Source organism: Sphingobium sp. B8D3B (assembly GCF_025961875.1).
Taxonomy (GTDB): Bacteria; Pseudomonadota; Alphaproteobacteria; order Sphingomonadales; family Sphingomonadaceae; genus Sphingobium.
The window spans coordinates 1247638-1361392 of the sequence record NZ_JAOQON010000001.1; the positions used below are offsets into that span (position 1 = coordinate 1247638).

At 65.2% G+C, this 113755-nt stretch carries 106 protein-coding genes and 1 pseudogene (2 of these 107 running past the window's edge); 52 read left to right on the forward strand and 55 right to left on the reverse strand.

The features are described from left to right. Nucleotides 1-201, forward strand: the 3' portion of a protein-coding gene (gene rplL / locus M2343_RS05825; RefSeq protein ID WP_181559472.1) for a 50S ribosomal protein L7/L12. The gene continues 180 nt to the left of window position 1, outside the view; the window shows 201 of its 381 coding nt (coding positions 181-381); its start codon lies off the left edge, out of view; the stop codon is at nt 199-201. Between the two features lie 139 nt (nt 202-340). Here the strand turns inward: rplL and M2343_RS05830 are convergent, their stop codons facing one another. After that, complete coding sequence (locus M2343_RS05830; RefSeq protein WP_264603869.1) at nt 341-1123, reverse strand: hypothetical protein; 783 nt, start codon at nt 1121-1123, stop codon at nt 341-343. 152 nt (nt 1124-1275) lie between these two features. Between M2343_RS05830 and M2343_RS05835 the strand changes: the two genes are divergently transcribed. The 6 genes from M2343_RS05835 (at nt 1276) to M2343_RS05860 (ending at nt 13308) form a co-directional block, all read left to right on the forward strand. Continuing rightward, entirely contained in the window at nt 1276-1839 is a 564-nt protein-coding gene (locus tag M2343_RS05835) for an adenine phosphoribosyltransferase (protein ID WP_264575942.1), read from the forward strand. 5 nt (nt 1840-1844) lie between these two features. Beyond that, nucleotides 1845-2507 (forward strand): purine phosphorylase, encoded by a 663-nt coding sequence (locus M2343_RS05840; protein WP_264575943.1) that lies wholly within the window; start codon nt 1845-1847, stop codon nt 2505-2507. Nucleotides 2508-2563: 56 nt separating this feature from the next. After that, on the forward strand, nt 2564-3118 hold the full coding sequence (locus M2343_RS05845; RefSeq protein WP_264575944.1) for a superoxide dismutase family protein: 555 nt from the start codon (nt 2564-2566) through the stop codon (nt 3116-3118). Nucleotides 3119-3482: 364 nt separating this feature from the next. Continuing rightward, entirely contained in the window at nt 3483-7655 is a 4173-nt protein-coding gene (rpoB, locus tag M2343_RS05850; RefSeq protein ID WP_181559467.1) for a DNA-directed RNA polymerase subunit beta, read from the forward strand. Nucleotides 7656-7735: 80 nt separating this feature from the next. After that, nucleotides 7736-11992, forward strand: a complete 4257-nt coding sequence (rpoC, locus tag M2343_RS05855; protein ID WP_264575945.1) for a DNA-directed RNA polymerase subunit beta' — start codon at nt 7736-7738, stop codon at nt 11990-11992. A gap of 119 nt (nt 11993-12111) precedes the next feature. Beyond that, on the forward strand, nt 12112-13308 hold the full coding sequence (locus M2343_RS05860) for a S41 family peptidase (RefSeq protein ID WP_264603870.1): 1197 nt from the start codon (nt 12112-12114) through the stop codon (nt 13306-13308). A gap of 104 nt (nt 13309-13412) precedes the next feature. Here M2343_RS05860 and rpmE read toward each other — a convergent pair whose 3' ends face one another. The 12 genes from rpmE to rpsB form a co-directional block, all read right to left on the reverse strand. Further along, the gene (gene rpmE, locus M2343_RS05865; RefSeq protein WP_181559464.1) at nt 13413-13640 is read right to left on the reverse strand and encodes a 50S ribosomal protein L31; all 228 of its coding nucleotides are present in this window, start codon (nt 13638-13640) and stop codon (nt 13413-13415) included. 110 nt (nt 13641-13750) lie between these two features. Then, nucleotides 13751-14233, reverse strand: a complete 483-nt coding sequence (gene fabZ, locus M2343_RS05870; protein ID WP_264575947.1) for a 3-hydroxyacyl-ACP dehydratase FabZ — start codon at nt 14231-14233, stop codon at nt 13751-13753. Nucleotides 14234-14239: 6 nt separating this feature from the next. Beyond that, nucleotides 14240-14908, reverse strand: a complete 669-nt coding sequence (locus tag M2343_RS05875; protein ID WP_264575948.1) for an OmpH family outer membrane protein — start codon at nt 14906-14908, stop codon at nt 14240-14242. Further along, nucleotides 14908-17511: an outer membrane protein assembly factor BamA gene (gene bamA, locus M2343_RS05880; protein WP_413716041.1), complete on the reverse strand. Its 2604-nt coding sequence runs from the start codon at nt 17509-17511 to the stop codon at nt 14908-14910. Before bamA ends, M2343_RS05875 begins: the two co-directional genes overlap by 1 nt. Nucleotides 17512-17686: 175 nt before the next feature. Further along, a complete protein-coding gene (locus M2343_RS05885) occupies nt 17687-18823 on the reverse strand; it encodes a M50 family metallopeptidase (RefSeq protein ID WP_264575950.1) in 1137 nt (378 codons plus the stop codon). After that, entirely contained in the window at nt 18820-19986 is a 1167-nt protein-coding gene (locus M2343_RS05890) for a 1-deoxy-D-xylulose-5-phosphate reductoisomerase (protein WP_264575951.1), read from the reverse strand. The genes M2343_RS05885 and M2343_RS05890 overlap by 4 nt, the downstream gene beginning before the upstream one ends. Further along, nucleotides 19983-20648 carry a phosphatidate cytidylyltransferase gene (locus M2343_RS05895; protein ID WP_264575952.1) on the reverse strand — a complete coding sequence of 222 codons (666 nt, stop codon included), beginning with the start codon at nt 20646-20648 and terminating at the stop codon, nt 19983-19985. Before M2343_RS05895 ends, M2343_RS05890 begins: the two co-directional genes overlap by 4 nt. Further along, the gene (locus M2343_RS05900) at nt 20645-21388 is read right to left on the reverse strand and encodes an isoprenyl transferase (RefSeq protein WP_264575953.1); all 744 of its coding nucleotides are present in this window, start codon (nt 21386-21388) and stop codon (nt 20645-20647) included. The genes M2343_RS05895 and M2343_RS05900 overlap by 4 nt, the downstream gene beginning before the upstream one ends. Nucleotides 21389-21448: 60 nt before the next feature. Next, a complete protein-coding gene (gene frr, locus M2343_RS05905; protein ID WP_264570122.1) occupies nt 21449-22006 on the reverse strand; it encodes a ribosome recycling factor in 558 nt (185 codons plus the stop codon). Between the two features lie 18 nt (nt 22007-22024). Further along, nucleotides 22025-22747 carry a UMP kinase gene (gene pyrH / locus M2343_RS05910; protein ID WP_264570121.1) on the reverse strand — a complete coding sequence of 241 codons (723 nt, stop codon included), beginning with the start codon at nt 22745-22747 and terminating at the stop codon, nt 22025-22027. Nucleotides 22748-22853: 106 nt separating this feature from the next. Beyond that, entirely contained in the window at nt 22854-23780 is a 927-nt protein-coding gene (gene tsf, locus M2343_RS05915) for a translation elongation factor Ts (RefSeq protein WP_264570120.1), read from the reverse strand. A gap of 114 nt (nt 23781-23894) precedes the next feature. Further along, the gene (gene rpsB, locus M2343_RS05920; protein ID WP_264575954.1) at nt 23895-24653 is read right to left on the reverse strand and encodes a 30S ribosomal protein S2; all 759 of its coding nucleotides are present in this window, start codon (nt 24651-24653) and stop codon (nt 23895-23897) included. 210 nt (nt 24654-24863) lie between these two features. Between rpsB and M2343_RS05925 the strand changes: the two genes are divergently transcribed. Further along, complete coding sequence (locus M2343_RS05925; protein ID WP_181559453.1) at nt 24864-25091, forward strand: hypothetical protein; 228 nt, start codon at nt 24864-24866, stop codon at nt 25089-25091. Here M2343_RS05925 and M2343_RS05930 read toward each other — a convergent pair. Together M2343_RS05930 and M2343_RS05935 are read right to left on the reverse strand one after the other, a co-directional pair. Further along, nucleotides 25051-25833 (reverse strand): CDP-alcohol phosphatidyltransferase family protein, encoded by a 783-nt coding sequence (locus tag M2343_RS05930; RefSeq protein WP_264575955.1) that lies wholly within the window; start codon nt 25831-25833, stop codon nt 25051-25053. The genes M2343_RS05925 and M2343_RS05930 overlap by 41 nt on opposite strands. Nucleotides 25834-25891: 58 nt before the next feature. Continuing rightward, a complete protein-coding gene (locus tag M2343_RS05935) occupies nt 25892-26638 on the reverse strand; it encodes a phosphatidylserine decarboxylase (protein WP_264570117.1) in 747 nt (248 codons plus the stop codon). A gap of 208 nt (nt 26639-26846) precedes the next feature. On the opposite strand from M2343_RS05935, the gene M2343_RS05940 reads away from it, so the two are divergent. Then, nucleotides 26847-28067 carry an NADP-dependent isocitrate dehydrogenase gene (locus M2343_RS05940; protein WP_264570116.1) on the forward strand — a complete coding sequence of 407 codons (1221 nt, stop codon included), beginning with the start codon at nt 26847-26849 and terminating at the stop codon, nt 28065-28067. A gap of 113 nt (nt 28068-28180) precedes the next feature. After that, on the forward strand, nt 28181-29965 hold the full coding sequence (locus M2343_RS05945) for a cation:proton antiporter (RefSeq protein ID WP_264570115.1): 1785 nt from the start codon (nt 28181-28183) through the stop codon (nt 29963-29965). A gap of 13 nt (nt 29966-29978) precedes the next feature. Here M2343_RS05945 and M2343_RS05950 read toward each other — a convergent pair whose 3' ends face one another. The 10 genes from M2343_RS05950 to dapA all read right to left on the reverse strand — a co-directional run bounded on the left by M2343_RS05950 (nt 29979) and on the right by dapA (nt 42397). Further along, on the reverse strand, nt 29979-30200 hold the full coding sequence (locus tag M2343_RS05950; protein WP_264575956.1) for a cupin domain-containing protein: 222 nt from the start codon (nt 30198-30200) through the stop codon (nt 29979-29981). A gap of 3 nt (nt 30201-30203) precedes the next feature. Continuing rightward, nucleotides 30204-30377 carry a hypothetical protein gene (locus M2343_RS05955; protein WP_264575957.1) on the reverse strand — a complete coding sequence of 58 codons (174 nt, stop codon included), beginning with the start codon at nt 30375-30377 and terminating at the stop codon, nt 30204-30206. 66 nt (nt 30378-30443) lie between these two features. Beyond that, on the reverse strand, nt 30444-33098 hold the full coding sequence (gene alaS, locus M2343_RS05960) for an alanine--tRNA ligase (RefSeq protein ID WP_264575958.1): 2655 nt from the start codon (nt 33096-33098) through the stop codon (nt 30444-30446). Nucleotides 33099-33286: 188 nt separating this feature from the next. After that, complete coding sequence (recA, locus tag M2343_RS05965; protein ID WP_181559446.1) at nt 33287-34366, reverse strand: recombinase RecA; 1080 nt, start codon at nt 34364-34366, stop codon at nt 33287-33289. 108 nt (nt 34367-34474) lie between these two features. Continuing rightward, a complete protein-coding gene (locus M2343_RS05970; protein WP_264575959.1) occupies nt 34475-36649 on the reverse strand; it encodes a glycosyltransferase in 2175 nt (724 codons plus the stop codon). Between the two features lie 5 nt (nt 36650-36654). Beyond that, a complete protein-coding gene (locus M2343_RS05975) occupies nt 36655-37836 on the reverse strand; it encodes an HlyD family secretion protein (RefSeq protein ID WP_264575960.1) in 1182 nt (393 codons plus the stop codon). A gap of 107 nt (nt 37837-37943) precedes the next feature. Beyond that, nucleotides 37944-40385 (reverse strand): response regulator, encoded by a 2442-nt coding sequence (locus tag M2343_RS05980; protein ID WP_413716010.1) that lies wholly within the window; start codon nt 40383-40385, stop codon nt 37944-37946. Next, nucleotides 40382-40990: a DUF2062 domain-containing protein gene (locus tag M2343_RS05985; RefSeq protein WP_264575961.1), complete on the reverse strand. Its 609-nt coding sequence runs from the start codon at nt 40988-40990 to the stop codon at nt 40382-40384. The genes M2343_RS05980 and M2343_RS05985 overlap by 4 nt, the downstream gene beginning before the upstream one ends. Beyond that, the gene (gene smpB / locus M2343_RS05990; protein WP_264570111.1) at nt 40990-41472 is read right to left on the reverse strand and encodes an SsrA-binding protein SmpB; all 483 of its coding nucleotides are present in this window, start codon (nt 41470-41472) and stop codon (nt 40990-40992) included. The genes M2343_RS05985 and smpB overlap by 1 nt, the downstream gene beginning before the upstream one ends. A 46-nt stretch (nt 41473-41518) precedes the next feature. Further along, complete coding sequence (dapA, locus tag M2343_RS05995) at nt 41519-42397, reverse strand: 4-hydroxy-tetrahydrodipicolinate synthase (protein ID WP_181559441.1); 879 nt, start codon at nt 42395-42397, stop codon at nt 41519-41521. Between the two features lie 147 nt (nt 42398-42544). On the opposite strand from dapA, the gene M2343_RS06000 reads away from it, so the two are divergent. The 5 genes from M2343_RS06000 to M2343_RS06020 are packed head-to-tail and all read left to right on the forward strand — an operon-like array spanning nt 42545 to nt 46370. After that, the gene (locus tag M2343_RS06000) at nt 42545-44497 is read left to right on the forward strand and encodes a lytic transglycosylase domain-containing protein (RefSeq protein WP_264575962.1); all 1953 of its coding nucleotides are present in this window, start codon (nt 42545-42547) and stop codon (nt 44495-44497) included. Between the two features lie 54 nt (nt 44498-44551). Next, nucleotides 44552-44731: a hypothetical protein gene (locus tag M2343_RS06005; RefSeq protein ID WP_181559439.1), complete on the forward strand. Its 180-nt coding sequence runs from the start codon at nt 44552-44554 to the stop codon at nt 44729-44731. Beyond that, nucleotides 44728-45216 carry a transcription elongation factor GreB gene (gene greB / locus M2343_RS06010; RefSeq protein WP_264575963.1) on the forward strand — a complete coding sequence of 163 codons (489 nt, stop codon included), beginning with the start codon at nt 44728-44730 and terminating at the stop codon, nt 45214-45216. The genes M2343_RS06005 and greB overlap by 4 nt, the downstream gene beginning before the upstream one ends. Continuing rightward, nucleotides 45213-45863: a hypothetical protein gene (locus tag M2343_RS06015; protein ID WP_264575964.1), complete on the forward strand. Its 651-nt coding sequence runs from the start codon at nt 45213-45215 to the stop codon at nt 45861-45863. The genes greB and M2343_RS06015 overlap by 4 nt, the downstream gene beginning before the upstream one ends. A gap of 9 nt (nt 45864-45872) precedes the next feature. Beyond that, nucleotides 45873-46370: an N-acetyltransferase gene (locus tag M2343_RS06020; protein WP_319799391.1), complete on the forward strand. Its 498-nt coding sequence runs from the start codon at nt 45873-45875 to the stop codon at nt 46368-46370. A 5-nt stretch (nt 46371-46375) separates the two neighbouring features. Here the strand turns inward: M2343_RS06020 and M2343_RS06025 are convergent, their stop codons facing one another. Then, complete coding sequence (locus M2343_RS06025; protein ID WP_264575965.1) at nt 46376-47161, reverse strand: polyphosphate kinase 2 family protein; 786 nt, start codon at nt 47159-47161, stop codon at nt 46376-46378. 53 nt (nt 47162-47214) lie between these two features. Continuing rightward, nucleotides 47215-48996, reverse strand: coding sequence for an aspartate--tRNA ligase (gene aspS, locus M2343_RS06030; RefSeq protein ID WP_264575966.1), 1782 nt, complete (start codon nt 48994-48996; stop codon nt 47215-47217). 146 nt (nt 48997-49142) lie between these two features. On the opposite strand from aspS, the gene rnd reads away from it, so the two are divergent. The 3 genes from rnd (at nt 49143) to M2343_RS06045 (ending at nt 51584) form a co-directional block, all read left to right on the forward strand. Further along, nucleotides 49143-50330, forward strand: a complete 1188-nt coding sequence (gene rnd / locus M2343_RS06035) for a ribonuclease D (protein ID WP_264570104.1) — start codon at nt 49143-49145, stop codon at nt 50328-50330. 65 nt (nt 50331-50395) lie between these two features. Further along, the gene (locus M2343_RS06040; protein ID WP_264575967.1) at nt 50396-50692 is read left to right on the forward strand and encodes an I78 family peptidase inhibitor; all 297 of its coding nucleotides are present in this window, start codon (nt 50396-50398) and stop codon (nt 50690-50692) included. 208 nt (nt 50693-50900) lie between these two features. Next, nucleotides 50901-51584: a hypothetical protein gene (locus tag M2343_RS06045; RefSeq protein ID WP_264575968.1), complete on the forward strand. Its 684-nt coding sequence runs from the start codon at nt 50901-50903 to the stop codon at nt 51582-51584. A gap of 144 nt (nt 51585-51728) precedes the next feature. Here M2343_RS06045 and M2343_RS06050 read toward each other — a convergent pair whose 3' ends face one another. From M2343_RS06050 to M2343_RS06065, 4 genes are read right to left on the reverse strand one after another with little or no spacing between them, the layout of a single operon-like run. After that, nucleotides 51729-53237 carry a Ppx/GppA family phosphatase gene (locus M2343_RS06050; RefSeq protein ID WP_264575969.1) on the reverse strand — a complete coding sequence of 503 codons (1509 nt, stop codon included), beginning with the start codon at nt 53235-53237 and terminating at the stop codon, nt 51729-51731. 16 nt (nt 53238-53253) lie between these two features. After that, nucleotides 53254-55404, reverse strand: a complete 2151-nt coding sequence (locus M2343_RS06055) for an RNA degradosome polyphosphate kinase (RefSeq protein WP_264575970.1) — start codon at nt 55402-55404, stop codon at nt 53254-53256. A gap of 2 nt (nt 55405-55406) precedes the next feature. Continuing rightward, complete coding sequence (locus M2343_RS06060) at nt 55407-56045, reverse strand: DnaA/Hda family protein (protein WP_264575971.1); 639 nt, start codon at nt 56043-56045, stop codon at nt 55407-55409. After that, complete coding sequence (locus tag M2343_RS06065) at nt 56042-57346, reverse strand: heavy-metal-associated domain-containing protein (RefSeq protein ID WP_264575972.1); 1305 nt, start codon at nt 57344-57346, stop codon at nt 56042-56044. The genes M2343_RS06060 and M2343_RS06065 overlap by 4 nt, the downstream gene beginning before the upstream one ends. On the opposite strand from M2343_RS06065, the gene purM reads away from it, so the two are divergent. From purM to dmeF, 5 genes and pseudogenes are all read left to right on the forward strand, one after another. Continuing rightward, a complete protein-coding gene (purM, locus tag M2343_RS06070; RefSeq protein WP_264575973.1) occupies nt 57345-58451 on the forward strand; it encodes a phosphoribosylformylglycinamidine cyclo-ligase in 1107 nt (368 codons plus the stop codon). The two genes, M2343_RS06065 and purM, sit on opposite strands and share 2 nt — an antisense overlap. A 28-nt stretch (nt 58452-58479) precedes the next feature. Further along, nucleotides 58480-59442, forward strand: a pseudogene (gene purN / locus M2343_RS06075) (phosphoribosylglycinamide formyltransferase). 208 nt (nt 59443-59650) lie between these two features. Further along, entirely contained in the window at nt 59651-60340 is a 690-nt protein-coding gene (locus tag M2343_RS06080) for a lamin tail domain-containing protein (RefSeq protein ID WP_264575974.1), read from the forward strand. Nucleotides 60341-60461: 121 nt separating this feature from the next. Next, nucleotides 60462-60737, forward strand: a complete 276-nt coding sequence (locus M2343_RS06085) for a metal/formaldehyde-sensitive transcriptional repressor (RefSeq protein WP_264575975.1) — start codon at nt 60462-60464, stop codon at nt 60735-60737. 9 nt (nt 60738-60746) lie between these two features. Next, nucleotides 60747-61748 (forward strand): CDF family Co(II)/Ni(II) efflux transporter DmeF, encoded by a 1002-nt coding sequence (gene dmeF, locus M2343_RS06090; RefSeq protein ID WP_264575976.1) that lies wholly within the window; start codon nt 60747-60749, stop codon nt 61746-61748. A 30-nt stretch (nt 61749-61778) separates the two neighbouring features. Here dmeF and M2343_RS06095 read toward each other — a convergent pair whose 3' ends face one another. Next, complete coding sequence (locus tag M2343_RS06095; protein WP_181559425.1) at nt 61779-62057, reverse strand: ETC complex I subunit; 279 nt, start codon at nt 62055-62057, stop codon at nt 61779-61781. Between the two features lie 190 nt (nt 62058-62247). Then, entirely contained in the window at nt 62248-64719 is a 2472-nt protein-coding gene (gene hrpB, locus M2343_RS06100) for an ATP-dependent helicase HrpB (RefSeq protein WP_264575977.1), read from the reverse strand. 372 nt (nt 64720-65091) lie between these two features. On the opposite strand from hrpB, the gene M2343_RS06105 reads away from it, so the two are divergent. Then, complete coding sequence (locus M2343_RS06105; RefSeq protein WP_264575978.1) at nt 65092-65889, forward strand: N-acyl amino acid synthase FeeM domain-containing protein; 798 nt, start codon at nt 65092-65094, stop codon at nt 65887-65889. A gap of 102 nt (nt 65890-65991) precedes the next feature. Here the strand turns inward: M2343_RS06105 and M2343_RS06110 are convergent, their stop codons facing one another. Next, nucleotides 65992-66582 (reverse strand): FxDxF family PEP-CTERM protein, encoded by a 591-nt coding sequence (locus M2343_RS06110; RefSeq protein ID WP_264570093.1) that lies wholly within the window; start codon nt 66580-66582, stop codon nt 65992-65994. 513 nt (nt 66583-67095) lie between these two features. Further along, the gene (locus tag M2343_RS06115; protein ID WP_264575979.1) at nt 67096-68109 is read right to left on the reverse strand and encodes a polyprenyl synthetase family protein; all 1014 of its coding nucleotides are present in this window, start codon (nt 68107-68109) and stop codon (nt 67096-67098) included. Between the two features lie 177 nt (nt 68110-68286). Between M2343_RS06115 and M2343_RS06120 the strand changes: the two genes are divergently transcribed. The 6 genes from M2343_RS06120 to M2343_RS06145 all read left to right on the forward strand — a co-directional run bounded on the left by M2343_RS06120 (nt 68287) and on the right by M2343_RS06145 (nt 74315). Beyond that, nucleotides 68287-68586, forward strand: coding sequence for a chorismate mutase (locus M2343_RS06120; protein WP_264570091.1), 300 nt, complete (start codon nt 68287-68289; stop codon nt 68584-68586). 77 nt (nt 68587-68663) lie between these two features. Next, nucleotides 68664-70445 (forward strand): diguanylate cyclase, encoded by a 1782-nt coding sequence (locus M2343_RS06125; protein ID WP_264575980.1) that lies wholly within the window; start codon nt 68664-68666, stop codon nt 70443-70445. Nucleotides 70446-70580: 135 nt separating this feature from the next. Next, nucleotides 70581-71180: an EF-hand domain-containing protein gene (locus tag M2343_RS06130; RefSeq protein ID WP_264575981.1), complete on the forward strand. Its 600-nt coding sequence runs from the start codon at nt 70581-70583 to the stop codon at nt 71178-71180. Between the two features lie 158 nt (nt 71181-71338). Further along, the gene (locus tag M2343_RS06135) at nt 71339-72058 is read left to right on the forward strand and encodes a response regulator (protein ID WP_264575982.1); all 720 of its coding nucleotides are present in this window, start codon (nt 71339-71341) and stop codon (nt 72056-72058) included. Continuing rightward, the gene (locus M2343_RS06140; protein ID WP_264575983.1) at nt 72055-73428 is read left to right on the forward strand and encodes an ATP-binding protein; all 1374 of its coding nucleotides are present in this window, start codon (nt 72055-72057) and stop codon (nt 73426-73428) included. The genes M2343_RS06135 and M2343_RS06140 overlap by 4 nt, the downstream gene beginning before the upstream one ends. Before the next feature lie 266 nt (nt 73429-73694). Beyond that, the gene (locus M2343_RS06145; protein WP_264575984.1) at nt 73695-74315 is read left to right on the forward strand and encodes a PEPxxWA-CTERM sorting domain-containing protein; all 621 of its coding nucleotides are present in this window, start codon (nt 73695-73697) and stop codon (nt 74313-74315) included. 171 nt (nt 74316-74486) lie between these two features. Here the strand turns inward: M2343_RS06145 and M2343_RS06150 are convergent, their stop codons facing one another. The 13 genes from M2343_RS06150 to flgB all read right to left on the reverse strand — a co-directional run bounded on the left by M2343_RS06150 (nt 74487) and on the right by flgB (nt 84971). After that, entirely contained in the window at nt 74487-75635 is a 1149-nt protein-coding gene (locus M2343_RS06150; RefSeq protein ID WP_264570085.1) for a flagellar motor protein MotB, read from the reverse strand. Between the two features lie 10 nt (nt 75636-75645). Then, nucleotides 75646-76509, reverse strand: coding sequence for a flagellar motor stator protein MotA (gene motA, locus M2343_RS06155; protein WP_181559413.1), 864 nt, complete (start codon nt 76507-76509; stop codon nt 75646-75648). A gap of 214 nt (nt 76510-76723) precedes the next feature. Beyond that, nucleotides 76724-77557: a flagellin gene (locus tag M2343_RS06160; protein WP_181559412.1), complete on the reverse strand. Its 834-nt coding sequence runs from the start codon at nt 77555-77557 to the stop codon at nt 76724-76726. Nucleotides 77558-77577: 20 nt separating this feature from the next. Continuing rightward, a complete protein-coding gene (flgK, locus tag M2343_RS06165; protein WP_264575985.1) occupies nt 77578-78915 on the reverse strand; it encodes a flagellar hook-associated protein FlgK in 1338 nt (445 codons plus the stop codon). Further along, complete coding sequence (locus M2343_RS06170; RefSeq protein ID WP_264575986.1) at nt 78912-79241, reverse strand: rod-binding protein; 330 nt, start codon at nt 79239-79241, stop codon at nt 78912-78914. Before M2343_RS06170 ends, flgK begins: the two co-directional genes overlap by 4 nt. Beyond that, entirely contained in the window at nt 79238-80296 is a 1059-nt protein-coding gene (locus M2343_RS06175; RefSeq protein WP_264574865.1) for a flagellar basal body P-ring protein FlgI, read from the reverse strand. Before M2343_RS06175 ends, M2343_RS06170 begins: the two co-directional genes overlap by 4 nt. Nucleotides 80297-80385: 89 nt before the next feature. Beyond that, nucleotides 80386-81093 carry a flagellar basal body L-ring protein FlgH gene (locus tag M2343_RS06180; RefSeq protein WP_264575987.1) on the reverse strand — a complete coding sequence of 236 codons (708 nt, stop codon included), beginning with the start codon at nt 81091-81093 and terminating at the stop codon, nt 80386-80388. Nucleotides 81094-81095: 2 nt separating this feature from the next. Next, a complete protein-coding gene (gene flgG, locus M2343_RS06185; RefSeq protein WP_264575988.1) occupies nt 81096-81884 on the reverse strand; it encodes a flagellar basal-body rod protein FlgG in 789 nt (262 codons plus the stop codon). Between the two features lie 23 nt (nt 81885-81907). Then, nucleotides 81908-82648 (reverse strand): flagellar basal body rod protein FlgF, encoded by a 741-nt coding sequence (locus M2343_RS06190; protein ID WP_264575989.1) that lies wholly within the window; start codon nt 82646-82648, stop codon nt 81908-81910. A gap of 32 nt (nt 82649-82680) precedes the next feature. Further along, complete coding sequence (locus tag M2343_RS06195; RefSeq protein ID WP_264575990.1) at nt 82681-83505, reverse strand: flagellar hook basal-body protein; 825 nt, start codon at nt 83503-83505, stop codon at nt 82681-82683. Nucleotides 83506-83533: 28 nt separating this feature from the next. Further along, nucleotides 83534-84211 (reverse strand): flagellar hook assembly protein FlgD, encoded by a 678-nt coding sequence (locus tag M2343_RS06200; RefSeq protein ID WP_264575991.1) that lies wholly within the window; start codon nt 84209-84211, stop codon nt 83534-83536. Beyond that, nucleotides 84208-84600 carry a flagellar basal body rod protein FlgC gene (gene flgC / locus M2343_RS06205; protein WP_264570078.1) on the reverse strand — a complete coding sequence of 131 codons (393 nt, stop codon included), beginning with the start codon at nt 84598-84600 and terminating at the stop codon, nt 84208-84210. The genes M2343_RS06200 and flgC overlap by 4 nt, the downstream gene beginning before the upstream one ends. Before the next feature lie 14 nt (nt 84601-84614). Continuing rightward, entirely contained in the window at nt 84615-84971 is a 357-nt protein-coding gene (gene flgB, locus M2343_RS06210; protein WP_264572610.1) for a flagellar basal body rod protein FlgB, read from the reverse strand. 265 nt (nt 84972-85236) lie between these two features. Here flgB and M2343_RS06215 point away from each other — a divergent pair, with 265 nt between their 5' ends. The 15 genes from M2343_RS06215 to recQ all read left to right on the forward strand — a co-directional run bounded on the left by M2343_RS06215 (nt 85237) and on the right by recQ (nt 98716). Continuing rightward, the gene (locus M2343_RS06215; RefSeq protein ID WP_264575992.1) at nt 85237-85920 is read left to right on the forward strand and encodes a MotA/TolQ/ExbB proton channel family protein; all 684 of its coding nucleotides are present in this window, start codon (nt 85237-85239) and stop codon (nt 85918-85920) included. Next, nucleotides 85920-86414 carry a flagellar motor protein MotB gene (locus M2343_RS06220; RefSeq protein ID WP_264575993.1) on the forward strand — a complete coding sequence of 165 codons (495 nt, stop codon included), beginning with the start codon at nt 85920-85922 and terminating at the stop codon, nt 86412-86414. The genes M2343_RS06215 and M2343_RS06220 overlap by 1 nt, the downstream gene beginning before the upstream one ends. A 64-nt stretch (nt 86415-86478) precedes the next feature. Next, on the forward strand, nt 86479-87036 hold the full coding sequence (locus tag M2343_RS06225) for a flagella basal body P-ring formation protein FlgA (protein WP_413716042.1): 558 nt from the start codon (nt 86479-86481) through the stop codon (nt 87034-87036). A 53-nt stretch (nt 87037-87089) separates the two neighbouring features. Further along, nucleotides 87090-87377 (forward strand): flagellar biosynthesis anti-sigma factor FlgM, encoded by a 288-nt coding sequence (flgM, locus tag M2343_RS06230; protein ID WP_264570074.1) that lies wholly within the window; start codon nt 87090-87092, stop codon nt 87375-87377. Nucleotides 87378-87388: 11 nt separating this feature from the next. Further along, on the forward strand, nt 87389-87697 hold the full coding sequence (locus M2343_RS06235) for a hypothetical protein (RefSeq protein WP_181559394.1): 309 nt from the start codon (nt 87389-87391) through the stop codon (nt 87695-87697). Between the two features lie 170 nt (nt 87698-87867). Continuing rightward, complete coding sequence (locus M2343_RS06240) at nt 87868-88701, forward strand: transglycosylase SLT domain-containing protein (protein WP_264575994.1); 834 nt, start codon at nt 87868-87870, stop codon at nt 88699-88701. 9 nt (nt 88702-88710) lie between these two features. After that, nucleotides 88711-90816, forward strand: coding sequence for a flagellar biosynthesis protein FlhA (gene flhA / locus M2343_RS06245; RefSeq protein ID WP_264575995.1), 2106 nt, complete (start codon nt 88711-88713; stop codon nt 90814-90816). 81 nt (nt 90817-90897) lie between these two features. Then, nucleotides 90898-91626: a FliA/WhiG family RNA polymerase sigma factor gene (locus M2343_RS06250; RefSeq protein WP_264575996.1), complete on the forward strand. Its 729-nt coding sequence runs from the start codon at nt 90898-90900 to the stop codon at nt 91624-91626. Between the two features lie 56 nt (nt 91627-91682). Continuing rightward, nucleotides 91683-91904, forward strand: coding sequence for a hypothetical protein (locus tag M2343_RS06255; RefSeq protein WP_264572605.1), 222 nt, complete (start codon nt 91683-91685; stop codon nt 91902-91904). Between the two features lie 233 nt (nt 91905-92137). Further along, nucleotides 92138-93010, forward strand: coding sequence for a 3-methyl-2-oxobutanoate hydroxymethyltransferase (gene panB, locus M2343_RS06260; RefSeq protein ID WP_264575997.1), 873 nt, complete (start codon nt 92138-92140; stop codon nt 93008-93010). A 90-nt stretch (nt 93011-93100) separates the two neighbouring features. Next, the gene (locus tag M2343_RS06265) at nt 93101-93808 is read left to right on the forward strand and encodes a tetratricopeptide repeat protein (protein WP_264575998.1); all 708 of its coding nucleotides are present in this window, start codon (nt 93101-93103) and stop codon (nt 93806-93808) included. 26 nt (nt 93809-93834) lie between these two features. Continuing rightward, the gene (locus M2343_RS06270; protein ID WP_264575999.1) at nt 93835-95163 is read left to right on the forward strand and encodes a PQQ-binding-like beta-propeller repeat protein; all 1329 of its coding nucleotides are present in this window, start codon (nt 93835-93837) and stop codon (nt 95161-95163) included. Next, nucleotides 95163-96596 carry a ribosome biogenesis GTPase Der gene (der, locus tag M2343_RS06275; RefSeq protein WP_264576000.1) on the forward strand — a complete coding sequence of 478 codons (1434 nt, stop codon included), beginning with the start codon at nt 95163-95165 and terminating at the stop codon, nt 96594-96596. The genes M2343_RS06270 and der overlap by 1 nt, the downstream gene beginning before the upstream one ends. Next, nucleotides 96580-96819: a sulfurtransferase TusA family protein gene (locus M2343_RS06280; RefSeq protein WP_181559384.1), complete on the forward strand. Its 240-nt coding sequence runs from the start codon at nt 96580-96582 to the stop codon at nt 96817-96819. Before der ends, M2343_RS06280 begins: the two co-directional genes overlap by 17 nt. 133 nt (nt 96820-96952) lie before the next feature. Beyond that, nucleotides 96953-98716, forward strand: a complete 1764-nt coding sequence (gene recQ, locus M2343_RS06285) for a DNA helicase RecQ (protein ID WP_264576001.1) — start codon at nt 96953-96955, stop codon at nt 98714-98716. Nucleotides 98717-98720: 4 nt separating this feature from the next. Here the strand turns inward: recQ and M2343_RS06290 are convergent, their stop codons facing one another. From M2343_RS06290 to M2343_RS06300, 3 genes are read right to left on the reverse strand one after another with little or no spacing between them, the layout of a single operon-like run. Next, entirely contained in the window at nt 98721-98993 is a 273-nt protein-coding gene (locus tag M2343_RS06290; RefSeq protein WP_264572598.1) for a hypothetical protein, read from the reverse strand. Nucleotides 98994-99045: 52 nt separating this feature from the next. Next, on the reverse strand, nt 99046-99708 hold the full coding sequence (locus M2343_RS06295) for a class I SAM-dependent methyltransferase (protein WP_413716043.1): 663 nt from the start codon (nt 99706-99708) through the stop codon (nt 99046-99048). A gap of 12 nt (nt 99709-99720) precedes the next feature. Continuing rightward, nucleotides 99721-100926: a DUF3419 family protein gene (locus M2343_RS06300; protein WP_264576002.1), complete on the reverse strand. Its 1206-nt coding sequence runs from the start codon at nt 100924-100926 to the stop codon at nt 99721-99723. A gap of 139 nt (nt 100927-101065) precedes the next feature. On the opposite strand from M2343_RS06300, the gene cls reads away from it, so the two are divergent. Next, nucleotides 101066-102475, forward strand: coding sequence for a cardiolipin synthase (gene cls / locus M2343_RS06305; RefSeq protein WP_264576003.1), 1410 nt, complete (start codon nt 101066-101068; stop codon nt 102473-102475). A 3-nt stretch (nt 102476-102478) separates the two neighbouring features. Here cls and M2343_RS06310 read toward each other — a convergent pair whose 3' ends face one another. Continuing rightward, a complete protein-coding gene (locus M2343_RS06310; protein WP_264576004.1) occupies nt 102479-103474 on the reverse strand; it encodes a threonine/serine dehydratase in 996 nt (331 codons plus the stop codon). A gap of 53 nt (nt 103475-103527) precedes the next feature. On the opposite strand from M2343_RS06310, the gene M2343_RS06315 reads away from it, so the two are divergent. From M2343_RS06315 to M2343_RS06340, 6 genes are all read left to right on the forward strand, one after another. Then, nucleotides 103528-104736 carry a saccharopine dehydrogenase family protein gene (locus M2343_RS06315; RefSeq protein WP_264576005.1) on the forward strand — a complete coding sequence of 403 codons (1209 nt, stop codon included), beginning with the start codon at nt 103528-103530 and terminating at the stop codon, nt 104734-104736. Continuing rightward, nucleotides 104736-105113, forward strand: coding sequence for a hypothetical protein (locus tag M2343_RS06320; RefSeq protein ID WP_220128523.1), 378 nt, complete (start codon nt 104736-104738; stop codon nt 105111-105113). The genes M2343_RS06315 and M2343_RS06320 overlap by 1 nt, the downstream gene beginning before the upstream one ends. Nucleotides 105114-105180: 67 nt before the next feature. Beyond that, nucleotides 105181-106368, forward strand: a complete 1188-nt coding sequence (locus M2343_RS06325) for a carboxynorspermidine decarboxylase (protein WP_181559378.1) — start codon at nt 105181-105183, stop codon at nt 106366-106368. A 101-nt stretch (nt 106369-106469) separates the two neighbouring features. Further along, complete coding sequence (locus M2343_RS06330; protein ID WP_264576006.1) at nt 106470-107810, forward strand: methyl-accepting chemotaxis protein; 1341 nt, start codon at nt 106470-106472, stop codon at nt 107808-107810. A gap of 280 nt (nt 107811-108090) precedes the next feature. Further along, on the forward strand, nt 108091-109284 hold the full coding sequence (locus M2343_RS06335; RefSeq protein ID WP_264572590.1) for a type III PLP-dependent enzyme: 1194 nt from the start codon (nt 108091-108093) through the stop codon (nt 109282-109284). Nucleotides 109285-109348: 64 nt separating this feature from the next. Next, nucleotides 109349-109786 (forward strand): MAPEG family protein, encoded by a 438-nt coding sequence (locus tag M2343_RS06340; protein WP_264576007.1) that lies wholly within the window; start codon nt 109349-109351, stop codon nt 109784-109786. Here M2343_RS06340 and M2343_RS06345 read toward each other — a convergent pair. From M2343_RS06345 to ilvD, 3 genes are all read right to left on the reverse strand, one after another. After that, nucleotides 109776-110990 carry a class I SAM-dependent RNA methyltransferase gene (locus M2343_RS06345; RefSeq protein WP_264576008.1) on the reverse strand — a complete coding sequence of 405 codons (1215 nt, stop codon included), beginning with the start codon at nt 110988-110990 and terminating at the stop codon, nt 109776-109778. The genes M2343_RS06340 and M2343_RS06345 overlap by 11 nt on opposite strands. Next, a complete protein-coding gene (locus tag M2343_RS06350; protein ID WP_264576009.1) occupies nt 110987-112357 on the reverse strand; it encodes an NAD(P)H-hydrate dehydratase in 1371 nt (456 codons plus the stop codon). The genes M2343_RS06345 and M2343_RS06350 overlap by 4 nt, the downstream gene beginning before the upstream one ends. Nucleotides 112358-112567: 210 nt before the next feature. Further along, a protein-coding gene (ilvD, locus tag M2343_RS06355) for a dihydroxy-acid dehydratase (RefSeq protein WP_264576010.1) crosses the window boundary here: on the reverse strand, nt 112568-113755 show its 3' portion. Its footprint extends 537 nt past the window's final position; the window shows 1188 of its 1725 coding nt (coding positions 538-1725); the start codon falls outside the window, past its right edge; the stop codon is at nt 112568-112570.

The following is a 113755-nucleotide window of genomic DNA, read 5'->3' on the forward strand; positions in this document are numbered from 1 at the left end:
GACGTGATCCTCGTCAACGACGGTGGCAAGAAGATCAACGTCATCAAGGAAGTCCGCGCCATCACCGGTCTCGGCCTGACGGAAGCCAAGGCGCTCGTCGAAGGCGCGCCGAAGGCTGTGAAGGAAGGCGTGAACAAGGCGGAATCCGAAGAGCTGAAGAAGAAGCTCGAGGAAGCCGGCGCGACCGTCGAGATCAAGTAAGCTTGATGGGAGGGGAGCGGCCCAGCCGTTCCCGCCCGACAAAAAGAAGCGCGTCCGGAGCGATCCGGGCGCGCTTCTTTTTTGCGTTTGAGGGATCGTCGCGTGGATCAGGCGTGATCGATGAGCGCCCGGAGGCCGATCAATGACGTGTGGCAGCCTCGGCCTTCATCGCCTCGATGGCTTCGCGCAGCGTCGGGTAGCGCGCCCGGTCGCCTTCCTCTCGGGCAGCGGAGCGATCGGCCCGTCCATAGTCGGTCAGGGCCAATGGCCCCTGCCGCCCGCGCATCCCGAGCCGCCAGAAGAGCAGACTGGCCAGCAGCACCAGGCCGGCGATGAAGCCGATCTGCTGCCACGGCGCGGAAAGATATTGCGCCAGACCGAGGCCCTCGGCTTTGCCCTGCGTGCGCTGCAAAGTCGGCCCGGCGCCCATCGGCACTGCTGACAGCGCGATCGGCACGGGTGGCCCATCCGCGCTATCCATGGCCGGCGCCGCGGCCACGCTTTCATTGGCCGGCGCGACATCCTGCGCCAGGGCCACCGCCTTTGAACCAGAGTCCAGCAACTCCGGGCGCGCCGTGCGCACATCCTCATAGGAGCGCGCCAAGGGATCGCGGCTCTCCGGGCGATAGGCTGGCAATTCGCTCACCGGCCGCGCGAGGCGGTCGCGCGACTCCGGCCGCGCGGAGGGCTGCGCCAGACGGTCCCGGCTCTCGGGCCGCACCTCATTGGCGATCAGCATCGGCGCCCGCACCTGATTATCCTGCCCGAAAGCAGGCGGGAGCAGCAGGCTGGTCAGCTTCTGGAGATCGAGAAGGCTGGAGCTTGCCCGGGCAAACGCAGTTTCCGCTTGCCCTGCCGCCGGACTCACGGCGAGAAGGCAGGCGAGCGACGCCATCCCTGGAAAGACAACAGGCAATCTCATTATGACCCCACCGACCCATTTCGGGACAGACTGCGATCAGCATATCGTCGCGCCAATGTAAAGCGTGAGGGACAAAAGGCGCCCTGTGCCGCCCGATCCTTGCGCCGACACGTGCGGCCTGCGCCAGCCGATTATCGAAGGGACACATCATCATGGCCGAGGCATCTTCTCTGACCACGACGAACAATGACGACCTCAAAGCGCTGGTACGGACCATCCCGGACTATCCGATTCCCGGCATCCAGTTTCGCGACGTTTCCACCCTGCTGCTGGATGGCGAAGGCTTCCGGGCGACGATCGACCGGATCGCGGCATTGGTCGATCCAGCGCAGGTCGACCTCATCGCCGGCATCGAGGCGCGCGGGTTCATCGTCGCGGCCGGCCTTTCCTACAAGCTCGGCAAGGGCAAGCTGATGCTGCGCAAGTCCGGCAAGCTGCCCGGCGCGACGGTCGGCATCGACTATGCGCTCGAATATGGCACCGACCGGATCGAGATGCATCAGGGCGCCGTGCGGCCTGGGCAACGGGTGCTGCTGGTGGACGACCTGCTGGCGACCGGCGGGACCGCGCTCGCCGGCGCTGCCCTGCTGCGGGGCGAAGGCGCCATTGTGGACCAGGCCGCGTTCGTCATCGACCTGCCCGAGTTGGGCGGCGCGGCGCGCCTCAGAGACGTGGGCATCACGCCCCTCTCCCTCATCACCTTTGAGGGGCACTGAGCTGCATGCGCATCTTGATGCTCGCCGCCCTGCCCGAGGAGGCCGATGCCTTTCTGCCGGACGTGGGGGACAGGCTGGACGGCGACTGGCCGCTGGTGCGCCGCGTCGACACCGGGCGTCATCTGGTGCACATCGCGACGACCGGGATCGGCAAGGTCAACATCGCCGCCGCCGCCGCGCGGCTGCACGCGCTCCACGCAGCGGATATGCTGATGATCCTCGGGACGGCCGGCAAGCTGAGCGCCCTCGCCGGCGATTGCTTCTGGCTCGCCCGCGCCGTCCAGCATGATTATGGCGCGCGTCGCCCGGATGCCTTCGTGCACTATCCCGCTGGCGCCTGGCCGATGGGGCCTGCAAATGTCACGCCTTATGCGGCCATGCCCGATCCCGGGAGCGCCCTGCCCCATGCTTGCATCGCCAGCGGTGACGCATTCATCGAGGATGGCGCCTATGCGGCCCATCTCGTTGCTGCGCTGGAGGCCGACATCGTCGACATGGAAACCGCGGCCGTCGCCCAATATGCCGCCCAGTGCGGCCTCCCCTGGGGCGGCATCAAGGCGGTGACGGACGATGCCAATCCCGACAGCGCCGGGGATTTCCATGCCAACCTCCGCGCCGCTTCCCGCCGGGCCGCGCTTGCCATGGAACGGGTGCTCGACCTGCTTTGACCTCGCCGGACAACACGCTAGATTGCACCCACTGCATCGCCCCAACACAGAGAGACATGATGGCTCATTTTGCTGCTTCCCCCCTCCTCCTCGCCGCCACCGGCTTCTGTCTGGCCTTGCAGGGCTGCGGCGCCAAGGCCCCGGCGGGGCCGATGCCCACGCCCGAGCCCTTCGCCGAGGCGATCCTTTATGATGGCCAGGGCAACCGCACCGGTGTCGCGACGCTGGTGCCGGAAGACGGTCATATGCGCGGCAGCGTGGAGGTGACACGCGGGCTGACGCCGGGCGCGCACGGGATGCACATTCACTCCATCGGCAAATGCACCCTGCCCGATTTCGTATCGGCCGGCGGCCACCTCAACCCCGAGAGCAAGCAGCACGGCACTGAGAACCCGCAAGGCCCCCATGCCGGGGACCTGCCCATGGTGACCGCTGACGCACGCGGCGCTGCCAAGGTAACGTTCATGGCGCACACCAACATGGCAACCCTGCTGGACGATGATGGCGCGGCGCTGGTGATCCACGCAGACGCCGACGACATGCGCACCGACCCCACGGGCAATAGTGGCGGCCGAGTGATGTGCGGCGTGTTCTACCGCAAGGAATCCTGATCGCAGATCTGGGTCCGTCTCCGACCAACGCCGCAAAGGCATCGCAGCGGGCCGCAAGCCCCTTGCAATGCCCCGCGATGGCCTTATATCACTGGTCATTCGGATTGGTCGGGCATCTGCCCGCCAGTCGCCTTCCGCTACCCGGGCAAGCATGACGCGTTGCGCACGACATGCATCACATATGGGGTGACGGCGAGGTTCATATGACGCTCAAGTGCGGATCGGACAGTCCCGGCCCGCACTTTTTTGCGTGCTCGCAGCCCTCGAATCGAGGTGCGCAGACGCAGCAAAAGGCTGAATTTTCGCTGCAATGCGAAAAATATTATCGGGACCACAACACGCAGGAAGGTCAGGTATCTCTGGCATGGCAACCAAGGCTCTCCCCATCAAGCCCGGCGAAAGCGCCACCAAGCGCATCCGCAAGGTATTCGGCAACATCCACGAGGTCGTGGAAATGCCGAACCTCATCGAGGTTCAGCGCGAAAGCTATGAGCAGTTCCTGCGGTCGAATCCCGCAATCGGCTATGTGTCCGGCCTTGAGAAGACGCTGCGCAGCGTCTTCCCGATCCGCGACTTCGCCGGCACGGCCGAGCTGGACTTCGTCCACTATGAGCTGGAAGATCCCAAGTACGACACCGAGGAATGCCGTCAGCGCGGCATCACCTACGCCGCGCCGATGCGCGTCACCCTCCGCCTGATTGTCTTCGAAGTCGATCAGGACACCGAGACCCGCTCGGTTCTCGATATCAAGGAGCAGGATGTCTACATGGGCGACATGCCGCTCATGACCGGCAACGGCACCTTCATCGTCAATGGTACAGAGCGCGTCATCGTGTCCCAGATGCACCGCTCGCCGGGCGTCCTGTTCGACCATGACCGTGGCAAGACCCACTCCTCCGGCAAGTATCTCTTCGCCGCTCGCGTGATCCCGTATCGCGGTTCCTGGCTGGACTTCGAGTTCGACGCCAAGGATATCGTGAACGTGCGTATCGACCGCAAGCGCAAGCTGCCGGTCACTGCCCTGCTCTTCGCGCTTGGCCTGAACAGCGAGGAAATCCTCGGCGAGTTCTACAACAAGGTCACCTATGTGCGCGGCGAGAATGGCTGGCAAATCCCCTATACGGCGGACGCCTGGCGCGGCCTCAAGCCCACCTTCGACATCATCGACGCCAAGACCGGCGAAGTGGTGTTCGCGGCCGGGCAGAAGATCAGCCCGCGTGCGGCGCTCAAGGCCGCCAAGGACGGCCTGGAAGCGCTCGTGATCCCGACCGAGGAAGTCTATGGTCGCTACAGCGCCTATGACCTCATCAACGAGAGCACCGGCGAGATCTACATCGAAGCCGGCGACGAGGTCTCGCCCGAGAACCTCGCCAAGCTGGATGCGGCCGGTATCGACCGCCTCGAACTGCTCGACATCGACCATGTGAACACGGGTCCCTGGATCCGCAACACGCTCAAGGTCGACAAGGCCGAAGACCGCGACCACGCGCTTTCCGACATCTACCGCGTCATGCGCCCCGGCGAGCCGCCGACGCGCGAGACCGCCGAAGCCCTGTTCGAAGGCCTGTTCTTCGACGGCGAGCGCTATGACCTCTCGGCCGTGGGCCGCGTGAAGCTGAACATGCGCCTTGGCCTCGACGCCGAGGACACCATCACGACGCTGCGCCGCGAGGACATCCTCGCCGTGGTCAAGGAACTGGTGAACCTCAAGGACGGCAAGGGCGAGATCGACGACATCGACAATCTCGGCAACCGCCGCGTGCGTTCGGTCGGCGAGCTGCTGGAGAACCAGTATCGCGTCGGCCTGCTCCGCATGGAGCGTGCCGTGAAGGAGCGCATGTCCAGCGTCGACGTCTCGACGGTGATGCCGAACGACCTCATCAATGCCAAGCCCGCCGTGGCCGCAGTGCGCGAGTTCTTCGGCTCCTCGCAGCTCTCGCAGTTCATGGACCAGACCAACCCGCTCTCCGAAATCACGCACAAGCGTCGCGTTTCGGCCTTGGGCCCGGGTGGTCTCACCCGTGAGCGCGCCGGCTTCGAGGTCCGCGACGTTCACCCGACCCATTATGGCCGTATCTGCCCGATTGAGACGCCGGAAGGCCCGAACATCGGTCTGATCAACTCGCTGGCGAGCTTCTCGCGCGTCAACAAGTACGGCTTCATCGAGACGCCTTACCGCAAGGTCATCGATAACAAGGTGACGGACGAGGTCGTGTACCTCTCCGCCATGGAAGAGGCCAAGCACACGATCGCGCAGGCCAACGCCGAAGTGAACCCGGACGGCACCTTCGCCGAGGATCTCATCTCCGCCCGTGAGGCCGGCGAGTTCCTGATGGCGCCGCGCGACCACATCACGCTGATGGACGTCAGCCCCAAGCAGCTCGTTTCCGTTGCCGCATCGCTCATTCCTTTCCTGGAAAACGATGACGCCAACCGCGCGCTCATGGGATCGAACATGCAGCGTCAGGCCGTGCCGCTCGTTCAGGCCGAGGCGCCGTTCGTCGGCACCGGCATGGAAGAAACGGTTGCGCGCGACTCCGGCGCCGCCATCGCGGCCAAGCGCTCGGGCATCGTCGATCAGGTGGACGCCACCCGCATCGTGATCCGCGCCACCGAAGAGATCGAGGCCGGCAAGTCGGGCGTCGACATCTACACACTGATGAAGTTCCAGCGCTCCAACCAGGATACCTGCATCAACCAGCGTCCGCTGGTGAAGGTGGGCGAGCATGTGAAGGCCGGCGACGTGATCGCCGACGGTCCCTCGACAGAGCTGGGCGAACTGGCCCTGGGCCGCAACAGCCTCGTCGCGTTCATGCCCTGGAATGGCTACAACTACGAGGACTCCATCCTGATCTCCGAGCGGATCGTGAAGGACGACGTCTTCACCTCAATCCACATCGAGGAGTTCGAGGTGATGGCCCGCGACACCAAGCTCGGGCCGGAAGACATCACCCGCGATATCCCCAACGTCGGCGAGGAAGCCCTGCGCAACCTCGACGAGGCGGGCATTGTCTACATCGGCGCCGAGGTGGAGCCGGGCGATATTCTCGTCGGCAAGATCACGCCCAAGGGTGAAAGCCCGATGACGCCGGAAGAGAAGCTCCTCCGCGCCATCTTCGGTGAGAAGGCCAGCGATGTGCGCGACACCTCGCTTCGCCTGCCGCCGGGCGTGGCTGGTACGATCGTTGAGGTGCGCGTGTTCAACCGTCACGGCATCGACAAGGACGAGCGCGCGATGGCCATCGAGCGCGAGGAAATCGACCGTCTCGCCAAGGACCGCGAGGACGAGCGCGCGATCCTCAATCGCGCAACCTTCAACCGCCTGCGTGAGATGCTGATCGGCCAGACGGCCACGGCAGCGCCCAAGGGCGTCAAGAAGGGCGTCGACATCACCGAGGAGCTGCTCTCCGAGGTCGAGCGTCACGAGTGGTGGAAGTTCGCGGTTGCGGACGATGCCCGCCAGTCGCAGCTCGAAGCGGTCAAGACGCAGTATGACGAGGCCGTGAAGGTCATCGTCGAGAAGTTCGAGGACCGCGTCGAGAAGCTGCAGCGCGGCGACGAGCTGCCCCCGGGCGTGCTCAAGATGGTCAAGGTGTTCGTCGCGGTGAAGCGCAAGCTGCAGCCGGGCGACAAGATGGCCGGCCGTCACGGCAACAAGGGCGTCATCTCGCGCATCCTGCCGGTCGAGGACATGCCGTTCCTGGAGGATGGCACCCCGGTCGACATCGTGCTCAATCCGCTGGGCGTGCCGTCGCGCATGAACGTCGGGCAGATCTTCGAGACGCACCTTGGTTGGGCCGCCCGCGGCCTTGGCCAGCAGATCAAGCATGCCCTGCGCGACTGGCGTGAGGCCAACCCGAACGCGACCGGCGGTGAAATGCCGGAAGCGGTGAAGGAGCGTCTGCTGACCGTCTATGGCGAGGATTACGCGGACGAGATCAAGTCCCGCTCGGCTGAGCAGGTCATCGAGCTTGCCTCCAACCTGGTGACCGGCGTTCCGATCGCGACACCGGTGTTCGACGGTGCGCGTGAAGCCGACGTTTCCGCTATGCTGCAGCTGGCAGGGCTCGATACGTCGGGCCAGTCCACGCTCTATGACGGCCGGACCGGTGACGCGTTCGACCGCAAGGTGACGGTGGGCATCATCTACATGCTCAAGCTGCACCACCTTGTGGACGACAAGATCCACGCCCGTTCCATCGGCCCCTACAGCCTCGTCACCCAGCAGCCGCTGGGCGGTAAGGCCCAGTTCGGCGGTCAGCGCTTCGGTGAGATGGAGGTCTGGGCACTGCAGGCTTATGGTGCAGCCTACACGCTGCAGGAAATGCTCACGGTCAAGTCCGACGACGTGGTCGGCCGTACCAAGGTCTATGAGGCGATCGTCAAGGGTGACGACACCTTCGAGGCCGGCATTCCGGAAAGCTTCAACGTGCTCGTGAAGGAAATGCGCTCGCTCGGCCTCAATGTGGAGCTGGCGGCGCTGGAAGACCTCTCCGACAGCGATGGCGACGACGAACTGCCCGAGGCGGCGGAATAATGGGACAAGGGGCGCTGCTCGCGCGGCGCCTCTCCCCTTCGCCCCTTTACGAACTTCAGCCCTCTGCAGGGAATTGAGACATGAACGAACTGACCACCTTCGCCAATCCGATGGCCAAGCCGGAAACCTTCGACCAGATCCAGATCGGCATTGCGTCGCCCGAGCGCATCCGCAGCTGGTCCTTCGGCGAGATCAAGAAGCCGGAGACGATCAACTATCGCACGTTCAAGCCCGAGCGTGACGGCCTGTTCTGCGCGCGCATCTTCGGCCCGATCAAGGACTATGAGTGCCTGTGCGGCAAGTACAAGCGCATGAAGTACAAGGGCATCGTCTGCGAAAAGTGCGGCGTGGAAGTGACCGTTTCCAAGGTCCGCCGCGAGCGCATGGGCCATATCGAGCTGGCCGCGCCGGTTGCCCACATCTGGTTCCTCAAGTCGCTGCCTTCGCGCATCGGCCTGCTGCTCGACATGCAGCTCAAGCAGCTTGAGCGCGTCCTCTACTTCGAGAGCTACATCGTCATCGAGCCGGGCCTCACGCCGCTGGAGAAGTATCAGCTTCTCAACGAGGACGAGCTGGTCGAGGCGCAGGACGAATATGGCGAAGACGCCTTCTCCGCCGGTATCGGCGCCGAGGCGGTCAAGCAGATGCTCATGGACCTCGATCTCGAGGGCGAGCAGAAGGCGCTGATGGAAGAGCTGGCGACGACCAAGTCGGAGCTGAAGCCCAAGAAGATCATCAAGCGCCTCAAGGTCGTGGAAAGCTTCATCGATTCCGGCAACCGCCCGGAATGGATGATTCTCGACGTGGTGCCGGTAATTCCGCCCGAACTGCGCCCGCTGGTGCCGCTGGACGGCGGCCGCTTCGCGACCTCGGACCTCAACGATCTCTATCGTCGCGTCATCAACCGCAACAACCGCTTGAAGCGCCTGATGGAGCTGCGCGCGCCGGACATCATCGTCCGCAACGAAAAGCGCATGCTGCAGGAAGCCGTTGACGCCCTGTTCGACAACGGCCGTCGCGGCCGTGTCATCACCGGTGCCAACAAGCGTCCGCTCAAGTCGCTCTCCGACATGCTCAAGGGAAAGCAGGGCCGCTTCCGTCAGAACCTGCTCGGCAAGCGCGTCGACTATTCCGGTCGTTCGGTCATCGTGACCGGTCCGGAGCTCAAGCTGCACCAGTGCGGCCTGCCCAAGAAGATGGCGCTCGAGCTGTTCAAGCCGTTCATCTACGCCCGCCTCGACGCCAAGGGTCTCTCCATGACCCTCAAGCAGGCGAAGAAGTGGGTCGAGAAGGAACGCAAGGAAGTCTGGGACATCCTCGATGAGGTGATCCGCGAGCACCCTGTGCTGCTGAACCGCGCTCCGACGCTCCACCGCCTCGGCATCCAGGCGTTCGAGCCCGTGCTGATCGAGGGCAAGGCCATCCAGCTCCACCCGCTGGTCTGCGCCGCGTTCAACGCCGACTTCGACGGTGACCAGATGGCCGTCCACGTTCCGCTGAGCCTTGAGGCCCAGCTGGAAGCGCGCGTGCTGATGATGTCCACCAACAACATCCTCTCGCCCGCCAACGGCAAGCCGATCATCGTGCCCTCGCAGGACATGGTGCTGGGTATCTATTATCTGTCGATGGAGCTGGCCGGCGAGCCGGGCGAAGGCATGATCCTCGCCGACATGCAGGAGGTCCACCAGGCCCTCTTCGCCAAGGCGGTGACGCTGCACAGCAAGATCATCAGCCGCGTGCCGCAGACGGACGAGAATGGCGAGACCTACATGCGCCGCGTGGAAACCACGCCGGGCCGTATGCTGATCGGCGAGTGCCTCCCCAAGAGCCACAAGGTGCCGTTCGACGCCGTCAACCGCCTGCTCACCAAGAAGGACGTGGGCGACGTTATCGACGAGGTCTATCGTCACACTGGCCAGAAGGACACGGTGCTGTTTGCCGACGCCATCATGGCGCTGGGCTTCCGCCACGCGTTCCAGGCCGGCATCTCGTTCGGCAAGGACGACATGATCATTCCGGACAGCAAGGTGGCTCTGGTCGATGAGACCAAGGCGCTGGTGGCCGACTATGAGCAGCAGTATCAGGACGGCCTGATCACCCAGCAGGAAAAGTACAACAAGGTGATCGACGCCTGGTCGGGCTGCGGTGACCGTGTGGCCAACGCCATGATGGACGAGATTCGCTCGATGCCGCAGGACCCGGATACGGGCCGCCTGAAGCCGATCAACTCGATCTACATGATGAGCCACTCGGGTGCCCGTGGTTCCCCGGCGCAGATGAAGCAGCTGGCCGGTATGCGCGGCCTGATGGCCAAGCCGTCGGGCGAGATCATCGAAACGCCGATCATCTCGAACTTCAAGGAAGGCCTGACCGTTCTTGAATATTTCAACTCGACGCACGGCGCCCGTAAGGGTCTGGCCGACACGGCGCTTAAGACGGCGAACTCGGGTTACCTGACCCGCCGTCTGGTCGACGTGAGCCAGGACTGCACCATCGTCGAGGTGGATTGCGGCACGCAGAAGGCGCTGGAGATGAAGGCCATCATCCAGGGCGGCAGCGTGATCGCATCGCTCGGCGAGCGCGTGCTCGGTCGCACCACGGCCGAGGACATTGTGGACAGCAAGGATGGCTCGGTCATCGTCCCCGAGGGCGAGCTGCTGGACGAGGCGATGGTCGCCAAGATCGAGGCCATCGGCGTTCAGGCGGTCAAGATCCGCTCGCCGCTGATCTGCGAATCCAAGATGGGCGTGTGCGCCAAGTGCTACGGGCGTGACCTCGCCCGCGGTACGCCGGTGAACATCGGTGAGGCTGTCGGCGTAATCGCCGCCCAGTCGATCGGTGAGCCGGGCACGCAGCTGACGATGCGGACCTTCCACATCGGCGGTGCCGCCCAGCTCAACGAGCAGTCCAACCTCGAGGCCGTCTCCGACGGTTCGATCGAACTGCGCGACATGCCGACCATCACGGACAAGCATGGCCGTAACCTGTCGCTGGCCCGCAATGGCGAACTGGCGATCATCGACGATGAAGGCCGCGAGCGTGCGGTCCATCGCCTGCCTTATGGTGCCGCCATCCTGTTCAAGCATGGCGCCAAGGTGAAGCAGGGCGACCGCATCGCTGAGTGGGATCCGTTCACGCAGCCGGTGATCACCGAGAAGCCGGGTATCGTGAAGTATCAGGACCTGATCGACGGCAAGACGCTGACCGAACAGGCGGACGAGGCCACCGGCATCACGCAGCGCGTGGTGACTGAATATCGTGCCCCCTCCCGTTCCAAGGACGATCTGCGTCCGCGCCTGACCCTGCTGGACGATGCCTCCGGCGAGGCAGCGCGCTACCTTCTGGCACCGGGCGCGACGCTCTCGGTCGAGGATGGTGCGCAGGTGCAGGCCGGTGACGTGCTGGCCCGTGTCTCCCGCGAGGCTGCCAAGACCCGCGACATCACGGGCGGTCTGCCGCGCGTGGCGGAGCTGTTCGAGGCGCGCAAGCCCAAGGACAATGCGATCATCGCACGGGTCTCGGGCCGCGTTCAGTTCCTCAAGGACTATAAGGCCAAGCGCAAGATCGCGATCCTCCCCGAGGATGGCGGCGAGCCGGTCGAGTATCTGATCCCCAAGAGCAAGGTGATCGACGTTCAGGAAGGCGACTACGTGAAGCGTGGCGACAACCTGATCGGCGGTTCGCCCGATCCCCACGACATTCTCGAAGTGCTCGGCATCGAGCCGCTTTCGGAATATATGGTCGCGGAGATCCAGGAGGTCTATCGACTGCAGGGCGTGAAGATCAACGACAAGCACATCGAGGTGATCGTTCGCCAGATGCTGCAGAAGGTTGAGATCACCGACGGCGGCGACACCACGCTGCTGGCAGGCGAGCAGGTCGATCGCGAGGAAATGGACGAAGTGAACGCCCGCCTCGCGCCCGGCCAGCAGCCGGCCTTCGGCAAGCCCGTGCTCCTCGGCATCACCAAGGCGTCGCTGCAGACCCGCAGCTTCATCTCGGCTGCCTCCTTCCAGGAAACGACCCGCGTCCTCACCGAGGCGGCCGTTCAGGGCAAGAAGGACACGCTGATCGGCCTCAAGGAGAATGTGATCGTCGGGCGTCTGATCCCGGCCGGCACCGGCTCCTCGATGAACCGGATGCGGATCGCCGCGAACAGCCGCGACGCGGCACTGCGTGCTGCCATGCGGGTCGCCAACGAGGTTCACCTCGTGGCACCGCAGACCGCCGCAGAAGAGCATGAGGCCGAACTGCGCCAGCCCGTGGAAGCCGCCATCGGCGACGATCCGCTCGGCAAGGTGCAGGGTGAGGACTTCACCACCGAGGACATGAACTAAGCATCAGGTCCTTTCAGGAAGAAAATAGAGAGGCCCGCCGGAGCGATCCGGCGGGCCTTTTGCTTGGATGTCCGACGCGATATCCTGTGGCATCGACTCCCTTGGCCGCAGGACACATGATGCTGAAACTGAGGCTCTGCTGCCTTGCCCTAACCTTGGGCGCCCTCGCCCTCTCTGCCAGTGGCGCGCTGGGACAGACCAATCCCTATCAGGAGGATGCCCGTGCACTTCCGGGCATCATCGCGGAAACCTATGCCTATCCCGAGCGCCTTGCAGGCGGCGAATATCGCCTGCCCTCCCGGCTCCAGGCGGAAGCCGAGGCGGTCCGCGATGAGGATGGCCTCATCCGCCTTGCAGAACGCGCCCTCATGGTTCTCGCCGACCATCATGCAATCACGGGGGCCTCCTTCTCCAACAGCTGGGCGGTTTTCCCAAGCTATGGCGACCTGTGGATCGAGCGGCGCGGCGCTGGCTATCGTATTGAGCAGGTCCGGGCCGGCAGCCCGGCGGAACAGGCCGGTGTGCAAGCCGGCGACGAGCTGATCGCCATTGCCGGAACGCCTGTACAGGCAGCGGTCGACGCGTTCTGGACCGACCTCGGCGTCGCGCCGGGCGAAGGCGATGCCGGCTATGCCGCGCGCGTGCTCGCGGCGGGCCGTCGCGACCGGCCGCGACAGCTGACCGTGAAGGCCGGCGGCAGGTCACCGCGCACGGTAGAATTACCCAACCTGTACGCCCTCAAGCATCGGGACATGCCGCCGCTCTCGGTTGCCGAGGACGCCCGCGGCGCGGCGATCATCCGCTTTCACGATTCCCTCGGGCGCGATGACACGATCCCAGCCTTCGATGCGGCCATGGCGGCGCTGACTCCGGGCAAGCCGATCATCCTCGACCTGACGGACACTGCTAGCGGCGGCAATACGACGGTCGCGCGGGCGATCATGGGCTGGTTCGTCACCCAGCCCACCGCCTATCAAATTCACAACCTGCCCGTGGAACAGCGCGAGACCGGCATTGCGCGGCAGTGGATCGAGCAGGTGCTGCCACGGGCGGGGAAGCACCATGCCGGCGCCCTCAGTGTGCGGGTGTCACGCTGGACCGGGAGCATGGGCGAAGGCCTGGCGATAGGCCTGCATGCCATAGGCGCGCGCGTGCAAGGCAGCAGGATGGCGGGGCTCCTGGGCGCGATCTACGATCATGCGTTGCCCAAATCCGGCGTGATCATCAAATTGCCGACCGAGCGCCTGTACGCTGTCGATGGAACGCCGAGGGAAGCTTTCCAGCCCGAGCCGATCCCGATGGATACAGCGCGCTGACGGTCAGCATGATGGGGGCGCGGCCAGGCCTCCGTCGGCGTTCCTGACAAAGAAAAAGGCCCCGAAAACCGGAGCCTTCCTCTGAAACCTTGGGTGGAGCCCGCTCAGTTCTTCTTGAGCGTGAGGCCACCGAAGCGCTTGTTGAACTGGGCAACGCGGCCGCCCTGATCGAGCTGGCGCTGACCGCCGGTCCATGCCGGGTGCGACGTCGGGTCGATTTCCAGCGTCATCGTGTCGCCTTCCTTGCCCCAGGTCGAGCGAGTCTGGAAGCTGGTCCCGTCCGTCATCTGCACGGTGATGAGGTGATATTCGGGATGCGTGTCTTTTTTCATGTGTCGGCTCCTGAAATGACCGGTTTCCGACCGGTCCGGGGCGTTAGGGAAGCGCGGCCCTTAGCGGGAAAGGGCCGGCTTGGCAAGGCTCTGCGGGGCTTGTGTCCCGCTCAGTCCTTCGGCGGATCGGCGATCATCGCGACGCAGTTTGTTTCTGCGCACAATTTGCCGTCGATGCTGGCCTTGCCGGAGAATTTGCAGACCGAACCGCGCAGCTGCGTGAACTCGACATGGAGGTCCAGCAGATGCCCCGGCTCGACAGGCGCACGAAACTTCGCGCCCTCGATGGTCATGAAATAAACGAGCTTGCCCGTGCCGGCGAGCCCGAGGGACTCGACGGCGAGGATGCCGGCGGCCTGGGCAATCGCCTCGACGATGAGCACGCCCGGCATGATCGGACGCCCGGGGAAATGCCCCTGGAAGAACTGCTCGTTCATCGACACGGCCTTGACCGCGTGGATCGAGGTCTTGGGAACCATCGAGACCACACGGTCGACCAGCAGCAACGGGTAACGATGCGGCAAGGCTGCCAGCACGCCACGGATATCGAGTCCGCCGCTCTGTTCAGCCCCTGTGCTTTCCGCTTCGCTCATCGGTGATTAGCGCCCTTCGCCAGCTGTCGGCGTGCGCGCAGCCGGCGCTGCAGCGGCAGGCTGCTGCTGCTGACCACCGGGCTGCCAACCCTGCGGCGGCGTGATGCTGACGGACGGGACCAGTGCGTTAATCTCCTGCACGAGCAGACGGGTGACGTCCGCCGTGGGCTGGAAGGCTTCTGCAGCTTCAGCCTTCACCAGCAGGTCGATCTTGTTCTTGGTCATCACGTTGCGCATGGCCTCGGGCAGCTTGGCGCCGATCTGCTCGAGCACATAGGCGCGGGCGAGCTGGAGCGGCTGCTCGAGACGCTGCAGTTCGGCCTGCGCTTCCTGCGCGCGACGCTGTAGCTCGTTATACTGGTTCTGCAGGGTGGTCTGCGTGGCAGCGGGCGGGTTCTGGCCAGCGGCCTGAGCCGCGGTCTGCAGCGCCGTCTGCTTCTGCTGGATCTCGGTCTGCAGCGCGGTGCGACGCGTGTTGATCTGGTCGATATTCGACTTGTAGGTCACCTGCATCTGCTGGCTGGCCGTGGTGGCCGCGCTGGACTGGCCAATCGCCTCGTCGATGTTCACGACGGCAATCGCCTGCTTGACCTGTGCGGAAACCGGCGCGGAAACGCTGAGAGCCGCGACCGATGCCGTTGCGAGCGCAACAGCGGAAAAGATGGAGTTACGCATCAGAATTGTGTCCCTATGTTGAAGGTTACAAGCTTGGTATCATCGCCTTCGACCTTCACCAGGGCCTTGGCGATATCGATCCGGAACGGACCGAAGGGCGAGTTCCAGTTCACGCCGAAACCGACCGAAACGCGCGGTTTGGGGCTGTCGCCGAGGAAGACTTCCTTGAAGCCGCCTGCGGGGAATGTCCGAAGCGATGTCCCGCTCGGGCATGATGCTCCGTCTGGAATGGATGTCGTGGTGTTCGCAGAGCTGTCATCACACTGCCGAAGACCACTGGCATCGCGGATCGGAATATTCTGGTACGCGGGGAGGTCTAAAAGATCCGGCCGACGAACGCCAAAAACTGCACCGGCATCGACGAAGACAGACGGACGCAGGCCCATGTCACGCGCGCCAGCGCCGAGCGGAATTTCGATCTCAAAGTGGGTAAGGTAATAAGCGCGGCCACCCAGAGCGTCGTCTGACCATTGGTCGCGATTCTCGCTCAGTTGCGAGGTAAGATTTCCGTTCGCATCCGCCACATAAGGCTTGCGAATGATACGCGGCCCCACGCCGCGAATATCGAAGCCACGCAATTGCGGCTCGCCCAGGAAGAAGCGGTCCACGAGCCGGACGGGGTCGGAATTCGGCCCAGCGCCATCCTCGAACGAATGGATGTAGCCAGCCTCGCCCTTCACCGAGAAGATGAAGCCGCCGCCGAGCGGCCAGTATTTATCGGCCGAGAGGCGGTTGCGAAGGTAACGCACGTTACCGCCCAGACCGGCGAAATCCTGACTGAATGTGATGCTGTGCCCGCGCGTCGGACGGATGCGGTTGTCCCGCATGTCGTAGATCAACGAATAGCCGATCGACGACGTGGTGCGCTTGCCAATGGCGTCGCACAGATACTGGCTTGCGCGCAGAGGGTCGCACTGGAAGTTGCCGGCTTGCTGCCGGTCGGAATAATAATTGGCCTTGTCCAGCGTCACGTCCTCGAACGAGAGGCCGTAGCGCAGCGCCAGCGAGAGATATTCGGTAATCGGCAAACCGGCACGCAGCTGGAAGCCGGTGCGGACTTGGCTGTACAACGTGTTGCGGTCATTACCGGACAGGTAGTTGAACGAGTTCGTATCCTGCCGGAAGATATCGCCGCCCAGCGCGATGTTCTTGTCCAGGAAGTAGGGCTCGGTGAAGCCGACGTTCACGGACTTCGAGTAGCTCGAATAATTGACCGAGGTTCGCAGTTCCTGGCCCATGCCGCGGAAGTTGCGCTGCGTGACCGACGCCGAGAGGATGAAGCGCTCAAGGCTGGAGAAACCAGCGGAAAGCTGAAGCTCGCCGGTCGCCTTTTCCTCGACATTGGTTTCCAGCACGATGCGGTCGGGCGCGGAACCAGGCTTCTGGTCAATCTCCAGACGCTCCTGGAAGAAGCCCAGCGAGTTGATCCGATCCTGCGAGCGGCGGACCTGGAAGGTGTTGAACGCGTCGCCCTCATGCAGACGGAACTCGCGGCGGACCACCTTGTCCTGCGTCAGCGTGTTGCCGTTGATATCGATCCGCTCGACATAGACGCGCGGCGCGTTGGCGATACGGAAGGTGATGCCCATGGTGAGGTCTTCGCGGCTGCGATTGAACTCGGGCTGCACGTCAGCGAAAGCGTAGCCGAACAGACCGGCCGTCTGGTTGAGCTGCTCGACCGTGTCTTCCACGGCCTTGGCGTTGTACCAGTCGCCCTTCTTCATCCGCAGCGAGCGGGACAGTCCCTCGGAGCTGAGATCGCGAATATCGCTTTGCACGGTCACGTCGCCGAACTTGTAGCGGTCGCCTTCCTCCACCACATAGGTGATGATGAAGTCTTGCTTGTTCGAGGTCAGCTCGGCAACGGCCGACACGACGCGGAAATCGGCATAGCCCTGCGTCAGGTAAAACTGGCGGACCTTCTGCTGGTCATAGGCCAGCCGGTCGGGATCGTAAGTGGTGCCGGACGAGAAGACGCGGAACCAGCGCGACTGCTTAGTCGCCATCTCGCTGCGCAGCTGCCCATCGGAGAATTTGTCGTTGCCGATGATGTTGATCTGGCGGACCTTGGATTTTGGCCCTTCCGTGATTTCGTAGACGATGTCGACGCGGTTCTGGTCCAGCTGGACCAGCTTGGGATCGACAACCGCTGCAAACCGGCCCTGGCGACGATACAGCTCGATGATCCGGGCGACGTCCGCGCGCACCTTGGAGCGCGTGTAGATCTGCCGCGGCGCCATGCGGATTTCGGGGAGGATCTTGTCGTCCTTGAGGCGCTTGTTGCCCTCCAGCACGATGCGGTTGATGACCGGGTTCTCGGTCACCTGAATGGTGAGCGCGCCCTGATTGTCGCGGATCTGCACATCCGAGAACAGTTCGCTGGCGTAAAGCTCGCGCAGCGCCTCGTCGAGCGTCTCGCGGGTGTATTTGTTGCCGATCCGCAGCTTGGTGTAGGAGAGGACCGTGTCCGCCTCGAGGCGCTGGGCACCTTCCACCGTGATGGCGGAGATGGTGCGCTCTTCGGCGGTCACCGGCTGAACCGCAGGCGCGGCAGGCAGCGCGGGGGCCGGCTGCGCCGCAGCGCTCCCGGTGGCCTGTGCCATCGCCGGCACGGAGCCAAAGCCCGCCAGGATGGTGCCACACAGGAGCAACGGCGCGAGGCGGCCCTGTGTCGATGAAATGCGTGCTGCTTCGCTCAAACTCAGATTCCTCGACATGTCCTGAATGCACTTCATCCGGGGAAGCCGCATCCGCGCTGCCTCCCCTGCCCCAACCCGATCAGCCAATCAAGCCGCTCAGCCCTCGCCAGACGCCAAACGACGCCAGATCGTTCAAAGTCACGAAGATCATCAGCCCCAGCAAAAGCGCGAGGCCCGACCGAAACGCCATTTCCTGAAAGCGTGGACTGACTGGCCTGCGCTGAATAGCTTCTATTCCGTAGAAGAACAAATGACCCCCGTCGAGCATGGGAATTGGCAAGAGATTGATGAACCCCAAGTTAATGGAAACCAGCGCCACGAAGGCAATCAGCGCCTCCGGCCCCAAGGCCGCCTGCTCACCGGAAATCTGCGCGATCTTGAGCGGCCCGCCCAGTTCATCGACAGACCGTCGCCCGGTGACGATGTCGGCGAGACCGCTTGCCATCATGCCGATCAGCTCGCCCGTGCGGCGCACGCCGACCCAGGGCGCCTCGAGCAACCCGACAGGGCGCGAAACCGATTCAAGGCTACGCACGCCGAGCGCGCCATAACGGAACTCATTGCCGAATCGATCGACTTGAACGACCTCGCCGATCTTCACCGGAATCTGGCGCGCTGCCCCGCCACGCTCGACGGTGAGAGTGACCTCCTCGCCGGGCAGCTTGGTCACGATGATCTGGCGCAGCTCGCTAAACAGCTCCACCGGCTTGCCATCCACGCCGCGAATCTTGTCCCCGGGCAGGATGCCGGCGCGGTCCGCCGCGGAATTGGCTTCCACCGCCGTCACGTCGGCCGGGGTGACATTCTCGCCATAGGCATAAGCAAAGCCGCCCAGAATGATCGCGGCGAACAGCAGGTTGATAAGCGGCCCGGCCAGCACGATCAGCGCGCGCTTGCCGACCGACTTGGACTGGAAGGTGCGGTTGCGCTCATCCGGCGGCAGTTGCAGCCAGCTCGGGTCGGACTGGCTGGCCGCGTTCATGTCTCCGGCGAACTTGACGTAGCCGCCGAGCGGCAGCGCCGCGACGCGCCAGCGCGTGCCGCGCTTGTCATGCCAGGCGAAGACTTCCTTGCCGAAGCCGATCGAAAAGGTCTCGGCATGAACGCCGAACCAGCGGCCGACGAGATAATGTCCCAGCTCATGAACGAACACGAGCGGGCCGATGACCAGCAGGAACGCGAGGATCGTGAAGAAGAAACCGGGGTTATCGGTCAATTGATGAGCTCCGCCGTCAGCCGCTCGGCCATTGCACGCGCCGACCTGTCGATGGCCTGAACATCCTCGAGCGTGGCGATGCGGCCTGCATCGCTGCGGGCTAGCACGTCTTCGACGATCCGGCCAATATCAAGAAAGCCGATCCGCCCATCGAGGAACGCCCCGACGGCGATCTCATTCGCGGCATTGAGGACGGCAGGTGCGCCGCCGCCTGCCTGAAGCGCCTCGCGCGCAAGGCGCAGCGCGGGGAAGCGCTCCTCATCGGGCGCCTCGAAATCGAGCCGGCCGAGTGTGGCCAGATCGAGCGGTTCGCAGGGCGTCTCCATGCGCTGCGGCCAGGCCAGCGCGCTGGCGATGGGGATGCGCATATCCGGGCAACCGAGCTGCGCAATCGTCGAGCGATCGCGATATTCGACCATCGAATGGATGACCGATTGCGGGTGAACGAGGATCGAGAAGCGCTCTAGCCCGATGGGGAAGAGGTGGTAGGCCTCGATCAGCTCCAGCCCCTTGTTCATCATCGTCGCGCTGTCGATGCTGATCTTGCGGCCCATCGACCAGTTGGGATGCTTGACGGCCTGCGCCGGCGTCACCGCGCGCATTGCCTCGCGGCCGAGTGTGCGGAACGGGCCGCCGCTGGCGGTGAGCGTGATCTTGCGCACGGCGTCGAGGCCGCCGCTTGCGAGGCACTGGAAGATCGCGTTGTGCTCGCTGTCCACCGGCAGCAGCGCGGCGCCACTGCGGGCGACCGCCGCCATCATGACGTCACCGGCCGAAACCAAGGCCTCCTTGTTGGCCAGCGCCACGGTCTTGCCCCCGGCGACCGCCGCGAGCGTGGGGGCCAGCCCCGCACAGCCGACGATGGCGGCCATCGTCCAGTCCGCGCCCATTTGGGCCGCCTCGATCAGTGCCTCGCTGCCAGCGGCGATCTCGACGCCGCTACCGGCCAGCGCAACCTTGAGGGCGCCATAGCGGCTCTCATTGGCGATGACGGCGCGGCGGGCGCGGTGCATCACGGCGATCGCGGCGAGCTTGTCGACATCATCCCCGGCCGTCACGGCCAGAACCTGGAACGCCTCCGGCTCGCGCGCGATGAGATCGAGCGTGGAGGTGCCAACCGACCCGGTCGCGCCGAAGACGGAAACGGTGCGCGGCGCGATCATCCCAGCATTCCTCCTGCGCCGGCCAGAGCGGCCAGAATGGCGGCCAGCAGCAGGCCGTCCACCCGGTCGAACATGCCGCCATGGCCGGGAATGAGATTGCCGCTATCCTTCACACCCGCCCGCCGCTTCATCCAGCTTTCGAAGAAGTCGCCCACCTGGGCCACCACAGCGATGGCTGCGCCGAGCAGGGCGCTGACCAGCACGAAGCCGGGCTGCAGGCTCACACTGGCGACAACCGCCACCAGCAGCCCCGAGGCGGTCATGCCGCCGCCAAGACCCGCCCAGGTCTTGGACGGACTGATCGCCGGTGCGATCTTCGGCCCGCCAATCGTCCGCCCGGCGAAATAGGCGCCCACATCCGTCGCGATGACGATGCCGATCAGCAGCCAGCGCGTCGCCGCGCCCAGAGACAGCAGCGCTAGCGCCGCACCGCCGATATAGATCAGCCCGAAGAGCAGCCAGAGCATCCGGGCGAGCGTGCCATCGGGAAAGCGCCGGACGAGGCCGCGCCATTCCCAGAAAACGAGGGCGCTCACCAGCGCCACCAGCAGGATCAGCACCGCGCCATCGGCCCATAGCGCGAGCCCGGCGCCGACCAGCAGCACGATCGCCGAGCCGGTGCGAACCGCCAGATCGGAGCGAGGCGCGCGTTCCGCCATCATCGGCCTCCGTACCGGCGTTCGCGGCAGGCGTAGCTTTCCACCGCCGCTGCCAGCGCCGCCTCGTCGAAGTCCGGCCAGAGCGTCTCGGTGAAATACAGCTCGGCATAGGCCGCCTGCCAGAGCAGGAAGTTGGAAAGGCGCACTTCGCCCGAGGTGCGGATCAACAGATCGAGCGGCGGCAGGTCAGCAGTATCGAGTTGGGCCGCGATGACCGCGGGCGTGATCGCCTCTGGCGCCAGCGTGCCGGCCTGCACCTGTTGGGCAAGCGTGCGCATGGCGCGGGCCAGTTCGTCCTGCGACCCGTAATTGAGCGCGACCACCAGCGTGGACGCGGTGTTGGCGGCGGTGCGCGCCACGGCGGCATCGACCATCGCTGCCGCTTCCGGCTCGAAGGCATGGTGATTGCCGATGATCTTCAGCCGGATGCCAGCCTCGTGCAGATCGTCTACTTCCGAGCGGAGAAACTGCTTCATCAGGCCGGTCAGGTCGGCAATCTCGTCCTCGGGCCGCTTCCAGTTCTCAGACGAAAAGGCATAGAGCGTCACGCATTCGATGCCGAGCTTGGACGCAGCGCGCAGAGTGCGGCGCACGGCCTCGGCGCCAGCGCGATGGCCGGCGACGCGCGGCAAGCGGCGCGCCTTCGCCCAGCGGCCATTGCCATCCATGATGATCGCGACATGGCGCGGCACCGCCCCTTCCCCGCCGGTCTGGGCGGGGGTCGGCGCGGCCTTGCGCGTCATCCTGGACCTCAAAAGGCTCATAAATGGCCCTGGCCTCTCCCTCGGCAGTCGAAGGACGGATTATTTGCCAAGGATTTCCTTTTCCTTCGCCTGCGCTGCCGCATCGATATCCGCTATGGTCGAATCGGTGAGCTTCTGCACGTCGGCTTCAGCGCGCTTGCGCTCGTCCTCGCTGATCTCGCCCTTCTTCTCGTCGGTCTTCAGATTGTCCATGCCATCGCGGCGGACGTTGCGGGCGGCGACGCGCGCCTTCTCGGCATATTGGCCGGCCAGCTTGGCCAGTTCCTTGCGGCGCTCTTCGGTCAGGTCCGGAATCGGCAGGCGGACGTTCTGCCCGTCGACGATCGGATTAAGGCCAAGCCCCGCCGAGCGGATCGCCTTGTCGACCGGGCCGACATTGGACTTGTCCCATACCTGCACGGAGAGCAGGCGCGGTTCCGGCGCGGAAACGGTCGCGACCTGATTGAGCGGCATCTTGGCGCCGTACACCTCTACGGTGATGGGATCGAGCAGGCCCACATTGGCCCGGCCCGTACGCAGCCCGTTCAGATCGTGCTGGAGCGCGTCGACGGCGCCTGCCATGCGGCGCTCCAGATCAGCCTTGTCATATTTTGCCATCTTGCCTCTCCGATGAACCTAGCGACCGCTGTCGACCAGGGTCGAAACGCCCTCGCCGCGCAGCACGCGGGCAAGGTTGCCCTGCTCGCGAATGTTGAACACGATGATGGGAATGGCGTTATCGCGGCACAGCGCCACTGCGCTGGCATCCATCACCTTGAGATTTTGTGTGAGCACCTGATCGTAACTCACGCGATCGAAACGCTTTGCGGAATCGACGAGTTTGGGGTCGGCGTCATAGACGCCATCGACCGACGTGCCCTTGTAGAGCGCATCGCAGCTCATCTCCGCTGCTCGCAAGGCCGCGCCGCTGTCCGTCGTGAAATAGGGATTGCCCGTGCCGGCGGCGAAGATCACCACCCGGCCTTTCTCCAGATGCCGCTGGGCGCGGCGACGGATATAGGGTTCGCAGACGCTCGCCATGGGGATAGCGGACTGCACCCGCGTCGCGACGCCCAGATGCTCCAGCGCATCCTGCATGGCGAGGGCATTCATGACGGTCGCCAGCATGCCCATATAATCGGCATTGGCGCGGTCCATGCCCTGCGCTGCGCCGGCCATGCCGCGGAAGATGTTGCCGCCGCCGATCACCAGACAGATCTCGAAGCCGAACTCCTTGGCTTCCTTCACTTCCCCGGCCACGCGCGCGACAGTGCCCGGGTCGATACCGAAGCTCTGAGCCCCCATCGCGGCCTCGCCCGAGAGCTTGATGAGAATGCGCTTGGGGGCGGTGGTGGTCATGAATGCCTAACAAATTCCAGAGACGGGAGCGGCGCGGACCTTAGTAAGCCCGCGCCGCCATGCCAAGCACCGAGCGCGCCCGGTGCGTAATAAATGAAGGAAAGGATCAGGCGCCGACGGCGGCTGCGACCTCTGCCGCGAAATCCTTCTCTTCCTTCTCGATGCCTTCGCCGAGCTGGAAGCGCACATAGTCCTTGAGGACGATGGTCGTGCCGGCATCCTTCGCGGCCTTGGCCACGACGTCCGCGATCGGCGTCTTGTTGTCCATCACGAAGATCTGCGAGAGCAGCGCCTGCTCCTTGGCGAACTTCGCCACGGCGCCGTCGACCATCTTGGCGACGATGTCGGCGGGCTTGCCCGACTCGGCAGCCTTCTCCGCCGCGATCTTGCGCTCGCGGTCGAGAATCTCGGACGGAATATCCTCAGCCTTGAGCGCGACCGGGAAAGCCGCCGCGATGTGCATGGCGATCTGCTTGCCGAGAGGGGCGAGCACGTCGGCACCGGCCGGGCTTTCCAGCGCGACGAGCACGCCGATCTTGCCGAGCGAGGGCGCCACGGCGTTGTGCATGTAATCGATGACCAGACCCTGATCGACCGACACAGCCTTCACGCGACGCAGCTGCTGGTTTTCGCCGATGGTGGCGACATTGGTCACCAGCGCATCGTTGATCGTGCCGCCGGCCGGGTGCGGCGCGGCCAGCAGAGCCTCGGCATCGCCGATGGCGTTCTTGAGCGCCACGTCGCCGGCCGTGCGGACAAAGCCCTGGAACTGATCGTTCTTGGCGACGAAGTCCGTCTCGCTGTTCACTTCGACGGCAACGCCGCGCGTGCCATCGACAGCCACGACCACGAGGCCCTCGGCTGCGGTGCGGCTCGACTTCTTCTGCGCGGCGGCAAGGCCCTTGGCGCGCAGCCAGTCGACTGCGGCTTCCACGTCACCATTGGTTTCGGCAAGCGCCTTCTTGCAGTCCATCATGCCAGCGCCCGAGCGCTCGCGCAGTTCCTTGACGGCGGCTGCGGTAATCTCTGCCATGTCTCTTGTTCCTCAAATCTCGAATTCAATATTGCCAAATGTCAGGCGGGCGCCAGGATCGTTCCCGATCCGGCGCCCTGCCCGCACATTGTTGCGTGCGTTTGACGGCGCCGATCAGGCCTGCGCGAGCGCTTCCTCAGCCGGCGGCTCGGCCATGGCGCCAAGGTCCATGCCGGATGCCGCTGCGGCGTTCTGGTTTCCGCGGGTCGCAGCCTGGGCCAGAGCCTCGCAATAGAGGCGGATGGCACGGCTGGCGTCGTCATTGGCCGGAACCGGGAAGGCGATGCCCGACGGATCGACGTTCGAGTCGAGAACCGCAACCACCGGAATACCCAGCGTGTTGGCTTCCTTGATCGCCAGCTCTTCCTTGTTGACGTCGATGACGAACATCACGTCCGGAATGCCGCCCATGTCGCGGATGCCGCCGAGCGACAGCTCGAGCTTGTCGCGCTCGCGCGTCATCTGGAGCACTTCCTTCTTGGTGAGGCCGTGGGTGTCACCCGACAACTTCTCCTCAAGCGTCTTGAGACGCTTGATCGAGCCGGAAATGGTCTTCCAGTTGGTGAGCATGCCGCCCAGCCAGCGGTGATTGACGAAGTGCTGACCCGAACGACGGGCAGCCTCGGCAATCGGCTCCTGCGCCTGGCGCTTGGTGCCGACGAACAGCACCTTGCCGCCAGCGGCGACCGTCGCGGACACGAAGTCCAGCGCGCGGGCGAAGAGGGGAACGGTCTGCGAGAGATCGAGGATGTGGATGCCGTTCCGCTCGCCGAAGATGTACGGCTTCATGCGGGGATTCCAGCGGTGCGTCTGGTGGCCGAAGTGAGCGCCGGCCTCGATCAATTGGTGCAGGGTGACGACGGGTGCCGCCATAATATATCTCCTTCCGGTTGAGCCTCTGGGATTCAGTGACCGCGAAGCGGCACCGGTATGTGGCGAATCCCATGTGGGTTAGACGCGCGCCCTTAGACCAAGCCCGACAGGAGCACAAGTCTGCACATCACGCTTGACAGGCGGCGAGAACAAGAACAAATAGTGAACATCAAGCCATGGCGATGCTGTGGACACAGGAAAGGGACGACGATGTTCTATATTCTGGGATGTGCCTTGTTTGCGGTTGCGGCGACTTTGGCGGCGACGATCATGGTCCATGAACTGCGCCTGCGCCATGGCGCGATGATGCGCGCCCTGCGGACGCTGGATCTGGAAGGTTGGACGCCCGAGCGGGCCGGCCAGCGGCACACGGCACAGCCCGTCGCCGCGACGGGCCTCAGCCTTGCGATAGCGATGCCGCCACGAGCCGCCGCTTGACTCGAGCGTAGCTGACCAGCCCGATCGGCAGCAGGGCGATGTACGCCAGCGACAGCAGTAGCAGGGCGTGCCACGGAGCAACCATGAGGCTCGCGGCGAAGATGCCGGCCAGCAGAATGGCGAACAGGCGCCAGGCCGGCGGCACGCGCAGCCCCTTCCAGCCCAGCGTCGGCAGGCTGGAGATCATCAGGAAGGCCGAAATGACGATCCACGGGGCGACAAGCCGCCAGTCGCGGAACACGTCCAATCCGGTGATGAACCAGGCATAGAGCGGCAGCAGGGCGATGCCGGCGCCCGCCGGGGCGGGTACGCCAGTGAGAAATCCCGCAGCCTTGCGCGGCTGATCGATGACATCGAGGCTAGCATTGAAGCGCGCAAGACGCAGCGCGCAACTGAGCGCCAGCACCAGCGCGACGATCCAGCCAAAGCGGGGCATGGACTGCAAGGACCAGAGATAGACAAGGAGCGCCGGCGAGACGCCAAAGGCAATCGCGTCCGAGAGCGAATCGAGTTCCGCGCCGAAGCGACTGTCCGCCCGCAACAGGCGCGCGACACGTCCGTCCACGCCATCGAGCACACCGGCAAAGATGATCGCCGCGACGGCAAGCTGCCATTCACCGGAAATGCCATAGCGAATGGCGGTGAGACCAAAGCAGAGCGCCATCGCCGTAATGGCGTTCGGTGCGACCTGACGCAGCGTGATGCCGCGGCTCATCCGGGCGATGGGACGCGGTCGCGCCATTATATCAAATCCGAAACAGGCGCGGGTCCGCCAATGGGCGCGCCAAGCGAGCGAGGCCTCATTGCAGCACAGCCGTAGCGGACTGATTCTCGCCCAGATGCGCCAGGATCGTTTCGCCGGCCACCGTATGCGTGCCCAGCGCCACCTGCGGCGCCGTGCCGGCAGGGAGATACACGTCCACGCGGCTGCCGAAGCGGATCAACCCGACGCGCTGGCCTGCCGCGACGATATCGCCGCGCTTGACGAAAGGAACGATCCGCCGCGCGACCAGCCCTGCGATCTGCGTGAAGCCCACCCGCACGCCATCGCTGCGCTCGACCAGAATATGCTGGCGCTCATTGTCCTCGCTGGCCTTGTCCAGGTCCGCATTGACGAATTTGCCGCTGATATAGACGACATCCTTGATGGTGCCGCTGATGGGGGTGCGATTGATGTGGACGTCGAACACGCTCATGAAGATAGAAACCCGTGTCATGGGTTCGGTTCCAAGCTTGTCTGGTCCGAGCATCTCCGGCGGGGGCGGAACGACCTGGATCAGGGTCACCAGGCCATCCGCCGGCGCGATGATCGCGCGCTCGTCCTGTGGCACGGCGCGAATGGGATCGCGGAAGAACGCGAACACCCAAAGCGTCACGCCGACCATCAGCCAGGCCAGGATCGACCAGCCCATCAAGGCAAAAATGAGGGTAATCGCAGCGGCAATCGCCCCAAAGCGCCGCCCCTCCGGGTGAACCGATGGGAAACTCCACTTGACGCTTGTCCGTGAAGGCGCGACCGGCTGCGTGCCCGAAAATTCTGTTGTCATGGGCTCTGTTTAGGGTGAGCCGCCGCCCGGCACAATCCCCGCCGGCCCAAACAGGCCTGCCACGCGGCATAAATCGCCCGACATCAGCCTCTCATGCGTGGCCAGGGCAGTTGATCATCGCCGCGACCTTCCCTAGAGGCATGCTGAAAGGTCCTGCCGCGCGCGTTCGCGGCGGCCCCAGCGACATCGAACAGGGAACATGGCACGCATGAGCAAGATCAAGGTGAAAAATCCGATCGTCGAGATCGACGGCGATGAGATGACCCGGATCATCTGGGAATGGATCCGCGAGCGGCTCATCAAGCCTTATGTCGACGTCGACCTTCACTATTATGATCTGAGCGTCGAAGAGCGTGACCGCACCAACGACCAGATCACCATCGATTCCGCCGAGGCGATCAAGAAGTACGGCGTCGGCGTGAAGTGCGCCACGATCACGCCGGATGAGGCGCGCGTCGAGGAGTTCAACCTCAAGCAGATGTGGAAGTCGCCGAACGGCACGATCCGCAACATTCTGGGCGGCGTCGTGTTCCGCGAGCCGATCGTCATCAAGAATGTGCCCCGCCTGGTGCCGGGCTGGACCGACCCGATCGTGATCGGCCGTCATGCCTTTGGCGATCAGTATCGCGCCACCGACTTCCTCGTGCCCGGTCCCGGCAAGCTGCGTCTGGTGTTCGAGGGCGACGATGGCAAGGTGATTGACCGCGAAGTCTTCCAGTTCCCCGGCTCGGGCGTCGCCATGTCGATGTACAATCTCGACCAGTCGATCATCGATTTCGCCCGTGCATCCATGAACTATGCGCTCGACCGCAAGTGGCCGCTATACCTCTCCACCAAGAACACGATCATCAAGGCCTATGACGGCCGTTTCAAGGATCTGTTCCAGGACGTTTTCGACCGTGAATTCAAGGACAAGTACGCGGCTGCTGGCATCGAATATCAGCACCGCCTGATTGACGACATGGTCGCGGCCGCGCTCAAGTGGAGCGGCAAGTTCGTGTGGGCGTGCAAGAATTATGACGGCGACGTCCAGTCGGACACCGTGGCGCAGGGCTTCGGCTCGCTCGGCCTGATGACCTCCGTCCTGATGTCGCCCGACGGCAAGACGGTCGAGGCCGAAGCCGCGCATGGCACGGTGACCCGTCACTATCGCCAGCACCAGCAGGGCAAGGCGACCTCCACCAACCCGATCGCGTCGATCTTCGCGTGGACCGGTGGCCTCAAGTTCCGCGGCAAGTTCGACGAGACGCCGGACGTCGTCCGCTTTGCCGAGACGCTGGAGCGCGTGTGCGTGCAGACGGTGGAAAATGGCGAGATGACCAAGGACCTCGCGATCCTCATCGGCCCGAATCAGGCTTGGATGACCACCGAGCAGTTCTTCGAAGCGATCCGCCGGAACCTCGAAGCCGAAATGAGCAACTGGTCCTAAAGACCTGAAGGGGGCGCTTCGATGGGGTCAACCACGCTCGAAGCGCCCTCCTCCCTCCCTGCGGTACGCCCGCACCCTGGCGTCCCGCCCACTCGCCCGAGCGGATTGACCCGATGATCCACGGCACGTTCGGCAGCCAGACGTTCAACGAGGCGCTGGTCATTCTCGGCGCGGCGGGCCTCGTGATCCCCGCCTTCGCACGCTTCCGCATCAGCCCGATCATCGGCTTCATCCTCGTCGGCTTGCTGGTCGGCCCCTTTGGCCTCGGCCGGTTCGTCAGCGCCTATCCGGCGCTCGCCCATGTGACGATTTCGCGGGAATCGGCGATCACCGCCTTTGCCGAACTCGGCATCGTCATGCTGCTCTTCTCCATCGGCCTGGAGCTGTCGTTCAAGCGCCTGTGGTCGATGCGCAAATTCGTCTTCGGCATCGGTGCGGCGGAACTGCTTGGCAGCGCCACGCTGATCGGTGGTGGGATGCTGCTGCTCGGTAGCAGCCTGTATGCCGCCATCGGCCTGGGTCTTGCCCTCTCCCTCTCGTCAACGGCGCTCGTCATGCCGATTGCCGGCACCCATTCGGCGGTCGGCAAATCCGCGTTCGGCATGTTGCTCTTCGAGGATTTGGCGCTTGTGCCGATCGTCTTCGCGCTTGGTGCCATGGCGCCCAATGTCGCGGACGATGGCTGGGAAAATCTTGCCACTGTCCTGTTGACCGGCGGCCTCGCCGTCCTCGCCTTGCTGATCGGCGGGCGCTTCATGCTCCCCCGCCTCTTCGCACAGGCGGCGCGCGCCAAGCGGCCCGAGGTGTTTCTGGCGGCAAGCCTGCTCGTCGTGATGGTCTCCAGCCTGCTCACCACCGCTGCGGGCCTCTCGCCCATCGTCGGCGCGCTGGTCGCGGGCATTCTGATCGCGGAAACCGACTATCACGGCCAGGTCGAGGGCATGACTGAGCCGTTCAAGGGCCTGGCACTGGGCGTCTTCCTGATCACGGTCGGCATGGCGATCGATCCGGTCGCCCTGGTCGCGCAATGGGATGGGTTACTGCTCGCGATCACCGGCGTGGTTCTCGCGAAGGTGGCGGTGACCAGCCTGCTGCTGCGGCTTGCGGGCGCGCGGCGCGGGGTGGCGCTGGAAACAGGCATCCTGATGGGCAGCCCGTCGGAAACGACGCTCATCGTGCTGGCGAGCGCCGTGACGGCCAATCTTATCAGCCCCGGAACGGCGGCGTTCTGGCAAATGGCCACCGCCATCGGCCTTACGCTCACGCCCATCCTCGCCAAATTCGGGCATCGCATGGCCCGGCGGGTCGAGCGGGATGCGCTGGAGCCGGACAGCACCGACACTGACGACAATGCGCGCGCCGCCATCATCCTCGGCTTCGGCCGCGTTGGCCGCACCGTCGCGGATCTCCTGCGGGTGCATGAGGTGCCCTATGTGGCGGTGGAGAACGATATCGATATCGTCGCGCAGGCCCGGGCGGAGGGCTACACCGTCCAGTTCGGCGATGTGTCGCGCCCCGACACGCTCGACCGTCTGAGACTCGGGCGCGCGCAGGCGCTCATCATCACCATGGACGACCCGGTGCTGGCGATGCGCGTCACCAATCGCGTGCGGGGCTGGCTGGACGATCTGCCAATCATCGTGCGGGCGCGGGACACCACCCACGCCGCCCAACTCTATCGGGCCGGCGCAAGCGACGCGGTGCCCGAGACGCTGGAAAGCTCACTGCACCTGGCCGAGACCGCGCTGGTGGACCTCGGCCTGCCCATGGGGCCCGTGATCGCGTCCGTGCACCAAAAGCGCGAAGACCTGCAGAATGAGATCAAGGCGGCGGCGGAACTCGACGTCGCGCCGCGGCTGCGGAGTCGACGGCTGGGGGAAGCGAACGGTCCCGCCTGAGCCCAACTCGCCGCTAGCGCGGCTCGTGCTCGGTTCCGCTTCCCGGGGTGATGAACAGCAGTTCCACCTCTCCGGCCGCATCCGCCGTGTGCCAGACATTGGCGGGGTTGATCGCATAGTCACCGGCGGAGAGCGCAACATGGGTTTCCGTCCCATCCTCGCCGCGCTGCCGCAGCGTCACGGCGCCGGCGATGCAATAGACGATTTCGTCGCCGAGCGGATGCCGCTCCCACATCGATCAATTGCTGCTGAAACGATAGGCGCTGACCGAGCGGCCATCTGCGCCATCTCCGCCATGGCGGGCATCATAGGCGGCATACGAGGCCGGATCGGAGGTCATGGCCGGCTGTGTCACGGCCTTACCGCCCCGCGCGAGGTGGATGGGATAGGTACTGAGCGACTTCGGCGTCATGGATCGTCTCCCACACAGGAGCCGGCCGGACCGAGAGGTCTGCCCTCCCCCGTTCAGCGCCCCGTTTCAGCCCTGCGCGATGCGCGCCTTGATCGCCTCGATCGCCGCCGGTGCAGCCGCACCGTCCGGACCGCCACCTTGCGCCATATCCGGGCGACCGCCGCCACCCTGCCCGCCCAGCGCAGCCACGCCGAGACGAACCAGATCGACAGCGCTGAACGTGCCGGTCAGATCGTCGGTCACGCCGGCCGCGATGCTCGCGCGCCCGTCATTCACCGCGATGACAACGGCGATGCCGCTGGCAAGCCGGCCCTTGGCGTCATCCACCAGACCGCGCAGTCCCTTGGGGTCGAGTCCATCGAACTGCTGGGCGAGCACCTTGTAGCCATTGACGATCTCGGGCGCAGCCTCAGCCGAAGCGCCGCCGCCCGATGCGCCAGCCAGCGCGAGCGCCTTCTTGGCCTCGGCCAACTCGCGCTCCAGTTTGCGGCTCTGTTCGGCCAGCGCGGCCACGCGGGCCGTCGCGTCCTCGGGCGTCGTCCGCAAAGTCGTGGCGATGGCGCGCAATTGCTCGTCGCGCTGCGTGAGCCACAGGCGCGCGGCCTCCCCGGTCAGCGCCTCGATCCGGCGGACACCACTGGCAACCGCGCTTTCGCCGACGATCTTGAAGAGCGCGATGTCGCCCAGCGCGCGCACATGGGTGCCGCCGCACAGCTCGACCGAATAGGTGCCCTCGTCGCCCGTGCCCATGGAGAGCACGCGCACTTCGTCGCCATATTTCTCGCCGAACAGAGCCATGGCGCCGGCGGCAATCGCGTCGTCCGGCGACATGAGCCGCGTGCTGACCTCAGCATTGCCGCGAATTTGCGCGTTCACATCGGCCTCGACCCGCGCGATCTGCGCCGGCGCGAGCGCCTCGGGATGCGAGAAGTCGAAGCGCAGCCGGTCTTCTGCGACGAGGCTGCCCTTCTGGGTCACATGCGGGCCGAGCGTCTTGCGGAGCGCGGCGTGCAACAGGTGCGTGGCGCTGTGATTGGCGCGCACGCGCGCGCGGCGGGCGGCATCGACCTCCATGTGGACGATATCGCCAATGGCGATTCGCCCGGCCTCGATGCTCGCCTGATGGGCGTGAAGACGGCCCAGGGGCTTGGCGGTGTCCGAGACGGTCGCGGACAGCCCATCTGACTTGCTGATCCGACCGGTATCGCCTGCCTGGCCGCCGCTCTCACCATAAAAGGGCGTCTGATTGGTGACGATGGTCACGCTCTCGCCAGCCTGCGCCTGCTCGACACGGGCGCCATCCCTGACCAGCGCGACGACGCGACCCTCACCGGCTTCGCTCAGATAGCCGGTGAACTCGGTCGAGCCTTCGCTCTCGGCAATATCGAACCAGACGTCTTCCGATGCCTTCTGGCCAGAGCCTTTCCAAGCGGCGCGCGCGGCGGCCTTTTGGGCAGCCATGGCCGCGTCGAAGCCGGAGCGGTCGACGGTGAGGCCCTGGGCGCGCAGCGCGTCTTCGGTCAGATCGTAAGGGAAGCCGTAGGTGTCATAGAGCTTGAACGCCGTGTCGCCGGGCAGCGTCGCGCCCGTCGGCAGACCGGCCACGGCTTCGTCCAGCAGCTTGAGACCCTTGTCCAGCGTCTGCCGGAAGCGGGTTTCCTCGCGCAGCAGCGTTTCCTCGATCAGCGGCTGGGCGCGGATCAATTCGGGGAAAGCCGCGCCCATTTCCGCGCTCAGACCGCCAACCAGGCGGTGCATCAGCGGCTCGGCGGCACCGAGCAGATGCGCATGGCGCATGGCGCGGCGCATGATCCGGCGCAGCACATAGCCGCGGCCCTCATTGGCTGGCAGCACGCCATCGGCAATCAGGAATCCCGCCGAACGCAGATGATCGGCGATGACGCGGTGGCTGGCGGCCTGCTCGCCTTTTGCCGACGTCTTGGTGAGCGCGGCGGACAGATCGATCAGTGCCCGGAACTGGTCGGTATCGAAGACCCTGTGGACGCCCTGGATGACCGTGGCCGCGCGTTCGAGGCCCATGCCGGTGTCGATGGACGGACGCGGCAAATCGCCGACGATTTCGCCGCCCAACTGCTCGAACTGCATGAAGACGAGATTCCAGATCTCAACGAACCTATCGCCATCCTCGTCGGGCGAGCCCGGAGGGCCGCCGGGAACGTCCGGACCATGATCGTAGAAGATCTCGGAACAGGGGCCGCATGGGCCATCATCGCCCATCGACCAGAAATTGTCCTTGGTCGCGATGCGAATGATGCGCTCGTCCGGCAGGCCGATCTTCTTCCAGTAACCGAAGGCTTCGTCATCGGTGTGATAGACCGTGACCAGCAGCCGGTCCTTAGGCAGGCCGAGTTCGCGCGTGACGAACGTCCATGCCAGCTCGATGGCGCGTTCCTTGAAATAATCGCCGAACGAGAAATTGCCGAGCATCTCGAAGAAGGTGAGGTGCCGCGCGGTATAGCCGACATTATCGAGATCGTTGTGCTTGCCGCCCGCCCGCACGCACTTCTGAGACGAGGTCGCCGTCTTATAGGGGCGGCTCTCAAGTCCGGTGAACACATTCTTGAACGGCACCATGCCGGCGTTCACGAACATGAGCGTGGGATCGTTATTGGGCACGAGCGGCGCGGAAGGCACGATCTCATGACCATTGGCCCCGAAATAATCGAGGAACGCGCGGCGGATATCGTTGGTCGACGTCATGGACGAGCGATTAGGGGAAGCCGCAGCCGCCGACAAGCGGTGAGTGAACGGAAAATCGCGACCAAAATCCGATCGCCAGTCGCAAGCGCAGCTTCACGATCGCTCGAACTGCACAGCGCATCCCTCATGCGACGCCACCGCAGACGACGACCTGACCGCGTTTGTGCACGATCAGGTTCCCAAAAAGATCAATCCTCGCTTGCCTCGTCACTGTCCGGCCCGGTCATCATGCCCTCGGCCACAGCCTCGGTGCGCGCGCGGATGGTGCGCTCCAGCTTGTCCATCATCTCGGGATTTTCACGCAGGAAGTTCTTGGCGTTCTCACGTCCCTGCCCGATCCGCACGGAATCATAGGAGAACCACGCGCCCGACTTCTCGACCACGCCGGCCTTGACGCCCAGGTCCAGAATCTCACCGACCTTGGAAATGCCTTCGCCGTACATGATGTCGAACTCGACCTGCTTGAACGGCGGCGCGACCTTGTTCTTGACCACCTTCACGCGCGTGGCGTTGCCGACGATATCGTCACGATCCTTGATCTGACCGGTCCGGCGAATGTCGAGACGAACAGAGGCGTAGAACTTCAAGGCATTGCCGCCCGTGGTCGTCTCCGGATTGCCGTACATCACGCCGATCTTCATGCGCAGCTGGTTGATGAAGATCACCATGCAGCGCGAGCGGCTGATCGAGCCGGTCAGCTTGCGCAGCGATTGCGACATGAGGCGCGCCTGCAGGCCGACATGGCTATCGCCCATCTCACCCTCGATCTCGGCGCGAGGCACCAGCGCCGCGACCGAATCGACGACCAGCACGTCGATGGCGTTGGAGCGCACCAGCGTATCGGTGATCTCCAGGGCCTGCTCGCCGGTATCCGGCTGCGAGACGATCAACTCATCGATGTTCACGCCCAGCTTGCGAGCATAGACCGGATCGAGCGCATGTTCGGCGTCGATAAAGGCTGCCGTGCCGCCCGTCTTCTGCGCCTCGGCGATCACATGGAGCGCCAGCGTGGTCTTGCCCGAGCTTTCCGGGCCATAGACCTCGATCACGCGACCGCGCGGCAGGCCTCCGACGCCGAGCGCGATATCAAGGCCCAGGCTGCCGGTGGAAATCGCCTCGACCTGCATTGCCTCCTTTGAGCCCAGCTTCATCGCCGAGCCCTTGCCGAAGGCGCGATCGATCTGCGCCAGTGCTGCTTCGAGTGCTTTCTGCCGTTCCATGGTTCCCACGTTCTTCTCGCCGTCGATAAGCTTCAAGCTCGCCGTCATGTGCCTGCTCCCCATGGAAGTCAAATCCTCGTGAACCGAAAGTCACAAGAGCCATGTATCCTATTTGTTCTTATGGAACAAGAGGGGAACGAAATTTAAGAACGCAGGTCAGGCGACCCGGCGCGGACCTTCCGCCGGGACCGGCACGACCGCAACCTTGGCAGCGGCGAGGGAAGCCCCCTCCTCCGCCGTCAGCAGTACCGGACCGCGCAAATCCGGCCGCTTGCCGGGCGCGATGCAGCGCGTTGCGGCGCTGAGCTTCTCGACCGGCACCTCCGGAGCTTCCGGCGCGGATGCGGCCTGGGCTCGGATGCTGAGGTCCGCTGACCAGAGCCGCCGGACAATTGCGCCAGCGACAGCCAGTGCTGAGGGACGCTGCGCATTCACGTTCATACCGTTGGTGAACAGCGACACAATCAGCCGGTCGCGGATTTCCTCGGAATGAAAATCGAACAGGATGCCGATCCGGCGCGCCGAATAGCGCACCTCCCCGCGCAAGATGCCGACGTCGGGCAGCACGATCTGCACCCTTTCACCCACCGCGAAGCCGCTCGGTGCATCGAGATGCAGGCCAATGCCGGAGATGGAGATATCCCCCCTTGAGGCGCTGAGCATCTGCCCGTTGTCGCCGATCAGCGTCACTGTCTGGCGCAGGTCGAAGCGCTCCTCGCCCCGCACGCGCGGCTTCTCCAGGCACATCATCGCCACCAGGAGCAGCATCACCATGTTGAACGCCAGCCAGAAGGCCACGACCGGCAGCAGGCCATCCTGCGTGACGATGCGATAATCGGGCAGCATGTTGATGGCGAGGCTGGCCAGACTCGCCGCCATGAGGGTGAGCGACGCGAACAGCACATAATCGCCCGGCCCGCGCTTGCCGCCCTTGGAGCCGGAGCCCTTGGGCGTCACCTTGAAGGTCAGTCCCTTCGGCGCGATCAGCGTCTTGAGCGCAGCGGGCAGGATGCGGAACGTCTGGAAGACGGACAGGATCTGCGCCGCGAGCGGATAATAGCGGCCCGGCGCCAGCATGCTGATGCCACCCAGCAGCGCGACGATCATCGGCAGAAGGAAGAAGATAATGCCCGGCAGATCGACTCCGACCATCGGCGCCAGATTGAACAGCGCGAACAGAATCGGCGCGAGGATCGTGAAGACCGATTGCAGGCCCTGCGTCACCCAGGCGGAGGGGAGGAACAGCAGCCGATAGCGCAGCTTCAGCGCGCCGCCCAGCGGCCCATGGTTGAGATAGAGAATCTGGATCGCGCCCTGCGCCCAGCGCTGGCGCTGCACGAAGAAGGCAGCGGTGCTCTCCGGCGCCAGCCCGTAGGCGAGCGGCTCGTTGAGATAGCGCGTGATGTAGCCTTTGCGCAGGCTGGCGAGGGTCAGCAGCATATCCTCGGTGATCGAGCCCTCGGGCAGGCCGCCGCCGATCTCGTCGAAGATCGCCCGGCGCGTCACCGAGTTGGAACCGCAGCAGAAGGAGGCATCCCAGCCATCGCGGCCCGGCATGATCGCCTCAAAGAAGAAGCGCTGATCGTCCGGCATGGCCTGTTGCAGGCCGAGATTGGTCTGCATGGGATCGTGATTGTAGAAGCTGTGCGGGATCTGGACGATCCCGATCTTCTCATTCTCGAAAAAGCCCATGGTGCGGATGAGGAAATCGCGCTGGGGCACGAAGTCGGCATCGAACACGGCGACGAACGGCGCATTCGTCTGGGTGAGGCCATGGTTGATATTGCCGGCCTTGGCGCCCTTGTTGTCCGGCCGCGTGATGTACCCGGCGCCCTTGGCGAGGCACATATCCTGCACCCAGGGACGGCGCCCGTCATCCAGCACCCAAACGCGCGCCTCCGGCCAATCCATCGCGAGACAGCCGAGAATCGTCTTCTCCAGCACCTCGCGCGGCTCATTATAGGTCGCGATGAACACGTCCACGGGGGGCAGAAGATCGGCATTCTCCGCCCATGAAGCCCGCAGGCGGGCTTCCCCCGCGTCGGCTTCAGCCGAGCGGTCCGTCGGGCGCGAGAGAATCGCCAGAAGAATGCTGGCATCGAACAGCGCCAGCACCTCCACGATCAGGCAGGAGACCGGCCACCAAAGCTCGCTGAAGCTGCCGCCCCAGGGAATTGTGCTAAAAATCCGCCAGTGCAGATAATTGACGATAGCCGCGGCAATCGTCGCCACGATGCCGACGCGCGACGGCCATAGCCCGCCGAATATGACGAAGGCGCCCAGCACCAGCGCCAGCGAGGCCCAGGGCGCCGTGAAAGCGACGTCGGTCATAGGGCTTAGAGGCTGCGGCTGAACCGCACCTCGGCCAGACGCCCGACATCGCATTTGCGCGCGGCGTCGGCCTTGGCCGGCACCTGCTCGGGCAGCGCAACATCGACGATGATCTCGCGCGCTTCCGGCAGGGAATAGGTCGAGGCGGCGAGCAGGCCTTCCTGTCGGCGACCGGCAGCGCCGGTGATCGCGATGACCCGGCCCTTCATCCACTCGCTCGCGCCGATCATCCGGATGTTCGCGGGCGAGCCAGCGTGGATCACCTCCGCCTTGCGCTCGGGCAAGGCCACCTGCACGAAGCGACGGCGGCAATCGACCAGATCGACCACCGGTTCACCCGCACGAATGGAGGTGCCGGAACTGGCGGTGGTCGCCCAGACCAGCGTGCCCGCCGGCGCGACATAATTGGCGCGGGCCTGCGCATCCTTCAACCGGAGCTGCGTCTGGGTATATTCGGCATTGGCGTCGGTGAGCATCTTCTCGATGGTCTGGCGCTGGAGCACCACCCTGTCTGCCTGCTGCACGGCATAGGGCGCGTCGTTATAGCTGTCGCCCAGAAACACCCCGGCGCGCGCGGCGTTGCGGGCAATGCCGATGGACTGGATCTTGGCCCCAAGGCCGCTGCACTCGCTGTCCTTCGCGGCGAGCACGGCGCTGGCCTTTTCCACGCCGGAGGCAGACATGAAGCCCTGCTCGGAGAGCTGGCGCGCTCGGGCGAGGCTTGCGCGAAGCTCCGTCCGCTCGGCCTGGCAACCGGACAAGGCAGCGCCAGCGGCAGATTGATCCTCGGATAGGCGCGCCGTCGTGGCGTCGGAGAACACCGTGGCGCGGCGCCCCAGCCGGACCTCCTGCGCGGTCAGCTCCCCGAGCTGGCGCTTGGCGAGATCGATCTGCGCGAGGGCAATTTCGGCCCGGGCCTTGAGTTCCGCGACCTCGCCGGTGTCCTGCGAGAGATCGAGCAGATGCACGGGCGTCGGCTTCATGAAATACTGGCCATCGGCGGGCAGCGCCGCCACTGTTCCGTCCGCCGCCGCGGTCAGGCGGATGATCGGCGCGTTCACCGCCGCCTGCGTCGACACATCGTTGAACACATAAGGCGCAAAGCCAATGGCGCCCGTACTCAGCAAGGCTACCGCCAGCGCAATGCGCGTGCTGCGCGCCCGCAGGATCGTTTCAACGCGACTCATGAATACCACCACCCCTGAAAGATACCGGGCGTCTGCCCGGCGCCCACGGAGCGGGACTAGCAGTGGCGTGGTTACGATATCGTTAGCCGAAGCACGGCTGGACCGTGTTATGCGCGGGCGGTCGCATCATCCTGCGGATCGCCCTGGCGGGCGCTCGCCAGCACATCGCGCGCGGCCTCGGCGAGTTGGGAGACCGAGAAGGGCTTGGGCAGGAAAGCCACATTCTCGATGTCGATGGACTTGCGAAGCTGCTCCTCGGCATAGCCCGACATGAACAGCACCGGGATGTCAGGATGGCTCTCCCGGACATGGCGGACCATGGTCGGGCCATCCATCCCCGGCATCACCACGTCGGAAATCAGCAGATCGATCCGCTCGGCTTCGGCAAGCCGCGCCAGACCCTGCTCGCCATCGGACGCGGTGACGACCGTGTAACCCTGCCGGGCCAGCGCACGCTCGGCGACGTTGCGCACCATGTCCTCATCCTCGACCAGCAGGATGGTGCCGGTGCCCCATGTCTCGCTGACCGCCGCCTTGCGCGGGGCCACGGGCGAAGACATGCCTTCCGAGGCGACCGCGTGTACCGGCAGATAGATGTTGAATGTGGTGCCCTGCCCCACGGTCGAATCGGAGAAGATGAACCCGTTGGACTGCTTGACGATGCCGTAGACGGTCGAGAGCCCGAGCCCGGTGCCCTTGCCGACCGACTTCGTGGTGAAGAAGGGTTCGAAGATCTTGCCCAGCACCTCGGGCGGGATGCCGGTGCCGGTGTCCGAGATGCTGAGGCCCGTATAGTCGCCGATGGGCATGATCTCGTTCTTCATCTCGCGCACATCGGCGGCGGAGACCGGGAAGGTGCGGACGGTCACCGTGCCGCCTTCCGGCATCGCGTCGCGCGCGTTCACCACCAGATTGACGATGACCTGCTCAAGCTGGCCAGGGTCGGCGCGGACATGGCCGAGATTGCGGCCGTGGAAGACCTCCAGCCGGATGTTCTCGCCGAGCAGCCGCTTGAGCAGGCTGGAGACCTCGGACACGACATCGGGCAATTGCAGCACTTGCGGGCGCAAGGTCTGCTGGCGCGAGAAGGCGAGAAGCTGCCGCGTGAGCGAGGCTGCGCGGTTGGAGTTGGCCTTGACCTGCTGGATGTCGTCATAGTCGCTATCGCCGGGCGTGTGGCGCATCAGCATCAGATCGCAATGGCCGATGATCGCGGTCAGAATATTGTTGAAGTCGTGCGCCACGCCGCCGGCTAGCTGGCCGACCGCCTGCATCTTGGTCTGCTGCGCCACCTGCCGCTTGAGGCGCGATTCCTCGCTATTGTCCTTGAGGCTCAGCAGCACCGCGGCCTCGCCCAGCCCCCTCACCCCTGCAAGGCTCAGGGACACCGGCTCGTCCGGCGCGCCGAGCAGGCCGACCTGCATGTCGCCGGACATTTGCGGGCCATTGGCAAAGCGCCGGATAGTGTCGGCCACGGCAGCGCGATCCTCCACCACCACGATATCGCCCGGATAGCTCGGCTTCTCGCCCGGCGGGATGCCCGCAGCGCGACCAAAGGCCTTGTTGAAGAACAGCAGCCGCCCTTCCCGGTCGGCCATGCCAAGGCCGAAGGGCAGCAGCGAGAGCAGGGCTTCGACATAAGCGAGGCTGGAAATGCCCTCCACCGCCGACACGCTCTCATCCACCATGACCAGCACGATCTGGCCGGAGGGATCGTCCGGGCGCAGTGGCACCTGGATCATGCGGATCGGCACCGCCTGCTTTTCTTCCTGCGCGAAGAAGATGCGGCCCTCGGCGTCGACGCGCATATAGCCCGCGAAGTCGCGACCTTCGATGATGCTGTCCGCACGCCCGGTCGCGCGCAGGATGAAGGCGGGATTGGCCGCACGGATGCGCCCTTCCCCGCCAATCATCACGCACATCACGCCGGAATCGGACAGGCGCTCGCCCGCCTCGCCAGCCACGACGCGGCCGAAATCATCGACAATGCTGGCCTGCTGGACGCTCTCGAACCGCCAGAGCAGATAGTCATCCGCCCGCCCGGTGCGCGTGACCTGCAGATCGAGATGGAGGCTGCCGCGCAAGATGCCACGCACGGTGATTTCGCCCTCGCGCCAAGCTGCCTGCCCGGCCTGCGCCACGCGGTTCAGATCGCTCGGGGAAATGTCGATCTCGGCCGGCGCGGGATAGCCACCGAACCAGTCGCCATAATGATCGTTGGCGCACACCATGCGGCCCGTCCGGTCGGTCAGGGCGATGGCGCAACCGGCTGCATTTGCCGCCGCGCGGATCAGCGTCCAGTCCGGGTCTGCAGGCGTAGCCGGCACGACCGGCGCGAGGCTGCGCTGCGTCACCCAGAGCAGCGCGGATACCGCGAGCACGGACGCCCCGAACACGGCGCCCACAGCGGGATCGCCGAACAGCCATAACAGCGGCGCGCCCGCCAGCAGCGCGACCAGAGCGACGAGCAGCAGCAGGGGGAAGCGCGGTTGATTTGCCGTCCGATTGAGCAAATCGCCATTGCGCGCATTCGCTCCCCCATCGCTCACGAAATCTGCCCTCCCAGCGGCAAAATCCCGTCGCCTCCGGTCTCAGCGGTTTCCGAGCGCCCCGCCTGACGCCCACGCCATTTCCGCCCGATGCGACTCTTCCACAGCCAGGAGGATACGAAATAGCCGATTGCGGCCGAGACGACCGACACGACGAAAAGGCCGAACAGCAGCACCGGCGCCGTCGAGGACAGCAGCCAAGCCGTCCATTCCGCCAACCCGGCCTCGTGATGAATAAGTGCCATCACCTGACTGACATCGCCGGAGCGCCCCAACATGGTTGCGCCGACATAATAGGATGCGGCGAGGATGAAGGGCGTCGTCGCGGGATTGGACAGGAAGGTCATCGCGGCGGCCAGCGGCACATTCGCGCGGAATGGCAGCGCCAGCAGCGCCGCGCCGGCAATCTGTAGCCCGGGGATCAGCAGGAAGATGCCGACGAGCAAACCCAGGGCCACGCCGCGCGGCACGGACCTGCGGGTGAAGCGCCAAAGCTCCGGGGCCAGCACGCGATGCGCCACCGGCTTGACGAACCGGTTCTCCGCCAGGCTCTCCCGGCTGGGCATGGACGCGCGAAAGGCCTTGATCAGCCGGCGCTTGGGCATCAGCCCCGCTCCCGCATGATGCGGCCCTGTTCGCGCTTCCAGTCGCGCTCCTTGGCGGTCTCGCGCTTGTCGCGGACGTTCTTGCCCTTGGCCAGCGCCAGCTCGACCTTCGCCTTGCCGCGCTCATTGAAATAGACGCTCAACGGCACCAGCGTCATGCCCTGCCGGGCGACGGCACCGTGCAGCTTGGCAATCTCTCGCTCGCGCAGCAGCAGCTTGCGGGGGCGCTTGGGCTCATGATTGAAGCGGTTGCCGTGGCTGAACTCGGGGATGTTGCTGTTGATCAGCCAGATCTCGTCGTCCTTCACCTCGGCATAGCTCTCGGTGATCGAGCCATCGCCAAAGCGCAGCGATTTGACCTCGGTCCCGCGCAGCATGATGCCCGCTTCGTAAACGTCCTCAATCGCGTAATCGAAACGGGCGCGCCGGTTCTCGGCCACGGTCTTGACCTTGTTGAATGTCGCGGGGCGCGGGCGAGCCATTGGAATCTTTCTGTAATGAGCGCCAGATTTAGGCGATGTGACCGGCCTAAACCAGCCCCGCGATCTCAAGAGCGCGGTCTACCGTCGCACGCGAGGCACCTGATGGCCATGTTATCGGCAGCCGCAGCTCGCACGGCATCTCCGGTCGCACCCGCGAGAGCGCATATTTGATGGGCCCCGGTGAAGAATCGGTGAAGAGCGCATCGTGAAGCGGATAGAGCCGGTCCTGCAACGCCAGCGCATCCTTCCAGCGATCCTCAAGGCAGGCATTCTGGAAATCGGCGCACAAGCGCGGCGCGACGTTGGCCGTCACCGAAATGCAGCCCCGGCCGCCCATGGCGTTGAACGCCAGCGCCGTTTCGTCATTGCCGGACAGCTGGCACCAGTCCGCCCCGCAGGCGAGGCGCTGGGCGGTCACGCGGCCGATGTTCCCGGTCGCATCCTTAAGGCCCACGATGCTCGGAAATTCCTCGACCAGCCGGTGCAACACCGGCACGCCGATATCCACGATGGAGCGGCCCGGAATATTGTAGAGCACGATGGGCAGATCGCAGCGCGAGGCCAGATAGGCGAAATGCTGGTACAGCCCCTCCTGGCTCGGCTTGTTGTAATAGGGCGCGACGACAAGCGCGGCATCGGCGCCGGCGGCCTGCGCGGCGAACATATGTTCCAGCGCTATCCGGGTATCGTTGGAGCCAGCGCCGGCAATCACCGGCACGCGCCCGGCCGCCTGCTCGACGCAGATGCGCACAACGCGATTATGCTCCTCGATGGTCATCGTGGCGCTTTCACCGGTCGTTCCGCACGGCACGAGGGCGCTCGATCCCTCCTCGATTTGCCAGTCCACGAAGCTGCGGAATGCGTCCTCATCCAGCCTGTCATTACGGAACGGGGTGATCAGTGCCGGAATCGAGCCGGAAAACATATGAAAAAACTCCTTCAAAGCGCGCGCTCGGACAGGCATAGTGGGGCAAATGCACGCGCCCGTTCACCGTTCGATCATCGAGGCTCTGCCATAATGCTTCCCATGGGAAAAGACCTTCGCTTATCTGCTGTCGTTCTTGTTGCGGCCATGGCCTCGGCAGCGACGACCGCTTCGTCCTCGCAAAGCACGCCGACCGTCACCTGGCAGGCCGTTCAGGAGCGCCTCTCCGCTGGTGCCAATGACGAAGCGCGCACCCGCGACGCGATTGAAAACTGGCGCCGCATTGCCTCCAGAGACAGCCACGATTTCTCGGTCTACGCCAACTTCCTGCTCGCCAATCCCGGCTGGCCCGAGGAATCCAAGCTGCGCTCCTATGCCGAGCGCCGGGTGGATGCGGACGTCAACGAGCCGTCGGTCATTCTCGCCTTCTTCGCGAAATATCCGGCACGCTCCGCTCAGGCCAAGGCCATTCATGCGCTGACGCTGGCGCGGATGGGCAAGCAAAGCGAGGCGCAGAAAATGGCGCGGGACGCTTGGGCGTCTGGCGCCATGGACGCCAAATGGGAGGACCGGCTGCGGATGCAGTTCGCATCCGCCCTCACACCGGAAGATCATTTGCGGCGCGCGGATTCAGCTTTGTGGCAACGCCGCCCGGAGATCGCCGAACGGCTGCTCGCCTCCGTGCCGGTGACCCGCCAGGCGGTTGTCGCCGCGCGGATCGCCTTCCAGCGCAAATCGCCCAATGCTGCGGCCCTCATGGGTCCGGCCGATCCCGTGGGGATGCTCGACGCCGGCTATCTGGCCGACAAGGCACGCTGGCAGACCGACAATGGCGACCTTGCTGCGGCGCGCAGCCTGCTCGGAAACCGCACGGCGCTGATGCAGCGCCCGACCGACCCGGAAAAATGGTATGAGGTGCTGCTGGCGCAGGCCCGCGCGGCGAACAATGACAATCAGTTCAGCACCGCCTTTGCCATTGCCTCCAAAGTCGACGATGCCTTCCCCCGCGGGACCGACATCAGCGCGCAGTCACTGGGCGTGCGCGATGATTATACCAGCCTGACATGGCTGGCCGGCATGATCGCGCTCAACAAGCTGAACCGCCCTGCCGATGCCGAGGCGATGTTCGACCGCTATGCCAATGGTGCCAAATCCGGCCAGACCAGCTCCAAGGGCCATTATTGGGCCGGGCGCGCCGCGCTGGCCGCTGGTCGCCAGTCGCAGGCGACCGCGCATTTCGAGAAGGCCGGCAGCTATCCCGATCAATATTATGGCCAGCTCGCGCTCGAGCGCCTCAAGCGCCGCGTCAATCCCGATGCGCTGGCCAGTGCCGTGCGCCCCAGCGCCAGCGAGCGCGCCGCATTCATGGCGCGACCGGTCGTGCGCGCTGCCAGCCTGCTCGGGCGCAACGGCCAGACGCGCGACCAGTCGCTGTTCATCCGCGCCATTGCCGACAATGCGCAGACGGACACGGAGCTGGCGCTTGCCGGCGAACTGGCGCAAGTCCTCGGCCGCCCGGATCTGGGTGTGATGGCCGCGCGCAGCGCCGGGCGCAATGGCCTGAGCGCCGCGCCCGACTACAGCTTCCCCCGCATGAACGTGCCGCTGAGCGACCGCTCCAATTGGACGATGATCCACGCGATCACCCGGCAGGAAAGCCAGTTCGACCGGGCCATCGTCTCCCACGCCAATGCCCATGGCCTGATGCAGCTGCTGCCCTCGACCGCACGCGAAGTCGCGGGCAAGATCGGGATGAGCTTCAACCAAAGCTCGCTCTATGATCCCAACTATAACGTGCAGCTCGGCAGCGCCTATTTCCAGCAGCTGCTGCGCTATTACAACGGCAGCTACCCGCTCGCTATCGCCGCCTATAATGGCGGCATGGGCCGGGTGAACCGCTGGCTGCAATCCAACGGCGACCCGCGTCTGCCCGGCGTGGACATGGTCCAGTGGATCGAGGACATTCCCATTTTCGAAACGCGCAATTATGTGCAGCGCGTGCTGGAGAATGCAGTGATCTATGACATGCTGAGCCCCGTGCAGAGCACCGCTGACTTGGCGCCGCTCAGCCGCTTCCTGGGCAAGTCCCTGCCCGGCTGAGGACCGCCCGCATCCAGCTAATCCGACCTTTCGACCCAGAACAGAATAGAGATCATGACTGAAAGAGAGACGAGTTCCGCGCCCGCATCGACGTCCATTTCCGGCCCTGCCGACGCCGAGACCGACGAGAAGCGCGGGACCAAGGCCTTCTGGGCCGGTGTCGGCATCGGATCGGCAGCGCTCGCCGCGGCCCTGATGTATGCCAGCAAGCGGCCGAAACGCCGGGGCAAATGAGCGCGCTGCCTCGGCCGAACTACATCACGCCGGGCGGTTTTGCCGCGCTGCGCGCCGAATATGACCAGCTTCTCGGGGAAGAACGGCCCAAGATCGTGGAGATCGTCAGCTGGGCCGCCGGCAATGGCGATCGCAGCGAGAATGGCGACTATCTCTATGGCCGCAAGCGGATGCGGGAGATCGACCGACGCCTGAAATGGCTGGCGCAGCGGATGAAGCTCGCCAAGATCGTCGAACCCGCGCAGCAGCCGGACAAGAGCCGCACCTTCTTCGGCGCGACGGTCACGCTCGTCGATGAGGAGGACAATCACCGCAGCGTTACCATCGTCGGCAATGACGAGGCGGATGCCGGCGCCGCTCGGATCGGCTGGGATACGCCGCTGGCGCGCGCCCTGAGAGGAGCTGCCGTGGGCGACCTGCGCCGCGTCGACCTGCCCGGAGGCAGCAAGGAATGGGAAATCCTCACCATCAGCTATCCGCAATGATCATGCGAGCGGCCTTGCTGGGGATTGCGCTGCTGGCCGGCTCGGCGTCGGGGACATGGGCTGCAGATTGCCCGACCGGGCTGTTCATGGCCGATGCCGGGCCGGATGCAGCATCGGCGCTGGAGATCGGCCCGGATGGTCGCTTCCGCTACATGTTCACCGCAGGCGCTGTCGATGAATCGGCCGCCGGCCGCTGGGAATGCGGGGATGACGGCACCCTGCGCCTCACCACCGAGCCGACCCCCAAGCCGGCAGCCTTTGCGCTCGCCGATGTAGCCAGCAACGGAAACGAGGCGTTCACCCTGCTGGTCACCTGGCCCAATGGAGCGAGCGTACCCGCCGTCGATTTTGAGCTCACCCTCGACGATGGCAACACCATCGCCGACTACACCCAAAGCGACGGCTGGACCCGCGATCTGGGCGAGCGCCGTCCGCGCTCGATTCAAGTCTCCGAAGTGTTTTTCGGCACCAAATCCGAGGTGATCCCGCTGCCCGCGCAGGAGCATCTTCGCGTCCACATCATCCTCACCCCCAATGACATGGGCGTTGCCGCTTTCCGCGATACGCTGGTGACTCGCGAGGACGACGGGCTGGTTCTCCACTGGCGCGACGGCACGATGCGCTACGCCCCTGCCGCACGGGATTGAGCGCCCCGCATGATGAACATCCGCCCCGCCTCGGCCGCCGACTGGCGGGGCATCTGGACCGTTTTCGAGCCGGTCATCCGCGAGGGCGCGACCTTTCCCCTCGCCCGCGATCTGGATGAGGCGGGTGCCCACGCCTACTGGACCGCGCCGGACAAGCAGGTGTTCGTCGCGACATCCGACGCCGGCATCGTCGGCAGCTACACCTTGCGCGCAAATTCGACCGGCCCGGCCGCCCATGTCGCCAATGCCGGATATATCGTCCAGGCCGACCAGCGTGGGAAAGGCATCGCGCAGGCGCTGTGCCGCCACTCGCTGCAGACGGCCCGCGCGCAGGGGTTCCGCGCAATGCAGTTTAACCTGGTGATTTCCACGAACATCCGCGCCGTGCGCCTATGGCAGCATATGGGATTTAGCGTGGTCGGGGCGCTTCCCGGCGCGTTCCACCATCCGGTTCACGGTTATGTCGATGCGCTCGTGATGTACCGCAGCCTCATGGATCAGGCCTGAGCCGCTCACTCCTCCGGCTGATAGCCGAACGCCTCATGCGCCAGTTTCACGACGGCGGGATCGACGTCCGGCATCTCCATCGAGACATGCTTTTCCAGCCGGTCGGCGATGCACGTGAGCGCCGCGATCCGCGCAGCCTTGCGATCATTGCCATCGATCACGTGCCAGGGCGCCTGCTTGGTGTCGGTCTTGGCGAACATGTCCTTGATGGCATCGAGATAATCCGCCCGCTTGTCGCGATTGCGATAATCCTCCGTGCCCGTCTTCCAGCGCTTGAAGGGATCGTCCAGCCGCTGGGCAAGCTGCTTGTCCTGCTCCTTCTGCGTGATGTGGACGAACAGCTTCACGATCGCGGTGCCGCTGTCGATCTGCTGGGCCTCGAACGCATTGATCTCGTCATAGCCGCGCTTCCACTCGGCTTTTGTGCAGAAGCCCTCCACCCGCTCGACCAGCACGCGCCCGTACCAGCTCCGGTCGAAGATCGCGATGTGCCTGTCTTCCGGCAGTTTCGTCCAGAAGCGCCAGAGGAAGTGGCGCCCCAGCTCCTCCGCTGTCGGCGCGCCGATGGGCCAGACCCGGAAATAGCGCGGATCGAGCAGCGACGTCATTCGTTTGATGATGCCGCCCTTGCCGGCGGCATCCCACCCTTCCAGCATCACCACGCTGCGGCGCTTGTGGATGATGTGGGCGACCTGGATCTTCTCCAGCCGCTTCTGGAGCTTGATCAAGGCCTTGTCGAAGTCGCCGTCGAAATCGGCGCCTTTTTCGTAATCGGAGAGCTTGATGGTCATGGCCGCACCCTATCGTGCGGCCAGCCATTGTCGAGAGTTCAGCTCTTTGGCGCTCAGCTCTTTTGCGGCTCGACGACGCGGATGTGCAACTCGCGCAGTTGCTTGAGTTCCGCATGGGAGGGCGCGCCCATGAGCAGATCCTCGGCGCGCTGGTTCATCGGGAACAGCGTGATCTCGCGCAAATTCACCGCGCCGCAGAGCAACATCACGATGCGGTCCACGCCAGCGGCCATGCCACCGTGCGGCGGCGCGCCATATTGGAAAGCACGGTAGAGGCCGCCGAAGCGATCCTCCACATCCTGCTTGCTCAGGCCCACCTTCTCGAAGGCCTTGACCATCAGCTCGGGCGACTGGTTGCGGATCGAGCCGGACGCGATCTCGAAGCCGTTGCACACCATGTCATACTGGAAGGCCTTGATCGACAGCGGATCGGGCCCGTCCAGCGCCTCCATCCCGCCCTGCGGCATGGAGAAGGGGTTGTGCGCGAAGTCGAGGCTCTTGGAGTCCTCGTCATATTCGTAGAACGGGAAGTCCACGATCCAGCACAGGTCGAAGCGGTCCTTGTCGATCAGGTCAAGCTGCTCGCCTGTGCGGATGCGGGCAAGACCAGCGAGCTTGGCGGCCTGCGCCTCCTTGCCGGCAGCGAAGAACACGCCATCATTGGGACCAAGGCCGAGCGCTTCGATCAGCTTGGCGGTGGCCTCCGGGCCGTGATTCTTTGCGATGGGACCACCAGGCTCGCCATCCTTGATGTTGATATAGCCAAGGCCCGAGAAACCTTCCGAGCGCGACCAGTTGTTCATCTCATCGAAGAACTTGCGGCTGCCAGCGCCAGCACCCGGCGCCGGAATGGCGCGGATGACGCCGCCGCTCTCGACGATGCTCGCGAAGATGCCAAAGCCCGATCCGACGAAATGATCGGTCACATCGGTGATGATGATCGGGTTACGCAGGTCCGGCTTGTCGCTGCCATATTTCAGCATGGCTTCGGCATAGGGAATTCGCGGGAAGCTTCCGGCCGGGGTGACCGGCTTGCCGTCGGCGAAGGTCTCGAACACCTGCGCGATCACCGGCTCCATGGTGTTCCACACATCTTCCTGCGTGACGAAGCTCATTTCCAGATCGAGCTGGTAGAACTCGCCCGGCAGGCGGTCGGCACGCGGGTCTTCATCGCGGAAACAGGGCGCGATCTGGAAATAGCGATCGAAGCCCGCGACCATCAGCAACTGCTTATACTGCTGCGGTGCTTGCGGCAGCGCGTAGAACTTGCCGGCATGAATGCGGCTGGGCACGAGGAAGTCGCGCGCGCCTTCCGGCGAAGACGCCGTGAGGATGGGGGTCGAATATTCGGTAAAGCCCGCGCCTTCCATGCGGCGGCGCATATCCGAGATGATCTTTGTGCGCTTGACGATGTTGGCGTGCAACGTCTCGCGGCGCAGATCGAGGAAGCGATAGCGCAGGCGGATATCCTCGGGATATTCCTGCTCGCCGGCGACCGGGAGCGGCAGCTCCTGCGCGGCGGAGAGCACGACGGCCTCCGCCGCCCGCACCTCGACCTCGCCAGTCGGCAAGCTCGGGTTCACGGCTTCCTTGGCGCGCGCCACGACCTTGCCGGTGATGGTGACGACGCTCTCAGCCTTCAGACTCTCGATCACGTCGAACACCGGGCCGCTGACCTCGGTGACGATCTGCACCATGCCGTAATGGTCGCGCAGGTCGATGAACACCAGATCGCCATGATCGCGCTTGCGGTGGACCCAGCCGGACAGCCGAACAGTCTCGCCGGCATTGGCGGCGCGGAGCTCCCCGCAGGTGTGCGTGCGATAGGCGTGCATGGTCTAACGGCCTTTTATTTTCACGCGCCTCATTGCGAGGGCGCCAATTGGATGACAAAGACGACTTGTGGGGGATATGGTGATACGCTCAAGCGTGCCGCCGGCCCCCAATCCGAGGACCGGCCAATAATAAGATCACCTGCCATATGCAAATCCATCCATTGATCACTGACAGCTCTTCCCTCGCCGCGCTGTGCGAGCGGTTGTCCAAGGCCGACTTTGTCGCCGTGGATACCGAGTTCATGCGCGAGAACACCTATTGGCCGGAACTGTGCCTTTTCCAGATCTCCGATGGGAAGGAAGCCGCGGCGATCGACCCCAAGGCGCCCGGGCTGGACATGGGGCCGTTGCTCGACCTGCTGGTGAACAATGAGGATGTGCTCAAGGTGTTCCACGCTGGCGGGCAGGACATCGAGATCGTCTTCAACCTCACCGGCAAGACGCCGCACCCGCTGTTCGACACGCAGATTGCCAGCATGGCGCTGAGCCAGGGCGAGCAGATCGGCTACAGCAATCTGGTCGATAGCTGGCTGGGCATCCACCTGGACAAGGGCGCGCGGTTCACCGACTGGGCGCGCCGTCCGCTGGACAAACGGCAGATCGATTATGCGATCGGCGATGTTACCCATCTCGCCGCGATCTTCCCGATGATGCTGGAAGAACTACGCAAGACAGGGCGCGGCGTGTGGCTCAATCAGGAAATGGAGCGGCTCGCCGATCCCGGTAATTATGAGGTCAATCCCGCCGAGGCGTGGAAGCGTGTGCGCATTTCCAGCCGCAAGGCCGATGTGCTTGGGCGTCTGAAGGCGCTCGCCGCCTGGCGCGAGACCGAGGCGAAGGACAAGAACCTGCCGCGCGGACGCATCGTCAAGGACGAGACGCTGGCCGACATCGCCTCCCATCCACCGCGCAAGCAGGAGGATCTGGGCAAGGTGCGCGGGCTTTCGGCAAGCTGGAAGGGCAATGACATCGGCGCGCGGCTGATGGCGGCGGTAGAGAATGCCGGCCCCCTCCCCCGCGACGAAATGCCCGAGCGCGATCCCGGTCGGCCCGGTCTCGGCAAGGAAGGCGCGCTGGTCGCCGATCTGCTCAAGCTGCTGCTCAAGATCCGCTCGCGCGAAATCAACGTCGCCTCGCGTCTGCTCGCCCGCGCTGACGATCTGGAGATGCTGGCGGCCGGCGTGCGCACCAATCTGCCGATTCTCGAAGGCTGGCGGTTCGAGCAATTCGGCCGCGACGCGCTGGATCTGGTGGAAGGCCGCATGGCCTTCGCGGTGCGCGACGGCAAGCTGCTGATGACCCGCACGGAAAAGCTGGCCGAGCCCAACGACTGATCGCCTGCCGGATGACCGGCGGACGCCCGCATGCTAGGCTGGCCTTTTGAGGAAAGGCCCGGCCCATGCGCATGATCGCCCCCCTTCTTGCTCTTGCCCCGCTGACAGCCTGCGCCACCGCCACGACCAGCATCGGCGAACCGCCGCTTGCCGGCAATGGCGCCTGTTCGGCGGACGGGCTGCAAAGCGCCATCGGCCAGCACGCAACCGCGACTCTGGGCGCCGACCTCCTCGCCAAATCCGGCGCCCGCACCCTACGCTGGGGCCCGCCGCGCTCGGCCATGACGATGGACTATCGCGAGGACCGGCTGAACATCAGTTACGATGACACGATGATGATTGAGCGGGTGAACTGCGGGTGACGAGTGGTTGGGCCGAGTGGGCAATTGGGGGTGGCTCGGCATTATACAGCCGTTCCGATAGGGGACTTTCCGGACACGACGCCAAGGCGGTCAGTCCTTACCCCCCCGGCGAAATCCAAAAGCGAACTTAGTTTTTCAACATTTTTTTGATTGAGCTTTCCCCAAAGCTAAAGCATTTCAGCGCCAGCGTAGGGGGAGGCTAATCAATATGCTCAGGACAGGCGCTATTCTATTGTCGTTGGCGACGACCACTGTTGTCGCGGCTTCAGCAAAAGAGATTAAAGATGCCGCTGCTATAGAACGAGACCAAGGGGTTGCGCGAATTTCCATCCGAAGCCAACTCCAATATGCTGCACCTCTGTATATCTGGTTTGCGAAGGTTGCAGATGGGAAAGTCGATACCGACCACGCTATCGCATTTTCGCGCACGCAAGGAATGCCGTTGGCAGGGAGCAATATGACCGATAGCTTGCCACGTTATCACTCGCTTCCTGTTGGTCATTACCGGCTGATGGCTCACACCATGATGTGCAAACAGTTACCACCTCCCGGCACGGCATGTTTCGTTTATGGAAATGTCGTCCCCACTGGTCGATATGACGGTACCTCCATCGAATTCGATGTGTTGCCGGGCCAATTGACGGATGCGGGGGAGTTTATTTTGGAGCTCCCGCCCGAAGTAGATCTCGGCGGGGCAGTTTCGTATAAAGAAGCTTATAAGCAAATGCCTTCCGCCAGCATTAGGTGGCGCAAAATTGCTGCTCCTGTGGATCAGAAATTTGCGGGCATTCCTTCTGGCCCCGCTCCAACTGTCCCAGAGAATCTACGATCCAACGTCACTTGCGATGTTAAGCCCAAGGGAATGGAAATGTTCTACCCTTTCAAGTGCTAAGGGGCAGGCACAAGCGACTGTTAATCCATTTAGTGAGCTACTAAGCCGCCATCCCGCTCCCCACCGCAAAACAGCCGGTTAAATCCTTCAAAAGTCCCCTGAAAGCGGCCGATCCGTCAGCTCTGAAATTTGCCCGCAGCCAAGTCAAGCGTCGAGCAGATAACCCATGCCCATGGCCTGGCCGAGCTGGCGCAGGCGGCGGTCGATGGATTCGCCGGCAAGTGCCGCATGTTCCGGGTCGAGGCGCAGGATGACCGTGCCGTCGCGCACGTCGAGCGAGGAGCCGACCAGCGGCCCTTCCGCGCCGCCGGAGAGGCGCTGGCACAGGCGGATGGCAAGGCCCCACTGGATCGCGCGGCGCAGCAGCGGCTCGGGGGCAAGGCCCGCGAGCAGCGCGGGAATGTTGGTGCCGCCACCGAAATTCGCATGGAGCGCCTGCCCCAGGGCCGCGCGCTCGGCGGCATCCACGCCGACCCAATTGCCCTGCAAGGCGAATTCCATGCCGCGCTCGGCGCGAAACTCGGGATTGGCACGCCAGCCGACATCCGCCAGCAGACAGGCCGCAAAGCGGATGCGCGCCCATTCGGGCGAATCGTCGCGGAACAGCGGGGCGATCCAGCCGCTGATCGTGTCACCATGGCCGACGAAGCGCCCCTGCGCCTCACCCTCGATGCGCGCGGCAACGAGGAGCGGGTCCTGGTTCGCCATATCGCGCGGCAAGCTCTCGTAGAGCAGCCCTTCCCGCAGCCCGAAGGCCGAGACGGTGAGATGCGCCGAGCGCAGCCGCTCCACCACCGCGCACAGCAGATGCGCGGCATCCGGCAGCGTGGGAAAACGCGCGCTAGATACGCCGACAGCCTTGAGGTCCGCCTTTTGCGCGTTTTCCAGCCATTTGAGCAGCTCGGCCGGGCGATCCGGCGTCATTTCGTAATGATGCAGGATCGGCAGCGAATAATTGGTGAGGTGCATGTCCAGCCGCGCCAGCGCGCGCCAGCTTCCGCCGATCAGATAGAAGGGCAGGCCCTGCTCGATATTGCCGAGGCCCTGCGCCTTGAGCAGCCCATCGAGATGCTGGACCAACCCCTTGCGCCCCCGCAGGCGCGCGTCCCCGATCCGAAAAATGCCAAGCGGCAGCGACACGGGCATCTCGACGCCATCGGGCCGCACGCGCACCAGTTCGAGACTGCCGCCGCCGAGATCGCCCATGATCCCATCCGCACGCGGCATGCCGGAGAGCAGCCCGTGCGCAGAGGCCAGCCCCTCCTCCTGACCGCTCAGCACGCGGATCTCCAGGCCGATCTCCGCCGCGCGTTCGATGAAGGTATCGCGGTTTGACGCATCGCGCACGGCAGCGGTGGCGACGCAGGTGATCTGGTCCACCTCCATCTCCACGCACAGCCGCGCGAAGCGCTCCAGCGCCACCAGCCCGCGCTCCATCGCCGCCACGCCGATCCTCCCGGATGTGCCGATCTCCGCGCCCAGGCCCGCCAGCACCTTCTCGTTGAACAGCACGAAGGGAATGCGCCGTGGCCCGTCATAAACGACGAGGCGGACGCTGTTGGAGCCGATGTCGATAATCGCCGTGCGGCGGAAATGCGGCCCGTTGAGCGTCGCCTTCATCGAGCGGCGCGTCGTGCGATCCAGCAGGGTCATGGCCTAACCCCTCCCCTCAGCCACGCTCGGAGAGCGAGAGCTTTGGCACCGCGCGGGCGGAGCGCCGCGAGGCACCGCGACCGGAGAGGGACGGATTGGTCATGAAATAATGGTGCAGGTTGAACGGCTTCTTCCCCGGCTTGAGGCGTGTGTAGCTGCCATCGCTGCCCAGCGCCCAGCTCTGCTCGTCATCGAGCAGATTGGCCACCAGCACCTGATCGAGCACCTGATCATGGACGGTCGGGTTCTCGATCGGCAGCATATACTCGACCCGCCGGTCGAAATTGCGTGGCATCCAGTCCGCCGAGCTGATGAACAGCCTGGCGCTATTGTTGGGCAGGGACTTGCCATTGCCAAAGGCCCAGATGCGGCTGTGTTCGAGGAACCGCCCAATCACCGACTTGACCGAGATATTCTCCGACATGCCCGGTACACCGGGCCGCAGGCAGCAGATGCCGCGCACGATCAGCTCCACCTTCACGCCCGCATTGCTGGCGGCATAAAGCTGCTCGATGATCGCCGGGTCCACCAGGCTGTTCATCTTCGCCCAGATGGTCGCGGGACGGCCGGCGCGAGCATGCTCGATTTCCGCCTCGATCAGCGCCGCGAGCTTGTCGCGCATGTGCAGCGGTGAGAGCGTGATCATCTCCATATGCTGCGGCTCGACATAGCCGGTGATGTAATTGAATACGGCGGCGGCATCGCGCCCGGCCCGGGGATCGGCGGTGAAAAAGGATAGGTCCGTATAAATCCGCGCGGTGATCGGGTGGTAATTGCCGGTACCGAAATGGCAGTAGGTGCGAAAGCCGTTGCCCTCGCGCCGCACGACCATGGAAATCTTGGCGTGGGTCTTCCAGTCGATAAAGCCATAGACGACCTGCACGCCGGCGCGCTCCAGTTGCGCGGCCCAGAGCAGGTTCTGCTCCTCATCGAACCGCGCCTTCAGCTCGACGACGGCGGTGACGGACTTGCCTGCCTCCGCCGCGTCGATCAGCGCGCGGATGATCGCGCTCTGCTTGCCGGCACGGTAGAGCGTCTGCTTGATCGCCACCACATCGGGATCGTCCGCCGCCTGTTTGAGGAAGGCGATGACGACATCGAAACTCTCATAAGGGTGGTGGACGACGATGTCCTTGGCACGAATCGCAGCGAAGCAATCGCCGCCATATTCGCGGATGCGCTCGGGGAAGCGCGGGGCGTAAGCCGGGAATTTGAGGTCCGGCCGGTCTTCCTCGACCACCTCGGCCAGATCGGCAATGCCCATGAAGCCATCGATATCCACGACCATGGCCTCATGGCCCTGCATCATCGTCTGCAGCTTGGTCTCGACCGGCTCGGCCACGCCGCTTTCGATTTCCACGCGGATGATCCGGCCGCGCCGGCGCTGCTTAATGGCGCTTCGATAATAGCGGACGAGATCCTCGGCCTCTTCCTCGATCTCGATGTCGCTATCGCGCAGGATGCGGAACAGGCCGCTGTCCCGCACAATGAAGCCGGGGAAGAGCAAGGCCGAATAGCGCCGTACCAGCGCCTCAATGGCGATGTAGCGCGCGTTCTTGCCCGGCACGCGGATGAAGCGCGGCAGCGTGGCCGGCAGAATCACCAGCTCCTGCACCACCTCCTTGTCCGATTCGCGCAACAGGTCGAAGAACAGGCTGAGGCCCTTATTGGGAATGAACGGAAACGGGTGGGCGGGATCGAGCGCCTGGGGCGTGAGGATCGGGAAGATCTGCTCGAGGAAATGCTGGCGCATCCAGCTGTCCGCGCGGGCATCCACCGGCTCGGGACCGATCACGCTGATATGCGCGCTGCGGAGCGCGGCATGAAGATCATGCCAGACGACCTGCTGGGCGGACATGAGCGCCTCGGCCCGGTCGCCGATCGCCTCCAACTGCTGGGCCGGGGTCAGCCCATCGACCGAGCGCATTTCGACGCCCTGGAGCTGCTGGCCCTTGAGGCCGGCCACCCGGACCATGAAAAACTCATCGAGGTTGCTGCCGGAGATGGAGAGAAAGCGCAGCCGCTCCAGCAGCGGATGCGCCGGATTGCAGGCTTCCTCCAGTACGCGCTGATTGAAATTGAGCCAGGACAGCTCCCGGTTGAAGTAGCGCGCCCCGTTTGCGGCGCCCGCGCCCGTGATCGAAGAAGTGGGATCGGCTTCAGACACGGTCAGTGGGTTCCCTCATGCGGTGCGGTCTCATCCGCCCCGTCTAGCAGCGCATTGTTACGGAGCGCTTGCCGCGCCAGCGCAACCGAGAGTTTCTGCCCACGCGCCAGCGACAGCGCGTTCAGCTCGGCCACGACGCCATCGATCGCGGCATAACAGCGCGCGGTGCGGCGGGCGAGAAAATCCGGGAGGTCCGGAGCGAAGGCCGAGCCGGCCCGCTCCAGTCCATGGGCGATCAGCGCCGCGGTAACGGCTTCATCCGGCGGGAGGATACGCGCGACGGCGGCGGTGGCGAGGCGCGTGCGCAGATCGGGCAGCGCAATCGTCCATGTCGGCGGCGCCTCTCTGGCGACCATCAACAGCGGCCGGCCCGAATCGCGCGCCTCGTTCCAGAGGTGGAACAGGTAGGTCTCATCGGCGCGGTCGGCATCATCGACCAGCACGCCGCCGCTTTCGCGCAGAAACACCTCCGCGATGAGCGAACGACCGGACCGGGATGGGCCGACGAGCAATGTGCAGGGCGAGGGCCAGCGCTGCCAGTCGCGCACCAGCGCGAGGGCGTCGGCATTGGCAGCGTGGACCAGCAGACTTTCCGCTCCGCCATGCCGCGACCAGCCGATGGGCAGCGGCAACTGGCTCATTGCCCGCCCCCGCCTCCGCCGGCTGGTGGACTTGCGCTCCGACGGGCGATCCGCAGCGTATTGCCAGATACGGCGACCGAATATCCCCGTCCTTCAAGCTGCGCGCGCAATTGCTCGATCGTGCCGCTGAAGCCGACCTGCATGACAGACGTGCCGCCGAGTGCCAAGCTTGAGGTCGAGGCCGTACTGACGCCCGGAATACCCCGCAGCATCGCCTGCGCTTCCCCGACCGAGGCCGTGGTGGGCGTCTCGATCTGAACGCTGAACGAGGCGGCACCGGGCGTATCGGCCGGCAGGACACCGAGGATCGCCTCCAGCCCAACCGCATTCTCGATCTCGACCGCGTTGACCGGCTCCTCGATCACCAGCGAGGGGTCGAGCCGCAAGGTGCCGTCCGCCAGCGCGCCGGCGTAAAGCTGGTCGATGCGCGCGACGGCGTCGCTCATCATCTTGGGCAGGTCGGCGGGCGTGGCGGCGCGCAGGGTGAAATCCCCGATGAAATTATTGTCCGGCCCATAGCGCGCGCTGAAATGGCCGGTAATCGGCCCGCCGGGAAAGCTGCGCTCGATCCGCGCGATAGGCATGATCACATCCGCCGCACCATAAAGATCGAGGAGGATACGCCACCAGTTGCGCCCGCGCCGGCCGATCTGACCGGGATTGAGCAGCAGCGAATCCGGGCCATCGCCAGCGGTGCGCACATAATCGATCGGGCTGTCGGAAATGCGGAATTCGGCCCACGCCTTCTGCCAGGGCGTCACCCGCTCGAACGTCATCGGCGTGCCCGAATCCCAGAGAACCGGGATCACCAGCAGCGGCGGCGAGCGGCGAATCTGCCCGGAAACGCCAAGCGCCTGCCCGGCCCGGGCGCGATCGAACATCACCGAGAGCGTGGCGATATAACGATTGGGACCGATCTGCTCCTGCTGCACCTCGATGCCGGACACCAGCCCATCGAGCACGCTGTCCCCAAGCGCAGGGCCGTTGCCGCCATGCGTACGCTTCCAGAGCGATTGCCAGGCGAGGCGCTGAGCAAGCCGCCAACCGGTCGCCCGCGCCGCATCGGCATTCGGCCCGGCGACATCGACGCGGATATCCTTCACCTCGAAATCGCCCTGCGAGGCCAGCGGCGCAATGCCCCGCTCACCCTCGATCTGCGCGACCAGCACAGCCGCAAAGGCCGCCAGAACCAGCGCGAACACGAAGTGAATGGGGCGCAAGGATGGCAGAGAGAGCGTCACGGCGCCCTTTTGGCGGCATTGTTCTGGAAAACCAAGCCCGATTTGGTAAGGGCGGGCCATGGACTCCAAGCACAACCAGCCCGAGGGCTACACCTATGCGCAGGCCGGCGTGGATATCGCTGCCGGAAATGCGCTCGTTCGCGCCATTGCTCCGCTCGCCCGCGCGACGCGGCGACCGGGGGCCGATGCCGATCTGGGCGGATTCGGCGGCTTCTTCGACCTGAAGGCGGCGGGCTTTACCGATCCGCTGCTCGTTGCGGCGAATGACGGCGTCGGTACCAAGCTCAAGCTCGCCATCGATAGCGGCAAGCATGACACGGTGGGCATTGATCTGGTGGCGATGTGCGCCAACGACCTTATCGTGCAGGGCGCAGAGCCGCTCTTCTTCCTCGATTATTTCGCCACGGGGCGCCTCGACAACGGCGTTGCGGAGCGGGTGATCGCGGGAATCGCGGAGGGATGCAAGCAGGCCGGCTGCGCGCTGATCGGCGGCGAGACGGCGGAAATGCCCGGCATGTACGCTGATGGCGATTATGATCTCGCCGGCTTCTGCGTCGGCGCAGTCGAGCGCAACGAAGTGCTGACCGCCGACAAGGTGGCCGAGGGCGACGTGATTCTGGGCCTCGCCTCCTCGGGCGTCCACTCCAACGGCTATTCGCTGGTGCGACGCCTGGCGGCGGACAAGGGCTGGAAGCTGGATCGCCCTGCGCTGTTCGATCAGGAAGTACTGCTCATCGATGCCCTGATGGCGCCGACCCGGATCTATGTGAAGCCGCTGCTGCCGCTGGTCCGCAAGGGCCTCGTCCATGCGATGGCGCACATCACCGGCGGCGGCCTGTTGGAGAATATCCCCCGGATTCTGCCGGCTGGCCTGCACGCGCATATCGATGCGGACCTTTGGGCGCAGCCGCGGCTGATGGCGTTCCTGCAAGCACAGGGCAATATCGAGCCGGGCGAGATGGCGCGCACATTCAATTGCGGGATCGGCATGGCCGTCGTCGTGGCGCCCACCGATGTGGACGCGGTGAGTGCGGCGTTGCGTGAGGCGGGCGAGACCGTCCACCGCATCGGCGAGATTCGCGCTGGCGAGAAGGGCTGCACCGTGCGCGGATCGCAAGAGACGTGGCGCGCAATGGCAGACTGGAACGCGGTCCATCTGGGGTAATAAGCCCGAACGGATTGGGGGAACTGACGTGTCCAAGGCCAAAGTCGCGGTAATGCTCTCCGGCACGGGGACGACGATGACGTCGCTCCTCTATGCCTCGCGCCTGCCGGACTGCCCCTATGAGATCGTGCTCGTCGCCTCCAACAAGCCGGAAGCGCGCGGACTGACCGTCGCGGCGGCCGAGGGCGTGGCAACCTTTGCCCACAGCCACAAGGGCATGAGCCGCGAGGCGCATGAGGCGATCATGCTCGACGCGCTGCGGGCATCCGGCGCCGATTATGTCGCGCTGTGCGGCTATATGCGCATCCTCACCGCCGATTTCGTGGGCCAATGGGCGGGGCGGATGCTCAACACCCATCCCTCCCTGCTGCCCAAGTTCAAGGGGCTCGATACGCATCAGCGGGCCATCGACGCGGGCGACAGCCATGGCGGCTGTACCGTCCACCTCGTCACACCGGCGCTGGATGACGGCCCGGTATTGGGGCAGATCCCGGTCGCGATCCTGCCCGAGGACACTGCCGACACGCTCGCCCAGCGCGTGCTTTATGCCGAATATCAGCTCTATCCCCGAATGCTCGCCAGCTATGTGGGGCGCGAGATGGACCCGGACTGACTCGTCAACCGCGTCAGCCAACTGGCGCTCGCCTTGCCGGAAACGCACGCCCGCGAGTCGCATGGCGCGGCAGGCTGGCGGGTGGGCAGCGAGGCCTCGGGCAAGTTCTTCGCGTATGTTTCTGTGCGCCACCATGGCGAGGACGCGGTCGCGCTGCTGGTCAAGACCTCCGGCGCCGACGAGATGGCCGCGCTGATCGAGGCCGATCCGGACATCTATTACCGCCCGGCTTATTATGGCGCGAGCGGCTGGATCGCGATCCGCCTCGACCGGCCCGGCGTGGACTGGGAGCATGTGCGCGGCTGGCTCGAAAAGAGCTGGCGGGCCGTGGCTCCACGGCGCCTCGTCTCGCTGATGACCGTCGCGGACAGCTTCTAGGCCCCGAGAGTCACGGCGCGCCTTTCCGGTTCACCATCCAATCCGATGTCGCCGACCTTCGTCTCACCGGCAGCTCAGGCCTTGTGGGTCATAACGGGACTATCGGCGGCGTTAACCAACCACCGACGCAAAACCTTCATGATCCGGCAATCACGGCGTCAAATTCTTCCCATAGGCGCTGCTGCGTTAACCATGTGGGGAGATTTTTATGACGCGCTTTTCGATTTCGACCATCCTGCTGGCCGCCGCTGCGGTCATCGCCCCCGTGACGGCGCACGCCGAGGTTCGGATCACGGAATTCATGTACAAAGGCGCCAGCGACGGCAATCGCGAGTTCATCGAACTGACCAACATTGGCAATGCCGGGATCGACATCACCGGCTGGTCCTACAATGACGATAACACGAACAATCCAGTCACGTTCGGCAATGCCTTCGGCCTGCTGGGCGCCAACGAATCGATCATCCTCACCGAGATGACGGCCGACGCCTTCCGCAGCTACTGGAACCTGGACAGCAGCGTGCGCATCTTCTCGATTGGCGGCAATTCCAACCTCGGCAATGGCGACACGATCAACATCTATAATTCCGCGAGCCAGTCGCTCGCCACGCTGGTTGACAGCGTGACCTATCCCGCCGGCACGACGGCCGGCGTCTCGCGCAACCGCCCCGCGAGCCTGACCGGCACCGCGACCAACAGCCAGTTCGTCTATTCGGCTACCTGCGATGCTTTTGGCTCGGCCTACGCCTCGAACGCGCAGTCCGACCTCGCCAATCCCGGCCGCTTCGCAACTCAGACGGCCGCAGTGCCCGAGCCGGCCACCTGGGCGATGATGATCGCGGGCTTCGGCCTCATCGGCCTGCGCGCACGGCGCAGCCGCAAGGTGGCTTTCGCCTGATCCATCGTTATGAAACTACGAACCCGGCTTCCTTGGAGGCCGGGGTTTGTTTTTGTCGCAAGAGACACGGCGCTTCCGCACATCTTGACCTAAACGCCATATAGGCATAGGGGGTATGCCTATGTCGCACATGTTGGAAATCAATCCGCAGCTTCTTGCCCGCGTTCGGCGCATCGGCGGGCAAGTCAATGCCATCGAGCGAGCACTGGAATCTGACAAAAGCTGCACGGACATCCTGCATCTGGTGGCGGCCGTGCGTGGCGCGGTGAACGGGCTGCTCGATGAAATCATTGCCGAGCATCTGGAGGCGCATGTTGCGCGGCCTGGCCTGAGCGACACCGAGCGCCAGCAAGGGGCGGACGAACTGCTGGCGGTCATCCGCCGCTACGCGAAGTAGGACCCCGTGATGCGGACACTCGATATTGAAGGCCTGACGCCGAGCCACGACTTCCTCGGCGCCTCGCACGACCAGAATGCCCGGCGCACCTATTGGGTCATTCTGCTGACCGTCGTGACGATGGTCGGCGAGATCATCGCTGGCTATTGGACCGGATCAATGGCGCTGCTAGCGGATGGCTTCCACATGGCGACCCATGCCGGCGCGCTGTCCATCGCCGCATTCGCTTATGGCTATGCGCGCAAACATGCGCAGGACCCCGCCTACAGCTTCGGGACCGGCAAGGTCGGCGATCTGGCAGGCTTCGCCTCCGCCATGGCGCTGGGTCTCGTCGCGCTGGCGATTGCCAGCGAGTCGGCGGTGCGCCTGTTCGAACCGACGAGGGTCGCTTTCGGCGAGGCGACCTTCGTGGCGGTGATCGGCCTGCTGGTGAACATCGCCTCCGCGCTGGTGCTGATGGGCGGTGCGCATGGGCATGGGCATGATCATGGCCATGATCACGGTCATGCGCATCATCATCACGCCACCCATGACCACGGCGCGCGTGACCATGATGGCCATGAGCATGAGCATGAGCATGAGCATGAGCATAGCCACGGCCATGACAATAATCTGCGCTCAGCCTATTTCCACGTGCTGGCGGACGCGCTGACCTCTGTCCTCGCCATCGGCGCCCTGCTGGCCGGGCGCTATCTGGGCTGGGTGTGGATGGACCCGCTGATGGGCATCGTCGGCGCGCTGGTCATCGCCCGCTGGGCCTGGGGGCTGATGCGGGACACCTCGGCCATGCTGCTCGACCGCAGCGACGAGGCGCTGGCCGGCAAGGTGCGCGCCGTCGTTGAGGAACAAGGCGATGCGCGCGTGGCCGATCTTCACGTCTGGCGCGTGGGTCCGCAGGCCCATGCTGCGATCGTGAGCATCATCGCGCAACCGGATGTCAGCAGCGACACGATCCGCGCCCGCATGGCCGGACGCTGCACGCTCGCGCATCTCACGATCGAAGTGCGGTAGCCGTCCCGCCCGTCAGGACGGCCCGAGACCTTAGCGGAAATTATCGGCGTAAGCCTGAATTTTCAACGTCTTGGGCGGCGTTCTCACGACGTGATAGGCGATGCCATAGCGCTCGGCATAAGCACGGGCGGCGTCCTCGTCGGGGAAGCTCAGCTTGACCTGCTCCTGCGTGTCGCCAGAGCCGGCCCAGCCCATCAGCGGATCGGGCTTCTTGGCCTCTGCCGGGGCGAACTCCAGCATCCAGGTGCCGGTGCGCGCCCGACCGGACTGCATGGCGTTCTTGGGTATCTGGTAGATCCGGGCGGACATCGGTGCTTTCCCCATCGTGCATATGCCCAACATGCGAGCGCTTTTGCCGTCGCGCAAAGCGGGGGGCCCTGTCAAGATGATTGGGGGAATGAGGCGACCCGTTCGTGTCGAGCGAAGTCGAGACACGCGCGCACCGCTCTGCCGTGTCTCGACTTCGCTCGACACGAACGGAAGGTCATCCGGAACAGGATCACCGGCGGGCATCGGCCTTCTTGGTTCGCAGCGTCGCGCTGGCCGCAGCAGGATCATCCGGCCACGGATGCCGCGGATAGCGCCCGCGCATTTCCTTGGCGACATCCGCCCAACTACCTTTCCAAAAGGCCGGCAGATCCCGCGTCGTCTGGATGGGGCGACCCGCCGGCGATGTCAGGGACAAGACGAGCGGGATGCGCTCGCGCCCGATGACCGGATGTTCCGACAGTCCAAAGAGCGCCTGCACCCGCAATTCGACGGTCGGGCCGGCTGGCGCCTCATAGTCGATGGCGTGGGTGCTGCCGGCCGGGCTACGGAACTCGGCCGGCGCCAGCGCCTCGATCCGCTGCGTGGCATTCCATCCCAGGCGCTGGGTTAGCAGGCCATGCAGCGCGCCACCGTCGATCGCGGAAAAGCGCCGGGCATTGGCGGGGAGCAGCATCTCCAGCCAGTCCTCCGCATCAGCGAGCAGCGCCGCATCGCCGATCTCATCGCCCACGCCCGCAAAGGCAGCCCGTGTCCGCAACGCCTGCGCCGCCTTGCCCCAGGGCAGCAGCCCCAGCCCCTCGCTGCGCAGCGCCTGTGCGAGCGCCGCAATGATGGCGGCCCGTTCGGGTGCGTCATCCGGCCCGCTGGTGAGACGGATTGCGCCCAGATGCCGCTCGCGCAATGCCTCAACGCCGGCCAGATCCTTGCGCCAGCGCACCGTGCGACGGTCCATGACGCGATGCCCGGCAGCGATCATCACATCCTCCTCCTGCACGGCCAATGCGGAGAGGATGCGCGCGCCGGCGGCGCTACCCTGAATATCGCCCACCGCCAGCCAGTCTGCACGCGCCAGCGGATCGGCGGGATCGAGCCGGAAGCCGCGGCCACCAGCGCTGATCCAATGTTCGCCGCTGGCATCCCGTCGCCGGGCGATGCGGTCCGGAAAAGCACGCATCAGGCAGAGGGCAAGCGCCGCATCGTCGATGATGCCTCGCGACGAGCCGGACGCGACCAGCCCCAGCCAGCGGCGGGCAAGGCCACGCGCCGCTTCGGCCCGCTGCCCCCGCTCGTGCTGCCAGAGCGCATGACGCCGGGCGAGGTCAGCCGATGGCCCGCCCAGCCCGCGCTCGGTGAGCAGCACCGCCACGTCAGCCGCCGCAGCGCCCTCCCCCGCCTCAGCCGAGGCAATGAGCATATGCGCGAGGCGCGGCTCCAGCGGCAGATCGGCGACCGCGCGACCATGCGGCGTCGCCCGCCCCTCCCCATCCAGCGCGCCCAGCGCCTCGAGCCGGCGCCGCGCCTCGGCCAAGGCCGCCGCCGGTGGCGGATCGAGCCAGCGCAGCGTGGTCGGGTCGGTCACGCCCCACACCGCGCAATCGAGCAGCAGGCCGGTCAGGTCGCTTTCCAGAATTTCGGGCGGATCGAACGGGGGCAGCCCGGCGGTAGCCGCTGCTTCCCACAGGCGGTAGGCCACGCCCGGCGCCTGGCGACCCGCGCGGCCAGCACGCTGGGTTACGGCGGCTTGACTGGCGCGCTCCGTCACAAGGCGCGTGACGCCGGCGGCAAGATCGTGCCGGGGCCGACGGGCGAGCCCTGAATCGACCACGATGCGCACGCCGTCGATGGTGAGGCTGGTCTCGGCGATGCTGGTCGCCAATATCAGCTTGCGCGTCCCTGCCGCTGCCGGCCGCAGGGCTGCGCGCTGCGCTGCCGGGTCGAGCGAGCCATGCAGGCGATGGAGGACGATACTGTCAGCGAGGCCCGTCAGCCGCTCGGCCGTGCGCTCGATCTCGCCGACACCGGGGAGGAAGGCCAGAACATCGCCCTGCGACTCTTCGGCCAGCGCGCGACGGATCGCCGCCGCCATGCCATCCTCGATGCGCTGCTCTGCCGCCCGGCCGATATGCCGCAGATCGATGGGGAAAGATCGGCCCGCGCTCTCTATCACGGGGGCCGGCTTGTCCTCCACCGCCATGAGCGTGGCGAAGCGCGCACCATCAAGCGTGGCGGACATGGCGAGCAGGCGCAAATCCTCGCGCAGGCCGGATTGCGCATCAAGCGCGAGGGCCAGCCCGAAATCGCCTTCCAGGCTGCGCTCATGAACTTCATCGAACAGCACGGCGGCGACGCCGGTCAACTCTGGATCGGCCTGAATGCGGCGCCGGAAGATCCCTTCGGTCACGACGAGGATGCGGGTGCGGGCGGACTGGCGGCTCTCAAGCCGAGTGGCATAGCCAATGGTTTCTCCGGGCTTCTCGCCGGCCAGATCAGCCATGCGCTCGGCAGCGGCGCGCGCGGCAAGCCGGCGCGGCGAGAGCAGCCAGATCTGCCCGCCCGCCACCCACGGCTCGCCCAGCAAAGCGGGCGCAACGCTGGTCGTCTTGCCCGCGCCGGGCGGCGCCACGAGCACGGCGTTCGATCCTGCTCGCAAGCCAGCGAGCAGGTCGGGCAGAACCTCATGGATGGGGAGCGCAGCGGTCACGTCATTCGCTTATGCGCCGACGCCGGCAAAGCCAAGCTGGCGGCGTAAGGGATAAGAGCAAAGCCTGACCGCCGCAGCGTCATCCGAGGATGGCGAACATGGTTAATGCTTAACCACCGCCACGGGAGCAATCTGCTCCCGCGATTGCGCCCGTGCGGCAAGAGTTCCGTGCACTTGTTCACTTAAGTCATGGAACTGTCTACCTTTTGCCGCAACGCCCGAACGCTCCGCCTCTTTGCCGCGAAGAGGTATTGCTCTGTTAACCGTTCGAACCGATGCATGGTCTCGCTGAGGCGCAAGGCTTCGTAAAAATAGAAAGCTCGTCTGGCCCGGTTGGGCCTTTTGGGGGTCGTCCAAGTGCATGATCATGTTGTGTCCGCCTCTTTGGCGGAACCGCACGGCGGGTTGCTGTCCGTGCGCCGTATCCCGTCTGCCTGCGGCCAGAGGCTGCGCACCATCGATGTCCGGCTGGCTGATCGCCCGGATCTGCGCCAGCAGGCGCATGATCTCCTGAACCGCATGTACGGGTGGCGCGGCTATGGCATGGCGCATCTGCTCCCCGACAATGGTGATCATCAGGCCGTCTTTACCGCAGCGCTGGAAGATGCCGTAATCGCCACGCTCACCCTGACGGTGGACTCACCAGCCGGCCTTTCGACCGATCAGACGTTCCGCATGGAACTGGATGCCTTGCGCGAGGCGCCCGGTGCCCGCCTTTGCGAACTCACCAAGTTCGCGGTCGACCCGATGACCAAGTCCCCCTCCGTCCTCGCGGGGCTTTTTCATGTCATCTTCATTTACGGTATGCAGCGCTTCGATTGCACGGATCTGGTGATCGAGGTGCATCCACGCCATGTGCGCTATTATGAGGCCATGCTCGGTTTCGACCGGCTTGGCCCGCCCAAGATGGACGAGTCCGTCTCCTGGTGGCCCAAGGATACGCCGGTACAGCTCATGCGCCTCAAGGTCTGCGATGTCGCCGACCAGATCAATCGCTTTGCCGGCCGCGCCGACAAGATCGGCCGCTCGCTCTACCCCTATTTCTTCTCGCGCGATGAGGAGCAGGACGTCGCACGGCGCGTCGCGCGCTTGTGGGACAGGGATGCGGGTTGCGCAGAACCCCGCAGCCGCAATGGCATGAGCGGCACATTCTGGCGCAGCGCCGCCTGAACAGAATCGTTTGCTCTCAACGCATGAAAATGGGGATCAACGGCTGCACCCGTTGATCCCCATTCTTTATCGAGGCCGTCCCGTGGGAGACGGCCAGAATGATCAGGCGAACTGGACCCGTGCGCTGGTGCGACGTGCGCGGCGCATCGTGTAGCCAAGGCTGCCGAAGCCGAGCAGCATCAGTGCCCAGGTGGCCGGCTCCGGAACCGGCGCGCTCACCGGCGACGGCGTGAAGGTCAGGTTGCCGCCGTAGGAGCCCAGACCGGCGGACGTGCCGCTGATCACCAGCTCGTTCAGCATGCCGGCCATGATCGGGAAGCCCGAAATGCCAGCCGATTCAACGTCGGTGCCCTGACCGAAGATCGGGACGTCCTTGCCGTTGATCGTGACCGTCAGCAGGTCGATGTTGGTCGACAGGCCCGACAGCGTCGTGATGATGCCGCCGCTGCCGACGCCATCAACGTCAACGATGAAGCGGTAAATGTCGGTGAAGATGCCCGAACCAATGTCGGTGCGGCCGATGGTGGCCGAAACGGCTTCGGTGATGGGGGGGATGGTGTCGCCAGACGTGGTGAACTCGTCATCGCCAGGCGTGAACGTGCAGTTCATGGCAACGCAGGTGGCGGCGTTGGCCGCACTCGGCGCAAATGCTGCTGCAGTGGCCAGCGCGGCCAAAGATACCAGTTTCCTCATGGATAGCTCCTTTGTTTGTTCGGTTTTTGAGCTGGCTCATCATGCTTCTCCCACACCGCCTGAAAGGCGAACATTCCGAGTAGATAATGAGGCGACCGCTCGAGCAGAGAAATACTGATCGGTTAACGGATTATCAACGAATTCCTCATATTTTATTGCTGTATTTCAGATACTTAATCCGGCCAACCAATTTGCCGGGTTCCCGAAGTTCCCAACCGTTAACCGCAGATTTACCACGCTATGGCGGACGGTGCGGTCGCTTCATCGCAACGCACCACCGTTCCCGCGCAGTGCAAAATTATTTGGGTCGTGGCCGATATACCCCGTGTCCCGAAAATGGACGGGAAGGGACTGGCGAGAAGAGGGGATGTGGCGGCCTGCCGCACCGACAAGCCCCGATTCGAGACCGGCTAGGCGAGGCGGCCGCCCCACCCAATCGGGCAGCGCGGCGCGTCATCTCGCTATGGGTGTCGGTACAACGTGGGAGGCGCGGGCGCCTGCCGGAAAGCGGGATCAGTAAGCCCGCGCGATGGCGAATTCGACGGCTTCGACCAGCGCAGACTTGGCGGCACCCTTGCCGTACATGCCGATGGCGTCGATGGCGCGCTGGCCATAATGGCGCGCCCGCGCCATGGTGTCGTCGATCGCGCCGGTTTCGCGCAGCAAATGCTGGGCATGGGCGAGATCGGCATTGTCGCCATGGAGGCCGGACATCGCTTCTTTCCAGAATTTGCGATCCGCCTCACTGCCGCGCGCATAAGCCAGGATCACCGGCAGCGTGATCTTGCCATCGCGGAAGTCATCGCCGGTGTCCTTGCCCATCGTCGCGCCGTCCGAGACATAGTCGATCGCATCGTCGACGAGCTGGAAGGCAATGCCGAGATTGCGACCATAGGCGTCGAGCGCCAGCTCCTCCGCCTCCGGGCGCTCAGCGACGACGGCGGCGATGCGGCAGGCCGCTGCGAAAAGGGCTGCGGTCTTGGCGCCGATGATGTCGAGATACTGGTCCTCGTCGGTCTCGACCCGACGCTGGGCGGTCAGCTGATTGACCTCCCCCTCGGCGATCACCGCAGATGCGTTGGAGAGGATCTTGAGAACCTTGAGGCTGCCATCCTCAACCATCAGCTCGAAGGAGCGGCTGAACAGGAAATCGCCGACGAGAACCGAGGCGTTGTTGCCCCAGATCATGTTCGCAGTCTGCTTGCCGCGGCGCATGGCGCTGCCATCCACGACATCGTCGTGCAGCAGCGTTGCGGTGTGGATGAACTCCACTGTTGCGGCCAGCTTGTGATGCCGCGTGCCCGCATAATCGAGCAGCCGCGCACAGGCGAGCGTGAGCATGGGCCGCAGCCGCTTGCCACCGCCGGCGATGAGATGCCCGGCCAGCTCCGGGATCAAGGGAATGCGCGATTGCATTCGCGCGAGGATGACTTCGTTGACGCGGTTCATATCCTCCGCAACGAGGCTCAGCATCGGCTGGAGGGATGGCGCGCCCTGGCGGGGCAGGTGGTGGATCGTGGCGCTCATGCGCGGTGCTCTGACCAGATGACCGCGCTTTGGCAAGCAAATTGGCTTGCCTTGTGCGCCCGGAGCGGCAAGTGATGCGCCGTTGCGGGCGCTGCCCGGCCCCTCATCAGCCTGGTTCGCCCCAGCGAGATCAGGCCACAGGAACAATGCCCCAGAGGCTCAGGGAGACGACCCGGAATGGACGAAACGCTCAGGCGCTACCGCGAAAGCATCGACAATATCGACGCAGCGCTGGTCTTCATGCTGGCAGAGCGCTTCAAGATCACCAAGGCGGTCGGTGAGCACAAGGCTCAGTCCGCCCTGCCCCCCGCTGACCCGGACCGCGAAGCCCGGCAGATCGCCCGCCTGCGCACATTGGCAGTCGACGCCAATCTCGACCCGGATTTCACCGAGAAGTTCCTGCGCTTCATCATCGATGAAGTGATCCGGCATCACGAGCAGATGCGCGCCGACGAGGCTGATGCCGCTGGCGCCTGAGGCGCCCGAGGGTAACGTCGCCAGATTGTTCCCGCTGCGTTAACCAGGTAACAACCTGCGCCGGGCCATGATGGGCCATGGGGCAAAGCCAGCGCCAAATCCTTTACGCCTTCATCCGCCATGCCGGCCTGCCGGTACTGGCGGGCCTGGGCTATTTCGTGATTTCCTACGCGACCATATCGCTCAAGACCACGAATGGCATGGTCGCGCCCGTCTGGATCGCCAACGCCTTTCTGCTGGCGCTCGTGCTCGCCCGGCCCGCGCGGCAGGCCCCTGCCCTCATCATGGCGGGCATGGTCGCCAACGTGCTGTCTGGCCTGCCGGCTGGCAATAACCTCCAGACGGCTATGGTCTACGGCCTCGCCAATGGGCTGGAAATCACCGTCGCGGCGGCCGGTCTCAAGCTGCACAGGAATGGCGCCCACGCCTTTTCGGACCCGGAGGCTCTCCCTCATGTCCTGATCTGGGCCGGGCTGGTCGGCCCGGCTTGCGGCGCTTTTCTCGGCGGGCTCGGCGCCTGGGCCAACAATGCCCATCCGCTCAGCGAAGCCTATGCGCGCTGGTTCCTGGCGGATGCTCTGGGCCTGTTGATCTTCACGCCGGTCTTCCTTGCCATGTTCAACGGCGAGATGAAGCGCAGCCTCGCCAGCCAGACCCGGCAACGCAGGCTGGAAGTCGCGGCGCTGCTCGCCCTCACCGCCGGCGCGGCTGGCGTCGCCTTCTTCTCGACGGAATCATCGCATCTGCTGCTCGTCGTTCCGCCCATGCTGCTCGTTCTACTGCGCAGCGGGTGGATGGCGACGAAGATCGCCCTCGCCATCGTCACCGTCATCGGCGGCGCAGCGATGATGGGCGGCTATGGCCCGCCGGTGATGCACAGCCATCATGCGGCCCATCACCTCTACGGCATCCAGATGTTCATCGCCCTGCTCATCGTCGTGCAGGTGCCGATCTCGGCCATGCTCGCCAGCCGCCAGGCGACGATCGAGCGAATGCGTCAGAACGAACAGTCGCTGAACCTGCTCGCCTCAGCCTCTCCGGTGCTGCTGCTGGCCTTCAACCTCGAAGGCGTCTGCACACGGGTCGTGGGCACGCGCGAACTGCTGCTCGACCGCCCGTTCGATGCGCTTGTCGGTGCAGGGCTCTCCGACATTTCGGAGGAAGGCCAGTATGACCTGACCCGCGCGCATAGCGCTGCGCTTGAGGATGTGAGCACCAGCCAGATCGCCGAGTTCCGTACCCTCAAGCTGCGGGACGCCTGGATGGAAGCCACATTCCGCGCCCATTTCGACGAAAGCGGCCGGTGCATCGGGACGATCGCGACCGTGCAGGACATCACGCAGCGCAAGAAGCAGGAGCTGTGGCTCTCCCGCACCGCCACGACGGACAGCCTCACCGGTCTTCTCAACCGCGCCGGCTTCCATCAGCGGCTGGAGCAGGCGCTGGTGAAGGCGACACCGGGCACCCTCAGCCTGGCCGTGATCGACATCGACCGGTTCAAGCTGATCAACGACAATAGTGGGCACCAGATGGGGGATACCGTGCTGCGGGAAATCGCATGTCGCATCTCGAGCCAGGTCCGGGCGAGCGACGCGGTCGGGCGCATGGGTGGCGACGAGTTTGTGGTGCTCCTCGCCACCTCGAATTGGGATCGTGTGCAGGAAATCTGCGGCCGGATCGTCTCCGCGGTCAGCAGCGAGCCCATTGCCCTGCCCTCGGGCAACAGCCTGCGGGCTGCGATCAGCTGCGGCGTCGTGCGCTACCGGCAGGGACAAAGTGCCGAGGATTTCATCCATGAGGCGGACATCGCGCTCTACCAGGCCAAGCGCGGCGGTCGCAATCGGGTGGTCGCTGCCTGATCCGCAAGGTCGGCCGCGAACTGGCGACATTTTGTGACATTTGCGTCTGCCCGCGACAAAGTCTCGCGACAAGTCCCCGCTATATCATGGTCATGGCGCTACCCCCCGGCGCCGGCAGACCAGGAATTCAAGTCTATGAAACGTCTCACCGCAATCGCGCTCTCCAGCGTCGGCCTGCTGTCCATCGGGACCATGGCAATCGCTCAATCGGCACCGCAGCCGCCGCAACGCGGCGAAGCCCGTCCCCCGATGGATCGCGCGTCTCTTGAAAAGCGCCTCGCGACCATGTTCGATGCCGCCGACACCAATCGGGACGGCGTGCTCTCGGTTGAGGAGCGCAAGGCCCATCAGGCGCAGGATCGCGACACGATGCGCGATGCGATGTTCGCCCGCCTCGACGCCAATAAGGACGGCTCAATCTCGAAAGCCGAATTTACGGAAGCTGGTGCGATGGCCGGCGGCCATCAGCGACGCGGCCATGAAGGCAAACGGCGTGGCCATGGCGGCCCCGGCATGGGCGGCGGCATGATGATGATGGGAGGCGAGCTTGCTGCCTATCGTGACAAGCCGATCCCCCGCGCCACCTTCATCCAGGCAGGCCTTGCTGGCTTTGACCGAATGGACACCAACCGTGACGGCAAGATTTCGCCCGAGGAACGGCAGGCCGGCCGGAAAGCCATGATGGAGCGCCGCAATACCGACCAACGGCCCGCGCCAATGCCCCCGGTGCGCTGAGCCCCTTGGCCGATCCGGCGGAGACAACTCCCCATGCCGCCGGATCGGCCATCCCACTTTCCCTCGGTCGCCTGCCCCTTTCAGGCGGCTGAGGGATGGACCTCAAGACCCAAGCAGGGCAGAGAATTGCATCCCACCGATTTTGCGAAAGCGCTTTGATGTCCGCACGGCCCCATCTCCTCCTCGTCGACGATGAAGCGGCCATTCGCGAGCCGCTGGGGCAATATCTCCAGCGCGCCGGCTTTCGCGTCTCCGATGCAGGGAACGCGGCCGACGCGCGCAAGATCCTCGCCGGCAGCGCCATCGAACTGGTGGTGCTGGATATCATGATGCCGGGTGAGGATGGCCTCAGCCTTTGCCGCTCGATCCGCGAACAGGGCGAATTGCCCGTGATCCTGCTCACCGCCCGCACCGAAGAGACCGACCGCATCGTCGGGCTGGAAATGGGCGCGGACGATTATGTGCTCAAGCCCTTCTCGCCGCGTGAGCTTGTGGCGCGGATCAAGACAATCCTGCGCCGCGCCGGCAACGGCACCGCCCGCGAACCGCAGGCAAGCGCATCCCTCTATCGCTTCGAGGGCTGGACGCTCAGCGCCGACGACTGGACGCTGACCGGCCCGGACGAAGTCGCCATCCCGCTCAGCACGGCCGATTACCGGCTGCTCCATGCCTTCGTCACGCATCCGCGCCAGGTGCTCAGCCGCGACCAGCTGCTCGACCTGACACAAGGCCGGGAGGCTCACGCCTTCGACCGCTCCATCGACAACCAGATCAGCCGCCTGCGTCGCAAGCTGGAAGATGACGCCCGCTCGCCGACACTCATCAAGACCGTGTGGGGCGGCGGCTACATGTTCGCTGCCGATGTGGCGCGCGAATGACCCTCAGCCTGCGCACCTTCACCGGCTGGCTGCGGCCGAGAACGCTGGCGGGGCAGACGATCCTGGTCGTGGCCGCCTCCTTGTTTGCCGTGCAGCTCATCGGGTTCAGCTTCTATTACATGATGCAGCGCAATCAGTGGGTGACGATTGCCGCCGCCCCGGGCGTCATCCGCATCCTTGAGGCGCTCGATCAGCGAGACGCACCCTCCCCTTGGCATCGCGCGCGGGCGGCCCGCGGCATCGTCGTCACCGGCGCGCCGCCCCGCCGCGAAGGCGCCGACTCGCCGCGTGTGGCCGTGCGTGCCAACGAGCTGTTTCGCTCGGCCGGGCTGGTGCCGCTCGCGGTTCGGGTCGCCATTGCGGAAGCCCGGCCCGGCGCGGACGGGCGCGAGCGGGCGCGCGATCTTCTCCAGCCGCCCAACCGGCGCGCGCCACGGCTGCAGGTGCAACTGAGTGTGCAACTCCGGCCCGACCGCTGGATCACCGTCTACACCCGCGCCGCACCGGTGGCCCAGCCAATCCTGCGTCAGATCGTGATGCAGTCGCTGTTCCTCTATGGCATCGTGCTGATGCCGCTCGTCTGGTTCACCCGACGCCTCGCCCGCCCGCTCCACGCGCTCACCCAGGCCACCGCCCGGGTCGGCACGCCGGAGGGCGCCGCCCCAGTCATCGAGTCCGGCCCTGAGGATTTGCGACGCCTCGCCGCGTCCTTCAATGCCATGCAGGACCGCATCCGCTCCATGCTGGAAGAGAAGGACCATATGCTCGGCGCCATCGGCCATGATCTGCGCACGCCGCTGACGGCGCTGCGGGTGCGCGTAGAATCGGTCGCCGAGGGGGCGGATCGCGAGCGCATGGTCGCGACCATCGAAGACATGCAGAAGATGCTCGACGACATCCTCTCGCTGGCGCGTGTCGGCCGCGACCGTGAGCCGCCACAGCGCATGGACCTGGCGGCGCTGGCCGATGCGACCATCGACGATTTCGAGGATATGGGCGTGCCGGTGGAGCGCAGCGAGATGCCGCGCGCCATCGTCAACGTCCATCCCCGCGCCGTCCGCCGTGCGCTCACCAACCTGATCGAGAACGCCGTCAAATATGGCGCACGCGCGCACGTCTCGCTCCGGATCGAAGGCCAACGCGCCACGCTTTGCGTCGCCGATGAAGGCCCCGGCATCCCGGAGGACCGCATCGAGGACATGCTGCAGCCCTTTACCCGCATGGAAGCGTCGCGCAGCCGCGACACCGGCGGCACCGGCCTTGGCCTGGCCATCGTTCGCGCGGTCGCGTCGGCGGAATCGGGCCGACTGGAACTGCGCAATCGGCCTGAGGGTGGGCTAGTGGCGGAGCTGAGCTTTCCGCTGGCGTGAAGACCCGCTCTCGTTCGTTTATGCGTCGACCTCGGACACACGAGTGACCGACAAATGGTGGTCGACGACTGCCTGACGCCCCTGCCCTGGGCGCAGATTCCTGCCTGCTGGGAACATGTCCCAGAACAGGATGCAACAGGGAAGCCAAAGTTAACAAAATGGAAACGGCCTCCGAGGAGCGGTATGTTTGCATCAGCGACGTTTGAGTCGTGGGAGGCAAATCGGCTTGGGGTATTGTCGGTTTGCGAGATGCAGAGGGCATTTCCATGGGTAAGTTTTTGACAGTGGCGCTGCTGGCATGCGGAACCTCATTTGCGGCTCTGCCTGCCAATGCAGCCGTCGTGGTCAGCGGGTTCACGCTCACCACCGGTACGTTTGGCGCGCAGACCGGCGTTCATTCGTCCGGTTCGCAGTCTGGCTCGACCTTGAACGGTTATGTCAATCAGGACGGATCGGGTGTCACGTTCAGCACGAGCACGGGCTCGATGAGCATCACCGGCAACGGAGAAGCCACCATCAATGGCGATCCGCTGCTTGAAGATCTGAGCGTCCTCTTCGCCAAGGGCTGGGACAATGTGACGTTCAATTTCGCCGGCGACACCGGGACGTTCAACCTGCTGGTCAATGGCTCGGCGCTGTTCTCGAGCCCCGCGTGCAACATCTGCACGATTGGCAATGGCAACAACCAGTTCACGCTGAGCGGCACGGGCATCACCAGCCTTGCTTTCACGTTCAATCCCGGCGTCACGAGCACGCGTCAGTTCCGCGTGGAAGGCGTCAGCCAGGCACCCGTGCCTGAACCCGCGACCTGGGCGATGATGATTGCCGGCCTTGGTTTGGCAGGGGCAGCGATGCGCCGTAAGAGTGCCAAAGTGCAGTTCGCCTGATCCCGCCGGGGAAGCTGCACAGCGGTTTCCCCGCGCTTCGGATAGCTGTTTGAAAGGGCGCCGTCCCCGGCGCCCTTTTTGTTTGACCGATCTGCCGATCGGTCGCGTCCCACTCTACCCATGATCGCAAACCGGGCGGAACCGTGTGGCGTGAAGCGCACCCTCACCTCATCAATGCTGGTCCATCAGCCCCGTCGTGCGGGCTGTAAGATCGGTCTTGCCCGGCGGGGTGTTGGAACTGCGCTTGGGAATCGAGTCCGCATTGATCACCGTCGCGCCTTGGGGCAGCGCGGTTCGGCCGAGGTCCAGCTTGCGCACTTCGGATTCCGCCATGGCGACACGCTGGTCGCGCACGAGGATGCGGCGGTCGATCCTGGCCTGCTCGGGGCTTTTGGGAGCCGGCGCCGCGGGCTGCGCGCCTGCGGCATTGGCGACCGCCCCCCCGGCGGGAGAGTCCTTGCTCCACGCCAGGATCACCGACATGCGCCGGTTGCGCGGATCGTAGCGGTTGTCCGCGACGAACGGCTCGCGATCCGCCACGCCTTCGATGCGCGCGAAGCGATCCGCTCCGATGCCGCCCTGTGCGAGCACGGCGCGAGTGGCTTCGGCGCGGGACGACGAAAGCAGCCAGTTATTCATGTTGCGCCCGGCGGCATAAGGCAGCGCATCGGTGTGACCGCGCACGATCACATCGTTCGGCACTTCGGACACCGCCTCGGCGACCTGCGAGAGCAACGCGCGGGCTTCCGGCACAAGCCTGTCCGTGCCGATGGCGAACATCGCGAAATCGGCTTCATCCACCAGATCGATGCGCAGGCCCTCCAGCGTCTCGGTAAAGCGCACATGCTTGCGCAGCTTGCGCAGCGCTTCGGTGCGCTCCAGCTTCTGCTCCAGCTCCTGCTTGAGCTTCTCGAACTTCTGGCGATCCTGGTTCTTAAGATCCTCGCCGCCGACATCCTTGGTGCCCGTGGCATCGCGCGGGATGGTGATGGCGAGATTGCCCTGCCCGCCCGTGGTCGGATAATTTTCTTTGCTGACGAGGCTGTCGCCGCCGAACAGGCCACTGGAGCCGGCGCTATCCATCTTCATCTGGACGAGTGTAGGCGTGAAATAGTCGGCCAGCCCCTTGCGCTGCTTCTCCGTTGTCGCGCCGAGCAGCCACATGAGCAGGAAGAAGGCCATCATCGCCGTCACGAAGTCGGCATAGGCAACCTTCCAGGCGCCGCCATGATGGCCGCCATGGCCGCCATCGATGATTTTCTTGACGATGATTGGCCTTGGTTCAGGCTCGTTCACCGGTTTCTTTGCGGCCGATGCCATGGCTTAGCCCTCAACGCCCGCGCATGCCGTCGAACACTTCGGCAAAGGCCGGCTGGTTCGCGTGGATGAGGTTGGATCGCGCGGCCTCGATGACCAGCGGCTGCGGGTGGCCGTGGAGCGAGGCGATGATGATCTGCTTGACGACATGATACATGGCGCCATCCGCCTCGATCACCTGCTTGGCGCGGCTGGCGAACGGGCCGACCATGCCATAAGCCAGCAACACGCCGAGGAAGGTACCGACGAGCGCCGAGCCGATCATGCCGCCCAGGATTTCCGGCGGCTTGTCGATCGAGCCCATGGTCTTGACCACGCCGAGCACGGCGGCGACGATGCCGAGCGCCGGTAGCGCGTCCGCCAGACCCTGGAGATTGTCGGCAGGACGAACCGCCTCATGGTGATGGGTCTTGAGCGCATTATCCATCACATCCTCGACCGCGTGCGGATCGAGCGTGCCGGATGAGACGACCACCAGCCGCAACGTATCGCAGATGAGGTGGATGAGCGCGCTGTCCGCCATCAGCCGGGGATATTCGGCGAAGATCGCGGAGGATTTGGGGTCTTCGATATGCGGTTCGAGCGCGACGGGGCCTTCGACCCGCAGCGTCTTCATCAGCTTGCTGACGAGGAAGATGCAGTCGAGATAATCCTGCTTCTTGAACTTGGGGCCTTTGAAGACGGTCATCACGCCGCCGGCCAGCGCCTTCAAATCCGCGCCGCTGTTGCCGATGATCAGCGCGCCTGCCGCGGCGCCGCCGATGATGAGCATTTCGTGCGGAAGCGCATGAAGCACCGGACCAATGGCGCCACCGGTGAGCATGAAGCCCCCGAAGACCATGACCAGCAGAACGACAAGACCGATACCAGCGAACATTCTGATCCCCGCATGTTCATAAAACGGGACCGCGCACAGCTGCTTTTGGTCCCTTCATCCCTTCCTAGAACGGCTCTGCTGAAACAGGGTTTAGCGACAGGGTTAGCGAAAGATGACGATTACGATTTTTCGAAATTACGGCCGGCGCGAACAAGAAAAACGGCCCGCAGCCAAAAGCCTGCGGACCGCCAGATTTGCCTCTCTTCGAACCGGATCAGAAAAGATCGAATAGCGACTTCTGATTGATCCGCGCAAACGCCAGTTGAGCGGCTTCCAGCGTCAGCAATTTGCTTTGCAGCTTCACGCTGGTCTCGGTGATGTCCGTATCTTCCAGCGCTGAGCGGCGCTCAGTCAGCGCCAGGTCGGAATTGGTGAGCCGGCCACCAATGTCTTCCAGCCGCTGCGAGCGAACGCCCTGCACGGACTGGGCGACAATGACATGATCGAGCGCGGTGCGGGCATCCTGCAGGGCAGCGGAGCGGTCTGCCTCCGTGCCGGTGCGCACCACATTGATGATGTCGGAGATCACCTGATCGATCGACCGGCTGCCCACCGCATTCTCCATGATGCTCGCGCGGGTCGGCACGGCTTCCACGTTCAGCCCCGCGCCAAGCGGAATCAGCACGGCGCTGGGATGATCGAAGACCGGCGTGCCCTGATAATCGGTCTGATTGAGGAGATCGTTGATCGTCGCGCGAATGCCTTCCAGTTCCTTGGCCACCGCCTCGCGCCCGGTCGATCCGTCGGCCGTCGAGGTGGACGTGACGATCAGCTCGGTCACGCGCGTCATGAGATTGTTGACCTCGTTGAGGTTGGTGCTCGCCTGCGTCGCGCGGGATTCGGCGAACGTCAGATTGCCTTTCCACGCCGCGTTGATCGACTGGCGCCGCCCCACCTGCGAGATCTGCACCCAGTCATGCGGATTGTCCGAGGGCTGGTTGATCTTCTTGGTCGTCGAAATCTTGGTCTGTTCCCCCGCAATATCCGCAGCGAGCCGCTGCTGGCGGGTAATCTCGGCAGTGATGGACTGCGTGGTGATGAAAACCATGATGGATTGCCCTTATTGCGTCAGAATGCGGAAATCAGTGTCTGGAACATTTCCCGCGCGACCTGGATCACGCGGGACGATGCCTGGTAGGCCTGCTGCAGCCGGATCAATTCGGCCGCTTCCCGGTCGAGATTGATGCCGGCCACATCGGCGCGCGCCTGCTGCGCCATGGTGTTGCGGCTCTCGGCCGCGGTCTGCTCTTTGGTCGTGCTGTTGGCGATGCTGCCATGGGTCGCAATGATGCCGGTCCATTCATCCTCGATGGACCCGCTGCCGCGCAGGGCGGTCATGGCCAGCAGATTGCCGTTCGCCGTGCCATCGGCGGAGAACCGCGCGACCAGAGCGGGCGAACTGACCAGCACCGAGAGCGAGCTGGCATCCGCCCCCATGCTCAGCAGTGTCTGGCCGGCGACACCGGGGGATGAATAGCCGCTGGTGTGCCAATCATTCATTTCGCTCACATAGCGGCTCGCGAGGTTGTTCAGCGCGTCGATCCTGTCCCGCACGACGCCGGCACTGGTGGCGATGCCGCCCAGCGCGCCGCCTGTCGGGGTGGCAATCGCCGTGCCGTCCGCCAGCCCGAAGCTCAAAATGCCATCGGCGGCCTGACTGACCGTCAGCGTCTTCACCTGATTATTCTCGACCAGCATGTCGCTGCCGTAACTGATGTTCGCGACGCCATTGGCGCCGAAGGTCACCGTCACGTTCAGCCGCTCGGCAATCTCGCTCAGGGCCTGGTCGCGCGAATCCAGCAGGCTGGCATGGCTGGCCGTCCCCTCAGGCACGCGGCGCAGGCCCTCATTGGCATTGCCGAGCTGGCGCAACGCATCGTTGAGCGAATCCACCTCATTGGTGGCCGTGTTGCCGATCGAACTGCGGATCGAGACCAGATCATTGTGGCTCTGCTGAAACGCTGCATTGATCTGCTCGAAGGAGAACAGCACGTCCGCCTGCAGCGTCGTGTCTGTGGGGTTGGACGCAAGCCGTTCCACTGCTGCGAACATGCCGGTGAAACGCTGGCCAACGCCCAGTTCGCCATCGTTGAGGGCGGTCTGGATGTCCGACATCCAGCGGGCGCGCTGATTGACGCTGCCCAGCGCATTGGTCGTCTGACGCGCTGCCGCTTCCAGATATTGGTCGGATGCGCGCACCACGCCGCCGATCTGCACGCCGTAGAAAGAGGCGCTCGATTTGTAGAGCAGCATCGGCGAATTGCCGGCGGCGGACTCGCTGAGCGCAATCGTCCGGCGGCTGTAGCCGGGCGTCTCCGCGTTGGCGATATTGTCGGCAATTGCTCCCATCGCCGCCTGATAGGCGCGCGTGCCGGAAGCGCCGATCTGGAGAAGATCGCTGCTCACGGTTTATGGTCAAGCTGCTGGAGGATCAGTTCGGCAATGCCGAGGCCGCCCTTGGTGGCGAGCCCCTCGGCCATATGCGCGTCCTGCATCTCGCGGAACTGGTCGAGCCCGCTGCCGCCGCCAATCTCTTCGCCCAGGCTCGCCTGCCGCATGGAGGAGAGGAGCTGGCGCGTGAACACGGCCTCGAACGCCTTGGCGGCCTTCTGCAATGCGGCGTGATCGTCGCTGGCTTTTAGCGAAGTCGGAGCCGTGGCCTGCGCCTGCGCGCCCTGCATGGCGGCGGCGAAGGCCGCCTGACCGGAGCCGATCCCTAAGAGCTGCGTCATATCACCTCCAGCTCCGCCCGCATGGCGCCGGCCTGCTTGAGCGCGCTCAGTATCTCGAGAAGGTCCGAGGGGGAGGCACCCACGGCATTCACCGCCTTGACTATATCGGCCAGAGACGCGCCACCTTTAAACAGGAACATCGGATTCTTTTCCTCATGGGCGGAGAGCTGGCTGGATTCCTCCACCGCCGTCACCCCGCGCGAGAGCGGCGCAGGCTGCACGATGCGCGGCGCTTCGGTCACGGTCACGGTCAGCTTGCCATGGCTCACCGCGGCCGGGGTGATCTGCACATTGCCGTTGATGACCACCGTGCCGCTGCGCGCGTTGACGATCACCTTGGCCGGCGGATCGGCGGGCTTGACCTGGATGTTCTCGATGAGGCCCATCATCATGACGCGGCTCTCGGCACCCGGCGGCGCATCGATGGCGATGGAAACGCCATCCACGGCACGGGCGCGCTGATCGCCGAACGCGAGGTTGATCGCGTCGGCCACTCGCAGCGCGGTCGTCACGTCCGCCTCCGCGAGGTTGAAATTGATCGTCGGGCTGGTCTCGAACCCGGTGGCCACGGCGCGCTCGACAGAGGCCCCCGAGGGGATGCGGCCGGCCGAGGGCACGTTCACGGAAAGCTGCGAGCCATCGGCGCCGGAGACGCCGAAGCCGCCGACGGCCATGTTGCCCTGCGCCATAGCGTAGATCTCACCATCGGCGCCGCGCATCGGGGTCAGCACCAGCGTGCCGCCGCGCAGAGATTTGGCCTTGCCGAGCGCGGAGACGGTCACGTCCAGCCGCTGGCCGGGCTTGGCGAAGGCAGGCAATTCCGCCGTCACGAGCACGGCTGCGGCGTTCTTCAGCGAGGGGTTGACGCCCGGCGGCAAAGTGAGGCCGAAGCGCGAGATCACGCCCTTCACGCCCTGCGTCGCATAATCGAGGCTGTCATCGCCCGTGCCGGCGAGGCCAACAACAACGCCATAGCCGACAAGCTGGTTGGACCGCAGCCCCTCGAAGGTGCCGATGTCCTTGATGCGCTGGGCATGGGCCGAGGTGGCGATCATGAGGCAGAGCCCGAACGCCAGCAGGGCGAGGGAGACGACCAGCCGACGGAGCAAGGAGGGATAAGGCCTGATCATGGCTGAAAGCTCCATCAGAACGGGCTGATCATGGAGAAGAAGCGCTGCAGCCAGCCCTGACGGCTGGCGCGGGCGATTTCTCCCTTGCCGGTGTAGGTGATCCGCGCATCGGCGACGCGCGTCGAGAGAATGCGGTTGTCGGGCCCGATGTCCGCTTGCCGGACAAGGCCGGAGATCTGGACATATTCGTCACCACGATTGAGCGTGAGGGCCTTCTGCCCGCGCACCAGCATCGTGCCATTGGGATAGACCCGCGCGATGGTGACGGTGATTTCGCCCGAGAGCGCGTTGGACTGCGCAGCATCGCCCTTGCCGGTGAAGCCTTGCGTGCCGCCCGAGGCGATGTCGCTACCGCTGAACAGCTTGCTGAACGGCCCGGTGCTGGGCGGTGTGAGGCCGATGCTGCCGGCGCGATTGGTGTTCGCGCTGGTGCTCTTGCTCGCCTGCGTCCGCTCGACGAGGAGGATGGTGATGACATCGCCCACGCTCGCGGCCCGCGCGCCATTGGTCAGCGCGGAATAGCCGGCCGAGGCCTGAAAGATGCCGCCATTGGGCCGCACCGGCACGGCGCTGCCAGCATCGCCCGGATAGGTGACCTGATAGGCCGGGTTTTCGAGCGGCTCCTGCTTCTTGCCGAACAGACCGGCAGAGGCCGGTGCGGCGAGGCTGGTCGCCGTGACGGCGAGGATCAGGATGGCGGAACGGCGATACTGCATGATCATGCTCAAAGCTGCTGATTGACGTACTGGAGCATCTCGTCGGTCGCCTTGATCATCTTGGAGGCGATCTCATAGGCGCGCTGGGTCTCGATCATCGTGACCAGCTCCTCGACGGTGTTGACGTTCGATTGTTCGAGCGCGCCCTGGCGGATGGTGCCGCGACCTTCGAGGCCCGCAGCGCCGACCTGAGGCGCGCCGGAGGCCGCCGTCTCCAGCAGCAGGTTGCCACCGACAGCCTGAAGGCCAGCGGGATTGACGAACCGCGCGGTTTCGATCGCGCCCAGCTCGACCGGTTCTTGCTGCCCGGCGACGGTCGCCGAGACGGTCCCGTCGTTGCCGATGGTGACGGCACTCACGCCCTCGGGAAGCTGGATCTGCGGCACCAGCGGCAGGCCATCCGGCGAGACCAGCAGGCCTTCCGCATTGGTCTTGAAATTGCCGGCCCGGGTATAGGCGATCGTGCCGTCGGGCTGCTGGAGCTGGAAGAAGCCGGCCCCCTCGATCGCGAGATCATAGGTGTTGCCGGTGGTGTTCATCGTGCCTTGGGTATCGATCCGCTCGGTGCCGGTGAGCTGCACGCCGGTGCCGAGGTTGAGGCCGATGGCGAGGCGGTTCTGGCTGTCTGCCTGCGTGCCCGCCGCAATCACCTGCTGATAGGCCAGCGTCTCGAAATTGGCGCGGTCGCGCTTGAAGCCGACCGTGTTCACGTTCGCCAGGTTGTTGGCGATGACGCGCATCTTGACGTCCTGTGCGTCAAGGCCGGTGCGGGCGACATGAAGTGCGCTGCTGGTCATTGGTCTGGTCCCCTATCTATCCGTCAGTCGAGCCGCATGAGGCTCGCGCCGCCGGAGTCGATCTCCTTGGCGGTGTCGATCATCTTGATCTGATTTTCCCACGCGCGGCTCGCCTCGATCATCTGGACAAGCGCCGTGGTGGCATTCACGTTCGAGCCTTCGAGGGCGCCGCTGGTCACGGTCGCCATCGGGTCTTGCGGCAAGGCGCCGCCATTCACTTCGCGGAACAGCGTGTCCGTGGACTTGGCGATCGTCGACCCCTTGGCGTTCACCAGCTTGATGACATCGACCTGCTGCGGCTGATCGATCTGGCCGCCCTGCGGGACGATCCAGATGCTGCCATCCTTGGCGATGTTGACGCTGTCGGCGGGCGGCAGGGTGATCGGGCCACCCTCCCCCAGCACCGGATAGCCATCGCCCGTGGTCAGCAGGCCGCTCTCGTTCAGCTTGAGATCGCCGCGCCTTGTATAGGCTTCCGACCCGTCATTGGCCTGCACCGCGATGAGGGCGTCACCATCCACCGCGATGTCGAGCGTATTGCCGGTCTGCACCGCCGTGCCGGCCTTCATGTCCGCCGCGATGACCTGCCCCACCTGCTCCGCGCGGCTCTGGAACGCGCCGCCGCCGACCCAGCGGGTCGAGGCGTTCGCGATCTCGGCGCGAAAGCCGCTGGTGTTGACGTTCGCGAGATTGCTCGCGACCGCCGCCTGGCGAGCCATCGTGCCGCGCATCGCGGTGCGGGCAATGGTGGTGAGACGATCCATGATTCAGCTCCGGGTCCGGTCGATCTTCGCGATCAGGTCCGCATGTTGATGATAGTCTGGGTCATGGCGGTGGCGGTCTCGATCGCCTTGGAATTCGCCTGGAAGTTGCGCTGCGCGGAGATCAGCGCGACCAGCTCCTCGGTGATGTCCACGTTCGAGCGCTCCAGCGTGCCCGAGCGGACCGCGCCGACCATGCCGCTATTGCCGGCGCTGTAGCTCGCCTCGCCGCTGTCGCCGGAGGAAATCCAGTGCGAGTCGCCCATCTGCCGCAGCTCTTCCTGCGCGGGGAACGAGGCCATGGCGACCACGCCGAGGTTGCGCACCGAGCCATCGCCGAAGGTCGCGCTGACGACGCCCGTAGCCGAGATCGCGATGGCGGTGAGCGGAATGCTGGCATCGTCCGGATGGGCGCTGGGGATTTCCAGATCGGAGAGATCGCCGGCCGCCGTGCTGGTCGGCGTGCCATCGCCGGTCGCAGCAGTCGGCAGGACCTGCAGACGGGCGCCAGTGGAATCCACAATGAAGCGGTTCTTGTCCATCGTGAAGGCGCCGGCGCGGGTATAGCTGATCGTCTGGTCGGGCGAGGCGCTCTTGACGGTGAAGAAGCCTTCGCCGGTGACGGCCAGATCCAGCGTCTTGTCGGTCGTCTCCAGCGTGCCCTGCGTGAACTGCTGTTTCACATCGACGAGACGGACGCCATTGCCGCCCGCGCCGACGCCGCCGCTCGCATAGATGTCGCCGAAGGTTGCCTTGCTCTTCTTGAAGGCGAGCGAGGAGACGTTGGCGACGTTGTTGGCGACGACACCGAGGTCGGTCTGGGCGCCCTTGAGGCCGGAAAGCGAAATGTAGAAGGACATGGTCGATGCTCCTTGTGAAGTTCAGGGATCAGCCGAGACGCAGCGCGTCTTCGGGCGAGAAATTGCCGAGGGCGGTCATGAGCTGGGCGTTTCCGCCACTCGCGGGGGACTGGACGGCGGCGATGCTGGCCCAGGTCGCGATGCCGGCCGGCGTCGCGCCGCGCACCTTGACCTGCAGCGCCTGCCCGCCAATCACATTGCCGGCATCGTCCCGGCCGTCCCAGAAGAACGGCACATTGCCCTTGGATTGGGCGCCGAGATCGAAGCTCTGGACGACCTTGCCGCTGGCATCGACCAGATCGATCGATACGTTCGAGGCGTCGGCGCCCAGCGCGATCTCGCCGGCATAAGCGCCGGTGCGGTCGGGCGTGGCAATGTTGCTCTCGACCAGCATCGACTTGCCGATCCAGCCTGCGGCATCGGAGAGGCGCGCGCCAGAGACGGAGTCCGCGATCTGGCTGAGCAGGGATGTCGATTGCGACTGCGAGGCCAGCGACGACATCTGCGCCATCTGCGTGACCATCTGATTGTTGTCCATCGGCTGGAACGGGTCCTGATGCTGCATCTGCGTGGTGAGCAGGCGCAGGAAGCCGTTCATGTCGATCGAGGCGTTGGACTTCGCGCTCGTCTCGGCAAGGTTCCGGTTGGTGAACGCCGTGTTGCTATCCACCGCCCAGGGACTGCTGGTCGTCGTCACTGCTGTCATTTGCCGAGCCTGATTGTTTCGAGGATGAGGGATTTGGCCGTCTGAAGGACCTGCACATTGTTCTGGTACATGCGCGCGCTCTCGACCATTTCGACGAGTTCGGCACTGGTATCGACACCGGCTTCCCATACATCGCCATTGGCATCGGCCAGCGGATGGCCGGGCTCGTGACGCTTGGTCGCGGGCGTGTCCGAAGTCACGACGTTATCGACCTTGACCGTGGCGACGCCGGGCTTCTCGACCACGGTGGAGAAGACCGGGCGGATCGCGCGATAGGCCTTGTCCTCGCTGCCCGTGACCGAGCCGGCATTGGCGAGGTTGGACGCGGTGGCGTTGAGGCGCACGAGCTGCGCGGACATGGCGCGCCCGGCGATGTCGAAAACGTTCATGGGCTTATCCATGCTCATTCTCCCCGCAGCGCGCGCGTGATGGTGTTGAGCCGGCCCTCGAGGAAGGAGAGCGTGGTGCGGTACTTCACCGCATTCTCCGCGAAGAGCGTCTGCTCGGTCGACATCTCGACGGTGTTGCCATCGCTGCTCGCCTGCAGCGGCACGCGATAGCCCATCGCCGTTTCCAGCGCGCCGGTCACCGAGCCCTGCTGGCTGGTGGCGCTGGCGAGCGCCTTCTCGAAATCGATGTCGCGCGCCTTGTACCCGGGGGTCGAGGCGTTCGCGATATTGGAGGCAAGCAGCTCCAGCCGCTGCGAGCGCAGCGCCAGTGCCTTGCCATGGATGCCGAACAATGCGTCGTCGAACGACATTTTTTCGTGCCTTCCCTAAAAGTCCGTGGGCCGCATCCGTTCTGACCGGTTGAAACTGGTCCGGTTCCGGCACGACCCATGCCCACGGGTATGGATTGCAAATGCCGTGCCAAACCAAATTGCCGCCGGCTGAGGCCGCGCGGACATGAGGATTTCCGCGCCTTTTGCGCAGGCGGGCGGCAAGGGTGGCAATGTTTTGCCGGTTGGCGGCAGAGTTTTGCCGGTGCGCACGTGCGCCCGGCAGCATCGGGGGATGAGCGGGACCATGTCGGATGTTCTGGGGTTGGATATTCTCGGCCACGTCTTCGCGCCGCTGCCCCTGCTGATGGTGCTGGGCGGCGCGATCATGATCGCACTGGCCCAGGTCGGCTTCGGCACGGGTTTTCGCGCGCTCTCCTCTCTGCGCCCGCTGCTGACCGCGCGCCCGGATGATGAACGCGACAATGCCCGCGCGCTGCTGTTTAAGGTCGAGGCTGTCGCGCAGCTCAAGGGCCTGGCCCGCGCCGACCGGCTGGAAAGCACTCACCCCTTCGTCAACCAGACCCTCACCACCCTCGCCAATGCCGCGGACGCCGAGCATTTCGCGCTCTGGGTCCATCAGGCGATCCATGATCGCGGTGCCCGTCACGGGAGGGTCATCGCCTTCTGGAATGCGCTGGCCGATGCCGCGCCGGCCGTCGGTATGGCCGGCACGATTATCGGCCTGATCGGCATGTTTGCGCAGATGAGCGACCCGGCGGCCATCGGCCCCTTCATGGCGCTGGCGCTGATGACGACGCTGCACGGCCTGATCCTCGCCAACGCCATTGCCGGGCCCATCGCCAACCGCCTGTCCGCACTATCCGAGGGGGAGATTGGCTGGCAGCAGGCCATGGCCGACCGGATGATCGACATCGCCCGTCGGGAAGCCAATCCGTTCCAGCGTGCCAGCATTCGCGAGGTCGCCTGATGTCTGCGCAGCCGCGCCAGAGCCGCGCGCGCTGGGCGCTGAGCTTCGCGGACCTGTGCCTGCTGCTGCTCGCCTTCTTCGCCCTGCTGCAATCCAACCAGACCACGCGTGAGACGGCGCTGGCCGGGATTGGCAGCTATTTCGGCGCGTTCGAGGCGCCGCGCCAGGCCGATCTCGTCGCGCAAGAGCTGTTCGAGCCTGGCGAGGCTCTGCTCAACCCTGCCGGTCGCGCCGCTCTGCTGAAAGCGGCAGAACCCATCATGCACGAGAACAAGATCGTGCGAATTCAGTCGATTGGCCTCGACTCCGGCGATCATCGCTTCGACGCCTGGGATCTGGCGGCAGCGCGCCTCGGCGCCGTCGCCCGAACCCTGGTCGCCGCCGGAGTGCCGGGAAAGCGCCTGCGGATCGCAGGCCTCGCCGAACGCGCTGATGACAGCGCACCCGGCAAGCAGACGATCAGGATCACCGAACTGGCCGAAACCGACCGGTAACATGCGTCTGGCACGGACCTTGCTGTGTTTGTTCCGACCATGCATCGGAGCAAGTGACGTGACGATTGAACGCCTGACCTTCCCCAAGCGCGCTGCCCTCATCGCAGCCCTGCTGCTCGGCGCGATCGCGCTTACCAGCATCCACGCGCCGGCAAAGGCGCAGAGTTTCGAGAATCTGGACCGGCTGGATAGCCTGGTTGCAGCCAGCCTCGGCGCCAATCTCGGCCAGCCGGGCGGCCCACTGGCGCCCATCGATCGCCGCCTGAAACTGGCCCCCTGCCCGCAGACGCCGACGGTCGAAACCCCGCAGATGAATGCCGCCACGGTCGCCTGCCCCAGCCTCGGCTGGCGCATCCGCGTGCCGCTGCTGGTTAACCGGCAGGCCGGCAATCCTCAGCAAAACGGCCGCTTTGCCGAGGCCGCGAGCAGTGTGCCGGTCGTCAAGAAGGGCGACCCGGTTCAGCTGGTCGCGGGCAATGAGAGCTTCAGCATTTCCCGCATGATGATCGCGGATGAAGACGGTGCGCCCGGTGCGCTGATCCGCGTGCGCGAAGAACCGCGCGCCACACCTGTGATGGCCCGTGTCGAGCGGACGGGTGTTGTTCGTGTTCCCGGCATTTAAATTTTCCTGAACTGATCCGTTTATAGTACGGATTGGACAGAAAGGACGTTGGAATGATCAAGTCTGTTGGCCAGGCGACGAGCGCCGCAGTAGAGGCAGCCAAGCTGCGCGACGCTGCACAAGCCCGCTCCGCTGCGCCAGTCAGCGCCGAGCCCGCGCCCGCGAAAGCGGCGGAATCGGCAGCCACCCCCGCCGCGCGCATGGCCGCGCAGGGCGCCCCGGTGGACATGGACCGGATCAACCGCGTCAAGCAGGCCATTGCTTCGGGCCAATATCCGGTCGATGCCGACAAGATCGCCGATCGCATGATCGACCTCGATCTTCCTCATCTGCGCGCCTGAACGTGCCCCAAATGAACCTGTCCATCATCGAGAATTTCGCGGCCGCGACCGGTTCGCTCCGGGTCGCCATGCAAAGCGCCGACCCGCAGGCCATCGAAACGGCAATGGACCTGTTCCGCATATCGCTCGATGCGATCAAATCCATCGAGACCTGGGAGCGTGATCCTGCGATCAAGGCGCGGTTTAGCGACCTGATCGAGGAGCTGGATTCTTCGCGGATGCTCGCCTGCCTGCTCGGCGATATGACCACGCAGATGCACGGCGCGATCGCCGATCGCGATCTGGACGTGCCGCAGCCGCTGTACCAGCGCGCCGGCTGAGGCTTCGGCCTCGCCCCCGGATATTCGGACTTTCCGACCAAGCCCAGTGCGCCCTGTGGGCCTGTCGCCGCGCGTCGTGATCGCCCCAAAAATCCCGATCCGACGTTAACCAGTTCTGGCACGCATCTTGCTTTTTGATCCCCGGTACCAACGGGAGATCATAAGTCGCCATGTCCGTAAATGGACTGACCACCAACTCGGCCCAGAGCAGCAATGCCGCCAGGGTGACGCAGGCCATTGCCAAGGCCAGCAGTCGCACCGGTGTGGATTTCAATTATCTGATGAGCCAGGCGCATGTGGAAAGCGCGCTGAACCCGACGGCGCGCGCGCGCACCTCCAGTGCGACCGGCCTCTACCAGTTTATCGACCAGAGCTGGCTCTCCATCGTCAACGACCATGGCGCGAAATATGGCATGGACTGGGCGTCCAACGCCATCGAGCGCACGGCGACCGGGCGGTACGTGGTTTCGGACCCAGCCCTGCGTCAGCAAATCCTCGATCTGCGCAATCATCCCGAGACGGCCTCGATCATGGCGGCCGAGCTGGCCACCGACAATCGCGCCTATCTTGAAGAGCGGATCGGCCGACCGGCCGAGGCGGTCGATCTCTACCTCGCCCATTTCCTCGGTGCAGGTGGCGCAGCGAAATTCCTCACGACCATGGCGCAGGCGCCCGACGCCTCCGGCGCCGCTCTGTTTCCCGCCGCCGCGCGGGCCAATGCCTCGGTGTTCTTCGACCGGCAGGGCAATGCCCGCAGCCTGACGGACATCCGCGCGAGCTTCGCGCAGAAGCTGGCGGCGGGCGGCCAGGCCGCCGGCAGTGCGGCAAGCGATATAGCGATGGACGGCACGCAGACCGTGATGCCCGCCGACTATGTCCGCATCGCGCAGGAGCGGCTGACCATGAACCAGACGCTCAGCGAAAAGCAGCCCTATCCCGAATTCGCGCCGCGCGCTGAAACCGCACGGCTCGCTTACCTCATGCTCGCCACCCTCGGAAGGTAATCGCCAGCCATGACGCGCAACGACATCAACGGCAGCATCTGGAAGAACTCGGCGCGCGGGGCAGCCCTGCCCTTCGCTATCCTGCTGCTCGTCATGTTCATGGTGGTGCCGGTGCCGGTGCTGCTGCTGGATATCGGCTTCGTCGGCAACATCATGATCAGCCTTGCGGTGCTCATGATCGCGCTGAACGCCGCCAAGCCGCTCGATTTCTCCAGCTTTCCGACCGTGCTGCTGCTCGCCACGCTGCTGCGCCTCGCGCTCAACGTCGCCTCGACGCGCATCGTGCTGGTCAATGGGCACAATGGATCGGACGCGGCCGGCCATGTGATCGAGGCATTCGGCAATTTCATGATCGGCGGCGACTATGTCGTCGGCATTTTCGTGTTCGCGATCCTGATGATCATCAACCTGGTGGTTATCACCAAGGGCGCGGGCCGCGTGTCGGAAGTCTCCGCCCGCTTCACCCTCGACGCCTTGCCCGGCAAGCAGATGGCCATCGATGCCGATCTCAACGCCGGTCTGCTGACCGCAGAGCAGGCCAAGGTCCGCCGGCAGGAGGTCGCGACGGAAGCCGACTTTTACGGCTCGATGGACGGTGCCTCCAAGTTCGTGAAGGGCGACGCCGTCGCCGGTGTACTGATCCTCGTCATCAATATCCTCGGCGGCATCACCCTGGGTCTGGTCAGCCATGATCTCTCCATCGGGCAAGCCGCGCAGACCTACATCCTGCTGGCCATCGGCGACGCGCTCGTGGCGCAGGTGCCGGCGCTGCTGCTCTCCATTGCCGCAGCCGCGATCGTGACCCGTGTCACGTCCGAGCATGACCTCTCCGGCCAGATCTCCAGCCAGTTCGGCCACAGCCGCGCCTGGGTTCCGGTTGCGGGTATTCTCACCGTGCTCGGCATCGTGCCGGGCATGCCGCACCTCATCATCCTGCCTGCTGCCGGCCTCGCCTGGTTCATCGCGTGGAAGCTGCGCAAGGCCGCCAAGGCCCGCAGCGAGGCACCGGCGGAACCGGCGGTGGTCGAAAATCCTGCCCACATCGAGTGGAGCGACGTTTCCGACGGCGCCGCGCTCGGCCTGGAGATCGGCTATGGCCTGATCTCGCTGGTCGACGAGCGCAAGGAGGCGCCGCTGATCGGCCGGATCACCGGCATTCGCCGCCAGCTCTCGCGCGAACTGGGCTTTGTGGTGCCGATGATCCGGGTGAAGGACAATCTCGCGCTCGGCCCGAACCAGTATCGCATCACCATCGCCGGTGTGGTGGTTGGCGAGGACGAGATTTTCCCCGATAGCCTGCTGGCGCTCGACAGCGGCGACATCACCCAGCGGATCGAGGGTCGCGCCGCGCAGGACCCGACCTTCGGGCTGGACGCGGTGTGGATTCCGATGGAGCGGCGCAGCGAAGCGGTCGTCTCCGGCTATACCGTGGTGGACCCCTCGACGGTGATCGCCACGCATATCAATCATCTCATCCTGCAGAACGCCGCTGAGCTGTTCGGCATGGACGAGGCCAAGAAGCTGCTGGACACGCTGCGCGAAGTCACGCCGCAACTTGTCGATGGCCTCACGCCCAATCCGCTGAGCCTCGCGCAGATCGCAGCGCTGTGCCGCGGGCTGCTCATCGAGGGCATTCCGCTCAAGGACTTCCGCCGTATCGCCGAAGCCATGGTGATCGTTGCGCGCGGGGACATGTCCACCGACGCGCTCATCGAAGCGGTCCGCCAGCGCATCGGCTCGCTCATCATCCAGAGCATCGTACCGGTGAAGGCGCCGCTGCCAGTGCTCACGCTGGATGGTGAACTTGAGGGCCTGCTCGCTCAGGCGATGCGCGTCGGCGCCGATGCACACCACCCCATCGAGCCGGCGCTGGCCCAGCGCCTGATCGAACAGGTGAGCGAGGCGGCCCGTCCGCTCATGGCGCAGGCCCGCAGCTTTGCGATCGTGACCTCGCCGGTGGCGCGCCGCGCCCTATCCCGCCTGTTCCGCCCGCATCTACCCGACGTTCCGGTGCTCTCCTTCCTGGAAATCCCGGATGGCAAGGCCGTGGAAGTCGTGGCGGTGGTCGGCAACGAGACACGCATCCACCAGGTCGAGCGGCTGCAGGCGGCATGACGATGTTGCGCAGCATAATCCGCACACGCCTCCGCCCTGCTCGGAAATTCCCGGTTAAACCTTTCAGCATAGATGAGACCCATGCACAGCGCACAGCTTGAGGTTGCAGCCCTGACTTATGGTCGCCGGCCCGGTGTCTCACCGGATCAGCTGGCGCAGCAATATATGCCGCTGGTGCGCAAGATCGCCTGGCATGTCCATGGCCGCGTCTCCAGCGCGATCGAGATCGAGGATCTGCTGCAGATCGGCATGGTCGCGCTGGTCGAGGCGGCCAACAGCTTCGAGGATCGCGGCTTCGGCTTTGCGACCTATGCGCAAATGCGCGTGCGCGGCGCGATGATCGACCATCTGCGTCGCCATGCGACCCTGTGTCGCTCGGCGATGGCGCGCCGCAAGACCATTCAGGATGCCCGTCGCGCGCTGGAGCAACGCTTCGGTCGCCCGCCCGCGGATAGCGAAGTGGCCGCGCATCTGGGTCTTGATGCTGCTGGCTGGCGCGAGCTTGCCGACGGGACGGATATGGCCCAACACCAGAGCATGGACGAGGTCTATTCGGACCAGTCGATGTGGTTCGCCGATGCAACCGAGGGCGCCGAGGAAGTGCTGGAGCGGGAATCCCTCAAGCGCGCGGTTTCCGCCTGCATCAAGGAACTGCCCGAGCGCGAGGCGATGGTGCTGCAGCTCTACTTCGTCGAGGAAATGAACCTTGAGGAAATCGGGCTGACGCTGGACATCGGCGCGGCCAGGGTGTGCCAAATCAAGAAATCCGCGCTCGACAAGCTGCGGGGACGCCTCAGCGCCTACCTCTGACCGGAACCGCGCCGCGGGATGATCGTTTCTCCGCCATCAATCAGGTGGAGGATGACATGGCCGAAGAACCCAAAACGGTAATCGTCGAGCGCTCGAGCGGCGGTAGCGCAACCGCAATCATCGCGATCGTGGCACTGCTGATCCTGGCGGTGGGCGGCTACTTCCTGCTGCAGAGCCAGGATAACAAGAACGACGCCGTGTCCACGGCGGCGCAGCAAGTCGGCGATGCAGCGCAAGATGTGGGCGATGCGGCCCAAGGTGCTGTCGATAAGAAGTGAGCGTTTGCGGACAGTGCGCCGCCTCAATTCACATAGCGCTGAAAATCGATCAGATTTAGCCCCTCCTCTTCAGAGGAGGGGTTGGGGTGGTGTCGCGCGCCCGCGCGCCACTTTCTAAGTTGGCGATGCTGGCGCATCGCCACCACCCCCAGCCGCTGCTCTGAGGCGAGCATATTTGTGGGTTTGACCCGCGCAGCCTAGGCGAATGCACGCGCTTGCGCTAAAGCTCGCCCATGTCCGCCACTTACACCCTCGATACGGCGACCAGCCGGGCGAACCCCACGCCGGCGCCGATGCGTCGGCTGACCATTCCCGCCATCCGCGCGCGCAAAGTCGATGGGGTGACCGACTCGCCAATCGTGATGCTGACCGCCTACACGGCGCGGCAGGCGCAATTGCTCGACCCCCATTGCGATCTGCTGCTGGTGGGCGACTCGCTGGGTCAAGTGATCTACGGCCTGCCGTCCTCCGTGCCCGTCACGCTCGAGATGATGGCCGCCCATGGCGCTGCGGTCGTGCGCGGCAGCTATCACAGCGCCGTCATCATCGACATGCCGTTCGGGAGCTATGAGGCTTCGCCGGAGCAAGCCTTCGCAAGCGCCGCCCGCCTGATGAAGGGAACCGGCGCTGCCGGCGTGAAGCTGGAAGGCGGCGAGGCCATGGCACCGACCATCGCCTTCCTGAGCGAGCGGGGCATCCCGGTCTGCGCCCATGTCGGCCTTACGCCGCAGGCGGTGAACGCGCTCGGCGGCTATGGGCCGCGCGGCCGCGATGCTGCCGAAGCCGCCAAAATCCGCAACGATGCCCGCGCCGTCGCCGCCGCCGGCTGCTTTGCGATGGTGATCGAGGGCGTGATCGAGGAACTGGCTATCGAGATCACGGGAGACGTGCCCTGCCCCACCATCGGCATCGGCGCCTCGGCAGCCTGCGACGGGCAAGTGCTGGTGACTGAAGACCTCCTCGGCATGTTCGAGCGCACGCCGCGCTTCGTGAAGCGCTATGCCGATCTTGCCGGGACGATCAGCGATGCGGCGGCCCGATATGCGCAGGAGGTGCGCGCACGCAGCTTCCCCGGCGAGGCCCAGCTTTATGGCGCCAAAAAGTGATTTGCGCGGAGTTCATCCGCCGCTAAGGTCCGCGGCCACAAAATCCCTTCATGCGCCTCTGCGCTTTTTCAGCCGACTGGAGATAGAGACTTGGCCCTGACGCCACATCAGAACGAGGCCCTGCTCCGCGAGATCGACGATGCCGTGCGGCAGGACGATCTGCTGTCCTTCTGGAAGAATTACGGCCGTCTGGTCATCGCTGTCGTCGTGCTCGGCCTCGCTGCCTTTGGCGGCTGGCTCTACTGGCAGCACCACCAGACCCAGAAAGCCGAGGCCAATGGCGAGCAGTTCGCCCGGCTGATGAGTGCTGCCCAGCGGGCCACGCTGGATGACGGGGTGTACAAGCAGATCATGGCCGAAGGTGGCCCGGGCTATCGGGCGCAGGCGGAAATGCTCAGGGCCGCACTGGCAGGCGGGCGCAATGACGCCAAGACCGCGCTTGCCGCCTATGATGCCGTTCTGGCCGACGCGCAGGCGCCCGCCGCGACCAAGGACGCCGCGCTGATGCGCCGCACTGCCCTCGCCTTCGACAGCATGAAGCCGCAGGACGTGATCGCCGCGCTCAAGCCGCTGGCGGTGCCGGGCAATAGCTGGTTCGGCAGCGCCGGTGAACTCACCGCCATCGCTCACCTCAAGGCCGGCCAGCGCGATCAGGCCGGCAAGATCTTCAACGAGATGGCCAACGATCCGCTGGTGCCTGAATCCATCAAGCTGCGCGCCGGACAGATGGCCAGCATGCTTGGATCGGCGACGACTCCCCGGCAAGCCGGGCCGACCGCTGACACGCCTGCCTCCTGATTCCATTGAAAGAGAAACCCACGAGGATGCGTAATCCCACATCATATCGCGCCGCCTGGATCGGCATTCCTGCGGCCCTGCTGCTCCTGACCGGATGCGGCGGGAAGAGCGGCCCCAAGACCCCCGTGCATGGCGACCGCACCTCCATCCTCGGCAGCAACAATGTGCTGGCCGTGGACGATGCCGTTGCGTCGCTCCCGGTCACACTGCCGCCCCCGGTCGTGAACCCGGCATGGGCGCAATCGGGTGGCAATGCCGCCAAGGCCATCGGCCATGTCGCGCTCGGCGACAATATCCAGCAGGCCTGGTCGGCGTCGGTGACCGGTGGCGGCTCGCGCAGCCGGCTGGCCGCCGCGCCGGTCGTCGCAGGCGGCAAGCTGTTCGTGATCGACACCGATGCGACCGTCTCCGCCTTCGACGCCAAGACCGGCGCGCGGCTCTGGTCGAAGAGCATTCGCTCGCCCAACCAGCCTTCGCAGGTGCAGTTCGGTGGCGGCGTCAGCGTCGAGGGCGACCGTTTGTTCGCCACGTCCGGCGCCGGGTCCGTTGCCGCGCTGAATGTCGCGGACGGCGCCGAGATCTGGAAGGTGCAGCCTGGCGGCCCGCTGCGCGGTGCGCCCACGCTCTCCAACGGCAATGCCTATGTGATGAGCCAGGACAACCAGCTCTTCGCGCTCTCGCAGGCAGACGGCGCGGTCGTGTGGACGGACAGCGGCACGCTGGAAGCGACGGGCGTGTTCGGCGTCGGCGCTCCGGCGGCGGCGCAGGGTTCGGTGATCGCTGGCTATAGCTCGGGCGAACTGACGGCCTATCGCTACGAGAACGGCCGCGCCTTGTGGGGCGATGCGCTCAGCCGCACCAGCATCTCCACCTCGGTTGCCATGCTAACCGATATCGACGCCGACCCGGTGATCGATCGGGGCCAGGTGTTCGCGATCGGCGAAGGCGGCCGCATGGCAGCCTATGAACTGGTGAGCGGGCAGCGCCTTTGGGAGCTGAACATCGGCGGTATCGCGACGCCGCTGGTGGTGAGCGACTGGGTGTTCGTGGTGACCGACAAGTCCCAGCTGCTCGCCATCACGCGTGCCACTGGCAAAATCCGGTGGATCAGTGATCTGCCGGCATGGCGCAAGCCGAAGAAGAAGACCGGCCCAATCCGTTGGCGCGGCCCGATCCTCGCGGGCGGCAAGCTCATCCTCGTCTCCACCGAAGGCGCGATGGCTTTTGTCGATCCGACGAGCGGCAAGGTGCTGCAGGAGCGCGACCTCAAGCAGGGTCTCACCCTGCCGCCCATCGTCGCGGACAACATGCTTTACGTGCTGACGGACGAGGGACGCATCCTCGCGTTCCGCTGATGGCAAAAAGACAACGCCCAGACCGCGACACGCCGGCCGGAAGCCTTCCGGTCGTCGCCATCGTCGGCCGCCCGAATGTGGGCAAGTCCACGCTGTTCAACCGGCTGGTGGGCAAGAAGCTCGCGCTTGTCGATGACCAGCCCGGCGTCACCCGCGACCGGCGCGAGGGCGATGCCGAACTGCTCGGCCTCAAGTTCCGCATCGTGGATACCGCCGGTTTCGAGGAAGACGACGCGCAGACCCTGCCGGGCCGGATGCGCGCGCAGACCGAAATGGCGGTTCAGGGCGCCTCGGTCGCCTTGTTCATGATCGACGCGCGCGCGGGCATTACACCGCTCGACGAGCATATCGCCCGCTGGCTGCGCGCCGGGAATACCCCGGTAGTGCTGCTTGCCAACAAGGCCGAGGGCCGCGCCGCCGATCCCGGCATCATGGAAGCCTTTTCGCTCGGCTTTGATGAGCCTGTGGCCTTTTCCGCGGAGCATGGGCAAGGTCTTGCCGACCTGTTCCAGGCGATCCGCCCGCATGTCGAGGCGGACGAGCCAGACCTACCCGTCGAGGGCGACGAGGATGATGTGGGAGACGAGGACGAGCTGGACGACAGCGCGCCGCTCAAGCTCGCCATCGTGGGGCGACCCAATGCCGGCAAGTCCACGCTCATCAACCGCATATTGGGCGAAGAGCGGCTGATTACCGGGCCGGAAGCCGGCATCACGCGCGACAGCATCGCCGTGGACTGGACCTGGCACGCGCCCGACGGGGTGGCGCGCGCCGTGCGGCTGATCGACACCGCCGGCATGCGCAAGCGGGCCAAGGTGCAGGAGAAGCTGGAGAAGCTCTCCGTAGCCGATGCGCTTCATGCCGTCGATTTTGCGGAAGTCGTGGTGCTGATGCTCGATGCCACGCTTGGGCTTGAGGCGCAGGATCTGCGCATTGCCGATAAGGTGCTGAGCGAGGGCCGTGCGCTCGTGATCGCGCTCAACAAGTGGGACGTGGCCGAGAATGGCTCGTCGCTCTATCAGGGCGTCCGCAAGGCGCTGGAAGACGGCCTTGCGCAGGTGCGCGGTGTGCCGCTGCTCACCGTCTCCGGCGCCACGGGCAAGGGCATTGACGATCTGCTGCAAGCGGCGTTCGATACGCGCCGCCGCTGGTCGCAGCGCGTGCCAACGAGCCTGCTTAACCGCTGGTTTGATGAGGCGCTGGAAGCCAATCCACCGCCGGCGCCCGGGGGCAAGCGGATCAAGATGCGCTACATCACCCAGGCGCGGAGCCGGCCGCCGACGTTCGTGGTGTTCGGGTCGCGTCTTGATGAGGTGCCGGAGAGCTACAGCCGCTATCTCGTGAATGGTATCCGCAAGGCGCTCGACTTTTCGGGCGTGCCAATCCGGCTAAACCTGCGTAGCGCACGGAACCCATTTGACAAAAAGAAGTGATCCGGCGCGCATCGACGCCCGCGGGCTGAAATGCCCGTGGCCCGTCCTGCGCGCCGCTCGCGCGATGCGCGACCATGATTCCGTATTGCTGCTGGCCGACGATCCGGTGGCGAAAATCGATGTGCCGGCCTTGGCGCAATCCAATGGCTGGGCGATTGGCGTTCACGAGTCCGAGAGCCATATGGAATATGCGCTGAGCCGCGAGGGCGCAGAGGAAACATAAGCGAATGAGATGCGGCCGTTTTGCGGCTTTTCGTTGGCAGGAACCACCTGTTCTGCCGCACTGACAGATGATGAACGGTCGGCAGGGCCATTCTGCCCTTCCCCCTCACCCCTCCCCACCCTATAGCCGCCCGATGCTTGCCGATCCCGCCGCCCTGCTCCGAAGCGTTTTTGGCTTCGAGGCCTTTCGAGGCGTGCAGGCGCAAGTGGTGGACCGGGTCCTGGCGGGCCGCCCGACGCTGGCGATCATGCCGACGGGCGCCGGAAAATCGCTTTGCTATCAATTGCCTGCGCTCGCCATGCCGGGCTGTTGCGTTGTCGTCTCGCCGCTGATCGCGCTGATGCACGACCAGTTGCGCGCGGCGCGAGCGCTCGGCATCCGCGCGGCGAGCCTCACGTCGGTGGACGCCGACTGGCGCGAGACGCAGGACAGGCTGGTTGCCGGTGAGCTGGACCTGCTCTACGTAGCGCCAGAGCGCGCCTCGGGAGACGGTTTCCGCGCGCTGCTGGAGCGGTCGCGCCTCAGCCTCTTCGCGATCGATGAGGCGCATTGCGTCTCGGAATGGGGCCATGATTTTCGTCCCGATTACCGCCTGCTGCGTCCGCTGCTCGACGCCTTTCCCGATGTCCCGCGGCTCGCGCTCACCGCGACCGCCGATGCCCACACCCGCGAGGATATTCTCACCCAGCTCGGCATTCCGGCTGAGGGGCTGATCATCTCCGGCTTCGACCGGCCCAATATCCGCTACCTCGTGCAGCCGCGCGATGGCCTGCGCCGTCAGCTCACCGATATTCTGGCGGCCAATTCCGGCCCCGGCATCATCTATGCACCAACCCGCGCCGCGACCGAGCAGCTTGCCGAGGCGCTGGGTGCCAAGGGGCGCCCGGTGCTGGCCTATCATGCGGGGCTGCCCGCCGAGCTGCGCGCCGCCAATCAGGCCGCATTCCTCGCCAGCGAGGAGATGGTGATGGTCGCCACCGTCGCCTTCGGCATGGGCATCGACAAGCCGGACGTGCGCTTCGTCGTCCATGCCGGCCTGCCCAAGTCCATCGAGAGCTATTATCAGGAGAGCGGACGTGCCGGCCGCGATGGCGATCCGGCGACGGCGACGCTGCTGTGGGGCGCAGAGGATTTCATGCGGGCGCGCCAGCGGATTAGCGAGGTGGAGCCAGAGCGCCAGGGCGGCGAGCGCGCGCGGATCGCCGCCCTGGGCGCGCTGGTCGAGACCGCGCGCTGCCGCCGTGCGGTGCTGCTGCGCCATTTCGGCGAGAACCCGCCGCCCACCTGCGCCAATTGCGACAATTGCCTCTCGCCCCCCGCCAGCATCGATGCGACGCTGACGGCGCAGAAGCTGCTCTCTGCCGTCCACCGCACCGGCCAGAGCTTTGGCCTCGGTCACCTCGAAGCCGTGCTGACCGGGCGGGGTAATGACCGGATTTCCCAGCGCGGGCATGATCGCCTGTCGGTCTTCGGCATTATCGAGGGCGAGGAGGCCGCGCTGATCAAGCCGGTCGCCCGCGCTCTGCAGGTGCATGATGCGCTGACCACCACCGACCATGGCGGGCTGGCGCTCGGCCCGGCGGCGCGTGGTTATCTGAAAGGCGAGGACCGCGTCGAGCTAGTCATTCAGCCGAAGAAGGAGCGCCGGCGTGGCCGCGACAAGGGGGAGAACCCCGTCAACGACCCGGTTTTCGATGCGCTACGCGAGTGCCGCCGCACGCTGGCGCAGGAGGCCGGTGTGCCGCCTTATGTCATCTTCCATGACAGTACCTTGCGCGACATGGCCGCGATCCGCCCGAAGTCCCTGCGCGATATGGCGCTGGTGAGCGGCGTCGGCCAGCGCAAGCTGGAGGCATATGGCGAGGCCTTCCTCGCCGCCCTTCGCCGCTTCGGCTAATTCATCAGCCCGTTTCGTCGGCGTCAGTGAGCCGCGCGGCCATATCCATGAAATTGCGCGCCGCCTCGCGCTCGGCGGGGTCCTTGAACGCGACGTCCAGGTCCGGTGCGCCACCGAGCATGTGCAACAGCGCCCACAGGCCGAAGCGCCGGCCGGCGTCCTTCTCCAGCCCGAAATCGACGCGCATCCGCTCAATTCCGGCGCCCATCGCCTCGGGAGGCAACTCTTCCAGTTCGGTCTTGCCGAAATAGCGCAGCATCAGGTCATGAAAATCCATGGCCGCCAGCATAAGGTAGGCACGGCCCGGACGCAGCCGAAATCGACTGCGTTCACCGCCGGATCGTCAGGCTCCACGCATAGCCGCGATACAGGGCCCGGCAGGACAGGTCCGCGCCATAGGTCGCGGCAAGGCCGCGGGCCACGGCAAAGAGCGGCTCGCGCGGCGTGACGTGAAAGCGCCCGAGCCAGCCCTGCAATGCGGCGCGGAACCAGCCGGGCAACCGCTCCTGCTGGCCGAAATCGACGATATGGAGCGACCCGCCCGGTTCGACGACCGAGAGCGCCTGCGCCAGCGCGGCCTCCCATTGCGGGATCATCGAGAGGCTGTAGCTGATATAGACTCGGTCAAAGCCCGGCTCGCCGAACAAGGCCTGCGGGTCGAACCGGGCGGCATCGGCGCGCTCCAGCAGCGTGCGCGAGTGCGCCCCCGCATGCGCAATATTGCGGTGCGCCGATTTGAGCATCTCCGCCGAGATATCGAGCCCAAAGAGCCGCGCCTGCGGATAATGCCGGGCGACCAACGCCAGATTGCGTCCGGTTCCCACTCCGATCTCCAGGACCGATCCGCCAGCCGGCACAGCCAGATCACGGATCAGCCGATCCCGCCCCAGCAGATAATATTTGCGGGTGAGGTCGTAGACATGTCGCTGCAACGCATATTGCGTGTCCATCGCGCGGGCATGGCGCTCGCTCGCCGCGCCAATGCGGTCCATGTGCGACACGGCCTAGCCCTTCAAGCTGTAGAGATGCACGCCGCCATAAATGGACGAGCGGTCGGCGCGGGTGAAGCGCAGCGAGTCTTCGCCATGATAATGCCATCGCTCCAGAATCTGATCAGGCACGCGCCCCGGCAGCAGGCTGGGCTCGGCCGCCGTGCGGAAGAGCACCCGCGCACCGGGGCGGGCTGTGCGGGTGATCTCGTACCAGAGCGCAATCAACTGCGCGTCGTTCATCCAGTCCTGCGCATCCAGCAGCACATAACGATCCACGCTGGCATCCGGCTGCTGGGCGAGCCAGTCAGTCATATTGGCGTGACGGATATCGACCCGGTCGGCGCGCGCCGTCACCGCCGCATAATGATCCTGCTGGAGATAGGGCGGCAGCGGCGCATCCGCATGGCGGCCATAGCCGCGCCCGAAGGCCTGCCAGGCGAAATAATTGGCCTTAAGATCATAATCGCAGGCGAGGCGTTCGAGGCGCTTGCGCAGCACCGCCGCCATTTTCTCATCGCCGGCAAGCGCATCATATTGCGCGGGCGGGATGCCGAGCCCGAAGAGCGAGGCGGGCTGATCGGTCAGCCAGCGGATGAATTTGCGCTCGAAGATCGGCGCCAGTCGCGCCTCGAAGATGCGGCGCTGCTCATCCATGTCTCGGGCGGCCAGCAGTTCGCGCGGATCAATGCGGTACAGCCGCGCCACCAGATGCGCCGCACCGATGAAGCCGCCGAGCAGCCCGCGCTTGTATGCGCCGGAGCGGAACATGCCGATGCGGCGGCGCCCCACCAGATCGCGCCCTTCCCAATAGCGGCGCGCGGTCTCGTCCAGATGCGGGCGGATATAGGCCTTATAGGCCCGAAGATTCTCCGCGCTGTCGGCCTCGGCAAAGAAGCGGCGAAAGCCCGCATAATCGGGCAATTGCTGCGCCGCGACCTGCTTCAGCCGATTGAGCGCAATATGCGCCGTGTTGAGATCGACCGCCGTGATGCGCGCAGGATCGGCGGTCAGATAGGAGAGCACATTGCAGCCGCCGCTGGCGATGGTCACGACATGGCTCTCCGGCGTGATCGCCAGCGCCGCCATGTCCACCACCGGGTCTTCCCAGATCTGCGCATAGACCAAGCCCCGAAACGCGAAGGCGAAGGCGCGTTCGAGAAGGCCTTCGCGCGTGGTCGCCTCATGATTGATGACGGCGCGATCGATGACATGCGGCATGAACGGCTCCCCTGTTGGTCCACCTGACGCCCCGCTAGGCGCCAAGCATGTCAGGCCCGTGACCGCGCGATGGCAGATTGGTGACGCGGCTGCGTGCAATGGTCTTGGCTCTGGCGGAGCGCTCACGCTAGGATCGGGCATGGCAGGGTCATCACCCCATCTCGATCAGATCTGGTACGCGCTGGAATGGCTCATCCGCCTCGGCGCGCTTGCCGTCGTGCCCTTGCGGCGGACACCTGCGGCGGCGCGGGCGTGGCTGCTGCTGATCTTCTTCCTGCCGGTGCCCGGCCTGCTCTTGTTTCTCGCCATCGGCAGTCCGCGCTTCCCGGCGTGGCGGCGCGAGCGGTTCGGCGCCTTGCAGCCCTTCTTCGCCGCGACCGCGCAAGCGCAGCAGCGGCATCAGCCCGCGCTTGCCGATGCGGAGCCCATCGCGGCGCTCGCCCGCACTTTGGGCCATATGCCCGCCACTGACGGCAATGCCATCACGCTTATCGACGCTTATGATGCGGTGGTGGACCGGCTCGTCGCGGATATCGATGCCGCCGAACAGTCCGTCCACCTGCTCGTCTACATCTTCGCCGACGATGCCGTGGGCCAGCGCGTGGCCGCCGCGCTCGGCCGGGCCGTCCAGCGCGGTCTGGACGTGCGGGTGCTGTTCGATCCGGTCGGCTCGCGCCCATGGCGGCGCGGGACGCAGGCGCTGCTACGCGCCAAGGGGGTGCGCGTGTGCGAAACGCTGCCGTTGCGCCTGATCCGGGCGCGAACCCGGCGCGATATGCGCAATCATCGCAAGCTCTTCGTGATCGACGACAGGATCGGCTATGCCGGCTCCCAGAACATCGTCGCGCGCGATTTCCGGCCCGGCGTGGTCAATCGCGAACTGGTCGCGCGGGTGACGGGGCCAGTCGTCGCCAGCATGGAGGCGCTGGTGCGTGCCGACTGGTCGCTGGAGACTGGCGATCCGCCCGGCGCCTCCCCTGCCCCGAAGGACACTGCCGGGACCGCCTGCCTGCAATTGCTGCCGAGTGGCGCGGACTATCCGCTGGCCGGGTTCGAGACGCTGCTGGTCTGGCAGTTGCATCAGGCGCGCCAGCACGTCGTCATGGTCAGCCCTTATTTCGTGCCGGGCGAGGACGTGCTCGGCGCCATGGGCGCAGCGGTGGCGCGCGGGGTCAAGGTCGACCTCATTCTCTCGCGCGTGGCGGATCAGCCGCTCGTCCGCCTGTCGCAAAGCTCCTTCTATCAGGAGCTGCTGGACGCCGGCGTCTCGATCCACCTGTTCCCCAACGAACTGCTCCACGCCAAGACGCTCAGCATCGATGACCAGCTGGCCGTGGTGGGATCGAGCAATGTCGACCTGCGCTCGTTCCAGCTCAACCAAGAGGCGAGCCTGCTGATCTATGACGCCACCTCGATTGCGCAGGTGCTGGCAATTCATGACGGCTATCTCGCCGCCTCCACGACGCTGACGCCGGCAGCATGGCGCGCGCGCTCGCGCACCCGGCGGCTCGCCGAGAACATCGCCCGGCTGGTGGATTCGCTGCTGTGAGCCTCAGCCCGCCCGGTCGGCGAGCTCCAGCAGGCGGGTGAACGTCTCCCGGTCGACATTGCCGCCCGAGAGGGTAACGAGCGTCGCATCTGTCACCGGCACCTTGCCCGCGAGCACGGCAGCCAGCGCCGCAGCGCCGCCGGGCTCGACGACCAGATGGAGCTTCTCGAAGACCACCCGCATGGCCTGCGCGACCTCCATCGGCGTCACGGCCGCACCGCCGCTGGCCCGGCCCTGCAATACCGCGAAATTGATCGGGAAGGTGCGCGGCGTCTGGAGCGCGTCGCAATCGGTGGGGAAGGCCAGGTCGTCCACCGACTGGATGCTGCCGGCCGCCAGCGAGCGAAGCAGATCGTCATAGCCCTCCGGCTCGGCCAGATAGAGCTCCGCATCCGGACAGGCCAGCGCGAGACCGGCAGAGAGGCCCCCGCCCCCGCAACAGGCAACGATGCGATCCGGTCCGCGCCCAAGTTGCGCCTGCATTTGCGCTGCCCCCTCAATCCCGAGCGTGCCCTGCCCCTCGATGATCCACGGATCGCCATAGGCATGAACGAGGGTCGCGCCGGTCTTCGTGACCAGATCGGCAGCGATGCTGTCGCGATCCTCGCTCGCGCGATCATAGAGATGGACCTTGGCGCCGAGCGCCCGGGTCGCCGCCAGCTTGGCGCGGGGCGCATTGCTCGGCATCACGATGGTCGCGGCGATGCCGAGCCGCCGGGCGGCCCAAGCCACGCCCTGCGCGTGATTGCCGCTGGAGACGCCGACCACGCCGCGCGCCCGCTGCTCCGCCGTCAGATCGCTCAGCCGATGCCAAGCGCCCCGGATCTTGAACGCGCCGACGGGCTGGAGCATGTCCGCCTTGCACCAGATCGTCCGCCCCTGGACCTCCAGAGGCAAAAGCGGCGTTGGCGGCAGCAGCGCCGCGATCTTGTCCGCCGCGCGCAACACGCCTTCGCGGCTCGGCGCACGAAGCGGATCGAGCAATTCTTGTTCTGTCACAGAGCCCCCCTATATGCAGGCGCTTGTCGATTCGACTTCATGGAGACTAACAGATGAGCAAGGTGCTGGTCATCGGCGCAGGTGGCGTCGGATCGGTCGCGGTCCACAAGATGGCGATGAATGTGGACATCTTCAGCGACATTCACCTCGCGAGCCGCACGGTCTCCAAATGCGATGCCATTGCCGCCTCCGTGAAGGAGCGCACGGGCGTTGCCATCAGCACCTATGCGCTGGATGCCGATGACGTGGCAGCGACGACGGCGCTGATCAAGCAGATCGGCCCCGAGCTGGTCGTAAACCTGGCCCTGCCCTATCAGGATCTCGCGATCATGGATGCCTGCCTTGCTGCGGGCGTCAATTATATGGACACGGCGAACTACGAGCCGCGCGACGAGGCGCATTTCGAATATAGCTGGCAGTGGGCCTATCAGGACCGGTTCAAGGATGCCGGCCTCATGGCGCTGCTCGGCTCCGGCTTCGATCCGGGCGTCACCAGCGTGTTCGCGAGCTGGCTCAAGAAGCATCATTTCGAGCGGATCGACACGCTCGATATTCTGGACTGCAATGGCGGCGACCATGGCCAGCACTTCGCCACCAACTTCAATCCCGAGATCAACATCCGCGAAGTGACCGCGCCTGCACGGCACTGGGAAAATGGCGAGTGGGTCACGACCCCCGCCCTCTCCTACAAGCAGAGCTTCGACTTCGAGCAGGTCGGCCCCAAGAACATGTACCTCATGTATCATGAGGAGCTCGAGAGCCTCGCCAAGCATCTGCCCGAGATCAAGCGCATCCGCTTCTGGATGACCTTCGGCGATGCTTATCTCAAGCATCTCGAAGTGCTGCAGAATGTTGGCATGACGCGGATTGACCCGGTGATCTACAATGGCGTTGAAATCATCCCGCTGCAGTTCCTCAAGGCCGTGCTGCCCGAGCCAGCCAGCCTTGGCCCGACGACCAAGGGCAAGACCAACATCGGCGATATTGCCACCGGCCTTGGCAAGGATGGCCAGGACAAGACGCTCTACATCTACAATATCTGCGACCATGAGGACGCCTATGCCGAGACCGGCAATCAGGCGGTGAGCTACACCACCGGCGTGCCGGCGATGATCGGCGCGGCGCTGATGCTGCAGGGCCTGTGGTCCGGCGCTGGTGTGTTCAACATCGAGCAGCTCGATCCCGACCCGTTCATGGACATGCTGAACAAGCATGGCCTGCCGTGGCAGGTGAAGGAACTCGACGGACCGCTGCCCTTCTGATGGGCGCCCTGCGCATCCGCATCGGGCTGGCGAGCGCCGCCCTGGCGCTCGCTCTGGGCGGCTGCGCCCCGCGGATCGGCCTGGTCGATGGCGTGCCCTCCTCCGAGCTGAACAGTTGCGCCCGCCAGGGCGGCTCGCTGCAGGCACGGGGACGCGCGCAGACCGTCATGTGCGTGGTGCCTTATGCGGATGCAGGCAAGAGCTGCGCCTCAAAGAAGGACTGCCAGGGCCGCTGCCTCGCCCAGCCGGGCAAGAACGGCGCGCTGCCGCTCGATGAGCAGAAAGCACCCGGCCGCTGCCAGGCCGACAACAAATTATTCGGATGCTTTGCCGAACTCGACGGCGGCAAGGTCGTTCGGTCTATGTGCATCGACTGATCGGTGCATCGATGGAGGCGCGGCGGTTGCAGCCGCGCCATGACATGATTTGAGCGGAGCTGACCCCATGGAAACCCGAGCCGGCGACCCCGGCGCCTTTGCGCGCTTCGATCTCAATCGCGTACCCTCGCCCGCCTTCGTGGTCGATGCCGCCGCCATCCGCCGCAACCTGACGATCCTCAAGGACGTGCGGGATCGGGGCGGCATCAAGATGCTGGCGGCGCTCAAGGCGTTCTCCATGTGGTCGCTCGGGCCCACTGTCTCAGCCTATCTCGACGGAGTCTGCGCCTCCGGCCTCTACGAGGCCCGACTGGGCCGCGAGGAATATACCGGGCTCGATGAGAAGGGCGAAGTTGCGACCTATTGCGCCGGCTACAAGGCGGCAGACCTGCCCGAGATCTGTGTGCTTTCCGACCATATCATCTTCAACTCGCCCGGCCAGCATGCGCGCTTCCGGCCCATTCTCGATGCGCAGCGCGCGCAGGGGATGAGCTTCGACGTGGGCTTGCGGATCAATCCGCTCCATGCCGAGGGCGAGGTGGCGAAATATGATCCCTGCCAGCCCAACAGTCGGCTCGGCTTCCCCATCGACCAGCTACTCCCTGAGCATCTCGAGGGCGTGGACGGCATTCATTTCCATACGCTGTGCGAGCAGGATTTCGTGCCGTTGGGCCGGACATGGGCCTCGGTCGAGCCGAGCCTCAAGCGCTTCTTTCCTCAGCTCAAATGGCTGAACTTCGGCGGCGGCCATCATATCACCCGCGCCGACTATCAGCGCGATGAGCTGGTCGCCTTCCTCCAGCAGGTCCGCCGTGAGACCGGGCTCGACGTGTATCTGGAGCCCGGCGAGGCCGTGGCGCTGGATGCGGGCATCCTCGTGGGCGAAATTCTCGATGTGATCGACAATGGCATGCCTGTTGCCATCGTGGATATTTCCGCGACCTGCCACATGCCGGACGTGATCGAGGCGCCCTATCGCCCGGCAATGCTCGGCGAGCAACCCGGCGGCGATCTGGTGCGGCTCGGCGGTCCCTCCTGCCTCGCAGGCGATATCATCGGCGACTATGCCCTGCCCGTCCCCGCCGAGCCGGGGCGCCGCATCGCGTTTCTCGATCAGGCGCATTATTCCATGGTGAAGACCAACACCTTCAACGGCGTACCGCTGCCCTCCATCTGGCTGTGGGACAGCGAGACGGACGAGCTGCAGGAAATCCGCCAGTTCGGCTATGAGGACTTCAAGGGCCGGTTGAGCTGACATGGAAACGACATAAAACTGTCACAATAAGCCCTTGAATTTCCTCGCCTCATTCGAACTGGATAACCAAAATTTTACCGTCCGGCTTCTAGAGGCGTGGCATGATGCATGCCGCCTCTTTCCAGATCGACGGACAGGATGACGAGGACGCTCTCGCCGGGCTGCGGATGCTGGGCAGCGAGCAGATCAAGGCGCGGCAGGGCGCCTCGTCCATGGAGATTGTCGCGCTGTTTCGCCAGCATATGGGCTTGCGGCTTCTCCCGCTGGTCGATGAGGCAGATCGCCCCATTGGCGCCATCTATGAGGAGGACGTCCGCAATATCCTCTTCAACCCCTATGGCTATGCCCTGCTGAGCAATCCCGGCATCACCATCGCCTTTGGCGAGCGGATGCAGCGCTGCCCGGTGATCGAGATGGATCGAGGCCTCGCCGGCCTGCTTGCTGTCCACGCCCGCGATGGCGGCAAGGAAGCGATCATCGTGACGCGCGGGGGCCGCTATGCTGGCTTCGTCCCTAATGCCGCCATTCTCGGGGCCATCAACGCGCAGGAGGTGCGGCAGCGTCGCGCGCGCGACGCGGAACTGGCGCGACTGCGCGCGGTGAGCGCGGCCTTCGAGCAGGACATCCAGAGCCTCTCTACGGCGCTTGGCGATATGGCGTCGCTGCTCCAGGGCACGGCCACCGGCACCGCCACCCGCAGCCAGGACAATACCGACCACGCCTTGCACGTGCTCACCGCCGCCGGCCAGAACGGCGCGATGATGGATGAGGTGGCGCGCTCCAGCGCCGCATTGGTGCAATCGCTCGGGCGGCTCGACCAGGAAACGGCGCAGGCGCGGGCTGTCGCCGCCGAAGCTGTTTCCCGCGTCGATGCCAGCGCGGCGCAAGCGCAGGCTCTCGATCAGGCCACGCAATCCATCGAAACGATCACCACCACCATCGAAACGCTGGCCCGGTCGGTCAAGCTCCTCTCGCTCAACGCCTCGATCGAAGCGGCGCGGGCTGGAGAAGCCGGACGCGGCTTCGCCGTCGTCGCCAATGAAGTGCGCGCCCTTGCCCAGAAGACAGGCGCCGCTGCGCAGGACATTCGCACCCATGCGCTGACGGTTCGCGGCACGATCACGGCGGTGACAGGGGCACAGGCGGGTCTTGAGCGCGTGATCGCCAGCATCAAGCAGATCGCCGATGGCGTCACCGCGACGGTCAGCGCGCAGCGCGCCCTCTCCCTCCATCTCGCCGCCGGCACCGAACAGGCGGCCTCGGCGAGCAAGGACATCGAGGCGCATATCGTGCGCATCTCCGGCAATGCGCGATACGCTGCCGAAGGTGCGCAGGATCTGGCGCGGACGGCTCATGATCTGAGCGACTCATCGAGCAGCCTCTCGCGGCGGGTGGAGCGGTTCCTGAGCGACATCGCGATGGGCGACGGCGCCGCTGATTGAAGCGCATTCGGGAGAAGATTCGACTCGCCGCAACCGCGCCACCCGATCCGGCGGGTTTGCGACACGTCCGATCCTGCACCGAAATTGCGCCATCGCACCGGCGCCATTACGAAAAAGCCAGACTTTCCGACACTTTCCAGCGCCGCAGCGCGTGACTCAATTTTGACCCCCGATCTTTACAGGGGGGGCCGCAGGTCATATATGCGCACCCCTGCTGCCCCATGGGACTTCCACCGCAAGGCAGCTCTTTTCGACTGTAATCCACTGGAGGTCCCTTGAGTTGTACAAGCATCATAGCGCGCTGGGGGTAGCTCTCTCCCTCAAACCGGCAGCACCGGTAACGCTTATTCGCCCGCAGGCAGCTGCCCGCGCCGCTCGATACTTCTCGACGAAGTTCCCGGGGCGCTCGCTCTATGCCGTCAAGGCCAATCCCTCGCCCGCGTTGCTGGAAACGCTGTGGGCAGCTGGAATCACGCATTTCGATGTCGCGTCCATTGCCGAGGTTCGGCTGGTCGCGCGGACGCTGCCGCAGGCCAAGCTCTGCTTCATGCATCCGGTGAAAGCCGAGGAAGCCATTCGCGAGGCCTATTTCAAGCATGGCGTGCGGACCTTCTCGCTGGATTCGCTCGAGGAGCTGGAGAAGATCGTGCGGGCCACCCGTGGCGCGCCGGACCTTGAGCTGTGCGTGCGCCTGCGCGTCTCCTCCGAGCACAGCAAGCTGAGCCTTGCTTCCAAGTTCGGTTGCGATCTCGCCGATGCGCGTGAGCTGCTGCAGGCCACCCGTCAGGCCGCCGATGCGCTCGGCATCTGCTTCCACGTCGGCAGCCAGGCGATGTCGCCCCACGCCTATGTGCAGGCTATCGAGCGCGTGCGCGCCGCGATCGTCGATGCATCGGTGACGGTGGACATTGTGGATGTGGGTGGCGGTTTCCCCTCCACCTATCCCGGCATGGAGCCGCCGCCGCTCGGCCATTATTTCTCGGCCATTCACCGCGCCTTCGAGAGCCTGCCGATTTCCTATTCGGCAGAGCTGTGGTGCGAGCCGGGCCGGGCGCTGTGCGCGGAATATAGCTCGCTGCTGGTGCGCGTGGAAAAGCGCCGCGGTAACGAGCTGTTTATCAACGACGGCGCCTATGGCGCGCTGTTCGATGCCGCGCATCTCGGCTGGCGCTTCCCCGTGCAATTGCTGCGCGCGGAAGCCAACGAGGCGGATCAGGAAGCTTTCAGCTTTTACGGCCCGACCTGCGACGACATGGACCATATGGCCGGCCCGTTCATGCTCCCTGCGGACGTGCGTGTGGGCGACTATATCGAGATCGGGATGCTCGGCGCCTATGGCAATGCTATGCGCACCGACTTCAACGGCTTCGGCGCGGAGAGCGTCGCACAGGTCGCCGACGAGCCGATGGCCAGCCTCTACCGCGAGGAAGAGCCCGTCCCGCAGCAGTCCAACGTGGTGCAACTGCGCCGCTAAAGCGGATTGCCAAGCCTAGCAGAATGAGACAGCCTCTCCGGACAAGTTTCGGGGAGGCTTTTTCATGTCGGTCAATCTGCTGGTGCCGGTGTTTGCGCTGGTGCTCTGGTCTATCGTGATGCTCATCTGGATGGTCGCGCTGCGGCTACCGGCGCTCAGCAAGCTAAAAATCTCGCCGGAGCAGGCACGCGGCGGACGCGGGCAGGATCTCGACCGGATGCTCGCGCGCGAGATCAATTGGCCCGCGCACAATTATGTGCATCTGATGGAACAGCCGACGATCTTCTACGCGACGGCGATCGGCCTTGCGCTGCTCGGCCAGGACACAACGGCCAACATCGCCCTCGCCTGGGCCTATGTGGGCATCCGGATCGTCCACAGCGTGTGGCAAGCGAAGGTGAACACCATTCCGGTGCGCGCCAGCCTGTTCTTCCTCTCGTCGATCCTGCTGGCGGTGCTGGCCGTCAACGGCCTGCTCGCCGCGCTACGGCTCAGCGCCTGAAGGTCGCGACCAGCTCTACATGGGTCGACCAGCGGAACTGGCCGACGGGCTTGACGCGCTCGATGCGGTAGCCTGCCTCGACCAGCATCACCGCATCCCGCGCGAAGCTGGCCGGATTGCAGGAGACATAGACGATCAGCGGTACCTGTGAGGCCGCGATCTGCGCCACCTGCTCGCGCGCGCCGGCACGAGGCGGATCGAGCACGACGGCATCGAAGCGGTTGAGTTCCGCTGGCGTGAGCGGACGGCGGAACAGGTCGCGATGCTCCGGGAAGATGCGGCCGGGCAGGCGATTGCCGCCGCCGCGCAGGGCCATCACCAGATCGCGCGCGGCCTCTGCCGCATAAACCTTGCGGCCCGGCACATCATTGGCGACCGACAGGGCGAAGGTGCCGATTCCCGCGAACAGATCGGCCACCATGGCTGCGCCGCCCAGCGCTTGCCTCACCTCGGCAACCAGAGCCGCCTCCCCGTCCTCCGTCGCCTGCAGGAAGGCGCGTGGCGGGTAGCCCGTGAGGACCTTGCCAAAGCGCACCGTCGCCGGCTCCGGCTCCCAGATGGTCATCGGGGCATCGTCATCGATCAGGATGAGCCGGGCGAGTTGGTTCTCACGGGCAAAGTCGAGCAGCGCCTCGGTTTGGGCAAGGCCATCGACCCGCAGGCCTGAAAGGACGACATCCACGCCCTGATCGACCAGCGTCAGATCCGCCTCGCCTGGCTGGCGATCCGGCAGCATCGTCGCAAAGAGCGCACGCAGCGGCGCGACAAGCGCGAAAAGGCGCGGGTCCAGTACCGGGCATTCGCGCAGATCGATAAGCTTATGACTGCCCTGCTCCGAGAAGCCGAACTGGATGCGCTTGCCGAGCCGCAGCGCGCGCAGGCTGGCCCGACGACGGCTGTGCGGCGGCGAGACATAAGACGCGGCGACCTCCTGCGCGCTCAGCCCCTGCCCGGCCAGCGCGCCGGCCACGCGATCGCGCACATATTCGGTGAAGGCCTCATCCGACAGGTGCTGGAGCTGGCAGCCCCCGCATTGCGGGAAGTGCCGGCATGGCGGCGTGACGTGATGCGGCCCGGCCTCGATGCTGCCATCGGTGCGCAGACGGTCGCCCGGCGCGCTCAGCGCCACATGGCGGCCATCCGCCGTCACGCCATCGCCTCGCGCGGCAATGCGGACGATAAGATCGGGATCGGGGCTGGTCATGAGGCACTCGCAAGGGCAGCAGGAAGGCAACCGACAAGATCGTCGGCAATGAAGGCCGCGCCGGCACGGCGGCCAGCCTCGCCATGCAGCCAGACGGCCTCACAGGCAGCGGTGAAGGCATCGCCCGTAACCGCCAGACGGCCCGCGCACAAGCCGGCGAGCACATCACCCGTGCCGGCGGTGGAGAGCCATGACGAAGCCGGCGGGGCGACGACGCAGCGTCCATCGGGCGCGGCGATCACGCTGTCCGCGCCTTTGTGGACGACGACGGCCCCGATATCGGCCGCTGCCGCGCGAGTGCGATCGATCTTGTTACCTGGTCGTGCGCCGAAAAGCTGGCAGAACTCGCCTTCATGCGGAGTGACGACGGCAGGAGGTGGCGCTTCCGGCCGACCGCGCGTGCCCATGAGCCATAAAGCATCCGCATCGGCGACGGTCGGCACCCCTGCCCTCAAGGCCGTGAGGAGCGTGCGCCATGCGGCATCATCGCGCCCAAGGCCGGAGCCGACGAGCAGCGCCTTGGCCCGATCCACCTCGAAATGCTCGCTCCGCACAATGGCGTGACTGTGAGAGCCGGCCGGCGCGGCCTGCCCGATCAGCCGGACATAGCCAGCACCGCTGTGCGCCGCCGCCTCCGCCGCCAGCGCGGCCGCGCCCGGCATCGCGCCGGCCACAACGCAGACCAGACCGCGCAGATATTTGTGGGCATCACGGGCCGGAGGCCGGATCGATGGCGGCTGAAGAAACCGCGCGGCATCCGCCGGCGCGTCGATGCCGATGTCGACAAGCCAATGCTGCTGCGCGAAGCCGAGCGCCGGCATCAGCACCTGGGCGGGCTTCCAGGCGCCCAGCGAGAGGCAATGGGTGAAGACCGGCACTGGGGAGAGCGCGAGCACGGCATCGCTCTCCACGCCGCTCGGGACGTCGATGGCGTAGCTCAGTTGCGCGGCCTCCACCAAGGCGCCGAGCCGCGCCGCCAGCTCCGGTGACAGGCCGCGCGTGAGGCCGATGCCGAACAGCGCATCCACCAACTGCGTCGCCGGTTCGGCAAGCATGATATCCTCGAGCGGGCCGCCCCAATCGGCGCGCGCCTTGCGGCTGCTGTCCGTTCCGCTCTCGCCCAACGCCGCCACGCGGACGGACACGCCCAGATCGCGCAGGGCACGGGCGATGACGAAGCCGTCCCCGCCATTGTTGCCGGGGCCGCAGAGCACCAGCACATCGCGCATCGCGCCTGCGCGGAAGATCACCTCTGCGGCGCGCTCCCCTGCCCTGCACATCAGGGCGTAGGGATCGGTGCCGGCATCGAACAGCGCCTGCTCGGCGGCGCGCATCTGGGCGACGGTAAGGATGGGCGCGGCGGTCATTGGCGGACCGTTGGGACGAGCACGCCCCCTGCAACACCCCCACTGCGCTCCTGCGAAGGCAGGAGCCTAGGGCGGTCAGGACCGTCGCATACACCCTGGGCTCCTGCCTTCGCAGGAGCACGGCGTTGAGCAAATAAGCCTCGGTGGCGCCGCAACTGACGCGGGGATGCATCAGCCCAAGCCCCTCTCCCGAGGAGAAGGGCCATGGGATCAGATATCAGCGAAGACATGCTTCTCCGCTTTGGCGCCCGGATGCGTCACCGCGCCCTGCCAAGCCGGACCGACATTCTGCGCGTAGCGCCACAGGGCACCCGCCTGATAATCATTCTGGCGCGGTTGCCACTTCGCCCGGCGCTCGGCGAGCACGGCTTCGTCGACCAGCAGGTCGATCGTGCCCGCCTCGGCATCGATGCTGATCGTATCGCCATTTTCGACCAGCGCGATGGGCCCCCCGTCCGCTGCTTCCGGGCCGACATGGCCGATGCAGAAGCCGCGCGTGCCGCCCGAGAAGCGCCCGTCCGTGATGAGCGCGACCTTCTCGCCCAGACCCTGCCCATAAAGCGCAGCGGTGGTCGAGAGCATCTCGCGCATGCCGGGGCCGCCCTTGGGGCCTTCGTAGCGGATCACCACGACATCGCCGTCCACGATCTGCTGTGCCTCGACGGCGGCGAACGCCTCTTCCTCGCGCTCGAACACCTTCGCGATGCCGGTGAACTGCAGGCGCTTCATGCCCGCGACCTTCACGATCGCCCCGTCCGGCGCAAGGCTGCCCTTGAGGCCGACGACACCGCCGGTCGGCGTGATCGGGGTCCTGGCGTCGTAGATGACCTTCTGGTCGGGGTTCCACGTCACTTCGTCGATATTCTCGCCCAGCGTCTTGCCGGTCACCGTCATGCAATCGAGGTGCAGCAGGCCGGTCTGGGCCAGCGACTTCATGAGCATGTAGATGCCGCCGGCGGCATGCATGTCCTTGGCGACATATTTGCCGCCCGGCTTGAGGTCAGCCATGTACGGCGTCGTCTTGAAGATCTCGGCAACGTCGAACAGCGAGAAGTCGATGCCGCATTCATTCGCCATGGCCGGGAGGTGCAGCGCGCCGTTGGTGGAGCCGCCGGTCGCCGCGACGATGCGGGCGGCATTCTCAAAGGCTTCGCGCGTGCAGATGTCACGCGGGCGCAGGTTGATCTTGAGCAGCTCCATGATCTGCTTGCCCGCCGCGACAGCGATTTCCTGACGGCTCTTGTAGGGCGCCGGCACCATGTTGCTGTTCGGCAGCGACAGGCCGATGGCTTCGCCGACGCAGGCCATGGTGTTGGCGGTATACTGGCCGCCGCATGCGCCATGGCCCGGACAGGCCGCCTTCTCGATGGCGGTGACTTCCGAGAGCGGGCAATTGCC

What these genes read in the sequence shown, in the direction of transcription:
- M2343_RS05830 (WP_264603869.1), bottom strand. Translation starts at nt 1,123, where the DNA reads ATGAGATTGCCTGTTGTCTTTCCAGGGATGGCGTCGCTCGCCTGCCTT.
- M2343_RS05835 (WP_264575942.1), top strand. Translation starts at nt 1,276, where the DNA reads ATGGCCGAGGCATCTTCTCTGACCACGACGAACAATGACGACCTCAAA.
- M2343_RS05840 (WP_264575943.1), top strand. Translation starts at nt 1,845, where the DNA reads ATGCGCATCTTGATGCTCGCCGCCCTGCCCGAGGAGGCCGATGCCTTT.
- M2343_RS05845 (WP_264575944.1), top strand. Translation starts at nt 2,564, where the DNA reads ATGATGGCTCATTTTGCTGCTTCCCCCCTCCTCCTCGCCGCCACCGGC.
- rpoB (WP_181559467.1), top strand. Translation starts at nt 3,483, where the DNA reads ATGGCAACCAAGGCTCTCCCCATCAAGCCCGGCGAAAGCGCCACCAAG.
- rpoC (WP_264575945.1), top strand. Translation starts at nt 7,736, where the DNA reads ATGAACGAACTGACCACCTTCGCCAATCCGATGGCCAAGCCGGAAACC.
- M2343_RS05860 (WP_264603870.1), top strand. Translation starts at nt 12,112, where the DNA reads ATGCTGAAACTGAGGCTCTGCTGCCTTGCCCTAACCTTGGGCGCCCTC.
- rpmE (WP_181559464.1), bottom strand. Translation starts at nt 13,640, where the DNA reads ATGAAAAAAGACACGCATCCCGAATATCACCTCATCACCGTGCAGATG.
- fabZ (WP_264575947.1), bottom strand. Translation starts at nt 14,233, where the DNA reads ATGAGCGAAGCGGAAAGCACAGGGGCTGAACAGAGCGGCGGACTCGAT.
- M2343_RS05875 (WP_264575948.1), bottom strand. Translation starts at nt 14,908, where the DNA reads ATGCGTAACTCCATCTTTTCCGCTGTTGCGCTCGCAACGGCATCGGTC.
- bamA (WP_413716041.1), bottom strand. Translation starts at nt 17,511, where the DNA reads ATGGCACAGGCCACCGGGAGCGCTGCGGCGCAGCCGGCCCCCGCGCTG.
- M2343_RS05890 (WP_264575951.1), bottom strand. Translation starts at nt 19,986, where the DNA reads ATGATCGCGCCGCGCACCGTTTCCGTCTTCGGCGCGACCGGGTCGGTT.
- M2343_RS05895 (WP_264575952.1), bottom strand. Translation starts at nt 20,648, where the DNA reads ATGATGGCGGAACGCGCGCCTCGCTCCGATCTGGCGGTTCGCACCGGC.
- M2343_RS05900 (WP_264575953.1), bottom strand. Translation starts at nt 21,388, where the DNA reads ATGACGCGCAAGGCCGCGCCGACCCCCGCCCAGACCGGCGGGGAAGGG.
- frr (WP_264570122.1), bottom strand. Translation starts at nt 22,006, where the DNA reads ATGGCAAAATATGACAAGGCTGATCTGGAGCGCCGCATGGCAGGCGCC.
- pyrH (WP_264570121.1), bottom strand. Translation starts at nt 22,747, where the DNA reads ATGACCACCACCGCCCCCAAGCGCATTCTCATCAAGCTCTCGGGCGAG.
- tsf (WP_264570120.1), bottom strand. Translation starts at nt 23,780, where the DNA reads ATGGCAGAGATTACCGCAGCCGCCGTCAAGGAACTGCGCGAGCGCTCG.
- rpsB (WP_264575954.1), bottom strand. Translation starts at nt 24,653, where the DNA reads ATGGCGGCACCCGTCGTCACCCTGCACCAATTGATCGAGGCCGGCGCT.
- M2343_RS05925 (WP_181559453.1), top strand. Translation starts at nt 24,864, where the DNA reads ATGTTCTATATTCTGGGATGTGCCTTGTTTGCGGTTGCGGCGACTTTG.
- M2343_RS05930 (WP_264575955.1), bottom strand. Translation starts at nt 25,833, where the DNA reads ATGGCGCGACCGCGTCCCATCGCCCGGATGAGCCGCGGCATCACGCTG.
- M2343_RS05935 (WP_264570117.1), bottom strand. Translation starts at nt 26,638, where the DNA reads ATGACAACAGAATTTTCGGGCACGCAGCCGGTCGCGCCTTCACGGACA.
- M2343_RS05940 (WP_264570116.1), top strand. Translation starts at nt 26,847, where the DNA reads ATGAGCAAGATCAAGGTGAAAAATCCGATCGTCGAGATCGACGGCGAT.
- M2343_RS05945 (WP_264570115.1), top strand. Translation starts at nt 28,181, where the DNA reads ATGATCCACGGCACGTTCGGCAGCCAGACGTTCAACGAGGCGCTGGTC.
- M2343_RS05950 (WP_264575956.1), bottom strand. Translation starts at nt 30,200, where the DNA reads ATGTGGGAGCGGCATCCGCTCGGCGACGAAATCGTCTATTGCATCGCC.
- M2343_RS05955 (WP_264575957.1), bottom strand. Translation starts at nt 30,377, where the DNA reads ATGACGCCGAAGTCGCTCAGTACCTATCCCATCCACCTCGCGCGGGGC.
- alaS (WP_264575958.1), bottom strand. Translation starts at nt 33,098, where the DNA reads ATGACGTCGACCAACGATATCCGCCGCGCGTTCCTCGATTATTTCGGG.
- recA (WP_181559446.1), bottom strand. Translation starts at nt 34,366, where the DNA reads ATGACGGCGAGCTTGAAGCTTATCGACGGCGAGAAGAACGTGGGAACC.
- M2343_RS05970 (WP_264575959.1), bottom strand. Translation starts at nt 36,649, where the DNA reads ATGACCGACGTCGCTTTCACGGCGCCCTGGGCCTCGCTGGCGCTGGTG.
- M2343_RS05975 (WP_264575960.1), bottom strand. Translation starts at nt 37,836, where the DNA reads ATGAGTCGCGTTGAAACGATCCTGCGGGCGCGCAGCACGCGCATTGCG.
- M2343_RS05985 (WP_264575961.1), bottom strand. Translation starts at nt 40,990, where the DNA reads ATGCCCAAGCGCCGGCTGATCAAGGCCTTTCGCGCGTCCATGCCCAGC.
- smpB (WP_264570111.1), bottom strand. Translation starts at nt 41,472, where the DNA reads ATGGCTCGCCCGCGCCCCGCGACATTCAACAAGGTCAAGACCGTGGCC.
- dapA (WP_181559441.1), bottom strand. Translation starts at nt 42,397, where the DNA reads ATGTTTTCCGGCTCGATTCCGGCACTGATCACCCCGTTCCGTAATGAC.
- M2343_RS06000 (WP_264575962.1), top strand. Translation starts at nt 42,545, where the DNA reads ATGGCCTCGGCAGCGACGACCGCTTCGTCCTCGCAAAGCACGCCGACC.
- M2343_RS06005 (WP_181559439.1), top strand. Translation starts at nt 44,552, where the DNA reads ATGACTGAAAGAGAGACGAGTTCCGCGCCCGCATCGACGTCCATTTCC.
- greB (WP_264575963.1), top strand. Translation starts at nt 44,728, where the DNA reads ATGAGCGCGCTGCCTCGGCCGAACTACATCACGCCGGGCGGTTTTGCC.
- M2343_RS06015 (WP_264575964.1), top strand. Translation starts at nt 45,213, where the DNA reads ATGATCATGCGAGCGGCCTTGCTGGGGATTGCGCTGCTGGCCGGCTCG.
- M2343_RS06020 (WP_319799391.1), top strand. Translation starts at nt 45,873, where the DNA reads ATGATGAACATCCGCCCCGCCTCGGCCGCCGACTGGCGGGGCATCTGG.
- M2343_RS06025 (WP_264575965.1), bottom strand. Translation starts at nt 47,161, where the DNA reads ATGACCATCAAGCTCTCCGATTACGAAAAAGGCGCCGATTTCGACGGC.
- aspS (WP_264575966.1), bottom strand. Translation starts at nt 48,996, where the DNA reads ATGCACGCCTATCGCACGCACACCTGCGGGGAGCTCCGCGCCGCCAAT.
- rnd (WP_264570104.1), top strand. Translation starts at nt 49,143, where the DNA reads ATGCAAATCCATCCATTGATCACTGACAGCTCTTCCCTCGCCGCGCTG.
- M2343_RS06040 (WP_264575967.1), top strand. Translation starts at nt 50,396, where the DNA reads ATGCGCATGATCGCCCCCCTTCTTGCTCTTGCCCCGCTGACAGCCTGC.
- M2343_RS06045 (WP_264575968.1), top strand. Translation starts at nt 50,901, where the DNA reads ATGCTCAGGACAGGCGCTATTCTATTGTCGTTGGCGACGACCACTGTT.
- M2343_RS06050 (WP_264575969.1), bottom strand. Translation starts at nt 53,237, where the DNA reads ATGACCCTGCTGGATCGCACGACGCGCCGCTCGATGAAGGCGACGCTC.
- M2343_RS06060 (WP_264575971.1), bottom strand. Translation starts at nt 56,045, where the DNA reads ATGAGCCAGTTGCCGCTGCCCATCGGCTGGTCGCGGCATGGCGGAGCG.
- purM (WP_264575973.1), top strand. Translation starts at nt 57,345, where the DNA reads ATGGACTCCAAGCACAACCAGCCCGAGGGCTACACCTATGCGCAGGCC.
- M2343_RS06065 (WP_264575972.1), bottom strand. Translation starts at nt 57,346, where the DNA reads ATGGCCCGCCCTTACCAAATCGGGCTTGGTTTTCCAGAACAATGCCGC.
- M2343_RS06080 (WP_264575974.1), top strand. Translation starts at nt 59,651, where the DNA reads ATGACGCGCTTTTCGATTTCGACCATCCTGCTGGCCGCCGCTGCGGTC.
- M2343_RS06085 (WP_264575975.1), top strand. Translation starts at nt 60,462, where the DNA reads ATGTCGCACATGTTGGAAATCAATCCGCAGCTTCTTGCCCGCGTTCGG.
- dmeF (WP_264575976.1), top strand. Translation starts at nt 60,747, where the DNA reads ATGCGGACACTCGATATTGAAGGCCTGACGCCGAGCCACGACTTCCTC.
- M2343_RS06095 (WP_181559425.1), bottom strand. Translation starts at nt 62,057, where the DNA reads ATGTCCGCCCGGATCTACCAGATACCCAAGAACGCCATGCAGTCCGGT.
- M2343_RS06110 (WP_264570093.1), bottom strand. Translation starts at nt 66,582, where the DNA reads ATGAGGAAACTGGTATCTTTGGCCGCGCTGGCCACTGCAGCAGCATTT.
- M2343_RS06115 (WP_264575979.1), bottom strand. Translation starts at nt 68,109, where the DNA reads ATGAGCGCCACGATCCACCACCTGCCCCGCCAGGGCGCGCCATCCCTC.
- M2343_RS06120 (WP_264570091.1), top strand. Translation starts at nt 68,287, where the DNA reads ATGGACGAAACGCTCAGGCGCTACCGCGAAAGCATCGACAATATCGAC.
- M2343_RS06125 (WP_264575980.1), top strand. Translation starts at nt 68,664, where the DNA reads ATGGGGCAAAGCCAGCGCCAAATCCTTTACGCCTTCATCCGCCATGCC.
- M2343_RS06130 (WP_264575981.1), top strand. Translation starts at nt 70,581, where the DNA reads ATGAAACGTCTCACCGCAATCGCGCTCTCCAGCGTCGGCCTGCTGTCC.
- M2343_RS06135 (WP_264575982.1), top strand. Translation starts at nt 71,339, where the DNA reads ATGTCCGCACGGCCCCATCTCCTCCTCGTCGACGATGAAGCGGCCATT.
- M2343_RS06140 (WP_264575983.1), top strand. Translation starts at nt 72,055, where the DNA reads ATGACCCTCAGCCTGCGCACCTTCACCGGCTGGCTGCGGCCGAGAACG.
- M2343_RS06145 (WP_264575984.1), top strand. Translation starts at nt 73,695, where the DNA reads ATGGGTAAGTTTTTGACAGTGGCGCTGCTGGCATGCGGAACCTCATTT.
- M2343_RS06150 (WP_264570085.1), bottom strand. Translation starts at nt 75,635, where the DNA reads ATGGCATCGGCCGCAAAGAAACCGGTGAACGAGCCTGAACCAAGGCCA.
- motA (WP_181559413.1), bottom strand. Translation starts at nt 76,509, where the DNA reads ATGTTCGCTGGTATCGGTCTTGTCGTTCTGCTGGTCATGGTCTTCGGG.
- M2343_RS06160 (WP_181559412.1), bottom strand. Translation starts at nt 77,557, where the DNA reads ATGGTTTTCATCACCACGCAGTCCATCACTGCCGAGATTACCCGCCAG.
- M2343_RS06170 (WP_264575986.1), bottom strand. Translation starts at nt 79,241, where the DNA reads ATGACGCAGCTCTTAGGGATCGGCTCCGGTCAGGCGGCCTTCGCCGCC.
- M2343_RS06175 (WP_264574865.1), bottom strand. Translation starts at nt 80,296, where the DNA reads ATGATCGCCACCTCGGCCCATGCCCAGCGCATCAAGGACATCGGCACC.
- M2343_RS06180 (WP_264575987.1), bottom strand. Translation starts at nt 81,093, where the DNA reads ATGATCATGCAGTATCGCCGTTCCGCCATCCTGATCCTCGCCGTCACG.
- flgG (WP_264575988.1), bottom strand. Translation starts at nt 81,884, where the DNA reads ATGACCAGCAGCGCACTTCATGTCGCCCGCACCGGCCTTGACGCACAG.
- M2343_RS06190 (WP_264575989.1), bottom strand. Translation starts at nt 82,648, where the DNA reads ATGGATCGTCTCACCACCATTGCCCGCACCGCGATGCGCGGCACGATG.
- M2343_RS06195 (WP_264575990.1), bottom strand. Translation starts at nt 83,505, where the DNA reads ATGTCCTTCTACATTTCGCTTTCCGGCCTCAAGGGCGCCCAGACCGAC.
- M2343_RS06200 (WP_264575991.1), bottom strand. Translation starts at nt 84,211, where the DNA reads ATGACAGCAGTGACGACGACCAGCAGTCCCTGGGCGGTGGATAGCAAC.
- flgC (WP_264570078.1), bottom strand. Translation starts at nt 84,600, where the DNA reads ATGAACGTTTTCGACATCGCCGGGCGCGCCATGTCCGCGCAGCTCGTG.
- flgB (WP_264572610.1), bottom strand. Translation starts at nt 84,971, where the DNA reads ATGTCGTTCGACGACGCATTGTTCGGCATCCATGGCAAGGCACTGGCG.
- M2343_RS06215 (WP_264575992.1), top strand. Translation starts at nt 85,237, where the DNA reads ATGTCGGATGTTCTGGGGTTGGATATTCTCGGCCACGTCTTCGCGCCG.
- M2343_RS06220 (WP_264575993.1), top strand. Translation starts at nt 85,920, where the DNA reads ATGTCTGCGCAGCCGCGCCAGAGCCGCGCGCGCTGGGCGCTGAGCTTC.
- flgM (WP_264570074.1), top strand. Translation starts at nt 87,090, where the DNA reads ATGATCAAGTCTGTTGGCCAGGCGACGAGCGCCGCAGTAGAGGCAGCC.
- M2343_RS06235 (WP_181559394.1), top strand. Translation starts at nt 87,389, where the DNA reads ATGAACCTGTCCATCATCGAGAATTTCGCGGCCGCGACCGGTTCGCTC.
- M2343_RS06240 (WP_264575994.1), top strand. Translation starts at nt 87,868, where the DNA reads ATGTCCGTAAATGGACTGACCACCAACTCGGCCCAGAGCAGCAATGCC.
- flhA (WP_264575995.1), top strand. Translation starts at nt 88,711, where the DNA reads ATGACGCGCAACGACATCAACGGCAGCATCTGGAAGAACTCGGCGCGC.
- M2343_RS06250 (WP_264575996.1), top strand. Translation starts at nt 90,898, where the DNA reads ATGCACAGCGCACAGCTTGAGGTTGCAGCCCTGACTTATGGTCGCCGG.
- M2343_RS06255 (WP_264572605.1), top strand. Translation starts at nt 91,683, where the DNA reads ATGGCCGAAGAACCCAAAACGGTAATCGTCGAGCGCTCGAGCGGCGGT.
- panB (WP_264575997.1), top strand. Translation starts at nt 92,138, where the DNA reads ATGTCCGCCACTTACACCCTCGATACGGCGACCAGCCGGGCGAACCCC.
- M2343_RS06270 (WP_264575999.1), top strand. Translation starts at nt 93,835, where the DNA reads ATGCGTAATCCCACATCATATCGCGCCGCCTGGATCGGCATTCCTGCG.
- der (WP_264576000.1), top strand. Translation starts at nt 95,163, where the DNA reads ATGGCAAAAAGACAACGCCCAGACCGCGACACGCCGGCCGGAAGCCTT.
- recQ (WP_264576001.1), top strand. Translation starts at nt 96,953, where the DNA reads ATGCTTGCCGATCCCGCCGCCCTGCTCCGAAGCGTTTTTGGCTTCGAG.
- M2343_RS06290 (WP_264572598.1), bottom strand. Translation starts at nt 98,993, where the DNA reads ATGGATTTTCATGACCTGATGCTGCGCTATTTCGGCAAGACCGAACTG.
- M2343_RS06295 (WP_413716043.1), bottom strand. Translation starts at nt 99,708, where the DNA reads ATGGACCGCATTGGCGCGGCGAGCGAGCGCCATGCCCGCGCGATGGAC.
- M2343_RS06300 (WP_264576002.1), bottom strand. Translation starts at nt 100,926, where the DNA reads ATGCCGCATGTCATCGATCGCGCCGTCATCAATCATGAGGCGACCACG.
- cls (WP_264576003.1), top strand. Translation starts at nt 101,066, where the DNA reads ATGGCAGGGTCATCACCCCATCTCGATCAGATCTGGTACGCGCTGGAA.
- M2343_RS06315 (WP_264576005.1), top strand. Translation starts at nt 103,528, where the DNA reads ATGAGCAAGGTGCTGGTCATCGGCGCAGGTGGCGTCGGATCGGTCGCG.
- M2343_RS06320 (WP_220128523.1), top strand. Translation starts at nt 104,736, where the DNA reads ATGGGCGCCCTGCGCATCCGCATCGGGCTGGCGAGCGCCGCCCTGGCG.
- M2343_RS06325 (WP_181559378.1), top strand. Translation starts at nt 105,181, where the DNA reads ATGGAAACCCGAGCCGGCGACCCCGGCGCCTTTGCGCGCTTCGATCTC.
- M2343_RS06330 (WP_264576006.1), top strand. Translation starts at nt 106,470, where the DNA reads ATGATGCATGCCGCCTCTTTCCAGATCGACGGACAGGATGACGAGGAC.
- M2343_RS06340 (WP_264576007.1), top strand. Translation starts at nt 109,349, where the DNA reads ATGTCGGTCAATCTGCTGGTGCCGGTGTTTGCGCTGGTGCTCTGGTCT.
- M2343_RS06345 (WP_264576008.1), bottom strand. Translation starts at nt 110,990, where the DNA reads ATGACCAGCCCCGATCCCGATCTTATCGTCCGCATTGCCGCGCGAGGC.
- M2343_RS06350 (WP_264576009.1), bottom strand. Translation starts at nt 112,357, where the DNA reads ATGACCGCCGCGCCCATCCTTACCGTCGCCCAGATGCGCGCCGCCGAG.